This is a genomic window from Actinobacillus porcinus (assembly GCF_901764995.1).
Classification (GTDB): domain Bacteria; phylum Pseudomonadota; class Gammaproteobacteria; order Enterobacterales; family Pasteurellaceae; genus Exercitatus; species Exercitatus porcinus.
In genome coordinates, this window is sequence record NZ_CABFKI010000004.1 from 57672 (window position 1) to 173014 (window position 115343).

A 115343-nucleotide genomic window follows, 5' to 3' on the forward strand; every position below is an offset into this window, starting at 1 on the left:
TACACATCCCTAGACAGGGTTTTATTTATTGATAAACTCTCAAAAACGACAACACATAAGGCTGTGTTATCTGAATTTTCTTATGGGCTAGAAATAATTTTTCAAAGTTATTACGATATTCCGATTAGTAATAATCATTGTCTCTATATTATTCCATCTCAAGGGAAATACACAACAGATTGGGGCGAGAATTATAACGGACATATTTATTTGTTATATCACTTAAATATTATTACTATCATCACCCCTAAATTTAGGTTTAGTATTGCAATAGACAAATATCAATCTAAATACCAAAATGAAAAAGCCATCCCTATTTATGAAATTCATAAGATAATAAATGGTGGGGAAGAAGTATTTAATAAATATTTAGGAAAATATGCTGATTTATTTCAAGATCAAACGGATTCATATGCATATATAAATGATGTTTTTTCCATCTTAAAAGCAATGGAAAAAGATTATTACCTTACTTATAAAGGAATGACCGAGAGCGACTATGAGTTATTTGTTTCACATTTTGATCATAATGAAGCGGAATTCTATAATAAAAATACAGGGGCATATAGCACTAAGTTCGCTCAAGATATGCAAGATTATTATAATGAGTTATATGCTCAAGAAGAACGTTCTGATTTAGAATTGGAATTACAAATTCTTAGAGAGCAATGTAAAACATTACAAAACCAAGTTGCAGCAACGATGAGTGTTGAAGACTATAAAATCTTTAAACTAAAATTGCATATTCAACATTTAAAAAATTACATCAAAGATCTAGAGTCTAAACTTCCTTCCCCTATCTGGTAAGATCTCATACCTTACTCAGTGAATTATCCCTAATCTGACAGCCTTAGCCGATCTGCTATCGCTGTCAGATTATTCTCATTGCTCAATCAGGAATATCCATATTCCCTCCATTTTTGATCTTACCTTGACTTGATTTTCTATCAATACTTTGTCAAAATGTATACTATTCGTATCGTTTGGATGATTATATTTATCTTATTTGGAGTTACCTATGCAAAAACTACCTACCTATGTTGTCCTTCTCACTTCATCTATTTTAGTGGGTTGTGATAAATATGACCTAAAAATCCCACAAGATCTTCAAACTGTAGAGTTTTATACCGCAAATGAAGAAAAGGCTTTGAAAGCTAAAAAAGAATGTGAACAGATCGAGAATGAAATCAAGCAAATTTCTCGCTCCATTCCTAAATCAGAACAGCAAGAATTCGATAAATACTTATCACAATCTGACTACTCTAAATTCAGAAAGAATTGCAGAAACGCTATAGACGGTTTAGATAATATTAAATACCAAAAAGAAAAAGCGGAAAGAGAACAACAAGAAGCAAAGGAACAGGCTGAGAAAGAAGCAAGAAAAGATGAAATTATTAAGTATATGAAAAATGCCTATGCATCATCCTATGAGCAACTACCATGGCAAGACGGTCTTTCTAAAATTTTAAGCGAAACTATCACTTCTACTAGTCATCCTGATTCTGATCCTGCAGGAAAGTTTTTTGGCTATAGAAACGAAGACATGTCTTCTATCGATAGAAATATGATCAAAAAGTTGGGGAATTCGGATATAGAATCGCATATCGAATATGGTTATGAATTAGCATTAGATGACAAAAACGAACTTGCTTTAATATATTCCGCAAACCAACTTTGGCAAAAAGGCTTAGCTGAGTTAAAAGCGAAGAACTATGCTGAGCTTGCTGTCGATGAATCTTACTGCAAAAAAGATAAAAGAAAATATTCTGCCTGTGATGTATGGAGACAAGCTATTTCTGAGAAACGTGCAGAAATTGTTAAAAATTACACCCTAAATTATGATAGTTTAAAAACAGACTATAACCAATGTGTTGTTCAATTGGAAGATTATTTGAAATCAGTCAATGTGGGCAAAAATGACACGGGTGTTCCTTATAATATTTTAAAAGGTATTCAAGAAACTGAAAAAAATATTTATGCAAAATACCCTTGTTCTGAAACGGAAGAAGCATTACGAAAATTAAATTTAAACTTCGATCACTATGAGAAACTAGATTAACATGAATAAATTAAAACATATCATAACCGAACTGTTGAAAAATGAAAAAATTAAAATATTTTTCAACAAAGTTATTCATCTTATAAAAGGATTAAAACAACATGTTGTTATCAATAATCTGATCAATAAAACGGTCAATTTTGTAAAACAGCATAAAGCCATTTCTGTTGCTATTGCGGTAAGTGTTGTCGCTATTCCCCCATTAATTACACCGACATCACATTACCCAAAAGAATGTCGTGGCTTAACAGGAGAAACGGATTATCGTGGTGGAATGCCTTGGAATGATAATTATGTGCCTGAATTATCTCTATTAGCATTTGAAGAAGATCCAAAACTTCTCTTAGGAAAAAAAGGAGGGATGTTTACTTATTACGATGATGATATTCTTCCTGAATTATTTGAAGCTAAATATTCTCGATTAGTAACAAGCTCTGGTAAAAAAAGTGCTGAAATTTATAGAGAACAACTTGCTAAAGCTTGTCAAAAATATAGAGAAGAATAAATATCATATTCCTATTAGCACTCTATTTCAGAGTGCTTTTTTATTATCCTTTTCTCTAAAAACGAACTTTCTTGCCCAAATAGTAAACTGCTTTAAAAAATATAAAACACGAAATACATCACCTGATAAACAACAAATCTTCATTTCACCCCAAGTGCGGTTAAAACGAAGTCCAAATTTTTCATTTTTATGTTCCCTTAATGTATTCTTTTCATATATATCACAAATATGATGACTAATATCAATAAGATCAGAAATTAAGTCAATCGATAAATAGGATAAATCTATTCTGATTTTAAACTCTTTCAGGAACGGATCTTGATGTTCTCTTAAAACATAAAAGCGATTACGAGAAACAAACATAAAAAAATTTTCCACGGAAATATTAAGGACATTTTCTTCAATAGTTTCTCTAATATCATTCTCATCAAAATCCGCTATAGTCCAAGCCATAGATAAATTCAGCGTATAGCTTTTATTCCCTAATAGTCTTACTTTTCTCAATATATTTTCATTTGTCATCATAATTATTCTCCTTTTATTTAATGAACTAAAAGGAAAGAAAAATCCCCTTTTAGATTACAAAAAAATATCATCTAAAGGGGATTTCGTTATAAATAATGTACGTTCTGAAACTTGGTCTGTCAAGGTCTTGACGAGATAAAAATATTTTCAAAAACACTGTATACTACCCGCAGAGAATCGATACTTTATTTAGTGATAAATCGAATGTAAATTATCGATGCGCTATAGATAGTATGTAGCATATTCTTCTCGGCTTTTATAAAGTCAAGATATGAATAAAGAAGAACGTGAAATCCTATTAAAACAACTTGGTCTATCAATCAAGTTAGAACGAGTCAGAAAAGGCTTATCTCAAGAAGATCTTGCCGAACTATCAGGCTTACACCGTACTTATATTGGTATGGTGGAGCGTGCTGAGCGTAATATTAGTGTGCTCAATTTAGTGCTGATTGCTAAAGCACTTGATACTTCAATCGATACACTATTAAACTGGCGATAGGCTAACATAAATCTAAAGCGCGGTGAAAAAATACATTATTTCCCACCGCGCTTTTCTTTTTAAACTAACCGGTATTATGTGCTCCTTACGCAAGCTCACCACTTGTACTTCCGCTTTGCGCAACGGCTACATCATACCGAAGTTACTTATCCCAAGGGTAAACACCACCATGTCGCTCAAGATTTTGTTGTTGCTTTTGAGCCATCACTTGGTAATTTAGTTGTCTAACTTCTTCACGACTTAACCCCGGAAAAGCTTTTTCGACTGATAAAATAAACCCCATATCATATTTATCTAAATCATACAGATAATTGACAGTGAATTGTTTTGTACAACAATGAGAAACATTAAATTGCACCAATGCATTAAACACATTTGTGTCATTATGAATACCGCTATACCAAAAACGAGAAATACCAATGGCTAACTCTCGACGCATCATATAACAATTCGTATCAATATGATGAGCTTTATGCGCAGTCGTATGCATCGCCAGAATTTGCCCATTCACCAAAATCTGGAAATTATAGGGATTATCGAGTTTATTCTCATAAAAACCAATTGATTCCAGCGTATCCTTACTAATAAACTGCTCAGCAGGCGAGTAAAAATTACGCAATGCATAAACATAATCTGCCCCTGATTCATTCAGGGTTTTAACACATTGCTCAACATGATTGGGTTCATACCAGTTATCATCATCCAAATAACAAATCGCGGCTTCTTTTACTAAAAAAGGCGCAATTGCATTAATACTACTATTTGTCCAACCATCCGCTCCGGTATTCATTGGCAAATAAATCGCGGTTACCTCAGGATATTTATCCAAAATGGCTTTCGCATCTGCACGAAATTGCTCACCGTCTACAAATACATAATGTTTACAAGGGTAAGTTTGTGCTTTCACACTCAAAATCGCGCGTTCAAGCTGCGCCCGACCAATGGTGGAGGTAATCACCGCTACGGATAATGTTTGATTCGCTGTTTGCATAACTTTTTTATCTCTTGAATGGTCAAATAAAGTGGGCAAATTATCACAGTTATGGGGGATAAATGCAAACGGCACACCAGGATTATCTTTGTTCTTGTGACAATTATTGCATGGCGAATAAGGTCTGTTTATCTTGTAACCCTATAAAAACAACAAAGGCGAACGCTCAGGTTCGCCTTTAATATCAATGGATAGCTTAGCCAATCACTTCCAAACCACCCATATATGGACGTAGTACTTCAGGCACGGTAATAGTGCCGTCTGCGTTTTGGTAGTTTTCTAATACCGCCACTAAAGTACGACCTACCGCTAATCCCGAGCCATTTAAGGTGTGAACTAAACGTGGTTTTTTATCGTTTTTACCGCGGCAACGTGCTTGCATACGGCGTGCTTGGAAATCCCACATATTTGAGCAAGATGAAATTTCACGATAAGTATTTTGCGCAGGAACCCAAACTTCTAAGTCATAGGTTTTGCATGAACCAAAGCCCATATCGCCTGTACATAATAACACTTTACGATAAGGAAGATTTAATAATTGCAAGACTTTTTCTGCGTGTCCTGTTAGCTCTTCCAAGGCTTCCATTGATTTTTCAGGTTCAACGATTTGCACCATTTCTACTTTATCAAATTGGTGCATACGAATTAAACCACGTGTATCGCGACCATAAGATCCCGCTTCTGAGCGGAAACAAGGTGTATGTGCGGTCATTTTCAACGGTAAATCTTCTGTATTTAAAATTTCATCGCGCACTAAGTTTGTAACCGGTACTTCTGCTGTAGGAATTAAGGCATAAGGTTGCTCACCTTCTAATGCTTTAGTGTGGAACAAATCTTCACCAAATTTCGGCAACTGCCCTGTTCCATATAATGTCGCGTGGTTAACCAAATAAGGGACATAGGTTTCCATGTAGCCATGTTGCTCAGTATGCAAATCCAACATAAATTGCGCCAAAGCACGGTGCATTTTGGCAATTTGACCTTTCATCACCGCAAAACGTGCACCACTTAATTTAACCCCTGCGGCAAAATCCAACCCACCGGCTAAATTTTCGCCTAGCGTCACGTGATCTTTGATCTCAAAATCAAAGGTACGTGGTGTCCCCCAGCGTAAAATTTCTTTATTTTCTGAATCGTCTTTACCCAATGGCACTTCATCGGCAGGGATATTTGGAATGGTTAACGCAATGGTATTTAATTCCGCAGACACTTCATCAAATAATGCTTTAGCCTGCGCCAATTCAATCCCCATGGTTTCCACTTCTGCCATTAAAGGCGCGATATCTTCCCCGCGCGCTTTTGCAGCGCCAATGGCTTTAGAACGCGCATTACGCTCTGCTTGCAAGGTTTCTGTTTTTACTTGTAATACTTTACGATGTTCTTCTAATTTCGCTAAATGCACGACATCTAAATCAAAATTACGTTTTTCTTTTAATTTCTGTGCCACTTCTGCCAGATTATTACGTAGTAAATTTGGATCGATCATATTGTTACCTATTTTTATTCCATAAAAAGTGCGGTTATTTTAACGTGAATTCAGGGAAAAATACAGCAGTACTACTCACACTAAATATGTCTATTTTTTCCACCGCACTTTATCACTCAATTTATCTTGCTCCCTTAGCCAATCTAATTTTTCTTTGATTTTAATTTCCATTCCGCGATTGGTGGGGAAATAAAATTGCGTGTCTTTTAGTGCTTCAGGGAAATAATTTTCACCGGCGGCGTAAGCATTGGGTTCATCGTGAGCATAGCGATACTCTACATGATTACCAAGTTCTTTTAACAGCTGCGTTGGGGCATTGGTTAAATGGCGCGGTACATCATAATCAGGGGCTTGTTTGGCAAGAGCTTTGGCGGCATTAAACGCGTTATACACCGCATTACTTTTAGGTGCTACGGCAAGATAAACAATGGCTTGCGCAATGGCGCGCTCCCCTTCTGCCGCACCTACACGCGTAAAACAATCCCAAGCGGCTAACGCCACTTGCATCGCGCGCGGATCCGCATTGCCAATATCTTCTGATGCAATGGCAAGCAAACGGCGAGCAACATAAAGCGGATCACCGCCTGCAGTAATAATTCGAGCATACCAATATAAGGCGGCATCAGGGGCTGAACCTCGAATGGATTTATGGACGGCTGAAATCAAATCATAAAAACGATCGCCCCCTTTATCAAAGCGCGCTTGACGTTCGCCCAGCACTTCGGTTAACAAAGCGCGGTCAATTCTTTTGCCGTTTTCGCTCTCTTCTGCCATATCCACCATTAATTCAAGGCAGTTCAAGGCAAGGCGAGCATCGCCATTCACATAATCCGCCAAATAGGCTAATAAATCTGCTTCAAAATCCAACCGCACTTCACCCAAGCCACGCGTTTTATCCGTAATCGCTTGTTGTAAAACTGCCTGAATTTCTGCGTTGGTTAAGGATTTTAAAATGTACACGCGCGCCCGAGATAATAAGGCGTTATTCAATTCAAAAGAGGGATTTTCCGTTGTGGCACCAATAAAAATAATGGTGCCGTCTTCAATATGCGGTAAAAATGCGTCTTGTTGGCTTTTGTTGAAACGATGAACTTCATCCACAAATAAAATAGTGCGGCGATCGGCTTGGCGATTAAGTTTGGCGCGGTCAATGGCTTCACGAATTTCTTTAATACCCGATGTGACCGCTGAAATCCGTTCTACTTCCGCGTTAATTTGATGGGCGATAATTTCCGCTAAGGTCGTTTTCCCTGTTCCCGGAGGTCCCCAAAAAATCATAGAATGGGCATGCCCAGCTTCAATGGCTTTGCGTAGCGGTTTCCCTAAACCAATTAAATGTTGCTGACCGCAATATTCTTCCAAGGAACGCGGACGCATACGCGCCGCTAACGGGCGAAAATCATTTTCAGCAAAATCAAACGTCAGATTAGACATACATCATTCCTACATCAAGTGACACTAAAAGAGAAAAAAGGGCGCATTTCTACGCCCCACAATATCATCTATTTTTTCTTTTTATTACGCTGATCATCAAATTCAGCCCCTTTCGGTACGCTAAATTTAAAGAGACTATCCGCTAAATCCGCGTTGGTAATGTTACGTAACGCGTATAAATTTGACTGCCCGTCTTTCTCAATGGTACTAAAGCCTTTTAACACGCCATTGGCATCAATACGAATATCAAATTGCTTAATATTGCTGTTTTTAGCTTTTGGGGTTAACACAAAGGTATCGCTGTTTTGTTGCACATTGTACTGATTCCAGTGACTGGCTTCATTACTGGTTAACAAGACAAATGGCGTATTATTTACCGCGTCAGCCACCCAATTTGCGGTCACTTGATCAACGAAAGGATCGTAAAACCAAAGGGTTTTGCCGTCTGCAATAATTTGGGTTTCTTGCGGTGATTTATTATCCATACGGAATAAATTTGGGCGTTTAATTTGAATTTTACCCGAACCGGATTGCACTTGTTTACCGTTGGCAGAACTCACGGTTTGATTGAAATCCGCACTAAATACGCTCACTTTCTGTAGGCGGGTTTGTAGCTCACTTGCCGCATCCGCAAAGGCGAAAGGCGTTGCCATGGCTAAAGTAAAAAGTGCGGTGAATTTTTTAATTGTTTTTTGCATTTGAGTTTCCTTTAATATTCCGATGTATTGCGAACCAGTAGTTCACGTTTACCGTTACGCATTTCAGAGACAATCCCCTGTTCTTCCATTTGATCCATAATGTTGGCTGCACGGTTAAAACCAATTTTGAGACGGCGCTGAATAAAAGAGGTTGATGTCATTCCTGTACTGCTCACCACTTCCACTGCTTTATCAAATAAAGGATCGAGTTCATCACTGTCGCCTGCATAGCCTGCATCATCAGCACTCACCTCTTCATCGTCACCAACACTTTCCAATATCGCTGAAATGTAATTTGGCTTACCGCGCGCGCGCCAATCATCCGCCACACGGTTTACTTCATCATCGGTCATAAATGCACCATGTACGCGCATTAATTCCGTAGTACCGTTGGCTAAATACAGCATATCACCGCGCCCTAACAAGGCTTCTGCCCCATTTTGGTCTAAAATAGTGCGCGAGTCATTGCGTTGCACAACCGTAAAAGCAATACGGCTTGGGATATTGGATTTAATTAACCCCGTAATCACATCCACAGAAGGACGCTGTGTAGCGAGAATCACATGAATACCCACCGCTCGTGCTTTTTGCGTCAAGCGAGCAATTAACTCTTCAATTTGCTTACCCGCCACCATCATCAAATCGGCAAATTCATCCACAATCACCACAATATAATTCATTCGCCCTAAATGTGGCGCAGTGGAATCCATGCTATCGGACGGTTTCCAAAGCGGATCAGGAATACCGTAGCCTTCCGCTTTTAATTCATCAATTTTGTCGTTAAATCCTTCAATATTACGCACGCGAACCTGTGCCAATAATTGATAGCGGCGTTCCATTTCTTCCACGCACCAACGCAGTGCATTCGCCGCTTTTCTCATATCCGTCACCACTTCCGTTAATAAATGCGGAATATCGTTATACACAGACAATTCAACCACTTTCGGGTCAATCATAATAAATTTTACGTCTTCCGGTTTGACACGATACAACAGGCTCAAAATCATAGTATTGATCCCAACGGATTTGCCTGATCCCGTTGAACCCGCCACTAATAAATGTGGTGTTTTGGCTAAATCAATCACCACCGCTTTGCCCGAAATATCTTTCCCCAATGCCATTGGCAACAACGCCTTAGAATTGCGGAACTCTTCACTATCTAATACATCACGCAAGTACACCGTTTGGCGTTTTGCATTAGGGGTTTCAATACCGATATAAGGTTTTCCGGGAATGGTTTCTGCCACCCGAATCGCCTTAAAGGTTAACGCACGGGCTAAGTCCGTATCAATACTAGTCACTTTGGACGCTTTAACCCCCGGCTGTAATTCTAATTCATAACGCGTTACAACCGGCCCCACCAATACATCTCGCACTTCCGCTTTTACATTAAAGTTACGTAACTGCGCTTCAATTCGGCGCGAAGTATGTTGTAATTCTTCCGGCGTAATATCATGAGTTTGGGTTGAATGTTGATCCAACAAATCCAAGGTTGGCATTGCTGTGGTCGGTTTTTCCGTAGATTTCGGGCTACCAAACATTTCTATCACCTTATCCACGGAAATAGAACGCAACCCATTCTGTTCGGGTTTAGGATGATTCTCGGTTTCTAACGCGATCCCCATTTCTTGCGCTTGCTTTTGGCGCATATTTTCGCGTTCTGCTTCTTGTGCCGCAAATGCTGTCGCTAAATGCCCTAACTCATCATCCTTATCAAGAGAAAGCTCATCTGCGCTTGTTTCTACGGGGAAAATCGGTTTAGGTGCTAATTTCACCTCGGGCATACGTGGTGTATCCGTTAAATCGTCTTCAAAACCCACCGCACTTTCTGCCGTTGAAAGAGAAATAGGCATTTCAGGCTCAACTTTTGGCAGACTTACGCTGGCAATACTCACTTCGGGCAATTTTTCTGATGTTTCAACCTGATATTCACCCAAAGAAGAAACATCATCATTATCATCACTTTCATAAATTGGGCTAGGCGATGCTTGTGTTTGAACCGAATTTAACCCTTCAATATTGATATTTAACTGCTCTGCCTGTTCAGCTTGGCTCTCTAAGGTTTGTTGCCATGGCGCAATCGGTTTTTCAATATCTTGAGTTTCTACGCTTTCCTGAGAGACAACCGCATCATTTTGCTCAATTTGTTTTTCTTCAGATTCATTTTGAACCGTTAACCAATGATAAAATTTTACAATCAAACGGATTAGCGACGCACCCGAGCAAAAAATAAAACCAATGATGCTTGTAATAAAAGCAAATAATAAAACCCCAAATTGACCTAGTGTTGGAAATAGGTGTTGCACCAAACTGCCACCAACTACCCCACCGGCAAGATGATAATTGTCGCTATCAAGCAATAAAGAACAAAGCGATGTCAATCCCAGCATTAACATTACAAAACCAAACATACGCAAGCTAAAACGCGTCCATGTTAGGCTATCAACGCGCTTTGTACGAATAAAATAAATTGGTGCAATACAAATTAGGAAAGGCAGGATATTTCCAACTTTACCAAAAAAGACAAAAAAGAGATCCATCACCCAAGCACCTAATTTGCCTGACTTATTAATCACTTCTGTTTGATAAGTCGAAACAGACCAAGCACTATCAATAGGACTATAACTTGACCAAGCAATAATCAAATAGAACCCAAAAAGTGCGGTCAATCCAAATAAAAATTCAACAAAATAATGTTGAGGCGTAAAGCCACTTGTTAATTTTTTAATCATTCTATGTGAGCGTTATTTTAATTGTAAAAAATTGGTTTGTTTGACTTCTTCCATCACGACATAAGTACGCGTATCGTTCACCCCCGGCAAACGTAATAAAGTCGTTCCGAGTAACTTACGATATGCTGCCATATCCGCCACGCGTGTTTTCAACAAATAATCAAAATCCCCTGAAACCAAATGACATTCCTGAATTTCATCTAAAGCCTGCACAGCCGCATTAAATTCTTCAAACACATCGGGTTTACCTCGAATTAAGGTAATTTCCACAATAACAAGTAGCGGCGCATTCAATAATTCAGGATTAAGCAACGCGCGATAACCTGTAATCACCCCCTGTTTTTCAAGACGTTTTACACGCTCCAAACAAGGCGTGGGCGACAAACCGACTTTTTTTGATAAATCAATATTTGAGATTTTGCCATTACGTTGTAATTCGTTCAAAATTTTGACATCAATGGCATCAAGGGCTTTAGGCAATTTTTTATCCACAAAATTCACCATATGGAAGAATAAAATTCTGCAAATTGTAGCGTATTTTTAAAAGAATGGCTATTTTGCATTAAAGTTCGCCATTCTCTGCTATCCCAAAGTGTGGAGAAATTCCCCGCACTTTTCCGCTATAACTCATCCAACACATTCAACGCATCAGCCAATTTCTTCACCATATAAACCCGCATGTTTTCCACCGCGCTTTTGGGCTTGTTACCAAAAGGCACGATAGCGCGTTTAAAACCATGTTTAGCCGCTTCGGAAATGCGTTCTTGACCGCTGGGAACCGGGCGGATTTCCCCGCCTAGCCCCACTTCGCCAAAAATCACTAAATCCTGTGGCAACGGGCGGTTTCTGAAACTGGAAATTAATGCCAATAATAAGGCTAAATCTGCACTGGTTTCTGTGACTTTAACGCCACCAACCACATTGACAAACACATCCTGATCGGACATTTGCAAACCGCCGTGGCGATGTAACACGGCTAATAACAAGGCAAGGCGATTTTGCTCCAACCCCACAGCAACGCGGCGTGGATTTGCCAACATGGAATGATCCACCAAGGCTTGAATTTCCACCAACAACGGACGGGTTCCTTCCCACAGCACCATGACCGAACTGCCTGAAGTTAATTCATCGCCACGGCTTAGGAAAATGGCAGACGGATTTTTCACTTCGCGCAAACCTTGTTCCGTCATGGCAAAAACCCCTAATTCGTTCACCGCGCCAAAACGGTTTTTATGGGAACGCAAAGTACGAAAACGACTGTCGGCTTCCCCTTCCAGCAACAAAGAACAGTCAATGGCATGTTCTAATACTTTCGGGCCTGCTAAAGTACCATCTTTAGTGACATGCCCCACCATAATAATCGCCACTTGGCGCGTTTTGGCATAACGGGTTAGAAAAGACGCACATTCACGCACTTGTGCCACCGACCCCGGTGACGATTGAATATCGGACAAATGCATAACTTGAATGGAATCGATAACAATAATTTGTGGTTTCAGTTGATCCGCTAAATGGCAAATTTGTTCCACGGAGGTTTCCGATAACATCTGCAATCTGTCGGCAGGTAAATTCAAACGATTGGCGCGCATCGCCACCTGCTGCAAGCTTTCTTCCCCCGTCACATAAAGTGCGGTCATATTTTGCGCCAATCCGCACATCACTTGTAACAATAAAGTGGATTTCCCTGCGCCTGGATGGCCGCCGATTAAAATCGCAGAACCCGGCACAATACCACCACCCAGCACACGATCCAGCTCCTTAAAACCGCTGGTAAAACGCGGTGTCTCTTGTAAGCTAATTTCCGCGAGCGTTTGAATTTTCGCTTGAGTTTCCCCCGCATAACCACTAAAACGATCATTTTTCGGTGCGGATTTTGCTGAAATCATCCGCACTTCGCTAATGGTATTCCAGGCTTTACAAGCGGAACATTGCCCTTGCCAACGGGCATATTCCGCGCCACAATCGTTACAAACATAGGCCGTTTTTGGGGCTTTTGCCATCTTATTCCACCGTCAACTTAATCAAATTAATCATACGTTTCACATATTGCCCTTGATGCAACAAATTCTCGAGTTTCCCCATTGCTAAGGCATTGTCTTTGGTTTCGCTGTGCAAGCGAATAATGTCACGAATTTTTTCAAACAGCCATTCGTTACTCTCCGTCAATGCCAGCAACATTTGCTCATCCAATTGTCTTTGTTGAACCGCGGCATGCAACAATTTTTTGGCTTCAACATAATAATTGGCTAGATTGAAAAACGCCCCGATACGCTCTACGGTACGCATAAAATCTTGGGCGAAATAGCTTGCACCCAATAATAAGGTTTCTTCGATCAGCTGTTGTTCATCATTAAAAAGCGCGGTCAAAATTTCCTGTGGATTTGAACTTTGCTGTTCAATAGCTAAAAAACTACGCCATTTTTCTAGCCAATCCGTCAACGGTGGCAATTCGCCTTTAGCAAGTTGATAACCGCGTTTTGCTTTGCTTGCCGAACTTAAACGAACCCCATCCGTTAAGGTTAAGTTTTCCACTAACGCCAACAAATCCGCCAACTCACCACGTTTTAATTCAAATTCCACTTCGCAAATGGGTTCAACATTTCCCGTCGCTTTAATTTCACCACGATCTAAGGCAATTTCAATTTCCGTGTCTTTACCACATTCAATCACCCAAGATTGACGTTCAAAATCGGTACTAAAAATTGGCGTTAAAGCCAAATCAGCAGGAAACTTGAACTCCGTTAAGCTATTTAGCATTGTGACATCGGGCATGGCATTTTCCAGCGGAAAATTATACTCGGGGCGAATATGCAATCCCCCTGTCACTTTTCCGTCTGTTTTTAATGTCATCTGAAACACATCATTTTCCGACCGCACTCTTAACCCCATTTTTTGTTTGGCGAAAAATCCGTCTTGTGTATCGTAATAGGTATTTCCTAAAAAAGATCCTTTTTGTTCAATAATATGAAAATCTGTCAAAGACTGGGCAAGCGTTTCTGCAAAAACAGGTGTGACTGCAAGTTTTAATTCAACTTCATGAGACATTGATGATAATTTCCTTATAAATTCTGACCGCACTTTGTGCGAAAACTGAAGATTGTGGCGATATTATAATTTAAAGCGTGAATTTTCTCTAACAATAAGATAATATGCGCGAAGTTTTGGGCATTGCCGACATATTGCCGACATATTGTTGTGCAGTGCCTATCACGCCAAGCAATTGGTATTATTTTATCAACCCCATTTAGGAGTTAATTATGGCGATGAATAACTTTCTCGGATTATTTGCCCATTCCCCATTAAAACCATTACAAAAGCACTCAGATAAAGTGACAGAAGCTTGTACATTATTGGTTCCCTTTATCGATGCTGTTTTTGAAGATGATTGGGAAAAAGCGGAAGAAGCCCGTTTACGTATTGTAGATATGGAACACCGCGCCGACAAATTAAAACGTGAAATTCGCTTAAAATTACCACGCGGATTATTCTTACCGATCGACCGAACCGATTTGCTCGAACTTGTGACCCAACAAGATAAACTGGCAAACTATGCAAAAGATATTGCAGGACGTATGGTAAGCCGTCAATTCCCTATTCCTACTGAACTACAGGATGCCTTTAAATCCTTTGTTTGTCGTAGTATTGATGCGGCATTGCAAGCGAACAAAATCACACGCGAAATGGACGAGTTATTAGAAACCGGTTTTAAAGGCCGTGAACTCACGCTTGTTAACAATATGATCAATACCCTTGATGACATTGAAGATGACACGGATAAAATGCAAATCGAATTACGCCGTGAATTGCGTAAAATCGAAGATCGCTATAATCCAATCGATGTGATTTCATTATATAAAACCTTTGAATGGATTGGCGTACTCGCTGACCAAGCACAACGTATTGGCTCGCGTATTGAGTTAATGCTTGCTCGTTCATAATTATCTTTAACATAGGATCTCGACTATGGAAGTATTACAAAATTACGGCACTCTGCTCATTCTTATTACCGCGGCATTCGCTTTTTTTATGGCATTTGGTGTAGGGGCGAATGATGTATCAAACGCCATGGGAACCTCGGTAGGTTCCGGGACTATCACCGCAAAACAAGCTATTGTGATTGCACTGATTTTTGAATGTGCGGGTGCGTATTTAGCGGGTGGTGAAGTCACGGAGACCATTAAAAGCGGTATCATTGATCCCAATGACTTCATCACTCAGCCTGAAGTATTAGTATTAGGGATGATGTCGGCATTATTTGCTTCCGGTTCTTGGCTATTAATCGCTTCTCGCTGGGGCTGGCCGGTATCCACAACCCACTCAATTATTGGTGCCATTATCGGTTTTGCTTGCATTACCACTGGTGCCGGTGCCGTGCGTTGGAATGCTATTGGCGGTATTGTCGGTAGTTGGTTTATTACGCCATTTATCGCAGGTGTATTAGCTTATGGTATTTTCTTAGTTATCCAAAAACTGATTTTTGATACAGAAAACCCACTCCGTAACGCGCAAAAATTCGGTCCTTATTTTATGGGATTGACGGTATTTATCTTAATTATCGTCACCGTTGCAAAAGGTTTGAAACACGTTGGTTTAAATTTAAGCACCAAAGAAACCGTATTGATTTCTTTAGGACTGAGTGCAATTTCAGTGGTCATTAGCCATTTCTATTTCCGTAGCAAAAACTTTATCCGCAAAGCGCGCCAAGGCACCTTTGGCGGCGTAGAACGCGTATTTAGTATGTTAATGCTGATGACTGCTTGTGCCATGGCATTTGCCCACGGTTCAAACGATGTAGCAAATGCTATCGGACCATTGGCAGCGGTGGTCACCATTGTAGAAAGTGGCGGTAACATTGCCGCTTCCGCCCCAATGGCTTGGTGGATTTTACCACTGGGTGCCTTAGGTATTGGCGTTGGCTTAATCGTCATGGGTTATAAAGTAATGGCGACCATTGGTACAGGGATTACGGATTTAACCCCGAGCCGTGGTTTTGCTGCACAATTCGCGACTGCGGCAACCGTAGTGGTGGCTTCAGGAACAGGCTTACCGATTTCAACCACTCAAACCTTAGTGGGTGCGGTATTAGGCATCGGTTTAGCTCGTGGTATTGCGGCGTTAAATTTAAATGTTATCCGTAATATCATTGCATCGTGGGTAGTTACGCTACCGGCCGGTGCGTTCTTTGCTATTGTAATTTATTATATTTTAGCGTTAATTTTCCGTTAATTTGAAAAGTGCGGTCGATATTTGGTAATATTTGACCGCACTTTTATTTTCCATTGATTGTATTATGTCAAAACTCATTAAAATTACTCTCTCTGCCCTATTATTAAGTTCAGCTTTCAACGCTTTGGCAGAAACCGCTTATGTGACTGAAAATCTAAACACCTATTTGCGCAAAGGTGCGGGCGATAATTTCAAAATTGCAGGTGCCATTCAAGCCGGTGAGCCCGTCACTGTGTTAAATCGTCAGGATCGTTATACTTTAATTCGCGATAGCAAAAACCGCGAAGCTTGGATTTTAAATAGCGAACTTTCATCAACGCCAAGCAGCAAAAGTGAAAACCCAAGATTAAAAGCACAGGTTCAAGAACTGACCACAAAATTAAACAATATCGACAATGATTGGAAACAACGTACCGCGGAAATGCAACGCCGTAGCATTGACAGCAACCAAAAAAGCAGCCAATTATTAGAAGAAAATTCCCAACTTAAACGTGAATTAGAAATTACAAAAAATAAAAATCGTGACCTAGAAGCCATGTTAGATGCAGGAAAACGCGAAATCGCTATTCAATGGTTTATTTATGGCGGTTCCGTTTTGGGTGTTGGGTTAATTTTAGGTTTAATTCTTCCGCTTATTTTCCCTAAACGCCGCCGTAATGATGGTTGGTCTTAATTCTTTTGCTATAACTATGGAAATCTATCTTGTTGGTGGCGCGGTGCGCGATAAATTATTAGGCTTACCCGTCAAAGATCGTGATTGGATGATTGTAGGCGCAACGCCTGAAGATTTGCTGGCTCAAGGCTATCAACAAGTAGGTAAAGATTTCCCTGTTTTTCTTAACCCTGAAACCAAAGAAGAATATGCTCTTGCGCGAACTGAACGTAAATCAGGTTCAGGTTATACCGGTTTTATTTGCGACTTTTCACCGCATATCCGTTTAGAAGAAGATCTGATTCGCCGCGATTTGACCATTAACGCCATCGCGCAAAGTGCGGACGGAAAATATCATGATCCCTTTGGCGGCATTGAAGATTTAAATCGCCGCATTTTACGCCATATTTCCCCGGCTTTCGCAGAAGATCCTTTGCGCGTATTGCGCGTAGCTCGCTTTGCTGCACGTTTTCATCATCTCGGTTTTACCATTGCCAAAGAAACCTTGGCATTAATGCAAAATCTTACAGAACAAGGCGAACTGGAACATCTCACCACTGAGCGCATTTGGTTAGAAACTGAAAAAGCATTAACAGAAAAAAATCCTGAAATTTACTTTGACACCTTGCGCAAAGTTGGCGCGTTGAAAGTACTATTGCCCGAACTAGACGCACTCCACGGTGTTCCGAACCCCGCCAAACATCACCCTGAAATTGACAGCTTTATTCATACTATGATGGTATTACAGCAAGCGGTTTTACTGACAGAAAATACCGATATGAACAAAAGTGCGGTGCGTTTTGCCGCGCTTTGTCATGATCTTGGCAAAGCATTAATTCCACAAGATATTCTCCCCCATCATTACGGCCATGAGAAAAAAGGCGTTCAACAGGTTCGCCATTTATGCAACCGTTTAAAAGTTCCAACCTACTATAAAGAATTGGCAGAACTCACTTGCGAATACCATACCCACAGCCATAAAGCCTTGGAATTACGCGCGGAAACAATTATAAAATTGTTTAATACATTTGACGTTTGGCGCAAACCGCAACGCTTCAAGGAATTTTTAACCGCTTGCCAAGCCGACAGCCGGGGTCGTTTAGGTTTTGAGCAAGTGAGCTACCCACAAAAAGCCTATTTATGGACATTGTACGAAACGGCAAAAGAGGTAAATATCCAACAAATTATTGATGCCGGCTTTGAAAAACAAGGTATTCGCGATGAATTGATGAAACGGCGTGTACAGGTGGTGAAGGCTAAAATAGCAGGATAATCACATTATCTTTTAAGATAGGCTGTAAAATGAGCATATGACAACACTCAAACACATAGTTAAAAGTAGAATAACAACTTGTTGGATATATAGATTTTCATTAATATAACGCAACTAAAAAAATTATTTACAAATTGAAGTAAGCCGTATGAGTTTGAATAAAGAATTAGGTAAAAAGAGAAAGTTATCATTAAAAATGATGCCTATTTTAGGATTGCTTTTCCCTCTGTCTGCATTATCTGCACCGAATGAACCCAACCTAAACCAAATTGACGCCCAGCAACAACAACGCCAGCAACAACAAAATGCAGTACGTGACGCACAATTACAATCCCGACCTGATGTGCGTTTAAATATTGCGCAAGAAAGCAAAGAAAAATTACCTAGCGATGAAAAACCTTGCTTTGATATTTATAAAATTTCGCTTCTCGATTATTCGGCAGATAATCAATATCAACCCTCTCAATTCCAGCTTGAACTCACTAAAACCGCACAGTCTTTAGATTTAACCCTACCACGTTGTATCGGGGCAAAAGGCATTAACGCTCTTGTTTCGCAAGTACAAAATCGAATTGTAGAAAAAGGCTATGTCACTACACGTGTGCTCGTACCTGACCAAAATCTTAACCAAGGCGAATTGGTGTTAATGGTGATTCCAGGGAAAATCAAAAATATTATTGTTTCTGACGTGGGCAATACGCCGCGTTTTACTCGTTTACACAGCTGGACTGGATTTACATTTGATTCGGGCGAGCTATTAAATTTGCGTGATATTGAACAAAGCCTAGAAAACCTTAAACGCTCGCCCACTGCAGATGCCAATATTGAAATCCAACCCAGCCAAGCCAAAGATGCTAATTTTGGGGACAGTGATTTATTGGTTACTTATGCACAAAATTTCCCCTTTCGTTTAACGCTTGGTTTAGACAATAGCGGCTCCAAATCCACAGGTAAATTACAAGGCACTGCAACCCTTTCTTGGGATAATCTTTTTTCTGCCAACGATTTATTTTATGGTAGTTTTACACACAGTATGAAACGCCATACTGACGATAAAGGGCAACGAGCCAGTAAAAACTGGAATCTTTACTACAGTATTCCTTTGGGTTATTGGGATTTAAGTTTTAGCCACTCTCAAAATGACTACCATCAAGAGCTGGCAGGCGCGTTTACCAATTACATTTATTCAGGTGAAAGTACAACAGATAAACTCACTCTATCCTATTTACTCTATCGCGATAGTTCGCGTAAAACGTCTATTTATGGTGCTTTTTGGTCTCGCCAATCGGAAAACTATATTGATGACGCGGAAATTGACGTACAACGCCGCCGAATGGCAGGTTGGGAAGCCGGTATCAATCACAGAGAATACATCAATCGTGCGATTGTAAACTTAGGGTTTAATTATAAACACGGCACAGGCGCACGTGGTGCAATCCCCGCACCTGAAGAACTTTGGCACGAAGGCACATCGCGCCCTGTGATTATGACGGCAACATTGAGCTATTTACAACCGTTCTCAGTCGGTGAACAAGAATTTCGTTTTTCTACGGAATGGTCAGCACAATGGAACAAAACACCCTTAATTATGCAAGACCGCTTTAGCCTTGGCGGACGTTATACGGTACGTGGTTTTGACGGCGAGTTAACTTTAACAGGCGAACGGGGTTGGTTAACACGCAACGAGTTAAGCTGGAATATACTCGGCTCAAATCAATGGCTTTACACAGGCATTGACGCCGGTCGCGTATCCGGTCGCACAATACGCGAACAATTAGGCAATTCCCTTGTCGGTAGCGTATTTGGTTTGCGTGGTGGGTTCAAAGGTTTTTACTACGACGTCTCATTATCCAAACCAATCAGCAAACCGGATGGATTTAGAACTTCTAACCTTTATACGGCATTTAATGTTGGGTATTCGTTTTAACTATTTATAGGCACATCATTTTCACTTAAAAATAAACTAAATAAGGAGCTCTCTATGAACAAAACCAAATTCCGTGTCATTTTCAACCGTACTTTGTCACGTTTGGTGGTGACCTCGGAATTAGCCAAAACCGCGGATAAATCATCACCCGTTGGGGATGGGGATGCAGTAAAAAGTGCGGTGCGTTTTTGTTCAGTTTTATCGTTGTCTTCCTTAAGTTTTAGCTTGTTTTGTGCGTTGGGTTTTGTGTCATTGGTGGTGCCTCAAGTCGCATTGGCAAACCTTGAAATCCGTGCTGATAAAACCGCGCCGGTCAATCAGCAGCCGATTGTTCTTTCTACGGCTAACGGCATTCCGCAAGTGAATATCCAAACCCCAAACAGCAAAGGGCTGTCTCACAATAAATATGCCCAATTTGATGTAGCGGAAAAAGGTGCGATTTTAAATAACAGTCGCACCACCGTGCAAACGCAGCAAGGCGGTTTGGTGACGGGCAATCCTTATTTGGCGCGCGGTGAAGCCCGTGTAATTTTAAACGAAGTGAATTCTGCCAACCCAAGCCAATTACGCGGTTATGTGGAAGTGGCGGGCAAAAAAGCAGATGTGATTATTGCCAACCCCAGCGGCATTCATTGTGACGGCTGCGGCGTGATTAACTCAGGGCGCACCACCTTAACCACAGGCAAACCGCAAACCCAAGCAGGTCAAGTCACCGGTTTTGATGTGGAAAAAGGCAAGGTGAAGGTGTCAGGCAAAGGGTTGGACAACAGTCGCGTGGATTATACCGAAATCCTTGCACGCGAAGCGGAAATCAACGCCGGCATTTGGTCAAACAAAAAACTGACCGTCATCACAGGCGAAAACCGTGTTCAACGCAGTGAAACTGCCGCAACACCCAATGACGATGACCATCTCAAAATTATTCACACCAAACCCGCTACAAATTCAACCCCACAGCCCGAAAAGTACGCCGTGGACGTGAGCGAATTAGGCGGTATGTATGCGGGCAAAATTTACCTTATCGGCACCGAACAGGGATTAGGGGTGCGCAATGCGGGGCATATTGGGGCGAGTGCAGGCGAAGTGCATATCGACAGCCAAGGGCGCATCGTCAATAAAGGCACGGTCAATGCCAACCAAAATATTCAACTCACCGGTAAACAAGGCATTGAAAACACAGGAAAAATCGAAAACCGCCAAAGTGACATTATACTTAATACACCGGCTGACATTCAGCAAAATGGCTCTGTTGTAGCACGTAACGGCAATATTCATCAAACGGCAAATCAAAAAATTCACCAGCAAGGTGAAACCATCGCCAAGGGCAATATTCATTACAAAGCCCCTACTGTTACCACATCAACATCATCCTTGATTGCAGCTGGCGTTGAGACTAAAGACACACCCAATGGCGAAACACGAACCCTTGAAACAACGTCAACACAAGGCAAAAATCTCACCGTCACCACCACAGGCAAAACTACCCTGCAAGGCAAAAATTTGGCTTCGGGAAAAATTCAGGTCAATGCGACCGACATCAATCTAAACCAAAGCCAAAGTGCGGCGAATTTTATCGACATTTCTGCGACACAAGGCGACATCCAAGCAAACAACGCCACGATTATTGCCCACCGTGATTTAACCCTCACCACCCCGAAAACACTGCAAACGCAAAATAGCACTGTCAAAGCAGAAAAAATCACGACAAAACAAACCGCACTTCACACGCAAAATGCAGTTTGGGAGCAGACGGGTAAGGATACGTTAACACTTGATGTGCTTGATACATTGCAAAATCAGGGCGGTACTTTCAAAACCCAAGGGGATTTAATGGTAAACGCTACGGGGCTCAACAACCAACAAGGGCGTTTTTTGGCTGAAGGTCAACTGACAATTAATACAAGCAACGGAAAAGTCGATTCTAGCCAAGGTATACTCGCTTCAAAACAAGATTTACGTCTGACTTCGGGAGAATTAATTAACGATGCGGGACTCATTCAGTCCCATCAAAACGTCAACATTAATACACAAGGGCAAAAACTATCTAACCAACAAACCTTAACCGAAGCGCAAGATAAAGGTATTGTGGCGTTAGGTAATCTGACGGTTCAATCAAATGATCTTATGAATCAGCAGGGGCGTATCGTATCGGGTAGCAATGCCAATATCCAAGCTGAACAGTTAAAAAACCTGTCAGGTGAAATACTTATCGGGCAAGATGGAAAAATTCATACAACACATCTTGATAACCAAGCAGGCACGATAGCCTCTGTGAATGGTAATTTGGCACTGACTAACTCAACGATATTGAATAACCGGCAAGGCGATATTTCAGCTAAAAATACATTATCGTTGCAAACGTTAGGTATAGAAAATCAACAAGGAAATATTACGTCATTAAATAACCTTATTATTGATACAGACAAACGCACACTTAACAATCAAAATGGGACGATTTTTGCAACTCATCGAGCAGAAATAAATACTGGGGATATAAATAATCAATATGGTTTGATCCGTGCAGATAACAACCTTGCGCTTAATACAAACCAACACACCTTAGATAACCGCTATACCCAAGCTAAGCAACAAGGCATTGTTGGGTTAGGTAAAGTTGCATTAAACGGTGTAACGACATTACTAAATCAACAAGGTAACTTGTATGGTAAAAATGAACTTGATATTTCTGCACAAGTGGATACCAATAACCAACAAGGAAACATCCAATCTAATGGGCATCTAACACTGTCAACCCATAAATTAGATAACCAAACAGGTTATATAACGGCACATATTGGTAACATTACCAGCCAACAGATTAATAACCATGCGGTATCTCACTTAGGTTCCTTAATCTACGGTGACAACCTTTCTATTTCAACACAACAGCTTGATAACCAAGAAACAAAAGCCACCGGGAAAAATCTCACTCAAGGGATTCAAGGCAGAAAGCTCGCGATCCAAAGTACGATTTTAAATAATCAAAATGGCGGAATTTATAGTGCAGACACCGCCGCCATTACCGCGAGCCAACGTATTAATAACCAACAGGGCGAACTGTTATCAGCAAACGCCATTTCCATCAAAAACAATGGTAATCTGATGGTAAATAACCAAAATGGGTTGATTCAAGGTCAAAATGCGATTGATTTAACGGCGAAAGGCTTAGAGACAGAAGGCACAATAAAAACCGCAGGCAATTTATCCATTGATTTAAAAGACAGTTTTACCTTAAACCAAGCCTTTGACGTGGGGAATAATCTGACATTTAGCACCCAAGGGGATTTCACCAACAACGTCAAGCAAGTCGTTGGCAACCAAGCCGCTTTTACAGCGAATCATATTCTCAATCCTGCCCATGCAGAGATTTCGTCAAACCGTACCTTGCTCAATACCGCAACGCTTACCAACTATGGATTGTTAGATGGTCAGGAAAATATCATCAAAACGCGTACATTAGATAATTTAGGCACCGGTCGGATTTACGGTGATCATTTAGCCATCCAAGCAGACAGTCTTAACAATCTCAATCAAGATGAAAAATCCGCCACCATTGCCGCACGAGATCGTTTAGATTTAGGTGTAGGCACCTTAGTCAATCGAGATCATAGCCTTATTTTCAGCCTTGGCGATATGGCTATTGGTGGACAGTTAGACGAAAATAACCAAGCGAAAGGCTATGCAAAATTCATCGATAACGGCAGTGCAACCCTTGAAGCTTTGGGGAATGGGGATATTAAAACCCAACGGTTATTAAATCACGATCTTTATTTAAAACTCGGGGAATATCACACCGATGAGCATATTATTGAATATGCACCGGCAAAGAGTTCTAAACGTTATGCTTTACTCAATAAAGATGGCAGTGAAGGTCGTTTGGAACTCAAAAATAATGATAAACACGATTCTAACTCCTACTTTATTTTGAACAATGGTACCCAAATTGCCTCTCGTTATTGGATGAGTTGGGATTATAATCGCCACACCGTGACAAGCACCATTGAATATCGTGATCCTGCCAATATTTTGATTGGCGGTCATTTGTCACTTTCAGGTGCAGATTTAGAAAATAATGCATCAAACCTTTCTGTCGGTAAAACTCTCTTATTGGGCAACAACACGTTTACACGCAATGAAAATAACAACAATCTCACTGCCGGCGGCATCACCTTAAAAAATATTGATATCCTTGGCACAATCGATATTAAAGATACCGGCATATGGGCTGGTTTTGGAAAAGAACATCGCCGTTATGGGGTGAGAGGTAAAAAACGTTGGGCGGTTTATGGCACGGGATCGGGCGAGATCAATGACGTCCATCCGACACAATATTTCACCTTTGATAAAGTATTAAATGAAATCGGCAATGAAATTACTGGCACAAATACTCAAATTGCCAGTCAATCAGCCGTCAATGCTATTGCATTAAAAACGGTGACATCAAAGCCGACAACTAGCGAACAAGGAAATATGACTATTTCTACGCCAAGTGCGGTTATTTCCGGACAAGTTTCGGCGCTTCATCCGGCCAATTTAGAGCAGAATATGCAGCCGGTGCTCAAAACCCATTTAACCGATATAAGGCTACCGCAAGCCAGCCTGTATAAAATTAACCCCGAGGCACCAAACGGTTATTTAGTGGAAACCGATCCCACATTTACCGACCGCAAACAATGGTTAAGTTCAGACTATATGTTTAATGCCCTGCGCCACGACCATAACTATGTCCAAAAACGCTTGGGTGACGGTTTTTATGAACAACGCTTAGTCAATGAACAAATCAACCAACTCACAGGACGCCGCTTTTTAGATAACTACAGCTCGGACTTTGAACAATACAAAGCCTTGATGGATAGCGGTATTTATTACGCCAACAAATTTAACCTTAGCCTTGGCGTGGGGTTAACCGCACAACAAATGGCGGAACTCACTTCAGATATGGTGTGGTTTGTGAACAAAGAAGTCACCTTGCCGAGTGGTAAAACCTTAACGGTCTTAACACCGCAAGTGTATCTTGTAGCGCGTAACCTAGATGTTACCCCACAAGGGGCGTTAATTTCAGCACGTGAAATTGTTGGTAATATCAATGGTGATATTCAAAATAGCGGCACCATTGCAGGGCAAAATCTCACCGCACTTTCAGCGAAAAATATCCAAAACCATGGCATTGTATTAGGCAATACGGTCAATTTGAACGCAGAACAACGCCTAATCAATCTCGGCGGTAAAATTCAAGCCTTGGACTCTGCCACATTGATTGGTGGTCAAGGTGTAGACATCGCCAGCCAAACAAGCCGCAGTGCGAATACGGATAATGCAGGTAACACCTTTGCACATACTTCTATCGACCGCCAAGCGGATATTCATGCGGGTGGCAAATTAACGGTTTACAGTCCGAAAGATGTTACCGTAAAAGCCTCCAATCTCAGTGCCGATATTATTCATATTCAAGGCAATCAGGTTGAACTTGGCACGGTCACAACTCACAATAAACAACATTATAACGGAGATGCGGATAACTATTATCGCTTAGACCAAACCCAAGAAGTGGGCAGTCAATTGACGGCAAAAAATGACGTGAACATTTTAAGCGAAAATCGCACCGCACTTCGTCAAGTCAGCGTACACAGCGATAAGGGCACAGTTGTCATTGGATCAACGCATGGAGACGTACAAATCCAAGCAGGACGACACCAAGAACAACTGTCTTTCGGCGCAAAAAGCACCCACCACGGCACCTTGCAAACTATCACCACCGTGAGCAAACATGACCACCATTATGATACCGCACAAGGCTCTGCCATTGATGGTAATAATGTCGTATTGCAAGCCAATAACGGCAATGTGAGCATTCAGGGTTCGAATGTGGTAGCGGAAAATCATCTTGTTGCTAAGGCCAAAAATATCAATATTCAAGCGGCAGAAAATCGCATTTTTGAAGAAGATTTTGAAAAAACCGGCAAATCAGGCTTAATGGGCAGTGGTGGATTTGGATTTAGCATTGGAGAGAAAAAAGAAAAAGTAGAACAAGACCGCACGCAAGAAAGTGCAGTAAGTAGCCAAGTGGGCAGTTTAAAAGGCGATACGATTCTTCACGCGGATAATCATTACCAACAAACCGGCAGCGTTGTCACCGCTGTCAATGGCGATGTCGATATTCTCGCTAAATCCGCCAATATCACCGCAGTGCGTTCGGATTATGAGAGTAATTATAAATATACTTACGAGCAAAAAGGGTTGACTGTATCGCTAACCTCACCAGTACTCTCTGCAATAAATGCTACTGAAAGCGCAATGAATTCACTGCATCAAATAGGAGAAAGTAAAAATAATCGTATTAATGCTCTAGCAGGTGCAAATGCATTTTGGAATTCATTTAGAGCAATAGAAGCAGGGCAAGCCGCTTGGGATGCTTTAGGAAAACTATCCCAAGGTGAAATAGCAAAATCAGGTATAGGTGTTTCTCTTACATATGGTCAACAAAAAAGCGTTTCAACAAGCCATTCTGAAGGTTCAAAGGCAATAAGTAGCGAAATCAATGCCGGAGGTAACGTAAATATCTTGGCACATGGTGATGGAGAGAATTCGGTCATTCATGTTGTGGGTTCGAATATCGCTGGGAATTTAGGCACAAATCTTAATGCTGATGGCGATATTAATATTGAAGCAGCGAAACAATATCACCAAGAGCGTAGTAATAATAAATCCAGTGGATTTAGCGCTGGTGTGACGATTGGAACTGAAGGGATTGGTTTTACTGCAGGTGGAAATTATGGCAAAGGCTATGGTAATGGCGATGAAACCACTTATACCTATTCCCACGTAGGAAGCCAAAATAGTCAAACTAATATTGATTCAGGTAATAATGTTACCTTAAAAGGAGCTCAGACCGCAGGGAAAGGTATCAAAATTACAGCAAATAATCTTGATATAGAAAGTATCCAAGAAACGCTCGACTATGAAAGCAAACAGAAAAATATGTCTGGTTCTGTGACCGTAGGAGCTGGCGCATCTGTATCTGCGAGCTATAGCTCATCAAAAATGAATGCCCACTATAAGAGTGTTGTTGAGCAGTCTGGTATTTATGCTGGTGATGATGGTTATCAAGTTAATGTTACTCATCATACCAATTTAGTAGGTGGTGTTGTTCAGTCATCAGATACAGCTGAAAATAGAAATAAAAACCTATTTTCAACCGAAAATATTGATTATACGGAATTGAAAAATTCATCAAGTTATGATGCTGAGGGTTATTCATTAAATGGTGGGGTTTCTATTGATGGTGATTTCCATATTCCGTTAGGAAATAATTCTGCCAAACAAGAAACAATGAATAATGAGAATAACAGAGATAAGGTAACAGAAACGCCGAAAGATAAAACCATTATAGATGTTATCAAAGGAATGGGAGGGACGGAGTTATCACAAAATGATTTGGATAAATCTGATAGTAATAAAACATCCGATACAGGCGTAAAACTTAATGGGCTTGCAGGCATATTTACTCAAGGAAATTGGGGGATTGCAAAAGCCTTATCAACAGCAGTATTGGGCTCTGTAAACCGTGATGGTAGTGAAACAGGTATTACAACAAGCCATATTGATACAAAAAATATCAAAATTTCTCAAGGTGATGCCATTGAAAACCAAGCAAAAATTACCGAGTTAAATAAAGGAAATATCAACAAAACAGTGTCAAAAGTCAATGTTGAGCAAATTAAATCGGAGTTTGAATCAGATTTAGCAACAGCAAAAGAGTTTATGGAAAACCTTAATCAAATTGGAGATAAACTCCATTACAATGTAGAAAAAAATGAGAAAAATATTTTAGTCAAATATAAATTAGAAAACTGTCAGAATTCTGCACAAAATTGTGTTAGAGCCTTTGAATTGAATCTTGAAGAGCTCAAAAATCGAGATTTAAAACCGGAAGAGGCCGAAGTCTTATCACATATGTATGCACATGGTATTTTAAACCAAAATGATATGGATAGGATTACTGGCGCCATTCAATATTCAGGCAAAGATATTTTAAATAATGCAAGCATTGTAGTTCGTAAACCTTATGCTGGGTTGGCGGAAGAAATGACCTATACCCTTTTTGAACGTCTGCGTGCAGGTATTGATTTACCCGCAATCTTTGGCGCATCAAACGCAAGCAGAGATCAAGTAGCTATTTGGGATAAGTTAAATAGCTACAATGCTCAAAATGCCGAAACTCACGTGTCATTAGATCACGTTGCGCATAGTTTAGGAGCAGCCAGCACTAAAAATGCCATGAACTGGGCGAAATCGCAAGGAATGGATTTAGATAATACTATCTTGAAAAGTTATGTCGCAGGTACGTCTTATCCCATTACAAATGGCACGATTTTAGGCTCATTAACGTTTGGATTATTGGATCAAGGTTATACGGAAAAAGCAGCAAGTTTATTCAAATCAGGTAGCATAGAATATTCAGTAGCACCAAGAGATGGTGTTGCCACAGGTGTTGGTTTGCCATGGCAAATTGGGTCATTGAGTTTTGGTATTGGAAATACAGACACAACAGGAAGTAATGATGTCGGAATACCGTTGTGGGGGATGATTATGGGGGATCATACTAGGGCTTATTATCGTGATGAAGATGTGATTAGATTCTTGAATAAAAATGAGGATGTAAATAGTATCCTAAATTATCAAAAGAAAATTTGGCAAGGAGAAAAAGTAAAAACTAAAATAATCTCATTTAGTAATGAGAACTCCGCAAATATAAAAGGGGAAAAATAATGAAAAGAATATTATTTTTATCTTTATTGTTAAGTGGATGTTATTTGGCAAATGGCTCACCATCATCCTATCATTATTGGTTAAAAAACGATAAAGTCATTACCTATAATGATATGAAATTTTGTGAAAATAAGGTCTATTTGACATTAGGCGAAAGATTCAAATATTTATCAAAAATGATGGAAATAAACGGATGGATTTCTATGAGAGAAAACTATCGCAAAGAATATAATGAATATATTGCATATATTACTAAGGCATCACCATATATAAGTTATTGCTATTATGAATTGGGGTATAGATTTAGACCTCCATTATATTGGTGTTTAGCTCAAGATGGAGATAATACGAGAATTTGCATGGAGAATATGAAGTATCGTAATTGAAAAAAATTGAATAAAATAATATGGATAGAATTAATAGCGCCATTCAATATTCAGGCAAAGATATTTTAAATAATGCAAGCATTGTGGTTCGTAAACCTTATGCTGGGTTGGCGGAAGAAATGACCTATACCCTTTTTGAACGTCTGCGTGCAGGTATTGATTTACCCGCAATCTTTGGCGCATCAAACGCAAGCAGAGATCAAGTAGCTATTTGGGATAAGTTAAATAGCTACAATGCTCAAAATGCCGAAACTCACGTGTCATTAGATCATGTTGCGCATAGTTTAGGAGCTGCCAGCACCAAAAATGCCATGAACTGGGCGAAATCGCAAGGAATGGATTTAGATAATACCATCTTGAAAAGTTATGTCGCAGGTACGTCTTATCCCATTACAAATGGCACGATTTTAGGCTCATTAACGTTTGGATTATTGGATCAAGGTTATACGGAAAAAGCAGCAAGTTTATTCAAATCAGGTAGCATAGAATATTCAGTAGCACCAAGAGATGGTGTTGCCACAGGTGTTGGTTTGCCATGGCAAATTGGGTCATTGAGTTTTGGTATTGGAAATACAGACACAACAGGAAGTAATGATGTCGGAATACCGTTGTGGGGGATGATTATGGGGGATCATACTAGGGCTTATTATCGAGATAGTTCGGTAATTAGATTTCTCACTAACAATGAGCAAAACCTTGCAGACGAGATAAAAGAGTATCAAAAGAAAACTTGGGGAAAAATTGGACCTGAAACAAAAGTTGTTAACTTTAATGATGGAGATAAGTAATGAAAAAGTGCATTTTATTATTTCCACTATTATTAGTTGGATGCTATTTGGCTAATGGAGCTCCTTTATCTACAAATTATTGGGTAAAACAAGGTGAAATAATCACGAGTAATGAGCAAACATTTTGTCATAAAAAAATTTATGGATCATTCAATCACAGATTTAATTATTTAGATAATCTATTTTGGAATGATAAACTATTCTCTATAGAGTATGAAGAATATTCACAGTATCTTCGTATAGCAAAGCCAATGATTAGTAAATGCTATTTTGATCTAGGCTAACGGTCTTAACACCGCAAGTGTGTCTTGTAGCGCGCAACCTAGATGTTACCCCACAAGGGGCGTTAATTTCGGCACGCGAGATTGTCGGCAATCTCAACGGTGATATTCAAAATAGCGGCACCATTGCAGGGCAAAATCTCACCGCACTTTCCGCGAAAAATATCCAAAACCATGGCATCGTATTAGGCAAGACAATATGGATATTTGTTGAAATCATTGTGGAAAAGAAATATACAATCACAACAAGCAGTTACTAAATTATCCACTGCAACTTTGACTAACCAAACAGAAAAACGTAAAATACGCGCGTTTTTTATAGAGCGACTGAATATGAAACTCCAGCAACTATTTCCTATTTTATTCTCAGCGTTGATCATCACGGGCTGTGCTTTAGATATTGATGATAACCGCCCTACTGAAGTCAAAACCATTGCAAAATCTGACCGCACTTGGCAACAACATTTAGCAAAAATTAAAAATATCCAACACTACTCTGCTACGGGGCAGCTGGGCTATATTAGTTCAACCGAACGCTTTTCCAGCCGTTTTGAATGGCAATATCAAAATGCTCAAAACTACACCTTAAAGCTCTACTCTACGCTCAGTTCAAGCAGTCTCGTGTTACAAATGCACAATGCGGGTATGACGATTTCTGACAATAAAGGCAATCAACGGTCAGAACGTGATGCAAAAGGATTAATTCGTGAAATTGTAGGAATGGATGTTCCCCTTGAGCAGCTTGCGACTTGGTTGAAAGGTCAACCTGATGAACGCGCTGATTATCAAGTGGGTGAAAATCATTATTTAGCCAATTTCAGTTATCCTGTTGATGGTGTAATTTGGACGGCTGATTATTTGGTTTATCACCAAGAAAAAGCCCCTGCTTTGCCTAAAGATATTTTGTTAAAAAATGCGGAGCAAACCTTAAAAATTCGTGTGGATAATTGGGTATTTTAATGAAAACACATCACTTTTTAACCGCACTTTCAGAGAAACATGATTTCAAATCAGGAAATGCTTGGCGTTTCCCAAGCCCTGCGAAGCTGAACTTATTTTTATATATCAATAATAAACGTGCTGACGGTTATCACGAACTGCAGACGTTATTTCAATTTTTAGATTATGGCGATTGGCTGGAAATCAGCTTACGCAATGACGCTGAAATTTGCTTAACCCCTGAAATTCCCCATTTAAAACCTGAAGATAATCTGATTTATCGTGCGGCAAAATTGCTGCAACAAAAAACAGGTTGTTCGCTAGGAGCAAATATTCATTTGGATAAAGTGTTGCCCATGGGGGGCGGTGTAGGCGGTGGTTCATCGAATGCGGCGACAACACTTGTGGCGTTGAATTATTTATGGCAAACCCAATTGTCTTTAGATGAACTCGCGCAATTAGGGGTGACGCTTGGGGCGGATGTGCCGATCTTTGTCCATGGAAAAGCAGCCATTGCAGAAGGGGTAGGTGAAATTTTCCACGATTGTGAACCTGAAGAAAAATGGTTTGTGGTGTTAAAACCTGAAACCTCTATTTCTACAGCGGTGGTTTTTTCACACCCTGATTTACCCCGTCACACGCCAAAAAGAACTGTTGAACAACTCTTAACTGATGATTTTGCAAACGATTGCGAAAAAGTTGTAAGAAATTGCTATCCTATGGTTGAAGAAACCCTAGGCTGGTTGCTAAAATATGCGCCGTCAAGATTAACAGGGACAGGTGCTTGTGTCTTTGCAGAATTCAATGATGAACAATCTGCACGCAGAGTATTTGAGAAAAAACCTGAGTATTTAACAGGTTTTATCGCAAAAGGCTGTAATCGCTCGCCATTACATCAATGGCTTGAAAAAATTTCTTTTCTTTAAAAACAAACCTTGAGGTTAAACCACCATGCCTGACATTAAACTTTTCGCTGGTAATGCAACGCCAGAGTTAGCAAAACGCATTTCAGAACGCCTATATATTTCTTTAGGTGACGCTACCGTAGGTCGTTTTAGCGATGGCGAAATCCAAGTACAAATCAATGAGAACGTACGTGGTAGCGATGTGTTTATTATTCAATCCACTTGCGCACCAACCAACGATAACTTAATGGAACTTATTGTTATGGTTGATGCATTACGCCGTGCTTCCGCCGGGCGTATCACTGCCGTTATTCCTTATTTTGGTTATGCTCGCCAAGATCGCCGTGTGCGTTCAGCGCGTGTGCCAATCACGGCAAAAGTTGTTGCTGACTTCCTATCTAGTGTAGGGGTTGACCGTGTGTTAACTTGTGACTTACACGCTGAACAAATTCAAGGTTTCTTTGATGTACCTGTAGATAACGTATTCGGTACGCCGGTATTAATCCACGATATTTTGAAAAAAACCGATTTAGAAAACCCAATGGTGGTTTCACCGGATATCGGTGGTGTAGTTCGTGCACGTGCGGTCGCGAAATTATTAAACGATACGGATATGGCAATTATCGACAAACGCCGTCCAAAAGCTAATGTGTCTCAAGTGATGCATATTATTGGTGATGTGAAAGATCGTGATTGTATCTTGGTTGATGATATGATCGACACCGGCGGTACCTTATGCAAAGCGGCAGAAGCACTGAAAGAACGTGGTGCAAAACGTGTCTTTGCTTATGCCACACACGCGGTTTTCTCTGGCTCAGCGGCGCAAAACCTTGCCAGCCCGGCATTAGATGAAATCGTTGTCACCGATACCATCCCGTTAACAGACGAAATCAAAGCCTTAGGTAAAGTGCGCGTATTAACGCTTTCAGGTATGTTATCTGAAGCTATTCGCCGTATCAGCAACGAAGAATCTATTTCAGCGATGTTCAATTAATTTGTAATTTGACATTTACGGGCGGAAGTGATTTCCGCCCTTTGTCTTCTCTAAATATCCCCAAAATCAACCGCACTTTTTCCCCTATTTTTTCGCAAAAATGCCCTATTCTGTGCTATAATTCGCTCAATTTTTTCATCTCAGAATTAGGAAAATTTCAATGTCTGAATTAAGTCAAGATATCACGCCGGTTAGTATCGAAGATGAACTGAAATCTTCGTATCTCGACTATGCGATGTCAGTAATCGTTGGGCGTGCGTTGCCTGATGTACGTGACGGTTTGAAACCTGTTCACCGCCGTGTACTTTTCTCTATGGATCAAAGTGGTAATACTCATAATAAAGCCTATGTAAAATCCGCTCGTGTGGTCGGGGATGTTATCGGTAAATATCACCCACATGGTGATAGTGCGGTATATGACACCATTGTACGTATGGCGCAACCCTTCTCGTTGCGTTATATGCTGGTGGATGGTCAAGGTAACTTTGGTTCCATTGATGGCGATGCCCCAGCGGCAATGCGTTATACCGAAGTACGTATGCAAAAAATCACACAGGAATTATTGACGGATTTAGATAAAGAAACCGTAGATTTCTCGCCTAACTATGATGGCAAGGAAATGATTCCTGACGTGTTACCGACCAAAATTCCTGCCTTGTTAGTCAATGGTTCATCAGGTATTGCCGTGGGTATGGCAACCAACATTCCACCACACAATCTTGGTGAAGTAATGGACGGTTGTTTGGCTTATATCGACAACGAAGATATTAGCATTGATGAATTAATGCAATATATTCCGGGCCCTGACTTCCCGACTGCGGCACAAATCAACGGTCGCCGTGGGATTGAAGAAGCCTATCGTACTGGACGCGGAAAGGTGTACGTGCGCGCGAAAGCGGAAGTGGTCACCAATGACAAAGGACGCGAACAAATTATTGTGACCGAAATTCCTTACCAAGTGAATAAAGCGAAATTGGTGGAAAAAATCGGTGAGCTCATTCGTGAGAAAAAAATTGAAGGCATTTCGGGTATTTTAGATTTATCGAATAAAGAAGGTATCCGTCTTGAAATCGATATTAAACGCGATGCCGTGGGTGAAGTGGTTTTAAATCATCTCTACTCGTTGACGCAAATGCAGGTGACGTTCGGGATCAATATGGTGGCACTTGACCACGGTCAGCCGAAATTATTTAACCTAAAACAAATTATTGAAGCCTTTGTGAAACACCGCCGTGAAGTGGTGACACGCCGTACAGTTTATGAATTACGTAAAGCGCGCGAACGTGCACATATTTTGGAAGGTTTAGCCATTGCTTTGGCCAATATCGATCCTGTGATTGATTTGATTCGCGCATCCAAAACGGCGGAAGAAGCACGCGAAGGGTTATTAGCACGTTCTTGGGCTTTAGGCAACGTTGCGCCAATGCTTGAAGCGGCAGGGGTTGACGCGTCTCGCCCTGATGATTTGCCTGAAGAATGTGGTGTGCGTGATGGTCAATATTACCTTTCTGACGCACAAGCTCGCGCTATTCTTGAATTACGTTTACACCGTTTAACCGGTTTAGAACACGAAAAAATCGTGGATGAATACAAAGAAATTTTAGTCGAAATCGGCGAATTACTTCATATTCTCACCAGTGCAGAACGCTTACGCGAAGTCATCCGCGAAGAATTAGAATTAGTGAAAACCAATTTTAATGATGCACGCCGTACAGAAATCACCGCGGCATCAAGCGACATTAATTTAGAAGACTTAATCGCACAAGAAGATGTGGTGGTTACCCTTTCACACGAAGGTTATGTGAAATATCAACCGCTTACGGATTACGAAGCACAACGCCGTGGTGGTAAAGGTAAATCGGCGACTAAGATGAAAGAAGATGATTTCATTGAACGTCTTTTAGTGGCAAATACCCACGATACTATCCTTTGTTTCTCTAGCCGTGGTCGTTTGTATTGGCTGAAAGTCTATCAATTACCTGAAGCAAGTCGTGGCTCGCGCGGTCGCCCTATTGTGAACATTCTTCCATTGGAAGAAAATGAACGTATTACCGCGATTTTACCGGTGGCAAGTTACGATGAAGATAAATTTGTCGTGATGGCAACTGCCGGCGGTATTGTGAAGAAAACGGCATTAACAGAATTCAGCCGTCCACGTTCAAACGGGATTATTGCGGTAAATTTACGTGATGAAGATGAATTAATCGGCGTGGATATTACCGATGGTTCAAACGAAATTATGTTGTTCTCTTCGCAAGGTCGCGTAGTCCGTTTTGCAGAAACGGCAGTACGTTCAATGGGGCGTTTAGCTACAGGTGTGCGTGGTATTAAATTAGCCTTAACCAATGAGATGTCTGAGGATGAAAGTGCGGTGGAAATTGAAGAAGTTTCTGACGATAGCGCAGAAGAAATTCTCGATTTAAATATTGATAAAGTCGTCTCTTTGGTGATTCCAAAAAATGATGGTGCGATTTTAACCGCAACTCAAAATGGTTATGGAAAACGCACCGCACTTTCTGAATACCCGACCAAATCCCGTAATACCAAAGGCGTGATCTCAATTAAAGTGAGTGAGCGTAATGGTAAAGTGGTGGCGGCAACCCAAGTGGAAGACAACGACCAAATTATGTTGATCACTGACGCGGGCACACTGGTTCGTACGCGCGTTAATGAAGTCAGCATTGTGGGACGCAACACCCAAGGTGTTCGCTTAATCCGTACTGCGGAAGATGAACATGTGGTGAGTTTAGAGCGTGTTGCAGAGCCTGAAGATGATGAATTTGAAGGTGAAAGTTCAGGAGAATAAGTAACCGTACTTTGGACGTTAAAAGCCACCGCAAGGTGGCTTTGTATTCATCGTTTTGTTATAACAACTTATCCCCAAACAAAAACTGCATCACTGCGTCCATACGTAAATGGGGAATGGGTTCGCCTTGTTCCAACGGTTGGGGTTCAAATTGATCAAATTCAAATCTTCGAGCTTCCCAAAATTCCGCTTTCGGTAATTTGGCAGGAACGGATCCCGGATATAGCGTGACTTTCTGTAAATCTGATGATCGGACACCTTGAATGGCTTTAAAGTTTTCACCATTTTGCGTCACATTCACTTGTTGAGTCGCTCGAATAGCAGCAATCGCGCTGTAATCCAACTCGACTCCCTCAAATTCTACATAGCGTCCACCCTCTTGCACTAACTGACGCATGAGACTCGTCAGGTTCGGTAATTGATCACTGGTGATATGATCTGCTTTAGTGGCAATAAACATCAATTTATCAATGCGAGATGAAAATAAGCGATTGAGCAAATTTCGTTTGCCATAATGGAAATTACTGAATAATTGATTCAACGCTTGTTGCATATCTTCAAAAGCTTGGCGGCTATGATTCAGTGGGGTTAAACAATCCGCCAAAATCACTTGACGATCAAAATGAACAAAATAGTTTTCATAAAAGGATTTGACAATATGCTTGCGGTAGTAACGATAGCGTTCGTTAAGCATCGCAAAGTAGCTATTGGATTTGGCGGTTTTGTGTAAATGTTGCCATTCACTTTCATTTAACCAAAGTAACGGAAAGAATTGCACGGCAGGCGAGCCGGCTAATTCCGCAGGTAAAACAAAACGCCCCGGTTGAATAAAATGTAATCCTTCTGCTTTGCAATGGTGCAAATATTCTGTGTAATCTTTGGCAAGATCCGCTAAAACATCTTCATTTGCCACCGCACTTAAATCCAATTTTTGCGCTTTTTCGAGCCATTTTTGGGCTAATTCAGCGCGTTTCCCCTGATGTAAGCCTTGTAAATGCAATGACCATTTCTGATAATTTTGTTCCAGCAAGGGTAAATCCAATAACCATTCCCCAGGATAATCAAATATATCTACATATAACGTGCTGTGTTCATTGAGCCAACTCATTAAACCCTGTTGGCGTTGATAACGAATAGCCAGTCGTGTTTCACTGACACCATGGGTGGACGGCGGAAAGTGCGGTGGATGTTGCATTAATTCGGCAAGATTGCCTTCATAATCAAAACGTGGGATACGCAAATCTTGTTGCGGAACGCGTTTCACAGCAAGAATACGTCCATTTCGCGCGGGCTCAAATAAAGGAATGTGATGATTATCTGTTTGATTAATATTCAATAACTGATTGATTAAACTGGTAATAAAGGCTGTTTTTCCACTACGACTTAACCCTGTCACCGCAATGCGTAAACTGCGATCGAAAGTGCGGTCGAAAACCTGCGTCATTTCTTTTTGAATTCGGTTGAACATTTTTATTTTTAATCTATGCCTAAATCCTTTAAAATTGGCACTAATTTATCATATAAATCTGAAAATATGCTTAAAATTTTAACCGCACTTTCTGTTATTTTAGCCAGCACCACTGTTTTTGCTTCACCGCGTGTGCCTGATGAAGTAAAAAATAATGGTTTGGTTTATTGCACGCATGCTACGGGTTTTTCTTTCAATCCACAAACAGCGGATGCAGGAACCAGTATGAATGTTGTCACAGAACAGATTTATAACAAGCTCTTTGAATTAAAAACGAACAGCTCGCAAGTTGAGCCGTCTTTGGCACAATCTTATGAATTGAGTTCAGACGGCAAAGTGCTCACCATTCATTTACGCAAAGGCGTTAAGTTTCATCATACCCCTTGGTTTGTTCCTACGCGTGACTTTAATTCTGATGATGTGGTTTTTTCCTTAAATCGTGTGCTGGGGCATAATACGTCATTGCCTGAATTTAGTTCTGAGCCTACCGAAAGCGTTAACCGTCAATACCAAATTTTCTATGGTTTAGCCAAAAAAACACGTTTCCCTTATTTTGAAAGCATTAAGCTTAACCAAAAAATTGAACGCGTAGAAAGTGCCGGGCCTTATACGGTAAAGATCTTTTTGGTGAAACCTGATGCCTCGATTCTTTCTCATCTTGCCAGCCAATACGCGATTATTTTCTCTCACGAATACGCATTACAATTAAATGCCGATGATAATCTTGTACAACTTGATACCTTGCCCGTAGGCACCGGGGCTTATCAGCTTAAGGATTATTTCCGTAGCCAATATGTCCGTTTAGTCCGCCACCCGAATTATTGGAAAACGAAAGCTAAATTAGAAAATATTGTCATCGATCTCTCTACGGATAAAACGGGGCGTTTGGCTAAATTCTTAAATAATGAATGTCAACTTGCCGCCTTTCCTGAAGCGAGCCAACTGGGTTTGCTCAAAGAACAGGGCGAACGCTTTCAAACCCATGTGGTTGAAGGGATGAATTTGTCTTTTTTAGCCTTTAATTTTTTACGCCCAACGATACAAGATGTGGACATTCGCCGAGCTATTGCGCAAGCCATTAATCGCCAGCGTATGATTAAGCATATTTACTATGATACCGCAACAGTAGCCAATAATATCATTCCGGCGGTCTCTTGGGCGGCAAGTCATGAACAAGCAAACTTTGAGTACGATTACAATCCTGAGCAAGCGAAACGTCTCTTACAAAACAAAGGGTTGTCTTTGGATATGTGGGTGCTGAAAGATGAACTTATCTATAACCCATCACCGATAAAAATGGCGGAAATGATTAAATTTGACTTAGCGCAAGTGGGGGTTAAGGTAAATGTGAGAGTCGTCTCGCGTAACTTTTTACTGCAAAATTTGCACGATAAAACGGAAGACTACGATATGATTTTATCGGGCTGGCTGGCAAGCAGTTTAGATCCCGATACGTTTATGCGTCCTATTTTAAGTTGTAGTACGGTACATGAAATTACCAATTTATCAAACTGGTGTTCGCCCCATTTTGATGAATTACTCGACAAAGGACTCGAAACCAACGCACCGAATTTGCGGGCGATTGATTATCATTTGGCGCAAAAAGAAATTTTAAGTCAACTGCCCATTTTACCTATTGCCAATGTAAAACGTGTGCTGATTAGTGATACGAACGTGCAAGGCGTAGAAATGACGGCTTTTGGTAATGTGCATTTTGAAAAACTCAGTTTCAAACAGGAGCGAAAATAATGTTATTTACGCTATTTCGCCGTATTCTGCTGATTCTTGTCAGTCTACTGTTGCTCAGCATTGTTAGTTTTGCCATTTTTATGCGCGATCCTGCGAATCAAGTGTTTTCCGGACCGCACTTTTATTCCGGTTATGCCGATTATGTTCGCAGTTTGTTGCATGGCGATCTAGGGATTACTTATAACGGCGGCGATCAACTGTTATCCGTCATTCTAACCGTATTGCCGCCAACCTTAGAGCTTTGCTTTATGGCAACCTTATTAGGACTACTCTTCGGTATTCCATTAGGCTTTTTGGGTGCATTTTACCGCAATCGCCCTTGCGGAAAAGCCATTAATGCCCTGTCGTCTCTCGGTATGTCTCTGCCGATTTTCTGGATTGCCCCTATTCTACTTTATTTTGCGGCAGTTTATCGCTGGGAAATTTCCGCTGTTGGGCAAGTTAATTTGCTGTATAATATTAAACCTATTACTGGTTTCGCCGCGATCGATGTATGGTTTATAGATGTCCCTTATCGTACAAAAGTTGTTCAAAATATTTTGCAGCATCTTGCTTTGCCTACGTTAGTGCTTATGATTACACCGATTATGGAAATCACTAAAATTATCCAACAGCGTGCAGAATGGGTGATGTCACAAAATTATGTCAAACTGCCTATTGCAAGAGGCTGGAGTGCATTTAAAGTTTTACGCTATTACTTATTACGTAATACACTGCCTTTGTTAATTCCACAGCTTCCCCGTTTAATCACTTTCATTTTGGCTCAATGCATGCTTATTGAAGGCACTTTTGCGTGGCCGGGAATCGGGCGTTGGCTGATCGACGCTGCTACACATCAAGACTATAATGCCATTGCTGCCGGTGTTATTATTATTGGCTTGTTTATTATGATTATTAATTTTCTTGCAGAACTTTTTATGCTGCTTTTAGATCCACTAAATAAGAAAGGTTGGTATGCTCGATAAAGAACCCCAAGAATTCCGAACTAGCAATGCCTTTATCGAGGTTTGGCATATATTTCGGCGCGATCGTATCGCGCTATTCAGCTTTTATGCCCTTATTTTGCTAATATTAACCGCACTTTTTGGATCATCTATCGCGCCATATCCTAGCGATATGATTTTTATCGGTAAAGAATTAATGCCTCCCTCTTGGAATGATAGAGGGGAAGTCGCCTATTTCTTTGGCACAGATGATATAGGACGCGATCTCTTTAGTCGCTTAATTAACGGTACCACTTACACGCTGGGCGCCGCCGGTATTATTGTTATTTTTACTGCCATTATTGGTGGTTTTCTCGGCATTGTCGCGGGGATGTCAAAGGGGATTAAATCACAGATTTTAGGTCATTTCCTTGATGCCTTTTTATCTATTCCCATTCTGTTGATTTCCATTGTCATTGCAACGCTCATGGAACCCAGTTTATCCAATGCCATGCTCGCTATTTTGCTGGCATTATTACCGCACTTTATCCATGAAATTTATCAGGCAATCCAAAAAGAATGGCAAAAAGATTATGTTCTTATTCAACGCTTAGATGGCGCATCCAACTTGACCTTACTGAAAGACACGATTTTGCCCAATATATTGGCATTGTATATTAAAGAGATTACGCGAGCGTTTACCGTGGCCATTTTAGAAATTAGTGCATTAAGTTTTATTTCCCTTGGTGCACAACGTCCAACCCCTGAGTGGGGCGCGATGATTCGCGATAGTTTAGAATTAATTTATCTCGCCCCTTGGACGGTGATTTTACCCGGCGTTGCCATCATGGGCAGTTTACTTATCGTTATTGTCTTTGGAAATGGGCTAACTAAGGCCATCGATAAATATTATGAATAGGTGAAATTATGGCTTTGTTAGATATTCGCAATCTTTGTATTGATATCAAAACCCCATTGGGGCGCATTCGCATTGTCGATAATGTCACATTGACGCTCGATGAAGGGGAAATTTGTGGCTTGGTGGGAGAATCCGGTTCCGGTAAAAGCCTTATTGCCAAGGTGATTTGTAATACATTCAAAGACAGCTGGATCATCACCGCTGAACGCTTTCGCTTTAATGATATTGAACTACTGAGTATGCCACCCCACCAACGGCGGAAATTAGTGGGACGTGAAATCTCGATGATTTATCAAGATCCCCTATCCTATTTCGACCCAAGTAAAGTCATTGGTAAGCAAATGATCCAAAATATTCCCTCTTGGACATTTAAAGGGAAATGGTGGCAATGGTTTGGTTGGAAAAAACGCCGCGCCATTGAGCTATTGCATCGCGTGGGCATTAAAGATCATAAAAGTATCATGCATAGCTATCCCAATGAAATCACTGAAGGGGAAGGACAAAAAGTGATGATTGCTATGGCGGTGGCTAATCAACCACGTTTACTCATTGCCGATGAACCCACCAATTCCTTGGAAGCCAGTACGCAACAACAAATATTTCGTTTGCTGACGAGTATGAATAAAAATAATAACACCACCATTTTACTCGCCAGTAATGATATTATGAGTATTAGTGAATGGTGCGACTCATTTTCTGTGCTTTATTGTGGACAAAATGCTGAAACCGGCCCGAAAGAGAGTATTTTAAATGCACCACATCATCCTTATACATCGGCACTGCTACATTCTATTCCGGATTTTAGTCAGCCTTTGCCGTTAAAAAGCCGTTTAAACACGCTTCGCGGCACAGTGCCATTGTTAGAAAATATGCCTATGGGGTGTCGATTAGGGCCACGTTGTCCTTTTGCCCAAAAAAAATGCGTCAATAAGCCGCCATTTCGCCGCATTAAACAGCATGAATTTGCATGTCACTACCCATTAAATTTACGGGAAAATACCCCAATAAAAGCGCCGACTTTAAGTCCATTGACATTAACAGAAAACGAATAAAAATGACCGCACTTTTACAAGTTGAAGATTTATGTAAACGCTTCCAAAATGCGGGGCGTTTTCTCACTAAAGATACTTTCTATGCTGTACAAGACATTAGTTTTACCCTTGAACCGCAGAAAACCCTTGCCATTATTGGAAATAATGGTTCAGGCAAATCTACGTTGGCAAAAATGATTGTTGGTCTATCCAAACCCACATCAGGAAAAATTTACCTGCAAGGAACAGAATTAACCTATGGCGATTACGCCTTTAGAACTAAACGTATTCGCATGCTATTTCAAGATGTACATTCTGCCTTTAATCCACGCCTGAATGTTGGTCAAATTTTGGATACCCCTTTACGATTAGCCACCACGTTAGATGAAGATGAACGCAATGAACAAATTTTTGACACCTTAAAACTGGTTGGGCTCTATCCTGAACATACCCATATTAAGATTAATACCATGTCCGCCAGCCAAAAACAGCGTGTCGCCTTGGCTCATGCGCTTATTCTACAACCTGATATTATTATTGCCGATGATGCATTAGGAGCACTTGATGCCTCCGTTAAAACGCAACTCACTAATTTAATGTTAGATATTCAAGAACGCCGTGGGATTTCTTATATTTATATTGGTCAACATCTCGGTTTAATTAAGCATATTGCAGATGAGGTTTTAGTAATGGATAACGGGCAGATGATCGAATATGGTAATACGCGCTCTTTATTTACAGACCCACAAACAGATATTACTCAACGGTTAGTTGAAGGATATTTTGGCAAGTTATTGGATGATACTTCTTGGCAAGAACAACCTATTTAGTCTCAAAAATCTCTCTTTTCTCATGAAAAAAGGCGAGTTAAACAAACCCGCCTTTTATCTGGCATAATATTCTGCCAACTATGCTTATTATTTTGACCGCACTTTTAGTATGTAATGAGGATATCAAATATCTACGAATGACGATAATCATTAGCTTGTTGCAACAATTGGCGACTTTCTTTCATAAATTGTTCAGAATATTCCCCAAACCATTCGCGCACTTCATTAAAGACTTTAATAAACCCATCTTTATCGCCTGTTTCAAAGAATTTTAAGCTTTCTTCATAGCTTTGTTTTAAGCTTTCAATCACTTCTAAATTCTCAGGTTTATCCATAATAATATCCGCATAAAGGCTACCATCTTGCGCAAATAAACGCCCGATCATCGCCAATTCCAAGCGATAAATCGGCGAGGATAAAGCTAAAATATTGGCTAACTTAATGGGTTGGCGTGATAAATGATAGCCGTTGGCAAAGGTAGAAAAATGACGCAAGGCTTGGATATAAGTCATACTATGATCATGTTCTGCCGCATCCACTTGATAAATTTTCGCCCCCCAAATAGCAATTTGTTCCAGCAACCATTCATAACGTTCAGGGTAACGCCCATCACAGCGCACCACCACTTGCTTCGCCATACTGGCAATGTCCGGCCCAAACATTGGGTGTAATCCGACTACCGCACCACGATGCACTTCGAGCATTTTTTCTAATGGCTGACGTTTTACTGATGTCAAATCCGTCAGCAACATATTTTCGGTTAAATAAGGTTTCAAGCGTTCAATGGTTTCCAGCGTTTTATTAATCGGCACACAAACAATCACCACATCTGCGCCTGATAAAATTGCCTGTGCTTGCGCCCAATCTTTGCTGCCCAATGCATCAACTGGATAACCTGAAGCACGTAAAAAACGTGCGAACAAACCACCTAATTTACCGTTTCCACCCACAATCACGATCTTTTTAATCTCAGGATTAATGGTTTTAAAACCGAAATGGTTTTCGCTGACATAAGACTCACGCATAACACGGCGTAACACATCTTCAATCAGATCCGCCGGCACCCCCATTTTCTCCGCTTCTTTACGGCGCGCCGCGAGCATATCCGCTTCACGCTCAGGCACATAAATCGGCAACCCTTGTTTATGTTTTATCTCCCCGACTTTTTTGACTAATGCCAAGCGTTTTGCAAAGACTTCAATCAGCTCTTGATCTAAAGCATCAATTTCGTTTCGGATTTCTTTTAATGCGTCCATCTCATTCTCTCTAAATGCAGTAAAAGGACGCTTAGAGCGTCCTTAAGTGCGGTTAAAATTAGGGGTATTCGACATTATAATGGAATAAAGCTGAAATGGCGGTTGGTGAGCTTGTCGAACCATAAGACATTTCAGCGTGTTGCACAAGACTTACGTTTCGACAGGCTCAACGACCGTCTTGTGCTACGATGACGTAATATCGGCTGTATTTTAACGATTTTTTAAATCTGCCGCAATTTTGCGTAACAAACTATCGGTGGTTTCCCAATCAATACAAGCATCTGTAATAGAAACACCATATTTCATTTCGCTGACAGGTTGCTCTGCCGATTGATTGCCGGCATTAATATTACTTTCAATCATTAAACCAATGATCGATTGACAACCGTTCACAATTTGCTGAGTCGCATCTTCTGCCACAATTGGCTGACGGCGGTAATCTTTGTTTGAGTTACCATGACTACAGTCAATCATAATCGCTGTTTCCAACCCTGCTTTTGCGAGTTCCGCTTCACATTGTTGCACGAATTCTGAGGCATAATTTGGTGCTTTGCCACCACGTAAAATGACGTGTCCGTCCGGATTACCTTCCGTGTGCAATAAATTCACCTGACCTTGTTGGTTAATCCCAATAAAACTATGCCCCATTGAAGCCGCTTTCATGGCATTAATCGCCGTGCCAAGACTGCCATCTGTACCATTTTTAAAGCCCACTGCCATAGATAAGCCCGAAGCTAATTCACGGTGGGTTTGTGATTCAGTAGTACGCGCACCAATGGCTGACCAGCTAAATAAATCCGCTAAATATTGTGGCGTCATCGGATCCAACGCTTCCGTTGCTAACGGTAAGCCCATTTCCACTAATTCCAATAACAATTGGCGTGCAATATGTAAACCATGTTCCACATCAAAAGAGCCGTCAATTTTCGGGTCGTTAATTAAACCTTTCCAACCCACTGTCGTACGTGGTTTTTCAAAGTACACACGCATCACAATATAAAGTTGATCTTTTAATTCATCAGAAAGTGCTTTTAAACGTTTTGCGTAATCTAATGCCGCTAAAGGATCATGAATAGAACAAGGGCCGATCACCACCAATAAACGGTTATCTTTTTTGTGAATAATGTCCGAAATTTCACGGCGATGTGTTTCGATTTGTGTACGCAATGCTGCCGGTAAAGGTAATTTTTGTTTTAATTCTGCCGGGGTAATTAATACTTTTTCGTCAATAATATGGACGTTATGAATACTGTCTTTGTTCATACTGCTTCCTTGATAACTATCTTGTTATTTGTAATTTGTTGATTGTAAATTTTTATGTACATTTGATGTAACGCTTACATTACACTAAAAAATTCATCTGCGCAAGGGAAGATTAAAAATAAATAAAATCTCACCGCACTTTATTTCACTTTCGCACAATTCAAACAATACAAATATTGTCCTTTTGGATCATTAAATGTATTGAATTGCCCTAACTGTTTTTGCACCACAACGGCCTCTTTCGGCATTCCCATTATCTCGAGAACCCAAGCTTTCGCTTCTTGCTTAAAGTTATTGAGAAACGCATGAATCCCCGTGGCTTCTTCCGTTAACCAAATCATTGAGTAACTCATCTCGCCGGCATTTTCCGCTAATTTGGCACTCGCTAATTCACTCGCTTTATCCATTGCCCGATGAATATCGCCCAATTCATCCACCAACTTGTGCTTTAACGCTTCTTCGCCAAGCCAAATTTGCCCCTGTGCCAATTTATCCACTTCTGTCTTAGAAAGTTTACGCCCACGGCTGACCACCTCTAAGAAAGCGTCATAGCCATGTTCAATCTCAATTTGGAATAAATCACCGGCTTCCTTCGGCAAACGTTGTAAGCCATCCACATTGGCAAATGGCGAGGTGCTCACCCCATCTGTTGAAATCCCCACCTGCTTTAAGGTTTTCTCAAAGGTTGGAAACATCGCAAAAATCCCGATGGATCCCGTAATGGTGTTTTTATCCGCCACAATATAGTCTGCGGTACTTGAAATCCAATAGCCCCCTGAAGCCGCCATATCCCCCATTGAAACCACCACCGGTTTTCCTAATTTTTGTAATTGTTCCGCTTCTTGACGAATTTTCTCTGAAGCAAAGGCACTGCCGCCGGGGCTGTTAATCCGTAAAATGACCCCTTTAATGCTGTCATCAAACTGCGCTTGATGTAACAACTTAACAATGCTATCTCCGCCAACATTTTCTTCATCGGATTCCCCATCAATAATCGCGCCTTCAATATTAATGACCGCAATATTGTGTTGAGAGCGGAAACTATCTAAACGATCCGGCAATGCGCTGAGATAGAGATCAAACTCAACATGTTTAAACTCATGCTCATCATTTTCGCCCCAAAGTGCGGTCAATTTTTGATTTAATTCCGCAGGCGTTGCCAATTGGGTCACCAATTTGCGTTGCAACACATATTTTGTACTGTCCCCACCTAATGCCTTTAATGCTTTTAAATATTGCGCGCTATCAGGCAAGACTGATTGCACAGGAATATGGCGATGCTCTGCTATGCCTTGCTGATAGTTTTCCCACATTTTGCTTAACCAACGGGTTGTATTTTGTTTGGCTTCAGGGGACATATCATCACGTAAAAACGGCTCTACCGCGGATTTATAGGTTCCCACGCGGAAAATATGCGGTGTCACTTCTAACTTATTAAGCATAGATTTAAAATACAAATTCTGCGCCGACAAGCCTTGAATATTAACATTCCCCACCGGATTTAAATAAATTTCATCGGCAAAACTCGCAAGATAATACTGGGCTTGAGAAAAATTATCCGCATAAGCAATCACCGGTTTATTCGCTTTTTTAAACTCAAGAATTGCGTTTCCCACATAATCCAACGCCGGTAAATCTGCGCCTTCAAAGTAATTCAAATCCAGCACCAGCCCTTTAATGCGATCATCTTCTTGCGCATGATTAATGGCATACACCACATCAAAACTTGAGATTTTCATGGGCACCGATTGCCCGTTAATTTCTTGAAGTGCGGTCTGCCATGTCATATTTTCATCGCGGTTATCTGCTAAATAACCATTTAAATTCAACAACAACGCCCCTTGATTTCCCACCAGTTCCGTTTGACTTTTACTGCCTGAACTTAAGCTAAACACCGTAATGGCAAGCAGCATAAAAATAAGAAAGAAAAAATTCATCACCACATTGCGAATAAAATTTAACCCTTTCCAACAAAATTTAAGTAAATTCCAAATGGTTTTCATAACTATCCTATAAGAATGAATTGGTCACGCCAATATAACAAAAAAGACACCAAATTTCAGTGCCTTTTTCTAAGGATTATGTAGCTGTTACACAAGCTCACCAACCGTAGTTCGACAAGCTTACCAACCGTCATTTCAGTTTTGTGTAGTTGCTACATAACATCTATTACGACCGTTTAAAATCAATTATTTTTAGCTTATTGAGTTTAAAATCAATTACAACTGCTCAAAATCGATTATTTTTAGCTGTTTTTGCTTAAAATCGATTTTTATACCTATTTAAAATTAAAATGACTAAATTCCCACCGCACTTTTTAAGCAGCGATTGTTCCTATCGCAATCGTTTGCTTAATGTGATATTCTTACGCCAATTTTTTATTTCACCGTTCATGTTATAGGAATAATAACGATGTCAAATGCAACACCAAAAATCGCGATTGTCATGGGTTCAAAAAGCGATTGGGCAACCATGCAAGAAGCCACGATGATTTTAGATGAATTACAAGTGCCATATCACGTAGAAGTGGTTTCCGCACATCGCACCCCTGACAAATTATTTAGTTTTGCCGAGAGCGCAGAAAGCAAGGGATACAAAGTGATTATTGCGGGCGCAGGCGGTGCGGCACATTTACCGGGAATGATCGCCGCCAAAACGTTGGTGCCTGTATTAGGTGTGCCGGTAAAAAGCTCCATGTTAAGTGGCGTTGACAGCCTTTATTCTATCGTGCAAATGCCAAAAGGCATTCCTGTGGGGACTTTAGCTATTGGGCCTGCAGGCGCGGCTAACGCAGGTTTGCTTGCTGCTCAAATTTTAGCGGCTTGGGATAGCGAATTATTAGCGCGTCTAAAAACGTTCCGTGAAAAACAAACAAATGTGGTGTTGGACAATCCTGATCCACGTGATGAATAAATAATCTCTTTCTGTGAGTTCAACCCACCCAACTTAGGAAATAACCATGCAAAAAAGTGCTTTATATCCCACGGTTTATGTTTTAGGCAATGGTCAACTCGGGCGTATGTTACGTTACGCAGGCGCGCCTTTAGATATTCATGTTGAACCACTCGCGTTTGATGCGCCTGTTTTTGATTTACCCCAAGATGCTGTTATCACGGCAGAAATTGAGCGTTGGGCTGAAACGCCATTAACCACGATGCTGGGCAATCACGAGCGCTTTGTGAACAAAAATGTCTTTGGTAAAACGGCGGATCGTTTTGCCCAAAAATCCATTTTAGAGGCGCTTCATTTACCCACTTCGCCTTGGACATTAGTAAAAAGTGCGGCGGATTTTGAACGTATTTTTACGGAGATTGGTGAAAAAGTCGTGGTAAAACGCCGCACAGGGGGCTATGACGGTCGCGGTCAATGGATTGTGACCGCGGAAAATCAAGAGGTTATCACCGATGACTTATTCGGTGAAGTTATTGCGGAAAAATTTATTCCTTTTGATGGCGAAGTTTCCATTGTGGGCGCACGTTTTCGTGACGGCTCAACCCGCTTCTATCCTGTTACTCATAATTTGCAGCAAAATGGGATTTTACGCTACTCTGTCGCAGATGGCTCTAATGCACACTTACAAGCGCAAGCAGAAATGATGCTAGGTAAAGTGATGGCGCATTTGGATTATGTTGGCGTGATGGCAATGGAATGTTTTGTGGTGGATGGACAATTACTGATTAACGAACTGGCACCACGTGTTCACAATAGCGGACATTGGACGCAATTAGGTTGTTCTATTAGCCAATTTGAGTTGCATTTACGCGCACTACTGGATTTACCGACCCCTGAATTGCAAGTGTTTGCCCCAAGTGTGATGGTTAACTTAATTGGTACAGAACATAATGCACAATGGCTTAATACACCATTTAGTCAGTTGCATTGGTACGGCAAAGAAGTTCGCCCGGGGCGTAAAGTGGGTCATATTAATTTAACCCATACGGATAAAGTCGTGCTGATTGCGCAATTAAATAAACTGCGCAATGAATTGCCTGAAGATTATCAATCCGGGTTGGATTGGGCAATTGAAAAATTGAAATAATCTAATTTTTATGGCGATCTGTTGATAATTTATCAATAGATCGCTTTTTTCTTCAAATATGATTGCAATTTTTTTGTAAAATACGTATAACTGACACATTCAATTTAAAACGCAACATTAGTAAGGATTAGTTATGTTTAAAAATATTAAAGCCGCACCTGCGGATCCTATTTTAGGTTTAGGTGAAGCATTCAAAGCCGAAACACGTAGCCCAAAAGTCAACTTGGGGATTGGTGTGTATAAAGATGCGCAAGGCAACACACCTATTATGAAAGCGGTGAAACAAGCGGAAGGTCGTTTATTTGAATTAGAAACCACCAAAAACTACTTAGCCATTGATGGTGTAGCAGAATTTAACGCGCGTACGAAAGAATTATTATTCGGCAAAGAGTCTGATATTGTGAAAAATGCACGTGCTAAAACAGTACAAAGTTTAGGCGGAACGGGCGCATTACGTATTGCAGCTGAATTTGTAAAACGTCAAACAAAAGCACAAAATGTGTGGATTTCAAACCCGACTTGGCCAAACCATAATGCTATTTTCAACGCCGTAGGTATGACTATTCGCGAATACCGTTGGTATGATGCTGAGAAAAAAGCCCTAGATTGGGAGGGTTTAATGGAAGACTTAAGCCACGCAGATGAAGGCGATGTTATCTTATTACATGGCTGCTGCCATAACCCAACCGGTATCGATCCAACACCTGAACAATGGAAAGCCCTTGCAGATCTTTCTGCACAAAAAGGCTGGTTGCCATTATTTGACTTTGCCTACCAAGGTTTAGCTAACGGTTTAGACGAAGACGCCATTGGTTTACGCACATTTGCCGCCAACCATAAAGAATTATTGGTTTCTAGCTCATTCTCGAAAAACTTCGGTTTATATAACGAACGTGTAGGCGCATTTACCTTAGTGGCAGAAACAGAAGAAATCGCGGCAACGGCATTGACACAAGTCAAATCTATCGTACGTACGCTCTATTCAAACCCGGCATCACACGGTGCAGCAACCGTAGCATTAGTGTTAGGCGATGACAAACTTCGCGCAGAATGGGATGCAGAATTAACCGAAATGCGCGACCGTATTAAAGCCATGCGCCACAAATTTGTTGCCTTGCTCAAAGAATTCGGTGCAGAACAAGACTTCAGCTTTATCATCGAACAAAACGGTATGTTCTCATTCAGCGGATTAAGTGCCGAACAGGTTGACCGCTTAAAAGACGAATTCGCCATCTACGCAGTGCGTTCAGGTCGTATCAATGTTGCAGGCATTACCGAAGACAATATTCGTTATTTATGCGAAAGTATTGTTAAAGTGCTTTAATAAAATACTTAAAAAACTGACCGCACTTTGTGCGGTCTTTTCGTTAAGATGGAAGATAAAAAATAACACGCAAACCCGTGTTGCCTTCCTGCTCATTTTGCCGATTTTCTAATTTCACACGAATATGATGCAATTGTGCGATACGCAGTACAATAGAAAGTCCTAATCCACTGCCCTTTTCATTTTGTCCTGCCGGACGATAAAAACGCTGACCTAATTTATCAAGATCTTCGTCATTTACCCCCAAACCATTATCTTCCACCACAATCTGATGTGTATCTAACCGCACATTAATCTGTGTGCCATTTGGGCAATATTTAAGGGCATTATCAATGACATTACGCAACATTAAAGATAACAACACAGGTTGACCTTGGATGGCTATCGGTTCATTGATTTTCTCTAACATCAACGTCATTTGATTTTTTTCTGCTTTAAAATAGCATTCCGAAATCACAGATTGGCTAATTTCACACCATGAAATCCTTTGCAAATCATCCAGTTGATTTAAATTATCTAGCCGTGACAGCGTTAACAATTGTTCTATAACTTGGCTCGCACGATCGATGCCTTGCGTCAGATTATTCAGCGCATCATTGCGCAATGCAGCATCATCTCCAAGCATCTGAGCAAGTTCAGCTTGAACGCGTAAACCTGCCAAAGGGCTGCGTAATTCATGAGCCGCATCAGAGGTAAAACGCCGCTCCCGTTGCAACATGTTAGAAGTGCGGTCAAAAAAGCCATTTAATCCTGTCACTAAGGGTAAAATTTCATTGGGAACCTGCTGAGTAGATAAGGGCTGAACCGCTTCCGGTGATCGTTCTTCCATTTCCTTGCCCACCAATCGCAAAATGTTCATTTCTTTGGTAATCAAAAAAATCATCAACCCAATCAGCACAGGTAACCCTGCCAACCATACCCACATCTGCGCCAAAACCATTTCTTCCACAATTTCATCGCGATAACCTTGTTTTTGCCCAACGGCGATCAGAAAATGGCGGTTTTCATAAGGCATCCAAAAAATACGCCAAGGTTCATTTTCTCCTTCAGGAATAACAGAATTAAAACCACGAGATGGGGAAAAAGGAATATTGTTTCCTTTCGCGTCATCGCTCACCACCCTAAAACCATCATGGGTAAAAATAGCAAATGCCAAGGCATCATCGTCATAATGTTTAGGACGGCGCGGATGACGAAAGGAATTCATCCGTGATTTTCGTTCAGATAATATTAAGCCTAAATCAGATGACGCGAGACGCTTGGCAAATAAGATTTGTTGCATATCAAACATTTGATTGATTTCTTTTTTGGCTTGAAACCAAGCAATTGCCGTAGATCCTGTCCAAATAAGAAAGGCGCTGATGGATAAAATCCAAATTAAACGAAAACGTAGGCTATTTTTATTCCACAGCTTCATCATTTTCCCCATTTTCCCCTAAGGCATAACCCACACCATGTATTGTGCGAATAAATTGTTTGCCCAATTTTTTACGTAAATTATACATATGCACTTCTAAGGCATTACTACTGACTTCATCATCCCAGCTATAAAGTTTTTCTTCAATAAAAGAACGGCTTAGCACACGTTCCTTATTCATCATAAATAACTCAAGCAATTTATATTCTCGCGCCGTTAAGGCAACCTCATCATCACGCAAAGTCACACGATGATTAATGGGATCAAATTTGACACCGCTATGTTCAATAATGGGATTCACTTGCCCATGTCGGCGGCGAATTAATGCTTGCAAACGCGCCACAACTTCCACCAATGCAAAAGGCTTGCACAAATAATCATCCGCCCCCAGCTGTAACCCTTTCACACGTTCATCTAGAGCATCTCGCGCTGTTAAAATTAAGACCGGAACATCCTGTTTATCCTGCCGCCATTGCTGCAAAATTGCCAAACCATCCATTTTAGGCAAGGTTAAATCCAACACTACCGCATCATAAGGGGCAGATTTAAGCGCGTCATAACCTGTTTTTCCATCCGTAAACCAATCCACTAAAAAGCCTGATTTACTCAATCCAATATTTAGCCCATTTCCAATTAAGCTATCGTCTTCAATTAATAAAATTCTCATTTTTTTCCACCGCGCTTTTTTTATCGATTGTATTCTGACATCAAGCCCCACATTCAACAAGCTCTTTCATTCCCTTTAATCACAAAGGAAAAAAGCGGCAACAGCCGCTTTAGAGCAATGACAAACCCTATACGAGCCGTATAGGGTTACATAATCTGAGCCGCTCTGCGGCTCTTCTATTCAGCCCCAGCGGGGCTGGGTTTAACGAACCTAGCACGGCTCGTGCTAGGTGGTTTCTCAAAGATGAACTTTGTCAGCAATCTGAAGCGGCAACAGCCGCTTTGATAAGATCTATTATTCTGCTTTTGCAACAGACTTCACTTCATCCAATTTCACGATTTTTTCAACGTCAAAAGCCTCCACTTCCGTTTTTCCCCAAGATTTTTCCACATCAGCGATAATACGTACTTTATCTTCAGGGCTAACCGTACCATGCCATGCTCTAGGTCTAATTTCTAACGTAATTTCACCACTGGCATCTTTAAACACAAAATCTTTTTTCCCTACTTGTTTAACAATATGCCCTTCTAACACAATAAGTTGATCATCTTGCCATTTATCTGCATCTGCAACCTTGGTAGCGTCTTTGGCAGTTACAAACCCCTTCCAGCCTGAATGGCTAGAGCGATGATGGAAATGCATACCTTGCGAATTCCCTTTGCCTGCTTGATGCTCACGATGGCGAGAAAAACGCTTCTCGCCTGCTGAATCCTGTTTTAAATCCATACAGGCAGCCTCCTTTCTACAATGAACATCCCCACCAAATGTTTCCGGTTTTGTTTCTGCATTGACAGCGAATGTCGTTCCAATTGTCGCGATTGCGATTAATGTCGCTAAACTTACTTTCTTCATTATTGTTCTCCTAAATAAATTGGTTAAGTTGTCAACGTTTTCTCTTTGACGGCGTTATTAAAACAAGAAAATCTGAAGAAAAAATGAAGAACCTATAAAATTTTTCACGTTACACATGACATAAAAAAGCCTGTCGTAAAACAGGCTTAAAACAACAAGATTATGACCACTTATCCGCGGCTTGATGATCGCTGTCGCGGCTTTCAATCCAACGTTCACCTTGTTTGGTTTGCTCTTTTTTCCAAAATGGTGCCCGGGTTTTTAAATAATCCATAATAAATTCATTAGCGGCATAAGCATCACCGCGGTGTGCCGAGCTTACACCCACCAACACAATTTCATCCCCCGTATGCAATAAACCTACGCGGTGAATCAGGCTTACACGTTGAATATTCCAGCGTTGCTTCGCTTCATCCACAATCTCGCGCAAGGCTTTTTCCGTCATTGCAGGATAATGCTCCAAATACAGGCTCGACACTTCATCGCCTAAATTCATTTCGCGCACTTTTCCCACAAAAATGGTCGTAGCACCAACAGAATGATTTTCTGCAAGCCAACGGTATTCGGCATTTTGATCAAAAGGCTGTTCTTGAACGGCAATACGAATATCCGTCATATTAACCTCCTGTGACAGGTGGGAAAAAGGCAATTTCATCCCCCGATTTCACCGCACTTTCTAAGGGACTTAAGGTTTGGTTAATTGCGACCAATAATTTCCCTTTCGCCAAGGCTAATGCCCATTTGCCGCCTTGTGCCGCTAAATGTTCGCGTACCGCTTCAGCGGTCGTAAATTCAGCGTTTAACTCCAGTTGGTCAACACCAATTAATTCTCGGGTTTGTGCAAAAAATAGAATTTTCAACATCACTTAGCCTTCCACTTTAAAATGGCCTGATTTTCCACCGCACTTTTCAAGTAAACGCACCTGAGAAATCACCATATCTTTTTGTACCGCTTTGCACATATCGTAAATCGTCAACGCCGCAACGCCGGCGGCAGTTAACGCTTCCATTTCAACGCCGGTTTTGCCTGTTAATTTGCAAAGGCTTTCAATGCGCACTTGATTGTGCTCTGGAAGTGCGGTCAAATTTACTTCCACTTTAGAAAGCAGCAACGGATGGCACAATGGAATCAGTTCCCAAGTGCGTTTTGCCGCTTGAATCCCGGCGATACGTGCCGTAGCAAAAACATCGCCTTTATGATGATTGCCTGCCATGATCATTTGCAAGGTTTCCGCGTTCATGGTCACAAAAGCTTCCGCGCGCGCCTCGCGCACGCTGTCTTGTTTGTTCGACACGTCCACCATATTGGCTTCGCCGTTTTGATTAATATGTGTAAAAGTTGTCATAAGTTTTCCTAAATACCTGAAATGGTTTAGCCGCCGATAGTTGCCAAATTGCTACGAATACCGCTATCGCCTTGGTGTAAAAAATGATGTTCTCGTTTGCCCTGTAATGCGGCTTGCAACCTTGATTTTAATTGCATTTGTTGCTCATCATGTTGTAACAAATCCCGTAATTCAATACCTTCTTCGCCAAATAAACACAAATGCAATTTGCCCATAGCGGAAACCCGTAATCGGTTGCAACTGGCGCAGAAGTTTTTCTCATAAGGCATAATCAAACCGATTTCCCCTTGATAATCAGGGTGTTTGAATACTTTAGCCGGCCCGTCTGTTTGTGCTTTAGGTTGTAATAACCAGCCTTCGCGGATCAGGCGATCTGCCAGCACTTGCCCTGAAAGATGATGTTGATGAAAAAAGTGATCCATTTCGCCGGTTTGCATCAGTTCAATAAAACGCATTTGAATAGGACGATTTTTCACCCACGCGAGAAATTGATCGAATTCTTTATCATTCAAAGTTTTCATCAACACCGCATTCACTTTGACTTTTTCATAGCCAATGTCAAAAGCGCGATCGATCCCTTTCATCACATCCACAAACTTATTTTCACCGGTAATTTGATGAAACATTTTAGGATCTAAACTATCCACACTCACGTTAATAGACGTCACACCTGCACGTTTCCATTCTGCGATCTCTTTTGCCATACGATAGCCGTTGGTGGTTAACGCCAGTTGGTCAATGCCATGAAGTGCGGTCAAATTTTCCACGATTTCCACAAAATCTTTACGTAATGTGGGCTCGCCCCCTGTTAAACGGATTTTACGTGTTCCCAATGCGGCAAAGGCTTGTCCCACACGGCGAATTTCATCAAGGGTTAAAAAAGAAGGGCGCGTTGATGTTGGCTGATAACCGTCAGGCAAACAATAAGTACAGCGAAAATTACAGACATCTGTAATGGATAAGCGCAAATAATAATATTCACGCTGAAAGGCGTCCACAAGAGACTGCCCCACATGTTTAATTGGAATAGATTGCATAGATACCTTTTCAAATACGGAAGGACCCACCGTTTCCAGTACATCCCTGAGCAAATAAAGTCATTTGCTGGCATGGCCACCCTATTATTTTTGTTGTGTCATAACTTAGGCGAACAAGCTCGGTAATCAGATAAATTTTGTGTATTGTAAAAGTGTTATCGATAAAGAACAAGGTGAGAACGTAAATTTACACTCTTTGGGGTAGGTGCTAGTGCAATTTTTTACTTTTAACGGTATGATAAAATTAATTTATTTTTAAACCGCACTTTTTCTTAAAGCGATTATGCAACATTTAACAACAAATCACTTAGAACAACTCAATCATATCGTAGCCATTGGTGGTGGACATGGATTAGGACGTGTCATGTCATCATTAAGCTTTATGAAAGAACGTTTAACCGGCATTGTGGCAACGACAGATAACGGCGGTTCAACCGGCAGAATCCGCCACCAACATGGTGGCATTGCTTGGGGCGATTTGCGCAACTGTTTAAACCAAATTATTGCAAAACCTACCACGGCATCAAAAGTATTTGAGTATCGTTTTGGTGGAAATGGCGAATTGGCGGGGCATAATCTTGGTAATCTCATTCTCAAAGCCCTTGAAGATATGGAAATCCGTCCGACAGAAGCCATTAATCTTATTCGTAACTTTTTACGGGTTAAATCCTTTCTTATTCCCATGTCTGAACAACCTGTGGATTTAGGCGCGATTTTACCATCAGGCGAACCTATCGTAGGGGAAGTGGCAATTGATAACCTAGAAGAACTGCCCGTCTCGCTTTTTCTTGAACCTATCGTCCAAGCCACACCTGAAGCGGTAGAAGCAATCAATCAGGCAGATGTCATTCTATTGGGCCCCGGCAGTTTTCTCACTAGCATTATGCCAAGTTTACTTTTGCCTGAAATGATTCATGCCTTAAAACACAGCCAAGGCAAGAAGATTTTTATTGATAATTTAGGCATTGAACACAGTCCTGCGGCGAATTTATCTCTTGTAGATCGTATTCAATGGATTCATCGTGTCATGGGGAAAGAGATGATTGACGGCATTATTACCCCACCTGAATTTGAACATTTAGCCCAAGCATTAAATATTCCCATTCTCGGACATAAGCTCAATGCCGATGATGTCGTTTATCGTCATGATCGCGAATTACTTTGTCAGGCTATCAATGAAATGGTGGGAATTTTGACCGCAGTTTAAAGCGCAAAAAAAAGCGTCTTGGACTGAAGACGCTACTCGGAAAGCAAAATTTAAGATGACTATTTTTTATAGTTCTCGTTTTTTATGGAGCCAAGGATATAAAATTCAGGTTCAGCTTGCAAACACCAATGTTTGATTTTGTGACACAGCGCACAAAATTTTTCTGTTTTGGGCGATATTAAAGAAAAAAGGCAGACGAATTTGCCTGCCGGATAGAATTTGGTGAGTTGATCGATAAGCCGGGTTCTGTCGTTGGACAATCATTCCTCTAGGCGTTACATCACTATAACGCTCAAGCAACCTACCCGAACTCTGAGCGGGCACACCCATTGAGTTCCTATTTGGTCTTGCTACGAGTGGAGTTTACCCTGCCGTGAACTGTTGCCAGCCACGCGGTGCGCTCTTACCGCACCCTTTCACCCTTACCTTTCCGAAAAAAGGCGGTCTGCTCTCTGTTGCACTTGTCGTCAGCTCGCGCTGCCCAGCCGTTAACTGGCACTCTGCCCTTTGTAGCCCGGACTTTCCTCTCGTTTACTTGTCCCACTTATCACCTATTTCAGGCTTGCCTTGCGGCACTAAGGGCTTCAATAAACCAGCGATTGTCTGACCAACTCAGGCGCGTAGTATAGCGGAATTTTAACTAGAGTGAAACAAAAACATCAGTTAAAATAACCGCACTTAATGCCTATAGGAAAAAAGGAAGGACTTATGGATTACTTGCAAAATGCTCGTGACACATTAAAAACCGAAGAGCAAGCTCTCGCGAAACTGAGCCAAAATTTAGACCGCACTTTTGATGCCGTTATCGAACTTATTTTAGCTTGTAAAGGTCGTGTAGCCATTAGCGGCGTAGGCAAATCGGGGTTAATTGGGAAAAAAATCGTGGCAAGTCTTGCCTCAACCGGCACACCAAGCTTCTTTTTACACCCCACAGAAGCCTTCCATGGCGACTTAGGCATGTTAAAACCCAGCGATGTCGTCATTTTGATTTCTTACAGCGGCGAAAGTGACGAAGTCAATAAACTTATCCCAAGCTTAAAAAATTTTGGTAACAAAATCATCGCGTTCACCAGTAACCCTAAATCAACGCTGGGTAAACATGCAGATTTTATTTTAGACATTTCTGTAGAACGCGAAGCTTGCCCTAACAATCTTGCACCAACCACTTCCGCTTTAGTTACCCTTGCCCTAGGGGACGCATTAACAGTGGCATTAATTCACGCCCGCGATTTCAAACCGATTGATTTCGCAAAATTCCATCCGGGCGGTTCTTTGGGTCGCCGTTTACTTTGTCGCGTTAAAGATCAAATGCAAACACGCTTACCAATCGCTAAACCTAATCTTAACTTTACGGATTGCTTAACAGTGATGAATGAAGGGCGAATGGGCGTAGCATTAGTCATGGAAAACAATCAGTTATGTGGCATTATTACCGATGGTGATGTACGCCGTGCATTGACTAAAAATGGTGCTGAGACATTAAATCAAACAGCACAAGATTTAATGACTAAAAACCCTAAAACCATTAACCAAAATGAATTCTTATCCCATGCGGAAGCCTTTATGAAAGAGAAAAAAATTCACTCGTTGGTCGTGGTTGATGATTTACAACAGGTCGTTGGATTAATCGAATTTTCATCTTAGGAACTCACATGCAAGAAAAACTACAAAAAATTAAATTGGTGATTACCGATGTAGACGGCGTATTAACAGATGGCTTATTGCATTACGATGCCAACGGCGAAGCCATTAAAAGCTTTCATGTTCGTGACGGATTAGGTATTCGTATGCTTATGGAGCACGGTATTCAAGTGGCGGTATTATCTGGCCGCAGCTCGCCTATTCTGCAAAAACGCATCGATGATCTTGGGATAAAATTAGCGTATCTCGGCAAACTTGAAAAAGAAAGTGCGTGTTTAGATCTTATCCGTCAAGCGGGTGTAACGCCTGAAGAAACCGCCTACATTGGCGATGACAGCGTAGATCTTCCTGCCTTTGCGGTTTGTGGATTAGCATTTGCCGTCAATGACGCCCCAAGCTATGTGCAAAATAATGCGGATTATGTGCTGACACAAGTTGGTGGAAAAGGCGCCTTTCGAGAAATGTCTGATATGATTTTACAAGCACAAGGTAAAATGGACAGTTTCTCAACGGCGAAAGGGTTTTTGAAAACGGTGATTAATATGGCGCAATAATTGCTATTTTAAGTTGTAACAAACGCAAGTGCGGTCAAATTTTATGATAATTTGACCGCACTTTTTTGTTTACCACCGATAATGATAAATTTGCCGGATCAATTTCTCCGGCATAACCACCGTTTTCGCTTTCTTATTGGGAATGGCTAATTCAAATAATGCCTGCGCAATGGCACGATGATTTTGCACACTACACACCACAGGATTTGCCAATAAATCCACTAATTCACTTTTACCAAAGGTTGCCAAAACCACATTCTCAGGAATAGATTTTTGTTTTTTCAAGAAGATTTCCAGCACACCCTGTAACAAAGTTAACGATGTCGTATAAATCGCATCAGGCAAGCCATGACATTCTAACCATGCTTCAAAAGTGACGGCAGCGGAATCTTTTTTAAATTCATCGGCATATAAAAAATGAACGTCTTTAATATCCGTGTTGGTGTTTTGTAAAGCTTCTCTGAACCCCATTTCCCGTTCTTTACTCACAACCAGTTCAGGTACCGCGCCAAAAAATAATACCTTTTTATAAGGTTGGCGTTCCAATAAATTCACACCTAAATGACAAGCATCCCGTATATCATTCGCTAATAAATTTTTTACACCTTCCGTATGAAGACGGCGGTCAAAGCCAATCACGGGAACATCTTGGTGTGTCAGATAGAAATCATTTTCCATAGGCAAACAGGTAGAAACAATAAGCGCATCCACTTGGCGTTGGAAAAGATGTTTAGCACATTCCATTTCGTTATGAGCTTTATCATTGGAACACGTAATTAATAACTGATAGCCCTTTTCACGGCAATGATTTTCCAATAGGTTCGCAATTTGGGCATAACTGATATTGGCAAAGTCCGGAATAATCATCCCAATCGTATGACTACGCCCCACTCGCAACCCTGCCGCCATTGCATTGGGTTTGAAGTCATATTTATCGATCAATGCCTGTACACGCTCAATCGTTCTATCACTCACACGATATTCTTTCGCTTTACCATTTAATACATAGCTGGCTGTGGTTCTTGATACCCCGGCTAATTTTGCCAGTTCTTCTAATTTCATAATAAATCCTTTCTCAATCTATCCATAGCTGAACCGAGTATAGCATTGTCTTTTTTCTACTTCAGAAGGAATAGTGAAATCTGCGAAGTTGATCACAAAAAATATTCAACTTTTTCACCGCACTTTTAGCCAATAAAAAAGAAAAATTTTTGACGAATAGAAAATCTCTTTTAACTATAACAACTTACTTTCTGTCAATAATCAGACTACAAATTTATTACTTGAAAAATCCTATGCTTTACCTTATCTTGTGCCCGTTTTAATTTTTCAACCCATATATAGTGTTAACCCAACCTCATTCATAGGCAGATAAGATGAATAAAGCATTGATGGTCACCAAACGTGACGGACAACTTGAACCCATCGATTTAGATAAAATCCACCGCGTCATTACTTGGGCGGCGGAAGGTTTAGACAATGTGTCTGTTTCGCAAGTGGAATTGCGTTCACACATTCAGTTCTACGAAGGTATTCGTACCTCAGATATTCACGAAACGATCATTAAAGCGGCAGCAGATTTGATTAGCAAAGACGCGCCGGACTATCAATATTTAGCTGCACGTTTAGCCATTTTCCATTTGCGCAAAAAAGCCTATGGTCAATTTGAGCCACCACGTCTTTATGAGCAAGTGAAAAAGTTAGTTCGTATGGGCAAATATGATGAGTCACTTTTAACGGATTATTCCCGCGAAGAATGGGAAGAAATGAATGATTTCTTAGACCACTGGCGCGATATGACCTTCTCTTATGCGGCGGTGAAACAGCTTGAAGGCAAATATTTGGTACAAAACCGCGTTACAGGCGAAATTTACGAGTCGGCTCAATTCTTATATTTATTGGTTGCCGCAAGTTTATTCTCAAAATATCCAAAAGAAACGCGTTTAGATTATATTCGCCGTTTCTATGACGCTACGTCAACCTTTAAAATTTCATTACCAACGCCGATTATGGCAGGGGTGCGTACGCCTACGCGTCAATTTAGTTCTTGCGTATTAATTGAATGTGGCGATAGCTTAGATTCAATTAATGCCACCGCATCAGCGATTGTGAAATACGTTTCACAACGTGCTGGAATCGGGGTAAATGCCGGTGCTATTCGTGCATTAGGTAGCCCTATTCGCGGCGGTGAAGCGTTCCATACAGGCTGTATTCCATTCTATAAATATTTCCAAACCGCCGTTAAATCTTGTTCACAAGGCGGCGTGCGCGGTGGTGCAGCAACGGTTTACTATCCGCTTTGGCATTTAGAAGTAGAAAGCCTGTTGGTGTTGAAAAACAACCGTGGTGTGGAAGATAACCGTGTTCGCCATATGGACTACGGTGTACAGTTGAATAAATTAATGTATCAACGCTTAATTAAAGGTGGTGACATTACGTTATTCAGTCCATCTGATGTCCCGGGGTTATATGAAGCTTTCTTTGCCGATCAAGAGAAATTTGAACAACTTTACGAACAATATGAACAAGATCCGGCTATTCGTAAACGCACGGTTAAAGCGGTAGAGTTATTCTCATTATTAATGCAAGAACGCGCTTCAACAGGTCGAATTTATATTCATAACGTGGATCACACGAATACCCATTCGCCATTTGATCCTGCGGTTGCCCCTGTGCGTCAATCGAACCTTTGCTTGGAAATTGCCTTACCAACCAAACCATTAACACATTTCCACGATGAAAATGGTGAAATTGCGTTATGTACACTTTCGGCATTCAACTTAGGTAAAATTGAAAATCTTGATGAATTAGAAGAACTTGCCGATTTAGCAGTTCGTGCTTTAGATGCCTTATTAGATTACCAAGACTACCCTGTTGCCGCTGCGCGCCGTAGCTCACTCGGTCGCCGCTCTTTAGGGATTGGTGTGATTAACTATGCTTATTATTTAGCAAAAAATAACGTTCGTTATTCAAATGGCAGCGCAAATAACTTAACACACCGCACATTTGAAGCTATTCAATATTACTTACTCAAAGCTTCAATGAATTTGGCTAAAGAACTCGGTCCTTGCGAATTCTTCAACGAAACCCGTTATTCAAAAGGTATTTTACCGATTGATAACTACAAAAAAGATATTGATAGCATTACCAACGAACCACTTCATTACGATTGGGAAACATTACGTGAAGAAATCAAAACCCACGGTTTGCGTAACTCAACATTAACCGCGCTCATGCCGTCAGAAACCTCTTCACAAATTTCTAATGCAACCAATGGTATCGAACCACCGCGTGGTCATATCAGTGTCAAAGCATCAAAAGACGGTATTTTAAAACAAGTGGTGCCGGAATATGAAACCCTAGGCGAAAACTACGAATTATTGTGGGATATGCCAAATATGGACGGTTATTTACATCTTGTGGGTATTATGCAGAAATTCGTTGACCAATCGATCTCTGCCAATACCAACTACGATCCACAACGTTTCGAAGATGGCAAAGTACCAATGAAAGTCTTATTAAAAGACTTATTAACCGCTTATAAATTCGGTTTAAAAACACTTTACTATCAAAATACCCGAGACGGCGCAGACGATGCCCAAGAAGATATGGATGACGGTTGCGCAGGCGGTGCTTGTAAAATCTAATCACTAGATAACGAAAACAACCCTGTACAAATCAAATTGTGCAGGGTTGTTTTTTATATCATCAACATAATAATAAAACTAACGAGCCGCTTCTTGTGCTTTTTGCATAAGTTCATTAGCAGCCGCTTCATTCAGTTCTTGCGTTTTCTCTTTTTCTAAACAGACTTTTTCGTACATTTTAAAGAATGGATAATAAATTACCACATCTAATAAAATTAAGCCTGCACTCAGTATTGGTGCCCATAGATCGCCTCCTGACACCAAGTACGCCCCAATTGGTGCCGGTGTTGTCCAAGGTGCCATGAGGTAGATACGGTGAATGAGATTAAAGTCAAGTAAGAGATAGGCAATAATCGCATTCGCCATTGGAGCGAAAATCAATGGGATAAAGAATAATGGGTTCACAACCATTGGTACACCGTACACGATAGGTTCGCCGATAGAGAAGAAAGACGGAACCAAACCGATTTTACCGATGGAACGTAAGTGTGCAGATTTACTGCGAACCAATAAGAAGGCTAAGGCAATAACCCCACCTGATGCCCCATGCACAATATAGAAATCCCAGAATGAGTTGGTGATGATATATGGCAATGGTTCACCTGCTTGGAACGCGGCAAGGTTTGCTGCCATGTTTTGCAATAGGAATGGTGTCCATAATTGCATCAACACTAAAGAACCGTTAATTCCCAAGAACCAAAGCAAGTGTGTGGCGAAGACGAATAAACAGATTGCACCTAAAGAATCACTCACTTTAATTAATGGTGCCATAAAGTCCATGATAATCTGTGGGATAGTTGAACCTGTTGCGTGTTCAATGTAGAGTGTGACCGGATAAAGCGTGAGCAATACGGCTAAAATTGGAATCACGATATTTAAGGATTCTGCCACCGCACTTGGTACTTCTTTTGGTAAACGAATACGGATGTTTAAGTACTCTAATAAACGGGTTAATTCCACCGTATAGATCGCGATAAAAATCGCAGAGAATAAACCAATTCCTCCAAAGAATTTAATATCCATAGCACCATCTTTCACCGGTGCGGCGACTAATAAGAAAGTCATTACCGATAAGAACGCTGCCGGTAAAGGCTCGCGTTTATAGGCTTTCGCAAGGTTATAAGCGATACTTGCAGAGGTAAACAGGGAAATGGCATTAAAGGACATTTGGAAGAAACGCCAACCATAATCACTTGCCCAGTGAGAAAATGTCCACCACGCTTGACCAAAAGAGTTTTGGGTATTTTCGTCAAAAGGTGGAATCAGCAAAATCATGATAAAACTGCCCACAATCAAAAACGGTAATACCACAATAAAACCATCTCGAATCGCAGAAATGTGCGGTTGAGTTTCTAGCCGTTTTGCTACAGGTGCAACGTGTTGATTCATAAAATCAATGAAACGTGTTGAGATACTACTCATAACTATTCCTCCCCGTTTGCAATTTTAAAACCTAAGATATACCAATCCGGTTGGTAATTTTCGATGTGTAGAATACGTCCTTCCGCGGTGTTTTCTACATGGAATTTCAGTTCAGGATTTAATGCCTCAATGTTGCCGTATAAGGATAATGGCAGGCTATTTTTACCCGCTTTCAATCCATCCACAAACAAGTATAAATCTGACCGCACTTTTGTATGATAAAGCGTGACATCACCCAGTTTTTGGGTTGGATTGCGGCTGCATCTAGAGTGATAAATCCCTTCACCATTAACCGCCAACCATTGACCTAAGGCTAATAAACGATCCACTTGCTCTTGCGGAATGGTACCATCTGCTTTAGGCCCGATATTTAATAACAGGTTGCCGTTATCTGCCACGGTTTCCACCAAAAGTGCCACCAAATCTTTCACTGAAATTAAATGGCTTTCATCTTCCACTTGGTTATAGCCGAAAGATAAGCCCATACCACGGCACATTTCCCATTTTTTATCACGAGAAGCGGTACCATGTTTGTATTCTTTAGATGTAAAGTCACACCACAATTTATTCCAACGGTCATCAACCACACCTTCCGCGACCGTATTGTAATAATGAGCAAATAAGTGTGGTAACATATGTTCGCCCGCTTTTGGCCAACCGATATCATTCCAAAGCACATCCGGTTTATAGCGGTCGATAAGCTCAATCACCTGTTTATAGGCAAAATCCGCATATTCATAGGTCGGGCAAGCATTAGAGAAGTTTTGGCTTTCCGTAAAAATCGGATCAGAGGCATATTGCCAATCGATAATTCCCGAATAATAAGCCCCCATACGCAACCCTTTCTCACGCACTTGTTCCGTCAATTCACCCATTAAATCCCGTTTTGGGCCTGCCTGCGTACAGTTAAAGTCAGTATGTTTACTTGGAAATAAGCAAAAACCATCATGATGTTTCGTAGTCAATACCACATATTTCGCACCGGCTTGTTTAAATAATTCCGCCCATTGATCCGGCTGCCATTTTTCCGCTTTCCACTGTGGAATAAACTGAGCATAGGTAAAATCTGCACCATAGGTTTTCAAATGATGCTCATAGGTGGGGCCTTTTTGAACATTAATTGAATTGAAATACCATTCTGCATAAGGGTTATTACAGAACCATTGTTCATCAATATCAATCTCTCCCAACTGGCAAGTTGGCGGTGCAAACGCTGGTACAGAATAAACACCCCAGTGGATGAAAATGCCGAATTTTGCATCTTCATACCATTGCGGTACTTCATGAGTTTTGATTGAACTCCAATCGGCATGATAGCGTTTTTGTTTCATAGTGCCTCCTAGCTAGTACGATAAATATTGAATATATTTTTCATTAAGAAGCCTAAATAAAAAAGAAATTTTAAATTTTAGTCGTATTTTCGTGAACTAAATCACAAAAAACTCTAGCACAGTCGTATTTCATTACAAATAAAATGCCCGATTTTGACTAAAAATTAAAAAATCGGGCATAAAAGTGTCTGATATTGAATATATGATTTAATTAGGACTAAAAAGGCGACATCACTGTCGCCTTCTTTCTAATTAAATCTTACAAATTGTCTGATTTTTCAACCGCACTTTGATTATTATTTTCCGCTTTAGGTTCATCTGATTGTGTTCGTTTTGAACTGTTCTCATCCCAACCCGATGGCGGTGTTACGGGCTCTCGGTTCATCAATTGTTTGATTTGTTCTTCTTCAATGGTTTCATATTTCACTAACGCATCTTTCATTGCGTGTAAAATATCCATATTATCAATCAACAACTGACGAGCACGTCCGTAGTTACGATTTACAATAGCACGAACTTCTTCATCGATAGTATGAGCCGTTTCATCCGACATATGTTTGGCTTTGGCCATTGAACGCCCTAGGAACACTTCGCCTTCATCTTCTGAATAAAGAATTGGACCTAGCTTATCGGAGAAACCCCATTGGGTCACCATATTACGCGCAATATTGGTGGCGACTTTAATATCATTTGATGCACCGGTAGAAATATTTTCTTCACCATAAATCAATTCTTCAGCCAAACGACCTGCATACAAGGTAGAAAGTTTACTTTCTAATTGTTTTTGGCTGATGCTCACTTGGTCACCTTCCGGTAAGAAGAAGGTCACACCTAGTGCACGTCCGCGTGGAATAATCGTCACTTTGTGTACCGGATCGTGTTCCGGTACTAAATAACCCACAATAGCATGACCGGCTTCGTGATAAGCCGTGCTTTCTTTTTGCTTATCCGTCATCATCATTGAGCGGCGTTCAGGGCCCATATTGATTTTATCTTTCGCTTTTTCAAACTCTAACATAGTCACAACACGTTTATTGCCGCGCGCGGCAAAGAGTGCTGCTTCGTTAACGAGGTTAGCCAAATCGGCGCCTGAATAACCTGGTGTTCCGCGCGCTAACGTCATCGCATCTACATCATCACCTAAAGGCACTTTTCGCATATGGACTTTTAAGATCTGCTCACGACCACGTACATCAGGCAATCCAACGGTCACTTGACGGTCAAAACGACCTGGGCGAACCAGCGCTGGATCTAATACATCAGGGCGGTTAGTCGCCGCAATAACAATAATGCCTTCTTTGCCCTCAAAGCCATCCATTTCAACGAGCATTTGGTTTAAGGTTTGCTCACGTTCATCATGACCACCACCAAGACCCGCTCCACGTTGACGCCCTACGGCATCGATTTCATCAATAAAAATCAAACAAGGCGCATTTTTCTTCGCTTGTTCAAACATATCACGCACACGTGATGCCCCAACGCCCACGAACATTTCCACGAAATCAGAACCTGAAATCGTAAAGAATGGTACTTTAGCTTCCCCCGCAATAGCTTTAGCGATAAGGGTTTTACCGGTTCCCGGTGGACCTACCATTAAAACGCCTTTTGGAATTTTACCGCCAAGATTTTGGAATTTCGTTGGATCTCGTAAAAAATCAACAATCTCACCAACTTCTTCTTTCGCTTCATCACAGCCGGCGACATCTTCAAATGTGACTTTGATTTGATCTTTGGTCAACATTTTGGCGCGGCTTTTCCCGAAGCTCATCGCTTTACCACCACCGCCTTGCATTTGGCGCATAAAGAAGAACCACACACCAACGAGAAATAGCATTGGGAACCAAGAAATAAGCACTTGCGAGAGTAAGCTACGCCCTTCAGGCATTGTGCCTTCTACTTTGATTTTTTTATTTAACAAATCATTTAAGATTTTGTCATCATAGATTGGCATTACCGTGGCATATTTTGAGCCATCAGTTTTGGTAACGCTAATCTCACGATCATCACTAAATTTAACTTGTGAAACTTGATTGTTCCCCACATCTGTAATAAATGTGGTGTAATCCGTTTGATTGCTCGTCTCAGTGGAATTAAAGCCTTGGTATGCGGTCATCATGACAACAGCTACCACCACCCAAAGGACTAGATTTTTTACCATATCGTTCAAGGTTTAAACCTCATAGTTAGTTAAAAAATTATTAGTTAAAAATTTGTTAATAGCATATATTAAAATTGACAAAGAAACTAATAGTCAACGCCAATTTTTTCCGTAGGACAAGGCTTTTTTTCTTAACCTTTATAACCTGTTGCTACAATATAAACTTCACGAGAACGCCCACGCGAAGCTTCAGGTTTTCGAACTTTGACCACGGAAAATAAGGAACGAATTTCACGTAAATATTCATCAAAGCCTTCGCCTTGGAATACCTTCACCACAAAGCTCCCTTTGGTGGCAAGAACCTGTTTACACATATCTAAAGCAAGTTCAACAAGATACATAGCGCGCGGAATGTCCACTGATGGCATACCACTAAAGTTCGGTGCCATATCGGACATCACCACATGAACCTTTTCGTCCCCCACGCGTTCCAACAAGGCATTTAAGACATTTTCATCGCGGAAATCTCCTTGTAAGAAATCTACGCCTACAATAGGATCCATCTCCAAAATATCACAAGCAATAATCCGCCCCTTGTCACCAATTTGCGTCACCGCGTATTGCGACCAACCGCCAGGTGCCGCACCCAAATCCACCACCGTCATTCCCGGTTTAAACAATTTATCGGTTTGCTGGATTTCATCCAATTTAAAATAGGCACGCGAACGCAATTTCTGTTTATGCGCCTTTTGGACAAAAGGATCTTTAAAATGTTCGTTTAACCAACGGCTCGAACTTGCCGAACGTTTTCTTCCCATAAAATAAAAAATTCCGTTAATGTTTCTTTGTTATTGGGGCAACTTTTTACGATTTAAAGTGCAACTAAAAAATTAATTTACTGTTGTCCGAACAAACTATGATCAATTAATTCACATAACGCATTAATGATAAACAAATGACTTTCCAAAATATGACTTTCTTTTTGGCTGGGTGCTTGAATTTCAATATCATTTTCCGTCAAGATACCTTGATAATAATCATTTGTCGCCCCAGTTAAGGCGATAATTGAAACATCCTTTGTTGTCGCACAGTTGACCACATCTAAAATCGGCTCATCATTTGCAAAAGGCGACATGACAACCAAAATATCCCCTTGTTGAGCCACTGCATTAAACTGACGCTGATAAAGTGCGGTCAAATGCTGATCAGAAATAATGGCGGCGCCGACCGCACTATCTAGATTTAATAGCACCGAAGGAAAACTCGGGCGTTCTAAATCATATCGATTAAGCAAATTTGCCACTAAAATCTGCGCATTGGCATACGAACGCCCATGCCCACACACAATAATTTTATTCCCACGCAACAATGCCGCGACAATGGCATGAACCGCCTTTTGCAATTGCTCAGGTAAGGTTCTCGAAGCGGCAATTTGCGTTTGAATATTCTCATTATAAAGATCTTTAATTTTATCAAGCATAATCAATCCAAAAAATTAGGAAACCACTGCATATCATTAACAGTACGCCCAAAAGCAATCAAATCAAAACGGCAATCAGCATCTTCCAAACTGCAACCCCGTTTCGCCAGCCACATATTGGCCGCATCAAGCCATTTCTGTTGTTTCCGCCAATCCACACTTTCCACTGCCGACCCAAAAGCATTGCTTTTACGTTGGCGAACTTCTACAAATACAATGGTTTCACCCTCTTGCATAATCAAATCAAGCTCACCGCACTTAAAATACTGGTTGGCAGCGATAAACTTAAGTCCTTGGCGTTCTAAAAAAAGGCGAGCTTGATGCTCAAAGCTCGCCCCTTGTTCACGCGTGGTTAAACGGCGTTTTAATGAATCTAACATTAATTTAATGGCACCACATTCCCATCTTGATACTCAAACCACGTCATATTACGTTCAATATTACAATTTGGCCCGGCGCTGAGTTTACCTGTCAAACCACTCACAGCAAAACCCGGCACTTGACGCAACTCATTAAATTGATTAACTAATAACCACGCATCGGCACCCATTGCATACAAACGCATTAAACTATAATCGCCGCCTGTAGCTTGATTAATTTTTTGATATTGTGCCGCATCTGTTTCTTTAAAGAACGGAATATCGCTAAATCTCACCCCGTTCATTTGTAAACGGAATTCAGGCGTACTATTTGAGGTGTTACTACGTGAACTTGCATAAACCCGCGCCGTTGAACCGGAATTCGTTAATGCGGATTTAATATCAATTAACTCTTCCGCGGTTGCTACCACATAAACCCCTTCCGCATTTTTATTTGCACCGTCTTGAATTAATACCGCAGCTTCATCCGTACTACTAAAGAATTTGATATTCGCATCATTGCCTGACAATTGTTGCCAACGAACATTGAACGCTGAAGCGGTACGTTGTCCCACGTCTGCTTGTGGAACGAGCACTAATGGATTGCGAATATTATCATTCCACATACGATCCGCCCCTGATTCCGCTTCATCTTCCGGTGACAAACCAAAATAGCAAAGCTTATCTACCGCACGTTCATTATAAGTGGAATTTAAGGTTAAAACATCAAGGCCTTGAATAGCACTTGGATTATTAATCACCGTATCCACATTCGGTTTCAATAATGGCCCTACAATCGCGGAAGATCCTGTGGCTTTGGCTTGCGCTACCGCATCTTGTACAGAGGTGGCAATAGTATCAATAAATTCCACTTGCATTGCATTATCAGCACCACGAGCATCATTAAATCCCGAACGCACCGTTGAGCCAATCACACCCGCATCGCCACTTAACGGCAACAATACCGAAATTTTATTCAACTGTGTTTGTTGGAAGTTACTCACACTTTTCAATTCAGTCGGGAATAAATACGCCGCGCTATGAGTTGGATATTGTGCTTTCCAGCTCTCTAAAACTTTCGCTAATTGTGACGGCTGATTGACATTATCATTATAGGTTTTCGCCAACGCTAACCAACCACCTAATCCTGGGTTACTGTCTGCGCTCGCACCGCTGACCGTGCCTTTATTCGCCGCACGCAACAATGCCCAAGTGCGGTCAATATTTTCTTGTTTTCGTTGAACGTCCGTTAAATTCGCATCCACTTGAACACGCGCTTTTACCGCTTCAATCACATCATTTTGATTTTCTGCAATTTTTGCGGCCACTTCATAGTAACGTGCTTTTTGCGATTGACTTAATTGCGCAAGATTAATCCCGCGAAGCGCGCTCATCGCTTCCGTATTTTTACGTTTTGCCGCTAAAATATGCGCATCAATAATCGATTTATCCAATAACTGCTCTGGCGTTAAATCTTGTAACTCCGCTAATAACGCTTCCGCTTGCGGAACTTTATTTTCGGTCATCATTACACGTGCTGCAAGCAACTTATAAGTCTGCTGATCTTCTCTATTTTGCGTTTGCTCAAGCTTGTTCATATAAAAATCAGAACTGGCATTGGCATCATTTTTTAAGGTGCTTGCAAAATTATCACCAAATAAATTCGTACAACCTGCTAACAACATTGGGAATAAAAGTGGCATTAAACGTTTCTTAAATTTCGTGCCTTGTAATAAAATAGTCATAAATCACTCCATTGAGAGTTTTGAGAAAATTATGCAGATCTTACTTCTCTCACCGACTAAAAGCAATTAAAAGAAGAAACAAAATGAACCAAACCGGCATTTTATATATTGTTGCCACCCCCATCGGCAACTTACAAGACATATCCCAGCGCGCGTTAGACACCTTTGCACAAGTAGATTTAATCGCCGCGGAAGACACAAGACACAGCGGTTTATTGCTCAATCACTACGGCATCAAAAAGCCCTTTTTTGCCTTACACGATCACAACGAACAGCAAAAAGCCGATCTCTTAGTGGAAAAATTACAGCAAGGTACAAATATCGCGCTCATTTCCGATGCAGGCACACCATTAATTAGCGACCCTGGATTTCATTTAGTACGCAAATGCCGCCAAGCGGGTTTAAAAGTCGTTCCGCTACCTGGTGCTTGCGCCGCCATCACTGCATTATGTGCTTCAGGTATTGCCTCAGATCGCTTCTGTTTTGAAGGCTTTTTACCCGCCAAATCCAAAGCGCGTAAAGACAAATTACAAAACATTGCCGAAGAAGACCGCACTTTAATCTTCTACGAAAGCACACACCGCATTTTAGACACGCTAGAAGATATTGAAACTGTACTCGGCGCTGAGCGTTATATGGTACTGGCGCGAGAAATCACCAAAACTTGGGAAACCATTTCAGGGGACACCGTCAGCAATTTACGCCAATGGCTAACCGAAGATCCTAATCGAACCAAAGGCGAAATGGTGTTAATCATTGAAGGAAAACCCAAGGCAGAAGATGACGATAGTTTTAACCCACAAGCCATCAAAGCCTTAACTTTAATCGCCAATGAATTACCGCTCAAAAAAGCCGCCGCTATCGTGGCAGAACTTTATGGCTACAAGAAAAATGCGCTTTATCAATTTGGGTTGGATCATTTCCAGTAAACGAAAAGATAATAAACCTAGCACCAATCGTGCTAGGCCATTTATAGTCCATTATCACTAATCGCGCGGTAACCATTTATCAATGATACGTTGCAACTCACCGGATTGTTTTTCCAACGCAAAGAATTGATCTACATAGGCTTTAAAACGGAAATCATTATTTGGTACCAACCATGCATTTTTAGCCGGTTTCAATGGTTTATCCGGATTCACGGCACAAAGTACACCCTTATGCTCATGGGCTTTTACAATAGCTTCCGCGGCTTCGCTTACAAATACATCGGCTTTTTTATCAATGACTTGCTGGAAAATCGTCAAGTTTTCAGGGTTCATGGTTAATTTTGCTTTGGTCAACACAGTACGCGCATAGTTTTCATTACTACCGCCCGGGTTAGCAATAATATTCACCTCAGGGCGATTGATATCTTCTACAGTTTGGTATTTTTTCACATCTTCACAGCGCACAATCGGGGTTTTACCGTTAGTAAAATAAGGTTCAGTAAACAATCCTTTTTGTTGACGAGCCAACGTGATAGAAATCCCGCCTACGGCTAAATCACATTTTTGCTCAAAATCCGCTAATAAGGTTTTCCATGTGGTTTTAACGATAGTGACTTTAGCATCTAAACTTTCTGCTAATTTATTCACTAAGTCATTATCCACCCCCTCAAATTTGCCGTTTGTATCAAAACTAAAGGGTTTATAATCCCCTGGCGAACAAACTTTAATTTCTTTGGTTTCAAGAATTTTAGCTAACGTATCCGGCGTTTGAGTATTCGCTTGAACTGAAACACTGGTAAGTGCGGTGAATAAAACGGCTAAAAGTGTTTTTTTCATTTTGCTTCCTCAATAAATAATAAAAAAGAGTTTAGGCATAATACCTAAACTCTTTACATATTGGCAAGTTATATTTACATTCCTGTCACGCTTTTAATACGATCAGCGAACATCCCTACACTTAATGCATAATAAGTTGAACGGTTCCAATCTAAAATAGTGCGGAAATTATTGGTCACTAAAAAAGCACGCCCCACTTCTTTATCAGGACGAACTAACCATAGCTCTGCATTTGCCATGGCATTTAACTTATTCTGCTCAAAGGCATTTTTTAACGTTACACCTTGCGCTTGCCAATCACTTAAAGAACGAGATTTACCTTTTTCTGTCCCCGATTGTGCCAAATCGATATATTGCGTTAATTCTACTTCGACACCCCAAGGTAACTTATCATTCCAACCTACGGTATGTAAATAATTGGCAATAGATGCGAACACATCATATTCATTTGTCCAAATATCTTTACGACCGTCACCATCGCCATCAGCAGCATAACTCAAATAGGACGTAGGCATAAATTGCGTTTGCCCCATCGCCCCTGCCCAAGATCCCAATAAACGTGTGCGTTGAATATCATTACGATCCAGCATTTTCATAGCATTGACAAACTCTTTGCTAAATAACTTTTCACGGCGACCATCAAAGGCAAGTGTCGCTAGCACAGAAAGCACATCAAAATTCCCTTGATAATAACCAAAGCTACTTTCCATACCCCATAAAGCCAAAATAAATTCTTGTTGAACACCAAAATTTTGGCTTGCTTTCTGTAATGGCGTACGAATATCCCAGTAATTTTCTTCTGCTTTATCCACTTTGGCTTGGGTCAAATGTTTGGTTATATAGTTGGTTGCCCCATTTGGATTAGGCGGCGAAGGCGGTTGATTTTTACGGCGCGCTAAATTGCCTGCTTGCTTCTGATCTAACGCTACCGCTTTCGTAATATAGCGAATATTTTGTTGGGCATTTAAGGTTGCCGCAGAAACACCCTGCCCTGCTGCTTTACGTTTTAAAAATTGCACATAATCTTGGAAGTTATTCAATGTTCGTGCTTTGTTATAGGTTGCCGTTTCGGCTAAAGGCGAAATACGCTGAGTATTTGAGTTTGAAGAGCAGCCTGCCACCATAAAGCAAACGGAAAGTGCGGTTAATTTTAGCAATGTTTTCATCATTATCTCTTTTTAATTATTTTCTCATTAATTTATATAAAAGTTTCACTACTGAAACGGGCATTAAACGTGGTAACGTACGCGCTAAAAAAGTGACAAAACCACTTACCGCACTTTGAATTTTAAGCTGTTGTTTTAGGCGATACAGTTTCCATTCGCTTTTAGCATAAGTCCAACCGCGGCGGCGGCTGAACATCGCATTACCCGCCGTACGTGCCAATAAAAGCACTTCAGGTAAATTGCCCACTTTTTTACCCGTGGCAATAATACGGTTCCATAAATTGTAATCTTCTAGGAATAAATGATGCTGATAATAGCCCACTTCTTCGAGTAAGGATTTACGATAAGCCACAGTCATATGATTAAACGGTGAGCGCATTTGATTAAATTTTACAATCTCTTCATAGTCTGTTGGCACATGACGTTCTGCGGTAATCACCGAAGGATCCGCATCAAATTCCGCAATTTGCGTACTAAACATCACCACATCAGGATGCTGTTCAATATAAGCAACTTGTTTTGCAAAGCGTTCCGGAAGACAAATGTCATCCGTATCCATCCGGAACAACCATTCATTACGAGCGGCTTTAATCCCTTCATTTAAGGCTTTGCCCAATCCTACATTTTGTGGCAATGGCACGCGTTTAATCGGTAATTTGGTCTGAAATTCATCAATTACAGCGGCTAATTCAGCAGTAATTGCCCCATCTAAAACCAACACAATTTCATCAGCTTGCACCGTTTGATCCACTAAACTTTGTAAGCTGGCACGTAAAAATTCGGGATTTTCCTTAATATATAAGGACATTAAAACTGAAAATTTCATTTATACAAATCTTTTTAAGTTAATTGCCAATTTAGGCGAAATAAATGTAACCACTGCAATAATTAAATGACTTAAACGATGACTCAGTTTAAACATTTCAAAATAATATTTTGCAGCTTTCCGAGATAAATTCATCGCGTGCGGATAAACTAAAATATACAGCGAATTTAATTTAAAGTTATCTGCTTGTTCTGACGTTTTTACATATTTTTCGCGAATAACCTCAATAGCTTTTTCTGTATTTTCCATATTAGTCGACACACTCGAGCGTTTCGTATGGAATGAACATAAGGTTAACGGTTTATCCACATAAATAGGGTTAAAGTTTTTACTTGAAACCACTTTTAATACAAAATCATAATCTTCAAGAGATTTTAATTCCGTTGATAATCCATTTAATTCAACAAAAAAGGCTTTTTTAATCCCTATCATTGGAATACCACCAATTTTATTCGCCAGCAGTATCTTTTCCAAAGTTAATTGCTCCGGGGGTAATGGATGAGTGATATAAGTAAATCCCTCATTAACCATTTCACATTTTGCGGGGTGATAAATAAAATTCCCTTGCGGATGTTCATTAATGGCTTGAGCCAATAATTCACATTTGTTATTTTCAAAACGATCATCATCATCTAAAAACAACAGCCATTCATTTTGTGCATGCTCTGCCCCAACATTACGGCTTTTAGCCGGCCCTGAATTTACCTCATTACGAATCAGCGTAACAGGGAAACTAAAAGTGCGGTCAATTTGAATGGTATTTGGTGAACAATCATCTACCACAATAACTTCAAAATTTTTTACCGTTTGCTTTTCTAAACTGCTTAATAACGCCGTTAATTCTGCATTACGATTATAGGAAGGAACAATAATACTAAACATTATCTTCTCTCAAAAAGTTTTAATTTTCCTTTATTTCCAAATAATGAAATAAACATTAAAAATGTGGTCATTAAACCTGGGTAAGCATAAGTATCTGCTTTGATATTTAACACGCTTAATAAAAATAAGGTAGATAAAATATATATCCAACTGCCATTAAACCAGTTATCCGCAATACGTTTAACAAAATAAGCCGTAAATAAAAAGCAAATTAAGATGTAACCCACACCACCATATAATGCTTGGCGAATAAACCCTGAATCTGAACCACCATAATAGCTCCAACCATTAGGTTGATAGTAAAGCCCATCCCCCATAATTAACTGTTTTATTGCCGGCATAAATAAATGTTTATTCATCAAAGTATCTGTGGATGAACTTAAACTTTTACCATGAAATAAATTAATTAAAGGCTCAAGTGCATGTTCAACATAAGGATGTGTTGGATAAAAATAAGCTAATCCTAAGCATAATAAACCAAATGCTATCAGTGCCGAAATATAGCTAAAACGGAAATAAACCAGAATACTTACTGTTGAAAAAATTAAAAATGTGCGCCCTGAAATCAAGCCAATACAAAGCAGTAAAAATAAAAATACGCCATTTAATGCTTTATCTTTTTTATGTGCTGCTAACAGAAAATGTAATAGCATTAAATAGAAAGCACTTAATGGGAAAAAGGCAGATGAGGTTAAATTATAAAGGCGATATTCTTGTTCTGAACCAATAAAGCGCGGTAAATGTCCGCCCATTATTGAGTTCGTATTAAGTGCAAGTTCTACCGCAAAAGAAATCCCTAATAATGCCAAAAATCCTATTATGGCTTGAACAGCAATACCCATATTTAAATCTCGCAGTAATTGTGTTTTATTTTCTGTATTTAGATAACATACATTGTAAATCACAATCCCAAAACCAAACATAACCGCCGATTTAATATACATGCTGATCACTCCCCATTCTTTTGTTCCGTTAATTAGAATAGGGATAATCGAAAACACAATTAAAGCTAAACAAACCAGCAAGCTATCCACAGGAAGTACGAATTGTTTTTGTGCTTTTTGATACCATCGATAGCCAAACCACAACAAAGTCAAAACGCCTATTAGCATACTCATGCGTAGGATATGAAAAAACCAAGGATCATATAAATAAAATAAATTGACTAATGCAGACATTATAAATTTCTCTTAATTGCCAATATTTTTTTCAGTGGAAATTTCAATAATTTTTTGAACATATTATTATTCAATGAGCCGCGAATAGCTTCTAAATTACTGGTTAAGCTTGGATTTTCAATTGCCATTAAAGGACGAACAACCACAGTATCTAACTGCCATTTCTGTTCAAAAGAAATAAAATCATCCGCAAGCCAATAAATATTTTTTTCAGCTAAAAACTTTCTACAGGCTGATTTTTTAATTAAATACGCCACTGTACCGGCAAAATAATTTCGGTAAGGATAGGCATAGCCGTATTTTGTGTTAGCGAGTTTCTTTTGAGCAAATTTAAAAGTGGTTGGATAATTAATAAATAACTCTTTATCGTCAAAACTTAAAATTTTTGACTGTCCAACTAAAACAATATCTGCATTGAGTTTTTCATTTAAAAGTGCGGTTAAATTTTCATTAAAATCTTCAGCAAAAAGGACATCATCTTCACAGATCAATGCATACTCATTTTCAGCAATACGTTGATCATCAACAATTTTCTGATAAACCGCTAGGTGACTTAAAGTACAACCAATTTCCCCTTTTGTCACATTACGATGATAAGTTTGTTTAAAACGTTCAAAGTTGAATTTTTGCTGTAATTCGGATTCAGATAACACCATCGTATTAATGGCATTAAAAATCTCAAAATCCGCCGTATCCGGTTGAGAGAAAAATAGCTCACGGCGATACCTATCTTTCTCAAGAGAAATTAAATATTTTTTCATTTTTGCTCTATTTTCAAGTTTTTAATCGGATATTTAAAATAATACACAATCGAGATAGCTAAACGCGTTAGGCTTGCTCCCAAAAAGGCAAATGCCACGCCATAAAGTTGCTCTTCTCTTAACAGATAAAATAACACTACAAACACACCAATAGAAATTAATTGGCGGGTAAATAACAAAATTTGTTTGCCTTGAATTAACATATTTTGCGAAAGCAACCAAGACAATCCCGCAATAATTGAATTTAAAATAAACCAAATAAGAATAGGGGCAACTTCAATATATTTCGCGCTAAAGAAAAAACGGATAATAGGTTCTGCTAATAATGGGGTTAAAATAACAGCACCAACACTCATTAAGGCAATCACAGCTAATACTGATTTAATTCGATTTAAATTATTCAATAAACCTGAATAATAATAATCGGTTAGCATATTAATAAATTTAGTTAATAAGGCATCAAAGGCAATACAAACGGTATAAAGCCCTAAGTAATAATGGCCAATCCAAGCGACAATTAAGAATTTATCAATACTTGATGTGGTTGCACCAAATATTTGATAGAGATTTTGTTTACCCCATGTTTTTAAGAAAAAAGGGCGGTCTATTTTTTCAAGATGTTCATTTTCCTGCTTGAATTTTCTCTCAATTTTATAGAGATAATATAAACAGGTCACACCTTGAATAAGACTAAATACAGTCAATAATTGAATCACTAATTCAAGGGGTTGCTCACCTAGTAATAAATAAGCCCCGCCATAAATCGCCACTAATAATACCGGTTGTTGTAAGGTTAATGCGCGATAAATTTTTAATTTAGGATCAATTTTACTTTTTTCTAGGGTAATCGTAAGAATGGCTGTAAAAATCACATTAATCACAAATAACCATTCAAATTTAGTAAAATCAAACAGCGCAATTGCTAATAATGCCACTATAATTGCGACCGCTAAAAAAGCCAGTAAATAACGGCGCCAATGTAAATATTGTTTATGACGCATTGAAAGCGCGAGCGCAAAACCCGAGCCCCCTGTTGCAATGGTTACAACATAAGAAACCGTTGTAATAAATAATTGATGCGTACCACGATCATCCACGGAAAGCATATGAGCAAGGACAAAGGAACTTACCATCGTAAGCCCCATACTTAAAATCGTGACCACAATAAGTGTGAATAAATGACGATTATTTTTCATCGGAATTATAAAGTCTCGTGTAATCTATTTCACTTGTCCATTGATGATAATAGCCTGAGTTTTTCCCATAGGAATTATCACAAACTTGATTAGGTAACCCTAATAAACAAGAAAAAATATGCCCATGTAAACGACTAGTGATGACTTCATCATAACTCAGGAATATATCTTGACAACGTGAAATAACCGCTAATGCATGTTGATACCAAAGATCATTAATTTTATTTTTTACAAAGCCTAACTTAAATTTATTCGCTAATTTAGAAAAACGACTACACCATAATTCAAACTTAATATCACTTGGTAATAAAATATCTTCCCAGTCTTTTACATTATCTAAGTTAGGTAAGGTTGCTTGAATTTCTGCTTCAATATGGCTTTTCTCAATATCTTTGCGTAAGAAATATAACGTACGTTGTGTATTTTTATGTTCTTTTGGTGGCAATTTACCATACAGTTGGTGCGCCATATCCGGTGAAAGATAAGTATATTGAGAAAAATGAGTTTTCATCATTTCAAAGGTTTTACGATCTCGTGAAAAGAGGTGTAAATCTTGATGTTGAGAAAATAATGATGCCGATTTTTTCATTGCATCATCACAAGAATAATGCGCGGTTTGTGGTAATAAAATAATGCGATTATTTGGAAATGCCTGAACAATATCTTCACGCATTTTTTGAATCAGCGGATATAAATCTCCAAAATTACCACCACCGTGACATAAAATCGTAGTGTTTTTTCCAATATATTTTTTCGCTTCCTTTAAATCGAAGGCTTGCAATGCTCGGCGCAATTTAATTTGAATGTGGTAATCTTTAAAAAATTGCTCTGTTCCTGCATAAATTAATAAATCCCCTACGTTCAAATGTAGCGGATAATCAAAATAAACCACATCATTTTTATCTAAAATAAGTTCATTAATAGCACTTAACTTTTGTTTTAATGAAACTAAAACTGAATTCATAACATTCCTAATTAACTAAATTGGTTAGGGAGTTCCCTTATCAAAAAACCTGCGTATCATAGCACTTTGATTGCCCTTTTAACAGTTGTTTAAGCATTGAGTTCCTAGCAAATTTAAGGAATAATAAGCAAAAATTTTTTACTCTGGATTGCCTATGTTTGAACTGACTAAAATCATCACCAATATCATTCTACCGCCCTTTGATGTCATTCTGCTATTGATTCTTGCGTTTATTTTGTCGCTATTTCGTTTCAAAAAACTTGCATTTTTGACCGCGCTTTTGAGTGTCTGTATTTTGTATTTTTTCAGTATTCCATACACCGCCGAAAAGCTCAGTGATAGCCTTGTTCAAGAAGACCATTTAACCGTGAATGATTATCGTCAAGCACAGGCGATTGTGGTGTTAGGCGGAGGATTGCGAGATAGCAAGGAGCTTTATAGCCCTATTACGGTACCGGGTTTGCCATTAGAACGCATGCGTTATGCCGCCTACTTGCACAAAGAAACGGAATTGCCTATTTTGATTAGTGGCGCAAGCCCAAATGGAAACTCAGAAGCCAAGGTGATGGGGCAAGAGTTTTTTACCTTTTTTGGTATCAAACCTAAATGGTTAGAAGAAAAATCGACCAACACCAAAGAAAATGCGTTCTACACCAAAGAAATCTTGGAGCGAGAAGGTATTACGCGCATTATCTTAGTCACCCATCAATGGCACATGCAACGCGCCAAAATGCTATTTGAACGACAAGGATTTACGGTTTATCCTGCCAGTGTCGGCTCAGGAAAAATCCCTGAAACCTACGGTTTAAATTATATGCATTTCATCCCACAAGCCGGTGCGCTTAATGCCAATATGCAATTGCTAAAAGAATGGATTGGTTACTGGAAAGAGAAAATTTAGGCATAATAAACAAAATGGTTGCTCATCAATACATTAAATAATGAGCAACCCTGTGACAAAATTACCTATCTATTCTGCATATACCGCGTTATAGAGCTTATGTTCAAAATTCACCAAAGGCGCACGCTTTGTCTTATTTTCCAATTCACCGGTAGAATAACCATTAATAAATTGGACAAATGCCACTTTCTCGCCACGTGCATTAATCATAAAACCCGCCAAATTATAGACCCCTTTCAATGAACCTGTTTTGGCAATCACATTTTTGACTAAAGGGGATTGAATCAACCCGCCACGCCCGCTGATTGTACCGTCAACCCCTGCAATCGGGAATGTTTCCATTAAATGTAATGTGCTTTCATTCTTCGCAATATATTCCAACGCTTGTAACATGGTATTCGGATCAATCAGATTATGGCGCGACAATCCCGAACCATCGGCAACAATCGTATGCCCAAACTGAATCCCTGCTTTGGTGGACAATACTCTTTTCAATGCCATTGCCCCGAGCTGAAAAGAAGTCGGGCGTTTATAGGTATGGTACGCCACCGTACGAAATAAACTATCCGCAATCTGGTTATCGGATTTTTTCATCATTTTTTTTAATAAATCAGGTAATGGCTTAGAAAAATGCTGTGCCAGTATTTTTCCTGTTTGGGGTTGATGTGGTACTTGAACTTGTCCGTTAAATTCAATCCCCAGTTGTTTGAGTTGACGTTGAATAATCGCTGCAGCGTAAGCATCGGGATCTTGCACCGCAAAACTTAAACCAAAGGGCTTGCTCTGACGCGCAATACAACCCTTAATCTGATAGCGATTATTATCATGCACAACCGCATCCAACTGGCAATAAGGCGCATCTTCATTGCTCACCACTTTGACCTGACCAAATACTTGGATTGGATATTGTGACGGCACATTAAATTTAACATTCTCCCCCACGGATTGATTCGCATCTAAATTCACTGAAAAACAGTTGTTATCAATATTGGCTGCCGCAGGAGGGGAATTAAAGCACATCGTCAGATCATTCCAAATCCAGCCAATACCACGATCGTGGCTTGCAAAAACAGAAGTATCTAGAATTAAATTTCCCTTAATTTTGTTTACGCCTTGTTGCTTAACTTTCGCCAATAATTGATAAAGTTGACCACTGGTTAAATCAGGATCCCCTGTAAATTTTACAATTAAATCCCCATTTAGCTCGGAGTTCTGCAAATTGCCATTCGTTAATACCGTTGTTTCAAATTTAAATTGATCGCCTAATACTAATTTTGATGCCAACGCGGTAAATACTTTTTGGGTACTCGCCGGTAACATAAAGGTAGACGCGTTGTAATCTGCAATGACTTGATTGGTATTGAGATTTTTGGCAACAAACCCAAGGCTGGCACCTTGTGGTAAACCCTGACTAAAACCTTGAACATCCACTTGTGCAAAACCGGTTGCGCTAAGTAAAAGTGAAGAAAGAATAAGTTTTCGAGAAAATGCTGTTGTATTTAACATAGTAAAAGTGCGGTTAGTTATTGCTATTTTTTTTTAGACGAACAATAATAGACCGCGATTCCCTTAGAGTAAATTTATTTTTGCTCATAATCTCAATTTTTTATCTATGCTGCGACATCACAATGTGATGCCGTGGTTTTGTTTTTACTTAATAAAAGAGAAAACGAAAATGAAACAAATTCCAATGACTGTTCGCGGTGCTGAACTCTTACGCGAAGAACTTGATTTTTTAAAAAACACACGCCGTCCTGAAATCATCAAAGCGATTGCAGAAGCGCGTGAACATGGTGACTTAAAAGAAAATGCGGAATATCACGCTGCACGCGAACAACAAGGCTTCTGCGAAGGTCGTATTCAAGAAATCGAAGGCAAATTATCCAATTGCCAAGTGATTGATGTAACTAAAATACCGAATAACGGTAAGGTTATTTTTGGCGCAACCGTTGTACTACTCAACGTAAATACAGACGATGAAGTGACCTATAAAATCGTAGGCGATGATGAAGCGGATATTAAATCAGGCTTAATTTCTGTGAATTCACCTATTGCACGCGGCTTAGTCGGCAAAGAAGTAGATGATACGGTAAATATCGTCACCCCCGGTGGCACCGTTGAGTTTGAGATTGTGGAAGTGAATTATATTTAATCAAATTCAGCTTCAAAAGCCTTAACTCACTAATGTTAAGGCTTTTTTACTTGGTATTTTAAAAAATATTTGTTAAACTGACCGCACTTTTGGGGCTGATTCTGGATTCGACGGGATTAGCGAAGCCCAAGGTGCACGTCGAGGTGCGGTAGGCCTCGTAAATAAACCGCAAAAAAATAGTCGCAAATGACGAACAATTCGCTTTAGCAGCTTAATAACCTGCTCTTAGCCTTCGCTCCCTAGCTTCCGCTCGTAAGACGGGGATAAAGCGGAGTCAAACCCAAACGAGACCGTGTGGACGCTTCGGCTTGGAGATCGAAACACTAAATTGAATCAAGCTAGCTTATCGCTTGCGTGTCTGTCCGCTGGTGATAAGTGAAATTAAAGACGAGACTAAACGTGTAGTACTGAAGGTAGAGTAATTTCGGACGGGGGTTCAACTCCCCCCAGCTCCACCACCCAAACTAATAACATGGTATCACAAAGCGTCAAAATTATTGATAATAAAAGAATTTTTTATAATTTGATGTATCACAAAGTATCAGGCATACTCATAAAAAGTCAATTTTTTTGTAGTAATTTTTGTAGTAAGATTTAGAAGATTAAAAAACCTTACTACAAAAAATAATTGCTGTTTTTTGTATTATTACACTTCAAACGTGCGTAATCCTTGATTTATAAGGGTTTACAGCCAATAAACGTTCCGAAATTATTATTAATAATTTTGATTATTTAAGTCTTATTTATCAATATTTTAAAAAATAGTTTCGGAACGTTTTTTAGTATGTAAAAGGGTCAAGTAAACAAAGAAAAAAGCCTTCTCATAGAAACTTTTCCCATCATCACACCTGAACCATTCCCACTTCTCTCATATAGTTATAAATACGCCCAATCATAATATCTTAGAACGATTTGCCGATGTCGTCTTTTGTCATTGGTGCGGTCATATTGATGTGTCGGATAGTGGCATTGATACGGAAAGCGATGAAGATTACCGCAAACGCATTTTACTTGCCCCCGAAGCCTTTACGACTTGTGGGTCGATTGCGGCTTATGAATATCATATCGGAATGCATTTAGCCATGGAACATTATCGTCATAAAACACAACATTGGCAATTTCGATTGGCTGTGATTTTAAGTGCGGTGATTTTTTTAGTGGTTTTGCCTGTGATATTTTTTCTGCGAATGAGTGAATAAGTTTTCTCACAAAAATAAAAGCCCAAGATATGGTGAATATCTTGGGCTTTTTGATCAGCTCAACTAGCCTGTGTTACGCATACCAGCGGCAACACCTGCAATTGTAATCATTAATGCTTGCTCTACGTCAGGATTTGGATTTTCAGGATCTTGACGTAAACGGCTGAGCAACTCAACTTGTAATAAGTTGAGTGGGTCGGTATAGACATTGCGTAGCGCAATAGATTGTGCAACCCATGGTAAATCAGACATTAATTGTTGACCTTTGCCTGAAAGTGCTAATACGGTTTTAATATCTTCGGCTAATTGCTCACGCAACGATTGACCGAGATACCAAAGCTCTTTTTTCACTAAACGTTGATCATAATGTTCGGATAACCAAGTATCTGTTTTACTAAACACCATTTCCAACATACCGATACGCGTATTAAAGAACGGCCACGCTTGACACATTTCTTCAATGATGGCTTTGTTTTCTGCATTGTTTTCCATGGCTTGACGTAAAGACGCACCGGCCCCTAACCACGCAGGCAGCATCAAGCGGTTTTGCATCCACGCAAAGATCCACGGAATCGCACGTAAGCTTTCAACCCCACCATTTGGATTACGTTTGGCAGGACGAGAACCTAACGGTAATTTTGATAGTTCTTGCTCTGGAGTTGCGCTACGGAAATAGGGCACGAAATCTTTATCGCCACGCACCACATCACGATAAATTTTGCAAGATGACGCTGAAAGTTCATCCATCACGGTACGCCAGCTTGCTTTAGGTTCTGGTGGTGGAAGTAAGTTGGCTTCTAAAATTGCACTGGCGTAAAGATCTAAGGTTTCCATCGCAACGGCAGGTAAACCTAATTTGAAGCGGATCATTTCGCCTTGTTCCGTAACGCGTAAACCGTTTTTCAATGAACGTGGTGGTTGAGATAATAATGCCGCGTGAGCTGGTGCGCCCCCACGACCCACTGTACCACCACGACCATGGAATAAGGTTAATTCAATGCCTAATTTTTCGCAGAGTTTCACGAGATTTTCTTGACCACGATATTGCGCCCAAGACGCCGCCATCATACCGGCATCTTTCGCACTATCAGAATAACCAATCATCACCATTTGTTTATTGTTGATGACACCGCGATACCAGCCTACATTAAATAGTTGGGTCATCACATCTTCAGAGGCATCTAAGTCGTCAAGAGTTTCAAACAATGGTACCACCGGCAAATGATATGGAACACCGGCTTCTTTTAATAATAAATGCACACCTAACACATCTGACGCAGTGCGTGCCATCGAAATAATATAGCAAGAGAACGTGCCTTCAGGTTGTTGTGCAATCACGCGGCAAGTATCTAACACTTCCTGCGTTTCCGGTGATGGTGTCCAGTCACGTGGAAGAAGTGGGCGGCGTGAGTTTAATTCACGAATTAAGAATGCCTGTTTATCTTCTTCTGTCCAGCTTGCATAATCGCCTAAACCGATGTAACGAGTAATTTCACCGATAGCATCAGAATGGCGTGTGCTTTCTTGGCGGATATCTAAACGCGAGAATGCCACACCAAAACAACGAATACGGCGTAAGGTATCCAATAATAACCCATTGGCAATAATGCGCATACCGCACGCGATCAAGGATTGATAGCTATCATAAAGCGGTTCCCACAAATCATTATCTTGGGTAATGATCTCGGCTGCGGTGTATTTTGGTAAACGACCGGCAAGCAGATCATCATAATAATCAAGGGTATTTTTCAGTTTGGTTCGTAAACCTTTCATCACTTGACGATAAGGTTCAGCACGCTCACCGTATTTGCTTCTAAATTCATCGGTACAAGCCGAAATAGAAAGCTCATCTACTAAGGCTTGAATATCGCCTAAGAACAAATCTGCCGCTTTCCAACGAGCCAGTTGTAATACTTGTGTTGTGACTTTTGCCGTCACAAATGGGTTACCATCACGGTCGCCACCCATCCAAGATGAAAAACGAACCGGCGATAAATCGATTGGTAATTCATAACCCAAATGTTCAACGGCATTGTCATTCAAACGGCGTAAGAAAGCGGGCACTGCTTCCCACAGGCTGTTTTCAATCATCGCAAAGCCCCATTTGGCTTCTTCAAATGGTGTTGGGCGTTGTGTACGAATTTCGTTGGTATGCCACGCTTGCGCAATTAATTGCAATAAACGGCGCTCAATATTATGGCGTTCGTCTTCCGTTAAATCGCTATGTTCTAATTTGCTTAAACATTTGTTGATTTCCACTTGTTTATGCACAAGAGAACGGCGTGTTACTTCTGTTGGGTGCGCAGTTAATACTAATTCAATCAATAAGTTATTGATTGTTTTGATGATTTCATCGCGTGAGACATTTTGCGTTTTTAAGCGTTTAAACAGCGATTTAATTGACCGTTCTTCTGCGGTTTTGTCTTGATGGTGGCGCGAAATGGTTTGGTATTGTTCTGCCACATTGGTTAAGTTCAAGAATTGGTTAAATGCGCGCGCAACAGGGATAATATTTTCGGTCGAAATATTTGAAAGAAGCGATAAAAGTTCGCTACGTGCTTGATCATTACCGCTGCGAGAATCACGAGACAGTAAACGAATTTTTTCGATTAATTCTAAAATATCGCTACCTTGTGCTTCACTGATGGTTTCACCCAAAAAATGCCCAAGCATATTTATGTTGCCACGCATTGTGGTGTATTCTTGTTCTTGTGTCATAGTTGCTCTCCGTAAATTTAATTTCTTGCCCAAATATAACCAAAACAAGTTAATAAATGCAAATAGAAATCTGCAAAAAAACAAAAATCTGCATTTTTCTTGTTTTAGATCGTGTTTTTTTAAAATTTAAGGGGCATTTTTAGAATAAATTTAATTTTTCACTTTATTCATTATAAAAATCCATAAGAATTTAACCGCGCTTTTTATGCCATATAACCATAAGCTGAAACCATTAAGTTTTATTTAATTTCAAGCTATCTTTGTCGCAATTTTCTTGAAATTTCGCTATAATCAACCGCACTTTTGAGCGATATAATGTCGCAACCATGGAATATAGCATGGAATTAGCGTAGAGACGCCTAGCTTAGCGTCCATTTAATACACAGGAACACATTTCTATCCAATGAAACTTCAAGCCAATAACAAAGTCTTAGATTTGTCCCAACCTCAAATTATGGGGATATTGAATTTCACCCCGGATTCATTTTCCGATAGCGGTCAATTTTTTACGCGAGATAAAGCGTTGTTTCAAGTGGAAAAAATGCTCAATGAAGGCGCGGCGATTATTGATATCGGTGGTGAATCCACCCGATCAATGGCAGAAGATGTATCCGAACAGGAAGAATTAGCGCGAGTGGTTCCTTTGGTGGAAGCCGTGCGCCAGCGTTTTGACTGTTGGATTTCGGTGGATACGTCAAAGGCTGTGGTGATGGAAGAATGTGCGAAAGTGGGGATGGATATGATTAATGATATTCGTGCCTTACAAGAACCCAATGCCTTAGAAACTGCAGTTAAATTATCGCTGCCAACTTGTATTATGCATATGCAAGGGCAACCACGCACAATGCAAAGTAATCCGCAATATCAGGATGTGGTTGCAGATGTGCTTGAATTTCTTGAAAAACGCACCGCACTTTGTTTGCAAGCAGGGATGAAACCTGAAAATATCATTTGGGATGTGGGATTTGGCTTTGGTAAAACGGTGCAGCATAATTTTAAGTTATTGCAACAAAGCGCGCGTTTTGCCGTGCATGGCTATCCTGTACTCGCCGGTCTTTCACGTAAATCAATGATTGGTGCGGTATTAGACAAAACGGTGGATCAACGTGTAGTGGGTAGTGCCACAGCCGCATTAATTGCCGCAATGAATGGCGCAACGATTTTGCGTGTACATGATGTGGCAGAAACCGCAGATGCATTGAAAATTTGGCAAGCGACTTTAAACGCATAAAATGAAAACATACATAGGATGAATTTTTCATCCTGTTCTTACACTTAAAAATAAAGGAAATAAAATGGCAGAACGTAAATATTTTGGTACAGATGGTGTACGCGGTAAAGTGGGTGAATTTCCAATCACCCCGGAATTTGCCCTTAAATTAGGTTGGGCAGCGGGGAAAGTCCTTGCGACTCAAGGATCGAAAAAAGTCTTGATTGGTAAAGATACCCGAATTTCTGGTTATATGTTGGAATCAGCCCTTGAAGCCGGGCTTGCTGCGGCAGGGCTTTCAGCGGCGTTTGTAGGGCCAATGCCAACCCCCGCTATTGCTTATTTAACGCGTGCTTTCCGTGCGGAAGCCGGCGTCGTTATTTCCGCATCTCATAACCCTTATTATGATAACGGTATCAAATTTTTCTCTGCGGCAGGCACAAAATTACCTGATGAAGTGGAAGAAGCCATTGAAGCCATGCTTGAGCAACCAATGGATTGTGTCGAATCGGCCGCTTTAGGGAAAGCCACACGTATTGTCGATGCTGCAGGGCGTTATATTGAGTTTTGTAAAAGCACCTTCCCAACGGATTTAAGTTTAGAAGGCTACAAAATTGTGGTGGATTGCGCTCATGGTGCCACTTATCATATCGCGCCGAGCGTGATGCGTGAATTAGGGGCAGAAGTAATTGAAATTGGTACAGAACCGAATGGATTAAATATCAATGAAAAATGCGGGGCAACCGATATTAAAGCCTTACAAGAAAAAGTCTTAGAAGTGGGCGCGGATGTTGGTTTGGCTTATGACGGCGATGGCGACCGTATTATGATGGTAGATCATTTAGGCAATAAAGTGGACGGCGACCAAATTCTGTACATTGTTGCGCGAGAAGCCTTACGCGCAGGGAATCTAAAAGGTGGTGTAGTCGGCACATTAATGAGCAATATGAGCCTTGAAATTGCCCTTAAACAATTAGGTATTCCATTCCTACGCGCGAACGTAGGTGACCGTTATGTGTTGGAAAAAATGCAAGAAAATAACTGGAAATTCGGCGGCGAAAATTCAGGGCATATTATTATTGCAGATAAAAATACCACAGGTGACGGTATTATTGCTTCACTTGCCGTATTAACCGCGATGGTTCAACATAAATTAACCTTAAATGAACTCACCGCAGCCGTGCAATTATTCCCACAAGTGTTAATCAACGTGCGTTTTGCCGGTGGTGCAAATCCGTTAGAAAGCGAAGCCGTGAAATCCGTTGCGGCAGAAGTGGAAAAACGTTTAGCCGGAAAAGGTCGTATTTTATTGCGCAAATCAGGAACAGAACCCTTGATCCGTGTGATGGTGGAATGTGAAGATGGCACGTTGGCACAACAATGTGCGGAAGAAATTGCAAACGCAGTAAAAGCAAACTAATTGTTCAAATTTTTTCCACTTAACAGAGTGCGGTAAATTTTTAACTTGTTTTGAAATAAAATTTCGTTATAATGACCGCACTTTTCGTTAACAACGATAACCAAATTTAAAACGCGACCGTAGCTCAGTTGGTTAGAGCACCACCTTGACATGGTGGGGGTCACTGGTTCGAGTCCAGCCGGTCGCACCATAAATCTAAATCATTTCATATCAATCCATATCAAATGATTCTTAAAAGCCTTGTAAATCAAGGCTTTTTCTTTTTTGCTGTATCAATCCATATCAATCCGTATCATTCCATATCAAAATTTTGGTATTACGTTTTGGTATTTTTTTGTGATGTAATACCCAAATTAAGGAAAATAATGATTTTTCGTAATACCAAAATTATTTTGGTAATACCAAAAGGAGGAATATATGGCGGTTACAGTTAAGCCATTAAGCATTACAGAATTCTGAAAAAGAATGAAGTTGATACTGGTCGGTTGAAAAATATTACGTTTATAGATATTGAGAAACGTTTAAATCACCATTTAATTCCAGTTCTTGGACGTTATCCCGTTGCTGAAATTTCTGCACCATTAGCTATTGAAAAATTAAAACCATTAGAGAGAGAGAAAGAAAGCTAATGTAAAAACTATTAGAACTGCCTGATTTCAGTTATAAAATAAATGAAAACGTAAAATAAATCTTGCTTTACTGGCGTTGGATTAAACCATATTGCATTAGCCCACAATTCGCCATTCTTTTTGCTTTGCCCGTTGTTTATCTACTCGCATCAAAAAATAAGCGGCGATATTCACCGCCGCTACATAACTAACAAGAATAACGAAAAACATTAGTTGCCGTACACCGGTAAACGTGCGCAGATTTCTAATACTTTCGCTTTGGTCGAAATAATGACTTCGTCTTCTTTCTCTGTACCCATTGCGTCTAAAACATCACACATCCAGCCGGCTAATTCCGTTACATCTTTTTCAGTAAAACCACGGCGAGTTACTGAAGGTGTACCCACACGGATACCTGAAGTTACAAATGGTTTTTGCGGGTCATTCGGTACAGAGTTTTTGTTTACAGTAATATTCGCACGACCTAATGCCGCATCAGCCGCTTTACCTGTTTTACCTTGTTTGATAAAGCTCACAAGGAATAAATGGTTTTCTGTGCCGTTTGAAACCACGTCATAACCACGGGCCTTAAAGACTTCCACCATCGCTTTCGCATTTTTCAACACATTGGTTTGATACTCTTTGAAAGCCGGTTCTAAGGCTTCTTTAAAGCAAATTGCTTTTGCCGCCATAATATGAACTAATGGACCGCCTTGGTTAGCCGGGAATACTGATGATTGTAATTTTTTATAGATTTCTTCATCGCCACAAGCGGATAAAATCAAACCACCACGTGGGCCACCTAAGGTTTTGTGTGTTGTGGTTGTTACTACGTGTGCATACGGTAATGGGCTTGGGTAAACGCCAGCAGCAATAAGACCTGCCACGTGTGCCATATCAACGAATAAATATGCGCCTACAGCGTCTGCAATTTCACGCATTTTTGCCCAATCAACCACTTGTGAATACGCAGAAAAACCTGCCACGATCATTTTCGGTTGACATTCTTTCGCTTTCGCTAACACATCATCATAATCGATTAAACCATCAGCTGTGATACCGTAAAGTACAGAATTATAAATTTTACCTGAGAAACTTACTTTTGCACCATGGGTTAAGTGACCGCCATGAGCTAAATCCATCCCTAAAATTGTATCGCCGGCATTAATTAACGCACCATAAACTGCCGCATTTGCTTGCGAACCTGAGTGCGGTTGCACGTTAGCATAATCACAGTTAAATAATTCTTTTGCACGATCAATAGCTAATTGCTCAACAATATCCGCATATTCACAGCCACCATAATAGCGTTTACCCGGATAACCTTCTGCATATTTATTGGTAAATTGAGAACCTTGTGCTTCCATTACACAGGGACTGGCATAGTTTTCTGAAGCAATTAATTCAATATGTTCTTCTTGGCGGCGATTTTCATCTTGGATCGCTTGCCATAATACTGGATCGTAATCGGCGATAGTTACACTTCTTTTAAACATTGTTTGTATCCTCGTTTTGTTGTAATGATGACGTATAGTTTACAACTATATACGCTATTTTTTAATTAAAATTTCATTGTTAATTTTTCATTGTTCAGATGAATTCTTTTCATCTGATGCATCGCAGCATTATTTATTCTGCTCTCTCGCCACCGCGCGATAACCAATATCTCGGCGATAGAAACGTCCTGTCCATGTGACTTGTTCTGCTAATTTCAAGGCTTTTTGCTGTGCGTCAAATACGCTGTTGCCCAGTGCCGTGACACAAAGCACGCGTCCACCGTTAGTGACAAGTTTGCCGTCTTTTTCTGCCACACCGGCTAAAAAGACTTTTTCGCCTTGTTCAGGTTGTGCCGGAATACCGTGGATTTCATCATTTTTACGATAATCCCCTGGGTAACCTTCCGCTGCGAGCACGATACCAAGTGCCGCCTCTTCCGCCCATTCTGATTTCACTTCGTTTAATTTGCCTTCACAGGCTTTTAAGCAAAGTTCCACTAAATCCGATTTCATTCGCATCATAATCGGTTGCGTTTCAGGATCACCAAAACGGCAGTTAAATTCGATGACTTTCGGCTGACCGTTTTTGTCAATCATCAGACCGGCATATAAGAAACCTTTGTACACATTATTTTCCGCCGCCATACCGCGCACAGTCGGATAAATAATTTGTTCCATCACGCGTTGGTGAATTTCTTGTGTTACCACTGGCGCAGGCGAATACGCCCCCATGCCGCCTGTATTCAAGCCTTTATCGCCCTCGCCGACGCGTTTGTGATCTTGTGATGTTGCCATTGGCTCCACATTCACGCCATCCACCATCACGATAAAGCTCGCCTCTTCGCCATCTAAAAATTCTTCAATAACCACGCGACTACCCGCTTCACCAAAGGCATTGCCAGACAGCATATCTTTAATCGCCTCTTCCGCCTCTTGCAAGGTCATCGCCACAATCACACCTTTACCCGCCGCTAAACCATCAGCTTTCACCACAATCGGCGCGCCTTTTTCACGTACATAAGCCAACGCCTGATCCACATCGGTAAAGTTTTGATATTCCGCCGTTGGAATCTTATGACGCGCTAAGAAATCTTTAGTAAAGGCTTTAGAACCTTCCAACTGCGCTGCTGATTGACGCGGCCCGAAAATGGTTAACCCAGCCGATTCAAAGGCATCCACCACACCAACAACTAACGGCGCCTCAGGGCCAACAATAGTTAAACCGATATCATTTTCTTGGGCAAATTTCACCAACGCAGGCACATCTGTAGCAGAAATATTCACATTTTCCACCGCACTTTCTAACGCTGTGCCGGCATTACCCGGTGCAACAAAAACTTTGCTTGCTAAAGGTGATTGTGCTGCTTTCCATGCTAGAGCGTGTTCGCGACCGCCATTTCCGATGATGAGTATGTTCATTTTGTTATTCCTTTGATTGTTTTGTTGTTCGAAATGTATTTCGAGCTTTTTTATAAATCGTGTTTCGCCGATGGCGACTTACTTTTCTTTACTCGTGTAAAGAAAAGTAAGCAAAAGAAACACGCCCCGACTTCAATGCTTTTCTGAGCTTTATTGAAATTTTTTTAACGGAAAACAAGTAAACTCGCTACGCTCAAACAAACTTGTTTTCCTAAAAATTTCAAGTCGCTCAGGCATTTCAGACGGGGGGGGGAACCGAACATAAAGCGCGGTTAATTTTTAACAAGTCTGCCGGTTTTGATATTCCCTAAATGGGTTCCCTTCTTTGCCGCCTAAAAAAGTGTTAATTTGTAGGAAAATGCCGTCTGTTTGAGCGTAGCGAGTTTAGGCATTTTCCGTTAAACAAATTCACGCTTTTTTAGGAAATAAGGCAAAGCAGGGTGTGCTTTCTTTTTGCCTACTTTTGCTTTGCACAAGCAAAGAAAAAGTAGGTCGCCCATCGGGCGAAACCCGATTTTAGTGTCTAAAGTGTCTCATTTTAGTAAGAACCATCACCATATTATGCTCATCCGCCGCATCAATCACTTCTTGATCGCGCATTGAGCCGCCTGGGTGGATAACACATTCAATGCCCACTGCGGCAGCAGCGTCAATGCCGTCACGGAATGGGAAGAAAGCGTCTGACGCCATAACACAGCCTTTCACTTCTAAGCCTTCATATTGTGCTTTGATACCTGCAATTTTCGCAGAATAAACACGGCTCATTTGACCTGCGCCAATACCAATGGTTTGATTATTTTTCGCATAAACAATGGCATTAGATTTCACAAATTTCGCCACTTTCCAGCAGAATAATAAATCTTCTAATTCTTGTTGAGTTGGTTTACGTTTGCTGACCACTTCTAAATCATCAATGCTCACCATGCCTAAATCCGCGTCTTGCACCAATAAACCGCCGTTCACACGTTTTACATCTAAACGAGCTTGTGGTTTGCTAAATTCACCACATTCTAATAAACGCACATTTTTCTTCGCTTTGACCACTTCAACTGCCGCGGCTGAAACCGTTGGCGCAATAATCACTTCCACAAATTGACGTTCAACAATGGCTTTCGCGGTAGCTTCATCTAATTCACGGTTAAAGGCAATAATGCCACCAAATGCTGAAGTAGGGTCAGTTTGATAAGCGCGATTGTAAGCCTCTAAAGCATCTTTTCCTAACGCCACCCCACAAGGATTCGCGTGTTTAACAATCACACAAGCTGGTTCATCAAAAGATTTCACACATTCTAATGCCGCGTCAGTGTCCGCAATATTATTGTAAGAAAGAGCTTTACCTTGTAATTGTTTCGCAGTTGAAACGCTGGCTTCTTTTACATCTTGTTCGACATAAAATGCCGCGTTCTGGTGACTATTTTCACCATAACGCATAGTTTGTTTACGGATAAAGTTCAAGTTTAACGTGCGTGGGAATTGACCGCACTTCGCGTCTTTATCCTCTTCCTCTGCCGCAAAATAAGGTTTCACCATTTGACCAAAATAGTTGGCAATCATCGAATCGTATTGCGCCGTATGTTCAAAAGCTTTAATGGCTAAATCAAAACGGGTTTCTAAAGTAAGGCTGTTTTGGTTTTGATCCATTTCCGCAAGAATGGCGTTAAAATCATTATTATTCACCACAATCGCCACATCTTTATGGTTTTTCGCCGCAGAACGCACCATTGTCGGACCGCCGATATCGATATTTTCTACCGCATCTTCAAGCGAGCAATTGGGTTTCGCCACCGTTGCCGCGAAAGGATAAAGGTTTACCACCACCATATCGATCCCTTCGATACCATGTTGTTGCATAACGGCATCATCCGTACCGCGGCGACCTAAAATCCCGCCATGCACTTTCGGATGAAGGGTTTTTACACGACCGTCCATCATCTCCGGAAAGCCTGTGTAATCGGACACTTCCGTCACTGGCAATCCGTTGTCAGCTAAAAGTTTTGCTGTGCCACCTGTTGATAATAATTTCACACCACGTTGATGTAAGCCTTGTGCGAATTCCACAATACCGGCTTTGTCAGAGACGCTTAACAACGCTTGACGAATGGGACGAGTTTGCATGAATGTTTCCTTTTATGGGTTAATATAAAAAAATCCTGCGCATTATAGCGCAAACGTTTGCGCAATGCTATGTAAAGATCATTTGTAATGATCAAAAAAGACCACAACTGCGGTCTTTTTGAATCTCACTTTTAACTTATAAACTCAACAATTTTTCCAAAGACGGGGCAAAATAATACGCGCCTGTGACAGGTTTGGTAAAACCTAAAAGGCGGTCGCTTTTGCCGTCTAATTCGCCGAACATGCTGAGTAATTGTTGTTCGATGTTATGCAAGGTGGCGCAATAGGCGATGAAGAATAAGCCGTTTGTGCCGCTTGCGGTGCCGTAAGGTAGGCTTTGGCGTAAGATTTTTAAGCCTTTGCCGTTTTCTTTCACATCAGTGCGTCCAACGTGGGAAGTTTCCGGCACTTCGTCCAGCTCTACGCTGTCAGCCTTGGTGCGTCCAATCACATTTTCTTGTTTTTCAACACTTAATTTGTCCCATTTTGGTAAATCATGTTCCCAACGTTGAGTGAAGACATAGCTGCCGTCTGCGTCTTCACCGTTGGCAATTAAGCCCACTTCTGCACGCGCTTGAGCTTTCGGGTTTTCTGTGCCATCAATAAATCCGGTTAAATCACGATCTTCTACCCAACGGAAACCGTGAATTTCTTGTTGAATTTCCACCGCACTTTGGAAAGATTTCACCGCGGCTTGCGCCAAAGTAAAGTTCACATCAGGGCGATTGGATTGAATATGCACCAGCAAATCATATTGGGTCGCCGGTGCGATTAAATTGCCCTTGCCCAATGTCACAAAAGGTTTTAATTCAGGCGCGCTGCCTGCTGTTGCAAGCTGTTTCCATACCTTGTCACCAAATGCCACTGTCGCGCCTAAATGTGCCTCTGGGAACTTAGCTTGTAGTGATTGTAATTGCTCGATAAAGGCACGACTTGCCGCAGGCAATGCGCTAATTTCCGAGACGTTCGCCTCTAAATAAATCCCTGCTTTGCAGCCTTCCAATAAAATACCGCTTTGAGCTGTCATGGTGTTCTCCTATTTTGTTAATTTATTCACCCAATCTGCAAAAGGTTGCGCATCCATAAATCCGGTCACTCGCGAACCTTGAATTTCTTCGCCGTTTTTATTAAAGAAAATAATAGTCGGCAGTCCTAAAACCTTTAATTCTGCCATTAATGTTTTATTTTCCGGGCTATTTTGGGTCATATCCACTTGCAATAATAGCACATTTTCAAACGCCGCTTTTACCCCGGGTTCATTAAAGGTATATTTTTCAAACTCTTTGCAAGCCACGCACCAATCTGCATATAAATCCAACATTGCCATGGATTTTGGATTATCCGCCAAAGCTTGTTGCAATTCGCCATAGCTTGAAATACGAACAAATGGTGTAGGATTGGCGGAAACTTCCCGCGTTTCCACCGCACTTTTTTCCAATAATGGCAATGACTTATTGTTATGGTGGAGGGCAAAAAAGAGCGTAAAGGTCACGATTAAACCCACCCAATATCTTTTCGATGCCACCCAACAACAAAATGCGATCAGCCACAATGCCCATAAATGGGTTGAGTATTCGACAAAAACGCGTTCCAATAAAAACACTGGTAATAGTAACAAAATAAAGCCAAACAACTCTTTCACGATGTTCGTCCACTCGCCCGATTTGGGTAGGATTTTGTTACCGAATAATGTGATTAAAATCAACGGCCCGCCCATGCCTAATGCCAATAGATACAACGTAATTGCGCCTGTGAATAAATCGCCCGATTGTGCCACGTAAAGCAACGCCCCTGAAAGCGGTGCTGACGTGCAAGGTGACGCCACCAAGCCAGCAATCATCCCCATCACAAATACGCCGCCCAATGCGCCTGATTTTTGGTTACTGCTCCATTGATTGAGCTTATTTTGCCATTTATTCGGCAACTGCAAATTAAACACACCGAACATAGACATGGCTAATAAAATGAATAAAATCGACAATCCCATTAACACTGGCGGACTTTGCAACGCGACTTGAAACGGTAAGCCAATCGCGGCGACAATTAAGCCGAGCAACGTATAAGTGAGCGCCATACCTTGCACATAGACAAAGCTCAAGGCAAAGGCTCGACCCAAGGATGGACGTTGTCCCTGCCCAATAACAATCGCCGAAAGCAACGGCAGCATGGGCAATAGGCAAGGCGTAAATGCTAAACCCACACCTAAGATAAAGAACCAAAACACCGCATATTTCGATTTAAACAAGCTTTCCGCCAGTTGATCTTGCTCTGATTTTGGCATTAAAAGTGCGGTCGAATTTGGCTCCGTTTTTTGTTGCAAAACACCCGAGTTTTTAACCGCACTTTGCTCCGTCAAATTATGTTGAAAAGCAGATAAATCCACGCTTTTTTCTTCCGGCGGATAGCAAAAACCTTTGGTACAACCTTGATAAGTCACCGTCAAACGCGTGGATTTTGCGGTTTCCAACAAGGGTGCAACAACGTTCAAATTATCACGAAAAATTTCCACCTTGCCAAAAAATTCATCTTGGTGCATTTCCCCTTGTGGAAATTGTAACTCCCCCACTTTCCCTTTTTCCGCAATGACGCTGATTTCTTTTTTATAAAGATAATAGCCATCAGCAATGTGCCAATTTAACAGCAAGTTTTCCCCTTGCGGCGTGACAGAAAACTGAAAAGCCTCTTCTGCTTTTAAAAACTCAGGCGTTTTTTTATCAAACAACCCCGCTTGCGCAGAAAGTGCGGTGAAAAATAAGGATAAAAAGAGAAAAAATTTTTTCATTATTACGGTTAAACTCGCTACTTTTATTTTTCTTTAGTGTCTTTTTGATGAGCTTGACGCAAGGCTTCTGCCACCATAGCGATAGCTTGCCCGGCGGGAATCCCCTGAGCCATTAGGGTTTGAATTTGTTCAACGGCTTGCTGTTGTTGTTCGTGTGTTAAGCCTAATAATGCGCTATCCGGCATAATTTATCCTTTAATAAAGCCAATAAAAGCAGTAATATAGCAAAAATTTTTATTCAGCGATACAGGAGCAAACACAATGCCTTTTAACTTAAAAAATCGTCATTTATTAAGTTTAGTTAATCATACCCCGCGTGAAATTCAATTTCTATTAGATCTCGCTAAAGATCTCAAACGTGCAAAATACGCCGGTACCGAACAGCCGCGCTTAAAAGGTAAAAATATTGCATTAATTTTTGAAAAAACCTCAACTCGTACACGCTGCTCTTTTGAAGTTGCCGCTTACGATCAAGGGGCTAATGTCACTTATCTTGATCCTGTTTCATCTCAAATCGGTCACAAAGAAAGTATTAAAGACACTGCTCGAGTGTTGGGGCGTTTGTATGACGCTATCGAATACCGAGGTTTTAGCCAGCAGGTAGTAAATGATTTAGCCAAATATTCCGGTGTACCTGTTTTTAACGGTTTAACCGATGAATTTCACCCAACCCAAATGTTGGCAGATGTGTTGACCATGATGGAACATAGCCCAAAACCACTCAATGAAATTAGTTATGTTTATATTGGCGATGCGCGCAATAATATGGGGAATTCGTTGTTATTAATCGGCGCAAAATTAGGAATGGATGTACGAATTTGTGCGCCAAAAGCGTTGCTACCGGAAGATAGCCTTGTGGTGATGTGCCAAGAATTTGCCAAAGAAACAGGCGCACGAATTACCGTCACGGAAGATATTGATACTGCGGTGAAAGGCGTGGATTTTGTGCATACAGATATTTGGGTTTCAATGGGCGAACCGATTGAAGCTTGGGGCGAGCGTATTGACTTATTAATGCCATATCAAGTGACCCCTGAATTAATGCAACGTACAGGCAACCCGAATGTGAAATTTATGCATTGCTTACCGGCATTCCATAATTGCGAAACAAAAGTAGGCCAAGAAATCGCCGCTCAATACCCTGCCCTTGCCAACGGCATTGAAGTAACGGAAGATGTTTTTGAAAGCCCAATGAACATCGCTTTTGAACAAGCCGAAAACCGTATGCATACCATTAAGGCAGTGATGGTAGCGTCTTTGGGGTAGGACCAAAATATGCCTATTAGATCAAATCTCTAGCGAAATACCTAGAGATTTGTCAGCGATATGACCGCACTTGTTATGAAAGTGCGGTTTTTATTTTTAACTCTTCTATACTCGCGATATAGGTGATTTTTATTTAGTGGGAATTTCCGACTGACAATGTGGGCAATCTAAAAAATGTTTTTCATTATTATGCACAATATAATGCCCCATTTTCTTCGCTTTCGTGTCGAGATAGCCTGTGTTGTAGCGGTTTTCCCCCACATTCAACGGCACACGTTCCACCACATTGATCCCGTCTTTTTTCATGGTATCAATTTTAGCCGGGTTATTCGTTAATAAACGCACCGCTTTGACGCCTAATAATTCAAACATATCCGCACAAACCGAAAAATTCCGTTCATCCGCTTTAAAACCTAAGGCAAGATTGGCTTCAATGGTATCCATCCCTTTATCTTGCAAAGAGTAAGCGCGAATTTTGTTAATCAACCCGATTCCGCGTCCTTCTTCGCGATGATAAATCAACACGCCACGTCCTTCTTCGCTAATTTGACGTAAGGCGCTGGCTAATTGGAAACCACAGTCACATTTCAAGCTATGCAAGGCATCCCCTGTTAAACATTCTGAATGAATACGTGCTAAAACAGGTTTACCATCTGCGACATCCCCCATCACCAAAGCCACGTGTTCTTTTTTGGTGTCAGGAAATTCAAACCCGACAATTTTAAAAATGCCAAATTCTGTGGGCAATGTGGCTTCCGTCACACGCTGAATTTTAGTCATAAAATAAATCCTTATCCTTTCTCGTTCGTCAGTGATAGAATGTGCAACGTTGTTTATTGGACAACGATTTTATTTACCACTGGAGTTTCAAATGTTAAAGCGTTTGTCATTATATACTTTTTTACTTTGCCTTGTGCCGATTTTTGTATGGATTTTTTCTTGGGCATGGGCAGGTGATAACCATCTTACTCAATTTGATCATTTTCTTTACTGGCTTACAGAAACAGGCAGTGTGCCTTATGCCGTTATCAGCTGCGCGGTTTTTGCCTTGCTGTTCTACCCTATTTTCCCTAATCGCAAGAAATGGATGTTAGGCGTAGGGGTGATGGTGTTGTCTATGGTTGCCACCCAAGGCATTAAGACCGTGGCTAAAAATGCTTTTGCCGAACCTCGTCCTTATGTTGTTCAATTTGAAGAGCAATCAGGTATGTCCTCAGAGGCATTTTATGCACTACCGCGCAATGAGCGTGAAGTCGTCATTCATCATTTCTATGCTGCAAAAACAGACGTCCCAACATGGCTTGCTCATCATCGCGAAAATGAAACCGGCTATTCTTTCCCATCAGGTCATGCTATTTTCGCTGCCGCTTGGTTATTATTAGCCGTGGGCTTTACGGAGTTTTATGGCCGTTGTCGCACTGCCTCCAAACTTCTCGTGGCGGGCACTTTAATTTGGGCGGTGTTAATGTTAGTCAGCCGACTTCGCTTAGGCATGCATTATCCGATTGACTTATTTGCCAGTATTTTAATCGCTTGGATTGTGCATGGTGTTATTTTTACATTTTTAGCCAAAAAAGCGATCTTTATCAAAGAATAATGTCGTAAGTGAGGTTAAAATTTAAAAAGTTTTTTTAATCAAAAGGTAGCAGTATGTTATATGGATTAGACATTGGCGGCACAAAAATTGAACTTGCCGCATTTAACGAAAAGCTCGAAAAGCAATATAGCGAACGCGTTCCAACGCCTAAAAACAGCTATGAAGAGTGGCTGGATACTATCGTGGCATTAGTGGAAAAAGCGGACGCCAAATTTGGTGTGAAAGGCTCTGTGGGTTTAGGCGTTCCGGGCTTTGTTAACCACGAAACAGGGATTGCGGAAATTACCAATATCCGCGTGGCAGACAATAAGCCGATTTTAAAAGATCTAAGCGAACGTTTAGGCCGCGAAGTTCGCGCAGAAAATGACGCAAACTGTTTCGCGCTGTCTGAAGCTTGGGACAAAGAAAATCAACAATATCCTTGTGTGTTAGGGTTAATTCTCGGCACAGGTTTTGGCGGTGGATTAGTCTTCAATGGTAAAGTCCACTCCGGCAAAGTAGGAATGGCGGGCGAATTGGGGCATTTACAGCTCAATTATCACGCACTCAAATTGCTCGGTTGGGATAAAGCCCCGATTTACGATTGTGGTTGTGGCAACCGCGCTTGTTTAGATACCTATCTTTCAGGTCGTGGCTTTGAAATGCTTTACCGTGATTTACAAGGCGAAACCCTTTCTGCCAAAGAAATTATCGAACGTTTTTATGCGCAAGATGAAAGTGCGGTGAAATTTGTTAACATGTTTGTTGAGCTTTGTGCGATTTCAATTGGTAATATTATTACAGCATTGGATCCACACATGATCGTATTAGGCGGTGGGTTATCAAACTTTGATTATTTGTATGAAGCCTTACCAAAAGCATTACCGGCACATTTAATGCGTAGCGCGAAAGTGCCTGTAATCAAAAAAGCCAAATACGGCGATTCCGGCGGTGTACGCGGTGCCGCGGCGTTGTTCTTAGAACGTAAATAGGTTATTCCTGTACTATGTACAATGAAAAAGAGCGGTTTTTAAGCCGCTCTTTTTGGTATCAATGAGATTACATCACAATATTATAAGCCACGGCGGCTAATACCCCACCGATGATTGGACCCACAACAGGAACCCACGCATAGCCCCAGTCTGGTGATGTGTTTAATTTTTTGCCTAAAATGGCTAACGCAATACGCGGACCTAAGTCACGAGCCGGGTTAATCGCATACCCTGTTGTGCCGCCTAAACTTAAACCAATCGCCCATACTAAAATCGCCACAGGTAATGCACCGATTGAACCTAAACCGATTGGTGCGGCAGTTTCTGTACCCGGTAACATCACTTTACCTGATGTAATAAAGAAGATGACAGAAACAAGTACTACGGTACCAATAATTTCACAGAATAGGTTATTTTTATAGTTACGAATAGCCGGTTCTGTTGAGAAGCAAGCGCGTTTTAAACCTTCGTTATCCGTAGCTTGGAAATGATCATAGTAGAATAAGTACACTACAAATGCACCCAAAATCCCGCCACCAAGTTGCGCCGCGATATAACCCGGAACCATTGCCCAATCGAACGCACCTTTTACCGCTACGCCAATTGTGACGGCTGGGTTTAGATGTGCACCGCTATATTCACCTGTTGCGACAACTGCAACATAAACTGCAAATGCCCAAGCCGTTGTAATCACAATCCAACCTGAACTATTACCTTTGGTTTTATTTAAGCACACATTAGCCACCACACCATTACCCATTAAAACAAGAAGGGCTGTGCCTAGGAATTCAGCTAAATAAGCATTCATAAGAAAATCTCCATATTATTGAAAGTGCGATGTTTTTTTATAAAAAAACATCCGTTGGCAATCTCGTTCATTTTCAATCAAATATAAAGTAAATGTCTTATGCGACTGTTTGCCATTATGTACGTATTGGTATAAATAGCAATAGCCTAGCATAACTAATTTTTAAATTTGATAAGCAGATCACGTTACTGAACAAATGTGATAAAAATTTTGTGACCGAGTTCAAAAAAACAAAATTTCTTTATTTAATTTGCCTGAAAAATCGATTAAGTTAGTGGCTACGCAATTTTCGTTCATCATCAAAATAACCTATTTGCATTATGTGCAATGTTGTTAACCCTAAAACACATAAAAGGAATTAAATTATGGCAGACAAAAAATATATTATTGCATTAGATCAAGGTACAACAAGCTCTCGTGCAGTACTTCTCGACCATAACGCCAATATTATTGAAATCGCACAACGTGAATTTACCCAAATTTATCCGAAAGCAGGTTGGGTTGAACATAACCCAATGGAAATTTGGGCAACACAAAGTTCAACCTTAAACGAAGTGGTTGCTAAAGCCGGTATTTCATCTGATGAAATTGCGGCAATTGGTATTACCAACCAACGTGAAACTACCATTGTATGGGAAAAAGAAACAGGTACGCCTGTTTATAATGCGATTGTGTGGCAATGCCGCCGTACATCGGATATTACGGATAAACTCAAAGCAGATGGCCATGAGGACTATATTCGTAGCACCACAGGTTTAGTGGTTGACCCTTATTTCTCAGGCACCAAAGTAAAATGGATTTTAGATAATGTTGAAGGTGCCCGTGAAAAAGCAGAACGTGGCGAACTGTTATTTGGTACCGTGGACACTTGGTTAGTATGGAAATTAACCCAAGGTCGCGTTCATGTTACAGACTACACCAACGCCTCTCGTACGATGCTATTCAACATTCATACCAAACAATGGGACGATAAAATGTTGGAATTACTCAATATTCCACGTTCTATGTTACCTGAAGTGAAAAACTCCTCTGAAATTTATGGCCAAACCAATATTGGGGGTAAAGGTGGCGTTCGTATTCCTGTGGCAGGTATCGCCGGTGACCAACAAGCGGCGTTATTCGGTCATTTATGTGTTAACGCAGGTCAAGCGAAAAATACCTATGGCACAGGTTGCTTTATGTTGCTTCATACCGGGGATAAAGCGATTAAATCAAAAAATGGCTTATTAACCACTATCGCTTGTAACGCCAAAGGCGAACCGGCTTATGCCCTTGAAGGCTCTGTATTTATTGCAGGGGCGTCAATTCAATGGTTACGTGATGAACTCAAAATTGTTCATGACAGCTACGACAGTGAATACTTTGCAACCAAAGTGCCAAGCACAAATGGCGTTTATGTCGTTCCTGCCTTTACAGGCTTAGGCGCGCCATATTGGGATCCATATGCACGCGGGGCGATTTTGGGCTTATCGCGTGGTGCAAACCGCAACCATATTGTTCGTGCGACCCTTGAATCTATCGCATACCAAACGCGTGATGTGTTAGAAGCAATGCAAGCCGACTCCGGCAACAAACTTCAATATCTCCGTGTTGATGGTGGTGCAACGGCAAATAATTTCTTGATGCAATTCCAATCTGATATTTTAGACGTCAACGTTGAACGCCCTGTAGTGAAAGAAGTGACCGCATTAGGTGCAGCGTATTTGGCCGGTCTTGCAGTTGGCTTCTGGAAAGACTTAAGCGAACTTCAAGATAAAGCACGCGTAGAACGCACATTCACACCGGATAACGACAACGAAAAACGCGAACGCCGTTATAAAGGCTGGAAAAAAGCCGTTCGCCGTGCCTTAGAATGGGAAAAAGAAGATGCTGAATAATTCAGTATTGAGATAAAAGAAAGTGCGGTCAAATTTCCTATATTATATAGCAGCCGTACAAGATGGTCGTTGAGCCTGTCGAAACGTAAGTCTTGTACAATACGCTGAAATGTCTTATGCTTCGACAAGCTCACCAACCGCCATTTCAGCGTTGTGCAAGGCTACATAATATAGCAAATCTCTATTATTTGGCATAGTAGACAAAAGTGTTGGTTTTAATTATTTTTCTAATTACTACCAACTCTTTTTATTTATAAAATCTTCTATAAACATAGTCTTATGCTTTTTCGTTAATCCGTTTGAACAGATAATTTCTGTTTCAGTTCTTTAAATAACCTTTCCAGCCGATTTGTTGTTTTTTTCTATATTTAGATGAGCATATTTCTCAAAAGTAAATAAATATCTCATATAGTATTTAAACTAGCATAAGCCCCTCTTACATTACGATGTTTACAATAAGGAAAATAGCCTTGTTCATTAGAATATTCAGAGCGTTCATCTAAAAAGTCTTTATGTTTTAAATACCATTGGTATAATCTTAAATAACTCTTTCATTAGCCTTTCTCTCTTAATCGGTTGAGTGCAAGCTTGTAATAAACATCTTTTTCTGTTCGTACAAAATAGTGAGAAACGACATTATTGGTGATCGAGTCCATTAAAACTAATATGCCAAAATAACGCCCAAAGAAAGTCGTATCCATAACAATATTCAGATATTTATTTAAAGGCGGTTGTAGGACTGTTTTTTGGGCTTTATCGATATATATTTGAATCATTCTGACTGAACAATGATATTTAATGGCGAGTTCTTTATAGGTTTGTTTTCCTAAAATATAATCGTTCCAAATTTTAATTGGATCTAATTTGTTCTTGAAGGAAAATGTTTTATGACACTTATTACAAAAATATCGTTGAATATTATTTAATGTGCCATGTTTCTTTATTTTCGGATTTTGGCAAAATGGGCAATTTTTTGTTCATATTTCAAAAATAGGGCTTAAAGCCTTGTACTATAAGGCTTTAAGCCAGTTTTTAGCAACTATTTTGTCTATTACACCTGTAATTATTCATTTGCGACATAATGACGAAAATAGCACAAAAATCCGATCTATCTTTATTTATTAAATGCGATTAAATCGAACGTTTTACTTCAACCACTTCGAATACTTCGATTTGGTCACCGACTTTTACGTCATTGTAGTTTTTCACGCCAACACCACATTCCATATTGCTACGCACTTCAGAAACGTCATCTTTAAAGCGACGAAGTGAATCTAATTCCCCTTCGAAAATAACTACGTTGTCGCGTAAAACACGGATTGGTGCAGAACGTTTAATAATCCCTTCAGTCACCATACAACCTGCGATTGCACCAAATTTTGGATGACGGAAGACATCACGAACTTCTGCCAAGCCGATGATTTCTTGCTTGAATTCAGGTTGTAACATACCGCTCATTGCTGCTTTGATTTCGTTTAATAATTCATAAATGATTGAATAATAACGTAAATCAATATTTTCAGTTTCGATCACACGGCGTGCTGAGGCATCGGCACGAACGTTAAAGCCCACGATAATTGCATTGGAAGCTGCGGCTAAGGTTGCGTCTGTTTCAGTGATACCACCAACACCGGAACCCACCACTTTCACTTTTACTTCATCCGTTGAAAGCTCAGCTAATGCTTGGCAAATTGCTTCAACCGAACCTTGTACGTCTGCTTTCACGATCACATTTAATTCTGCCACATCACCTTCGGTCATATTGCTGAACATATTTTCGAGTTTCGCTTTTTGCTGACGCGCTAATTTCACTTCACGGAATTTACCTTGACGGAATAAAGCCACTTCACGGGCTTTTTTCTCATCGCGCACCACGGTCGCTTCATCACCCGCCGCAGGAACACCTGAAAGACCTAACACTTCCACTGGGATGGATGGACCCGCTGCGTCAATTTCTTTACCGTTTTCATCACGCATTGCACGAACACGACCATATTCAAAGCCACAAAGTACGATGTCGCCTTTGTTTAATGTACCTGATTGAACAAGAATGGTTGCAACCGGACCACGACCTTTATCGAGATAAGATTCGATAACAACACCGCTTGCCATACCATCTTTCACCGCGGTTAATTCCAACACTTCAGATTGAAGAATAATTGCATCTAATAAATCATCAATACCCGTACCTTTTTTCGCAGAAACAGGAACAAATTGAACATCACCACCGAATTTTTCAGAAATGACTTCGTATTGCAATAATTCTTGTTCTACACGATCCGGATTGGCTTCCGGTTTATCAATTTTGTTTACCGCAACCACTAGCGGCGCGCCTGCTGCTTTAGCGTGTTGGATCGCTTCAATGGTTTGTGGCATGACACCATCATCTGCTGCAACTACAAGAACAACGATATCTGTTGCTTTCGCACCACGCGCACGCATTGAGGTAAATGCCGCGTGTCCCGGTGTATCTAAGAAGGTAATCATCTTACCGTCATCGGTTTCAACGTGATATGCACCGATGTGCTGAGTAATACCACCCGCCTCACCTGCTGCCACTTTCGCTTTACGAATGTAGTCTAATAATGAGGTTTTACCATGGTCAACGTGACCCATGATCGTCACCACTGGCGCGCGTGTCACTTGTTCAGCATTCACATCACGATCGCCTAATACCGCTTCTTCTAATTCATTTTCATTACGCAAAATAACTTTGTGACCTAATTCTTCTGCCACAAGTTGTGCAGTCTCTTGATCCAGCACTTGGTTAATGGTCACCATTTCGCCCATTTTCATCATTAACTTAATGATTTCAGTAGCTTTTACCGCCATTTTATTCGCTAGTTCAGCAACGGTAATGGTTTCCCCAATAACAACATCAGCTTTCGAAACAGAAACAGGTTTAGTAAAGGCTTGTTGAATTGCGCTACCTTTTTTCGCATTTTTTCCTTTACCTTTCAGATCTTTCTGATTGCGGCGATCAGCACTGCGCTCATTTTTGCTGCCATTATCATCATCACGGCCGCCTTTCTTCGCCTTAGCAACCTTATTCTTTCCACCACGATTATTATTTTCACGGCGGCGATTATCTTCATCTTCCGCTTCACGGGCGTAGCTTGAGGTTAAATGATAATCTGAATAATCTTCTGAACTGCTGTAATTGTCTTCGCTGTCATCACGTTCTGCATAACGGCGCGCTGCTTCCGCAGCAAGACGCGCTTGTTCTTCTGCTTTTTGACGTGCTAATTCTTCCGCTTTACGTCTTAATTCAGCTTCTTCCGCTTTGCGTTTTTCTTTTTCAGAATCAGCCGATTTTGCTACCGCACTTTTTTCTTGTTTGGCTTCAGCGGCTTTTTTCGCTTCTTCTTCCGCTTTAGCTTTCGCTTCAGCCGCCGCTTTTGCTTCCGCTGCGGCTTTTGCTTCTGCGGCTGCTTTTTCTTCTGCTGCACGTTTTTCTGCAGCGGCTTTTTCTGCAGCTTCTTGCTCTGCTTTTAATTTAGCTTCTTCTTCCGCTTTTTTAGCTGCAACAATAGCTGCCGTATCCACTTTACGGGATTTGCGAACTTCAACTTGAACCGCTTTCGCTTTTCCACCCGCAGTTGTGCCACTTACAGTAGATTTTTCACGGCGTTTTAAACTGAGTTTTTTTGGTGCGTTTTCCGCATTTTGTTCTTTATCCGTCATTTTCTGCTCCTATTACTCACCAAACCAACAGATATTACGTGCCGCCATAATAAGCTCACCCGCTTTTTCCGGGCTTAATTCTTCAATATCCGCTAAATCATCAACGCCTTGTTCCGCTAACTCTTCCAGAGTTAAGATTTGTTTTTCAGCCAATTTAAAGGCGATATGACGCTCCATACCATCAAGGTTTAATAAACGTTCTTCGATGTGCGCACTTTCTAAGGCTTTTTCTTCTGCCAACGCTGTCGCTGTAATCGCATCTTTAGCACGAGTTTGTAACTCTTCCACTAAATCTTCATCTTCTAAACCATCAATAGCGGTTAGCTCGCTCACCGGCACATAAGCTAATTCTTCAAGGTTGGTAAAGCCTTCATCAATTAAAATTTGCGCAAATTCTTCGTCAATCTCAAGTGCGGTCATAAATAAGTTTAAAATTTTATTGTCTTCCGCTTGATGTTTTTGTGCCAACTCATCAGTTGTCATTACATTTAATGTCCAACCGGTTAATTGAGTCGCTAAACGAACGTTTTGACCATTACGGCCAATCGCTTGCGCTAAATTTGCTGCTTCCACCGCAATATCCATGGAGTGATTATCTTCATCCACCACAATAGAGCTCACATCTGCAGGTGCCATCGCATTAATCACAAATTGTGCCGGGTTATCATCCCAAAGCACGATATCAACACGCTCACCACCTAATTCATTGGTAATCGCTTGAACACGAGCACCACGCATGCCGACACAAGCACCTACCGGGTCAATACGTTTATCATTGCTTTTTACCGCAATTTTGGCACGCGAACCCGGGTCACGAGCGGCCCCTTTAATTTCGATAATCTGTTCACCAATTTCCGGCACTTCCAAACGGAATAATTCTTCCAACATTACAGGTTTTGCACGTGTAACAAACAATTGGAAACCTTTGCTTTCCGGTGCGACTTTATAAAGCACACCACGAACACGATCCCCCGGACGGAAATTTTCACGCGGAAGCATATCTTCGCGAACAATCACCGCTTCTGCTTTAGCCGGATCTTCTTTATTGCCCATTAATTCTAAAATAATGGTTTCACGGTTTACTTTTTTCACCGTACCAATCACAATTTTGCCTTCTTCATGAAGGAATTGCGCCACAACACGGCTACGTTCTGCATCACGAATTTTGGTGCTAATCACTTGACGTGCGGTTTGCATCGTAATACGGTCAAAGTCAATGGATTCAATTTGATCTTCAACAACATCTCCAACTTGAATATTTGGATCATCTAAACGTGCTGCTTCCAAGGTCATTTCTTTCGTTGGATTTGTCACCTCTTCCACGACTGTCCAACGGCGGAACGTATCAAATTCACCTGTTTTGTGATTAATCACCACGCGAACATCAATCTCAGACGGTTTATCAACCCCTAAACGCTCTTGTTTTTGAGCATGTTTTTTCTTAGTTGAAAGGGCAATGGCCGCTTCCAACGCTTCAAAAATCACTTCTTTTGGTAATGATTTTTCGTTTGATACCGCTTCAGCGGCGAATAAAATCTCTTTACTCATTTTAATAATACCTTTTAATTGAAATCCTTAAAATTTTGGAACTACATTGGCTTTTTGAACATTGCCAAATACAAATACTTGCTCTTGACCATCCACAACTAATGTAATCATATCGTTGTCCACTTTCTCTAATTTACCCTGCCATTTACGGCGATCCGCAACAGGAATTCGTAAATGAATAGAGACATCTTGTCCAACAAAACGCTCAAATTGCGATAGCGTAAATAATGGGCGATCGAAACCGGGTGAAGACACTTCAAGATTGTATTTATCGGCAATCGGGTCTTCTACATCTAAAATCGCGCTCACTTGACGGCTTACATCAGCGCAATCTTCGATCCCCACGCCACCGTCTTTATCAATAAATAAACGCACAGTCATAAAACGACCTGCACGTTGACATTCAATGCCCCATAGCTCACAGCCTAAGTCCTCAATGGCCGGTGTAAGCATCTCTTTTAAATTTTGTTCTAATGTTGCCATTATGTTCCTACTTATCCTTTTTATGGACGTAAAAAAAGCGCTTAACGCGCTCAGTGAAATTTTTCCAAATTTTACGTACAAAAAAACCCAAATTTCAAATTTGGGTTTCACTGAACCGTTATTTCTTTCTTAAATTAAGAAGTGGTTGCGGGGGCCGGATTTGAACCGACGGCCTTCGGGTTATGAGCCCGACGAGCTACCAAGCTGCTCCACCCCGCGTCCGAAATATGCGCGTATTATACGCTTAGTTTCTGTTATGTCAAGGTTTTCCTAAAAATTAATACAAATTAGGTGTTTTCGCTCTGACAAGGATTAAAAACCAAAACCTGCACCAAGGCTAACTCCGGCACCGCCATTGCTTGCACCAAAGCCGCCGCCCACACCGGCGCTACAACCGGATAAAAGTGCGGTCAAAACCAAAACTAAAAATAACTTTTTCATTTTTTCCCCTTTACTAATTCAAATAATCGATATACCGCCAGCAAATCCTTTCGTGCAATCGGTTTAAATGGCAATAAAAGATAATACAGCCAGCGATATCTTGTTAAAAACTGAACACATTCTTCCCAAATTACAGGTTCGCAAGCGTCAGCTAACACCTGAACCGTTGCCACAATATCATCATCACTTAGCTCTTTTGTGCGACATAAACCATGAAGAAACACTAATACATCACGTTTTTTCTTCCAATTGAGATCGCGCGTATGAGAATGATCTTCTAAGTCAATAAAACGGACTTCACCATTGTCCCAAGCAATATCACGAATTGCCGGGCGACCATGTACTAAACCCATTTTATGCAAATTAATCAGTGCCAAGGCAACATCGCGCAGAATATTCTGTTTTTCTACCGCACTTTTGGTGGGAAGAATATGATTTAAGGTCTTCCCTACATCTTCCAGCACCAAATAATTCTCCGTTGCCACTAACAAACGCGCGACAGGGGCATGTTTATTGTCCAAATACAATAAAGTCCGTAATTCTTCTTGAAACAGCTTTTGCGGGTAGGGTTTTAATAAACGCTCAACCCCGGTAAGAATTTCCGGTTGTTTTAACCAATATTTTTTCCCTGCATATTCAAAAGGATAAATCCGTTCTCCTTTTTGTTGCTGATAAAGTAATTCAACATAATCAGCAAATTCACGAGTTGACTCAATTAACATGATAGATCCCATAACATCCTAAATGCTTCATCATAAACACCTCAAAGTGCGGTGAAATTTTACCGCACTTTCAAGGGTTATTTCCACAAACGCGGATCAACACCACGTTTTTTCAATGCGGGATAATGATCAATTTTAAATTCCGGTTCATGGCCTGCTTTCAATTGTTTCTGGAAATCTTTCAACAAAATCCAAACAAGTGGCGATAAAGCTAACAGTGCAATCAGATTAATCAATGCCATGCTGCCCATTACCGTGTCCGCAAACGCCCACACAATAGAACCTGAGTTAACCGCACCAAAGTACACAAAAAATAACACCACTAAACGAAACAACACCACTGCCCAAGTCTTATTTTTCAAAAAACGCATATTGCTTTCCGCATAAGCATAGTTACCAATAATGGATGAGAAAGCAAAAAACAATAAAATTAACGCCAAGAAATGCACACCAAACTCGCCAATATGATAACTCAGGGCATTTTGTGTCAACGAAATACTTTGTAAGGATGCCGAACCATAATTATCAGATAATAAAATAATCATCGCCGTACAAGTACAAACCATCATGGTATCCACAAACACACCTAACATTTGGATTAAACCTTGGTTAACCGGGTGCTTCACTTCTGCAGTTGCTGCCGCATTAGGCGCCGATCCCATCCCCGCTTCATTTGAGAATAAACCTCGTTTAATGCCCATCAACATCGCTGTTGAAAACATCGCACCAAACATGCCGCCTGCCATAGCAGAAAAATCAAAAGCACTGGTGAAAATGAGCTTAAAGACAGAAGGCAATTTTTCAATATTCATGCCAATAATAATCGCTGTCGTCAGTAAATAAAATAGCGCCATTAAAGGCACAAAACGCGCTGAAACGACTCCAATACGTTTAACACCACCAAAAATAATCACACCTGAAAGTACAACTAAGACAATACCGACATAATGCCCATTCCAGCCCCAAGCATTGCGGGTCGCTTCAACAATCGAATTTGACTGAACCGCATTAAAGGCGAAACCAAAGGTGAAAATTAACGTCACCGCAAAAGCAACCGCCATACAACGTGATTTTAATCCCATGCTGATATAATAAGCCGGTCCACCACGATAAGAACCGTCTTTATCTTGAATTTTGAATAATTGGGCTAACGAAGACTCCGCAAAAGCGCTTGACATTCCCATAAAGGCAACCAACCACATCCAAAATACAGCACCGGGCCCGCCTAACGCGATTGCCGTTGCTACTCCACTCACATTTCCCACACCAACACGACTGGCTAACCCTGTTGCAAAGGCTTGAAATGGCGTTAATGCATGTTCAGCCGCTTCACGCCCAAACCACATTTCACGTAAACTTTGCGGAAAAAGACGCAATTGTACAAAACCCGTTGTGAGAGTAAAAAACAACCCTACCCCCAGCAACATAATAATCACAATGCTCCAAAGCGGCTCATCAATATATTGAATACACCATTCAATGATATGTTGGAAAAAATCCAATAAATCTGACATAAAAAATCCTTAATACCAATGCAAAAGCTCGGCATTTTAAGGTTTTTGAGCTTTAAGGCGAGAAATTTTATAAGAGAAAAACAAGAAACGGGAATAAATTAAAAATTTTTCAAAAAAATAAAGACTATTTTAGATAAAAATTAAAGGCGTGCAAATAAAATTACTCGCACGCCCCGTATTATAATGATTGCAGATGCTCAATGCCCGTAATATATTGCCCCACATCCTGATTTTCAGGCTTGTGAATATAAGGAATTCTGCCCAATAACGGTGCGTTAATTTTATTTTTTAACACATCGATAATTTCGGCATAATGGCTCAAGCCTGGGTTAATACGATTTGCAATCCATCCCACTAAAGATAATCCCATGGTTTCAATGGCTTTCGCGGTTAACAAGGCATGGTTAACACAGCCTTCTTTGATCCCAACCACAAGAATAACCGGCATTTTATGTTGCGCCACCCAATCACCAAATGTCAGGTTTTTATTCATCGGGGTTAACCAACCAAAAGCCCCTTCAACTAACACGTTCGCATAGGTAGATTGAAGCCGATTGAGATCTTCATCAATTTTATCCAATTTTATACGTTCACTTTCTTGCGTTAACATAGGAACCGTATGGGAAAAGGTATAACTATTTATCTCTTGATAAGTCACATCTTCATTGGTGGAATTCAATAACACTAATACATCATGGTTATCTTCCTCACCGTAATCGCTCACATCGCTGTCTAACACATCGCTATAAACAGGTTCATTTTGCCCTGTGGCAATCGGTTTATAACCCACAATTTGCTTATCTATGGCTTGAAACGCTTGAATGATCGCACGACTCGCGATGGTTTTCCCCACGCCCGTATCCGTGCCTGTGACAAAAAATATACTCATTATTATCTCCTACATATTCATCTACTTATTTTTAAGTAAATTTTATGCTGGAAATTTTAGGAGATTTTCAGAAATGAAATATTGAGATAGCACAAGTTTTTATGAACTTTGTGCAATTTTTGATTTAATTGACGCAGAAAAATGGCGCAAGCCTTTTGAATCACCTTGCTTCGCCATCGCCTGCATCGCTTGTGTTGGGGCATGAAGTAATTTATTGGTTAATTTCAAACTCAATTCTTGCAAAATTTTATCCGCACTTTCGCCTTGCGCTAAAGATGCTAATGCTTTTTCCAGCAAATCCTGGCGAATTGCTTCGGCATTTTGGCGATAATCACGAATCAGATCTGACGATTGATGTACTTTTAGCCAAGCAAAAAAATCTTGGCATTCTTCGTCAATAATCCCTTGCGCCTGTTCAGAAGCCTTCTCGCGCTCGCTCATATTTTGTTGAATAATGTGATTTAAATCATCCACAGTATAATGATACACACTATCTAATTTAGCCACACTTTCATCCACATCTCGTGGTACCGCAATATCAATCATTAACATGGGTTTATATCGGCGTGCTTTTTGCGCTACTTTCACCATCGCTTGCGTCACCAAAACATCCGGACTGCCCGTAGAAGAAATAACTAAATCTGCTTGATTTAAACCTAATTGCAATTGATCTAACCCCAATACTTCGGTTGGAATTGAAGTCTCTAGTTTCGTCACTAACTCATTCGCACGGCTTAAAGTGCGGTTAGAAATAATTAACTTTTTCACCCCATGACGAAGTAAATGACGAGCCACTAATTCAATGGTTTCACCGGCACCAATCAACAAAACATTCAATTCCGCCAAACTTTCATAAATCTGACGCGCCAAGGTAGTTGCTGCGTAGGCTACGGATACCGCACTTTCACCAATATGGGTTTCGGTACGCACGCGTTTTGCCGCTGCAAAGGTTTTTTGGAATAGACGTGAAAGCTCGCTGGATACCGCAGTATGCTGCGTATCATGATAATAATCTTCGCTAATTTGATAGGCTTGTTTAACTTGACCGAGAATTTGCGGCTCACCCAAAATCAATGAATCCAATCCGCAAGCCACACGCATCAAATGTTCTGCCGCTTGCTGATTTTTATGCAAATAAAGGCAAGATTGTAATTCTAAAATATCCAGCTGATGAATTTGTGCAAACCAAGCGACACATTCATCGTGCCATTGCGCAGATTGTTCGGGGGGGATCGCTTTATTATGTAAATAGATTTCCGTGCGATTACAGGTTGATAAAATCACCGCACTTTGTCCTAGGCTAA

At 40.6% G+C, this 115343-nt stretch carries 96 protein-coding genes, 2 tRNA genes, 2 other RNA genes and 1 riboswitch (2 of these 101 cut by a window edge); of the genes, 42 read left to right on the forward strand and 58 right to left on the reverse strand.

The features are described 5' to 3' along the window. The 3 genes from E7T07_RS03975 to E7T07_RS03985 all read left to right on the forward strand — a co-directional run. A protein-coding gene (locus tag E7T07_RS03975; RefSeq protein ID WP_135709627.1) for a hypothetical protein crosses the window boundary here: on the forward strand, nucleotides 1–807 show its 3' portion. 387 nt of this gene lie to the left of the window's left edge; 807 of the gene's 1194 nt are visible here — the last part of the coding sequence; its start codon lies off the left edge, out of view; the stop codon is at nucleotides 805–807. A gap of 211 nt (nucleotides 808–1018) precedes the next feature. After that, nucleotides 1019–2059, forward strand: coding sequence for a hypothetical protein (locus tag E7T07_RS03980; protein WP_135709628.1), 1041 nt, complete (start codon nucleotides 1019–1021; stop codon nucleotides 2057–2059). A 1-nt stretch (nucleotide 2060) separates the two neighbouring features. Beyond that, nucleotides 2061–2564 (forward strand): hypothetical protein, encoded by a 504-nt coding sequence (locus E7T07_RS03985; RefSeq protein WP_135709629.1) that lies wholly within the window; start codon nucleotides 2061–2063, stop codon nucleotides 2562–2564. 27 nt (nucleotides 2565–2591) lie between these two features. Here E7T07_RS03985 and E7T07_RS03990 read toward each other — a convergent pair whose 3' ends face one another. Next, entirely contained in the window at nucleotides 2592–3089 is a 498-nt protein-coding gene (locus E7T07_RS03990) for a hypothetical protein (RefSeq protein WP_135709630.1), read from the reverse strand. Nucleotides 3090–3360: 271 nt separating this feature from the next. Here E7T07_RS03990 and E7T07_RS03995 point away from each other — a divergent pair, with 271 nt between their 5' ends. After that, nucleotides 3361–3588, forward strand: coding sequence for a helix-turn-helix domain-containing protein (locus tag E7T07_RS03995; RefSeq protein ID WP_135709631.1), 228 nt, complete (start codon nucleotides 3361–3363; stop codon nucleotides 3586–3588). 142 nt (nucleotides 3589–3730) lie between these two features. Here the strand turns inward: E7T07_RS03995 and E7T07_RS04000 are convergent, their stop codons facing one another. The 8 genes from E7T07_RS04000 to E7T07_RS04035 all read right to left on the reverse strand — a co-directional run bounded on the left by E7T07_RS04000 (nucleotide 3731) and on the right by E7T07_RS04035 (nucleotide 13974). Further along, on the reverse strand, nucleotides 3731–4579 hold the full coding sequence (locus tag E7T07_RS04000) for a glycosyltransferase family A protein (RefSeq protein ID WP_135709632.1): 849 nt from the start codon (nucleotides 4577–4579) through the stop codon (nucleotides 3731–3733). A gap of 196 nt (nucleotides 4580–4775) precedes the next feature. Beyond that, nucleotides 4776–6065, reverse strand: a complete 1290-nt coding sequence (gene serS / locus E7T07_RS04005; protein ID WP_135709633.1) for a serine--tRNA ligase — start codon at nucleotides 6063–6065, stop codon at nucleotides 4776–4778. Nucleotides 6066–6155: 90 nt separating this feature from the next. Next, the gene (locus E7T07_RS04010; RefSeq protein WP_135709634.1) at nucleotides 6156–7499 is read right to left on the reverse strand and encodes a replication-associated recombination protein A; all 1344 of its coding nucleotides are present in this window, start codon (nucleotides 7497–7499) and stop codon (nucleotides 6156–6158) included. Nucleotides 7500–7567: 68 nt separating this feature from the next. Further along, entirely contained in the window at nucleotides 7568–8197 is a 630-nt protein-coding gene (lolA, locus tag E7T07_RS04015) for an outer membrane lipoprotein periplasmic chaperone LolA (RefSeq protein WP_135709635.1), read from the reverse strand. Between the two features lie 11 nt (nucleotides 8198–8208). Next, nucleotides 8209–10929: a DNA translocase FtsK gene (locus tag E7T07_RS04020; RefSeq protein WP_135709636.1), complete on the reverse strand. Its 2721-nt coding sequence runs from the start codon at nucleotides 10927–10929 to the stop codon at nucleotides 8209–8211. 12 nt (nucleotides 10930–10941) lie between these two features. Further along, nucleotides 10942–11421: a leucine-responsive transcriptional regulator Lrp gene (lrp, locus tag E7T07_RS04025; protein WP_135709637.1), complete on the reverse strand. Its 480-nt coding sequence runs from the start codon at nucleotides 11419–11421 to the stop codon at nucleotides 10942–10944. 128 nt (nucleotides 11422–11549) lie between these two features. Continuing rightward, the gene (gene radA, locus E7T07_RS04030; protein ID WP_135709638.1) at nucleotides 11550–12929 is read right to left on the reverse strand and encodes a DNA repair protein RadA; all 1380 of its coding nucleotides are present in this window, start codon (nucleotides 12927–12929) and stop codon (nucleotides 11550–11552) included. Between the two features lies 1 nt (nucleotide 12930). Beyond that, on the reverse strand, nucleotides 12931–13974 hold the full coding sequence (locus tag E7T07_RS04035; RefSeq protein WP_135709639.1) for a CYTH domain-containing protein: 1044 nt from the start codon (nucleotides 13972–13974) through the stop codon (nucleotides 12931–12933). A 212-nt stretch (nucleotides 13975–14186) separates the two neighbouring features. Here E7T07_RS04035 and E7T07_RS04040 point away from each other — a divergent pair, with 212 nt between their 5' ends. The 13 genes from E7T07_RS04040 to gyrA all read left to right on the forward strand — a co-directional run bounded on the left by E7T07_RS04040 (nucleotide 14187) and on the right by gyrA (nucleotide 35875). Beyond that, nucleotides 14187–14867 carry a TIGR00153 family protein gene (locus E7T07_RS04040; RefSeq protein ID WP_135709640.1) on the forward strand — a complete coding sequence of 227 codons (681 nt, stop codon included), beginning with the start codon at nucleotides 14187–14189 and terminating at the stop codon, nucleotides 14865–14867. A gap of 25 nt (nucleotides 14868–14892) precedes the next feature. Further along, on the forward strand, nucleotides 14893–16155 hold the full coding sequence (locus E7T07_RS04045) for an inorganic phosphate transporter (RefSeq protein WP_135709641.1): 1263 nt from the start codon (nucleotides 14893–14895) through the stop codon (nucleotides 16153–16155). A 64-nt stretch (nucleotides 16156–16219) separates the two neighbouring features. After that, complete coding sequence (locus tag E7T07_RS04050) at nucleotides 16220–16828, forward strand: TIGR04211 family SH3 domain-containing protein (protein WP_135709642.1); 609 nt, start codon at nucleotides 16220–16222, stop codon at nucleotides 16826–16828. A gap of 16 nt (nucleotides 16829–16844) precedes the next feature. Further along, nucleotides 16845–18080, forward strand: a complete 1236-nt coding sequence (locus tag E7T07_RS04055; RefSeq protein WP_135709643.1) for a multifunctional CCA addition/repair protein — start codon at nucleotides 16845–16847, stop codon at nucleotides 18078–18080. Between the two features lie 148 nt (nucleotides 18081–18228). Further along, nucleotides 18229–20007: a ShlB/FhaC/HecB family hemolysin secretion/activation protein gene (locus tag E7T07_RS04060; RefSeq protein WP_135709644.1), complete on the forward strand. Its 1779-nt coding sequence runs from the start codon at nucleotides 18229–18231 to the stop codon at nucleotides 20005–20007. A 54-nt stretch (nucleotides 20008–20061) separates the two neighbouring features. Beyond that, nucleotides 20062–28776, forward strand: coding sequence for a two-partner secretion domain-containing protein (locus tag E7T07_RS04065; protein WP_135709645.1), 8715 nt, complete (start codon nucleotides 20062–20064; stop codon nucleotides 28774–28776). Next, entirely contained in the window at nucleotides 28776–29162 is a 387-nt protein-coding gene (locus E7T07_RS04070; protein ID WP_135709646.1) for a hypothetical protein, read from the forward strand. The genes E7T07_RS04065 and E7T07_RS04070 overlap by 1 nt, the downstream gene beginning before the upstream one ends. Before the next feature lie 20 nt (nucleotides 29163–29182). After that, the gene (locus E7T07_RS04075; RefSeq protein ID WP_135709647.1) at nucleotides 29183–29950 is read left to right on the forward strand and encodes a hypothetical protein; all 768 of its coding nucleotides are present in this window, start codon (nucleotides 29183–29185) and stop codon (nucleotides 29948–29950) included. A 301-nt stretch (nucleotides 29951–30251) separates the two neighbouring features. After that, nucleotides 30252–30491, forward strand: a complete 240-nt coding sequence (locus E7T07_RS04080) for a hypothetical protein (RefSeq protein ID WP_135709648.1) — start codon at nucleotides 30252–30254, stop codon at nucleotides 30489–30491. A gap of 73 nt (nucleotides 30492–30564) precedes the next feature. Continuing rightward, nucleotides 30565–31191: a lipoprotein insertase outer membrane protein LolB gene (lolB, locus tag E7T07_RS04085; RefSeq protein WP_135709649.1), complete on the forward strand. Its 627-nt coding sequence runs from the start codon at nucleotides 30565–30567 to the stop codon at nucleotides 31189–31191. After that, a complete protein-coding gene (gene ispE / locus E7T07_RS04090; protein ID WP_135709650.1) occupies nucleotides 31191–32096 on the forward strand; it encodes a 4-(cytidine 5'-diphospho)-2-C-methyl-D-erythritol kinase in 906 nt (301 codons plus the stop codon). Before lolB ends, ispE begins: the two co-directional genes overlap by 1 nt. 25 nt (nucleotides 32097–32121) lie before the next feature. Next, nucleotides 32122–33069, forward strand: a complete 948-nt coding sequence (locus E7T07_RS04095) for a ribose-phosphate pyrophosphokinase (protein ID WP_135709651.1) — start codon at nucleotides 32122–32124, stop codon at nucleotides 33067–33069. A 160-nt stretch (nucleotides 33070–33229) separates the two neighbouring features. Continuing rightward, nucleotides 33230–35875: a DNA topoisomerase (ATP-hydrolyzing) subunit A gene (gene gyrA / locus E7T07_RS04100; RefSeq protein ID WP_135709652.1), complete on the forward strand. Its 2646-nt coding sequence runs from the start codon at nucleotides 33230–33232 to the stop codon at nucleotides 35873–35875. 58 nt (nucleotides 35876–35933) lie between these two features. Here gyrA and E7T07_RS04105 read toward each other — a convergent pair whose 3' ends face one another. Continuing rightward, entirely contained in the window at nucleotides 35934–37343 is a 1410-nt protein-coding gene (locus tag E7T07_RS04105) for a YcjX family GTP-binding protein (RefSeq protein WP_135709653.1), read from the reverse strand. A gap of 66 nt (nucleotides 37344–37409) precedes the next feature. Here E7T07_RS04105 and E7T07_RS04110 point away from each other — a divergent pair, with 66 nt between their 5' ends. Genes E7T07_RS04110 through E7T07_RS04130 form a run of 5 tightly spaced genes read left to right on the forward strand, consistent with a single transcriptional unit; the run spans nucleotide 37410 to nucleotide 42795 of the window. Further along, nucleotides 37410–39092: an ABC transporter substrate-binding protein gene (locus E7T07_RS04110; RefSeq protein ID WP_135709654.1), complete on the forward strand. Its 1683-nt coding sequence runs from the start codon at nucleotides 37410–37412 to the stop codon at nucleotides 39090–39092. Next, nucleotides 39092–40057, forward strand: coding sequence for an ABC transporter permease (locus tag E7T07_RS04115; protein WP_135709655.1), 966 nt, complete (start codon nucleotides 39092–39094; stop codon nucleotides 40055–40057). Before E7T07_RS04110 ends, E7T07_RS04115 begins: the two co-directional genes overlap by 1 nt. Beyond that, nucleotides 40047–40934, forward strand: coding sequence for an ABC transporter permease subunit (locus E7T07_RS04120; protein WP_135709656.1), 888 nt, complete (start codon nucleotides 40047–40049; stop codon nucleotides 40932–40934). The genes E7T07_RS04115 and E7T07_RS04120 overlap by 11 nt, the downstream gene beginning before the upstream one ends. Before the next feature lie 8 nt (nucleotides 40935–40942). Further along, nucleotides 40943–41986, forward strand: a complete 1044-nt coding sequence (locus tag E7T07_RS04125; protein ID WP_135709657.1) for a peptide ABC transporter ATP-binding protein — start codon at nucleotides 40943–40945, stop codon at nucleotides 41984–41986. Nucleotides 41987–41988: 2 nt separating this feature from the next. Then, nucleotides 41989–42795 (forward strand): peptide ABC transporter ATP-binding protein, encoded by an 807-nt coding sequence (locus E7T07_RS04130; RefSeq protein ID WP_135709658.1) that lies wholly within the window; start codon nucleotides 41989–41991, stop codon nucleotides 42793–42795. Between the two features lie 131 nt (nucleotides 42796–42926). Here E7T07_RS04130 and tyrA read toward each other — a convergent pair whose 3' ends face one another. The 3 genes from tyrA to sppA all read right to left on the reverse strand — a co-directional run bounded on the left by tyrA (nucleotide 42927) and on the right by sppA (nucleotide 47308). Then, the gene (gene tyrA, locus E7T07_RS04135; RefSeq protein WP_135709659.1) at nucleotides 42927–44051 is read right to left on the reverse strand and encodes a bifunctional chorismate mutase/prephenate dehydrogenase; all 1125 of its coding nucleotides are present in this window, start codon (nucleotides 44049–44051) and stop codon (nucleotides 42927–42929) included. Between the two features lie 210 nt (nucleotides 44052–44261). Beyond that, nucleotides 44262–45314, reverse strand: a complete 1053-nt coding sequence (locus E7T07_RS04140) for a 3-deoxy-7-phosphoheptulonate synthase (RefSeq protein ID WP_135709660.1) — start codon at nucleotides 45312–45314, stop codon at nucleotides 44262–44264. A gap of 140 nt (nucleotides 45315–45454) precedes the next feature. After that, nucleotides 45455–47308: a signal peptide peptidase SppA gene (gene sppA / locus E7T07_RS04145; protein WP_135709728.1), complete on the reverse strand. Its 1854-nt coding sequence runs from the start codon at nucleotides 47306–47308 to the stop codon at nucleotides 45455–45457. A 418-nt stretch (nucleotides 47309–47726) separates the two neighbouring features. Between sppA and purE the strand changes: the two genes are divergently transcribed. The 3 genes from purE (at nucleotide 47727) to E7T07_RS04160 (ending at nucleotide 50677) form a co-directional block, all read left to right on the forward strand. Next, nucleotides 47727–48227, forward strand: coding sequence for a 5-(carboxyamino)imidazole ribonucleotide mutase (gene purE, locus E7T07_RS04150; RefSeq protein ID WP_135709661.1), 501 nt, complete (start codon nucleotides 47727–47729; stop codon nucleotides 48225–48227). A 46-nt stretch (nucleotides 48228–48273) separates the two neighbouring features. Further along, complete coding sequence (gene purK / locus E7T07_RS04155) at nucleotides 48274–49353, forward strand: 5-(carboxyamino)imidazole ribonucleotide synthase (protein ID WP_135709662.1); 1080 nt, start codon at nucleotides 48274–48276, stop codon at nucleotides 49351–49353. A gap of 133 nt (nucleotides 49354–49486) precedes the next feature. Further along, nucleotides 49487–50677, forward strand: coding sequence for an amino acid aminotransferase (locus E7T07_RS04160; RefSeq protein WP_135709663.1), 1191 nt, complete (start codon nucleotides 49487–49489; stop codon nucleotides 50675–50677). 43 nt (nucleotides 50678–50720) lie between these two features. Here E7T07_RS04160 and qseC read toward each other — a convergent pair whose 3' ends face one another. From qseC to moaA, 7 genes are all read right to left on the reverse strand, one after another. Next, entirely contained in the window at nucleotides 50721–52094 is a 1374-nt protein-coding gene (gene qseC / locus E7T07_RS04165; protein ID WP_135709729.1) for a quorum sensing histidine kinase QseC, read from the reverse strand. Further along, entirely contained in the window at nucleotides 52078–52761 is a 684-nt protein-coding gene (locus E7T07_RS04170; protein ID WP_135709664.1) for a response regulator, read from the reverse strand. The genes qseC and E7T07_RS04170 overlap by 17 nt, the downstream gene beginning before the upstream one ends. 294 nt (nucleotides 52762–53055) lie before the next feature. After that, entirely contained in the window at nucleotides 53056–53613 is a 558-nt protein-coding gene (locus E7T07_RS04175; protein ID WP_135709665.1) for a YgiW/YdeI family stress tolerance OB fold protein, read from the reverse strand. Nucleotides 53614–53773: 160 nt separating this feature from the next. Next, complete coding sequence (moaE, locus tag E7T07_RS04180; protein ID WP_135709666.1) at nucleotides 53774–54229, reverse strand: molybdopterin synthase catalytic subunit MoaE; 456 nt, start codon at nucleotides 54227–54229, stop codon at nucleotides 53774–53776. Nucleotide 54230: 1 nt separating this feature from the next. After that, nucleotides 54231–54476: a molybdopterin synthase sulfur carrier subunit gene (moaD, locus tag E7T07_RS04185; protein WP_135709667.1), complete on the reverse strand. Its 246-nt coding sequence runs from the start codon at nucleotides 54474–54476 to the stop codon at nucleotides 54231–54233. A gap of 3 nt (nucleotides 54477–54479) precedes the next feature. After that, nucleotides 54480–54959 (reverse strand): cyclic pyranopterin monophosphate synthase MoaC, encoded by a 480-nt coding sequence (moaC, locus tag E7T07_RS04190; RefSeq protein ID WP_135709668.1) that lies wholly within the window; start codon nucleotides 54957–54959, stop codon nucleotides 54480–54482. Between the two features lie 26 nt (nucleotides 54960–54985). Further along, nucleotides 54986–55996, reverse strand: coding sequence for a GTP 3',8-cyclase MoaA (moaA, locus tag E7T07_RS04195; RefSeq protein ID WP_135709669.1), 1011 nt, complete (start codon nucleotides 55994–55996; stop codon nucleotides 54986–54988). Further along, nucleotides 55985–56133: riboswitch (molybdenum cofactor riboswitch) on the reverse strand. (Overlaps the previous gene by 12 nt.) Nucleotides 56134–56279: 146 nt before the next feature. Here moaA and E7T07_RS04200 point away from each other — a divergent pair. After that, a complete protein-coding gene (locus tag E7T07_RS04200) occupies nucleotides 56280–57203 on the forward strand; it encodes a gluconeogenesis factor YvcK family protein (RefSeq protein WP_135709670.1) in 924 nt (307 codons plus the stop codon). A gap of 219 nt (nucleotides 57204–57422) precedes the next feature. Here the strand turns inward: E7T07_RS04200 and rnpB are convergent. Further along, nucleotides 57423–57818: RNase P RNA component class A (rnpB, locus tag E7T07_RS04205), an RNA gene on the reverse strand. A 93-nt stretch (nucleotides 57819–57911) separates the two neighbouring features. Between rnpB and E7T07_RS04210 the strand changes: the two genes are divergently transcribed. After that, nucleotides 57912–58847 carry a KpsF/GutQ family sugar-phosphate isomerase gene (locus tag E7T07_RS04210; RefSeq protein ID WP_135709671.1) on the forward strand — a complete coding sequence of 312 codons (936 nt, stop codon included), beginning with the start codon at nucleotides 57912–57914 and terminating at the stop codon, nucleotides 58845–58847. 8 nt (nucleotides 58848–58855) lie between these two features. After that, nucleotides 58856–59398: a KdsC family phosphatase gene (locus E7T07_RS04215; RefSeq protein ID WP_135709672.1), complete on the forward strand. Its 543-nt coding sequence runs from the start codon at nucleotides 58856–58858 to the stop codon at nucleotides 59396–59398. 69 nt (nucleotides 59399–59467) lie between these two features. Here the strand turns inward: E7T07_RS04215 and cra are convergent, their stop codons facing one another. Next, nucleotides 59468–60460, reverse strand: coding sequence for a catabolite repressor/activator (gene cra / locus E7T07_RS04220; RefSeq protein ID WP_135709673.1), 993 nt, complete (start codon nucleotides 60458–60460; stop codon nucleotides 59468–59470). Between the two features lie 314 nt (nucleotides 60461–60774). Here cra and nrdA point away from each other — a divergent pair, with 314 nt between their 5' ends. Beyond that, nucleotides 60775–63045 carry a class 1a ribonucleoside-diphosphate reductase subunit alpha gene (gene nrdA / locus E7T07_RS04225; protein ID WP_135709674.1) on the forward strand — a complete coding sequence of 757 codons (2271 nt, stop codon included), beginning with the start codon at nucleotides 60775–60777 and terminating at the stop codon, nucleotides 63043–63045. Between the two features lie 78 nt (nucleotides 63046–63123). Here the strand turns inward: nrdA and E7T07_RS04230 are convergent, their stop codons facing one another. From E7T07_RS04230 to E7T07_RS04260, 7 genes are all read right to left on the reverse strand, one after another. Next, a complete protein-coding gene (locus E7T07_RS04230; protein ID WP_135709675.1) occupies nucleotides 63124–64467 on the reverse strand; it encodes a PTS sugar transporter subunit IIC in 1344 nt (447 codons plus the stop codon). A gap of 2 nt (nucleotides 64468–64469) precedes the next feature. After that, the gene (locus E7T07_RS04235) at nucleotides 64470–65798 is read right to left on the reverse strand and encodes an alpha-L-fucosidase (RefSeq protein WP_135709676.1); all 1329 of its coding nucleotides are present in this window, start codon (nucleotides 65796–65798) and stop codon (nucleotides 64470–64472) included. Nucleotides 65799–66057: 259 nt separating this feature from the next. Further along, complete coding sequence (gene ftsH, locus E7T07_RS04240; RefSeq protein WP_135709677.1) at nucleotides 66058–67956, reverse strand: ATP-dependent zinc metalloprotease FtsH; 1899 nt, start codon at nucleotides 67954–67956, stop codon at nucleotides 66058–66060. A gap of 131 nt (nucleotides 67957–68087) precedes the next feature. Next, nucleotides 68088–68714, reverse strand: coding sequence for a 23S rRNA (uridine(2552)-2'-O)-methyltransferase RlmE (gene rlmE / locus E7T07_RS04245; RefSeq protein WP_135709678.1), 627 nt, complete (start codon nucleotides 68712–68714; stop codon nucleotides 68088–68090). A 77-nt stretch (nucleotides 68715–68791) separates the two neighbouring features. Then, a complete protein-coding gene (locus E7T07_RS04250) occupies nucleotides 68792–69376 on the reverse strand; it encodes a D-sedoheptulose-7-phosphate isomerase (RefSeq protein ID WP_135709679.1) in 585 nt (194 codons plus the stop codon). Nucleotides 69377–69378: 2 nt separating this feature from the next. Next, nucleotides 69379–69756, reverse strand: a complete 378-nt coding sequence (locus E7T07_RS04255) for a YraN family protein (protein WP_135709680.1) — start codon at nucleotides 69754–69756, stop codon at nucleotides 69379–69381. Then, nucleotides 69756–71480, reverse strand: a complete 1725-nt coding sequence (locus E7T07_RS04260; RefSeq protein ID WP_135709681.1) for a penicillin-binding protein activator — start codon at nucleotides 71478–71480, stop codon at nucleotides 69756–69758. The genes E7T07_RS04255 and E7T07_RS04260 overlap by 1 nt, the downstream gene beginning before the upstream one ends. 83 nt (nucleotides 71481–71563) lie before the next feature. Between E7T07_RS04260 and rsmI the strand changes: the two genes are divergently transcribed. Further along, on the forward strand, nucleotides 71564–72409 hold the full coding sequence (gene rsmI / locus E7T07_RS04265; protein WP_135709682.1) for a 16S rRNA (cytidine(1402)-2'-O)-methyltransferase: 846 nt from the start codon (nucleotides 71564–71566) through the stop codon (nucleotides 72407–72409). A gap of 57 nt (nucleotides 72410–72466) precedes the next feature. Here the strand turns inward: rsmI and E7T07_RS04270 are convergent, their stop codons facing one another. The 8 genes from E7T07_RS04270 to E7T07_RS04305 all read right to left on the reverse strand — a co-directional run bounded on the left by E7T07_RS04270 (nucleotide 72467) and on the right by E7T07_RS04305 (nucleotide 80219). Next, nucleotides 72467–73246 (reverse strand): transporter substrate-binding domain-containing protein, encoded by a 780-nt coding sequence (locus E7T07_RS04270; RefSeq protein WP_135709683.1) that lies wholly within the window; start codon nucleotides 73244–73246, stop codon nucleotides 72467–72469. A gap of 74 nt (nucleotides 73247–73320) precedes the next feature. Beyond that, entirely contained in the window at nucleotides 73321–74418 is a 1098-nt protein-coding gene (locus tag E7T07_RS04275; RefSeq protein ID WP_167874931.1) for a lytic murein transglycosylase, read from the reverse strand. A 10-nt stretch (nucleotides 74419–74428) separates the two neighbouring features. Further along, nucleotides 74429–75238, reverse strand: a complete 810-nt coding sequence (locus E7T07_RS04280; RefSeq protein WP_135709685.1) for a glycosyltransferase — start codon at nucleotides 75236–75238, stop codon at nucleotides 74429–74431. After that, nucleotides 75239–76120 carry a glycosyltransferase family 2 protein gene (locus tag E7T07_RS04285; RefSeq protein WP_135709686.1) on the reverse strand — a complete coding sequence of 294 codons (882 nt, stop codon included), beginning with the start codon at nucleotides 76118–76120 and terminating at the stop codon, nucleotides 75239–75241. Continuing rightward, complete coding sequence (locus E7T07_RS04290) at nucleotides 76120–77298, reverse strand: hypothetical protein (protein WP_135709687.1); 1179 nt, start codon at nucleotides 77296–77298, stop codon at nucleotides 76120–76122. Before E7T07_RS04290 ends, E7T07_RS04285 begins: the two co-directional genes overlap by 1 nt. Then, a complete protein-coding gene (locus tag E7T07_RS04295; protein ID WP_135709688.1) occupies nucleotides 77298–78059 on the reverse strand; it encodes a glycosyltransferase family 25 protein in 762 nt (253 codons plus the stop codon). The genes E7T07_RS04290 and E7T07_RS04295 overlap by 1 nt, the downstream gene beginning before the upstream one ends. Further along, nucleotides 78056–79255: a lipopolysaccharide biosynthesis protein gene (locus E7T07_RS04300; RefSeq protein WP_135709689.1), complete on the reverse strand. Its 1200-nt coding sequence runs from the start codon at nucleotides 79253–79255 to the stop codon at nucleotides 78056–78058. Before E7T07_RS04300 ends, E7T07_RS04295 begins: the two co-directional genes overlap by 4 nt. Continuing rightward, nucleotides 79245–80219 carry a polysaccharide pyruvyl transferase family protein gene (locus E7T07_RS04305; RefSeq protein WP_135709690.1) on the reverse strand — a complete coding sequence of 325 codons (975 nt, stop codon included), beginning with the start codon at nucleotides 80217–80219 and terminating at the stop codon, nucleotides 79245–79247. Before E7T07_RS04305 ends, E7T07_RS04300 begins: the two co-directional genes overlap by 11 nt. A 154-nt stretch (nucleotides 80220–80373) precedes the next feature. Between E7T07_RS04305 and E7T07_RS04310 the strand changes: the two genes are divergently transcribed. Next, nucleotides 80374–81120 (forward strand): YdcF family protein, encoded by a 747-nt coding sequence (locus tag E7T07_RS04310; protein ID WP_135709691.1) that lies wholly within the window; start codon nucleotides 80374–80376, stop codon nucleotides 81118–81120. A gap of 69 nt (nucleotides 81121–81189) precedes the next feature. On the opposite strand, the gene dacB is transcribed toward E7T07_RS04310, so the two are convergent. Beyond that, on the reverse strand, nucleotides 81190–82626 hold the full coding sequence (gene dacB, locus E7T07_RS04315; RefSeq protein WP_135709692.1) for a serine-type D-Ala-D-Ala carboxypeptidase: 1437 nt from the start codon (nucleotides 82624–82626) through the stop codon (nucleotides 81190–81192). A gap of 169 nt (nucleotides 82627–82795) precedes the next feature. Here dacB and greA point away from each other — a divergent pair, with 169 nt between their 5' ends. The 3 genes from greA to E7T07_RS11300 all read left to right on the forward strand — a co-directional run bounded on the left by greA (nucleotide 82796) and on the right by E7T07_RS11300 (nucleotide 84471). Then, complete coding sequence (gene greA, locus E7T07_RS04320; protein ID WP_135709693.1) at nucleotides 82796–83272, forward strand: transcription elongation factor GreA; 477 nt, start codon at nucleotides 82796–82798, stop codon at nucleotides 83270–83272. Between the two features lie 91 nt (nucleotides 83273–83363). Then, nucleotides 83364–83730: a transfer-messenger RNA gene (gene ssrA / locus E7T07_RS04325) on the forward strand. 495 nt (nucleotides 83731–84225) lie between these two features. Then, the gene (locus E7T07_RS11300; protein ID WP_475652134.1) at nucleotides 84226–84471 is read left to right on the forward strand and encodes a DUF1294 domain-containing protein; all 246 of its coding nucleotides are present in this window, start codon (nucleotides 84226–84228) and stop codon (nucleotides 84469–84471) included. Nucleotides 84472–84534: 63 nt separating this feature from the next. Here the strand turns inward: E7T07_RS11300 and ppc are convergent, their stop codons facing one another. Beyond that, complete coding sequence (ppc, locus tag E7T07_RS04340; protein ID WP_135709694.1) at nucleotides 84535–87189, reverse strand: phosphoenolpyruvate carboxylase; 2655 nt, start codon at nucleotides 87187–87189, stop codon at nucleotides 84535–84537. Nucleotides 87190–87592: 403 nt separating this feature from the next. Here ppc and folP point away from each other — a divergent pair, with 403 nt between their 5' ends. The 4 genes from folP to E7T07_RS04360 all read left to right on the forward strand — a co-directional run bounded on the left by folP (nucleotide 87593) and on the right by E7T07_RS04360 (nucleotide 90448). Continuing rightward, the gene (folP, locus tag E7T07_RS04345) at nucleotides 87593–88420 is read left to right on the forward strand and encodes a dihydropteroate synthase (protein ID WP_135709695.1); all 828 of its coding nucleotides are present in this window, start codon (nucleotides 87593–87595) and stop codon (nucleotides 88418–88420) included. A gap of 64 nt (nucleotides 88421–88484) precedes the next feature. Continuing rightward, complete coding sequence (glmM, locus tag E7T07_RS04350) at nucleotides 88485–89819, forward strand: phosphoglucosamine mutase (RefSeq protein ID WP_135709696.1); 1335 nt, start codon at nucleotides 88485–88487, stop codon at nucleotides 89817–89819. Nucleotides 89820–89932: 113 nt separating this feature from the next. Further along, nucleotides 89933–90009, forward strand: a tRNA-Val gene (locus E7T07_RS04355). A 295-nt stretch (nucleotides 90010–90304) separates the two neighbouring features. Continuing rightward, on the forward strand, nucleotides 90305–90448 hold the full coding sequence (locus E7T07_RS04360) for a hypothetical protein (RefSeq protein WP_246046118.1): 144 nt from the start codon (nucleotides 90305–90307) through the stop codon (nucleotides 90446–90448). Between the two features lie 96 nt (nucleotides 90449–90544). Here the strand turns inward: E7T07_RS04360 and E7T07_RS04365 are convergent, their stop codons facing one another. The 7 genes from E7T07_RS04365 to E7T07_RS04395 all read right to left on the reverse strand — a co-directional run bounded on the left by E7T07_RS04365 (nucleotide 90545) and on the right by E7T07_RS04395 (nucleotide 98424). After that, entirely contained in the window at nucleotides 90545–90658 is a 114-nt protein-coding gene (locus E7T07_RS04365) for a DUF1294 domain-containing protein (protein WP_180338711.1), read from the reverse strand. After that, nucleotides 90658–91923, reverse strand: coding sequence for a serine hydroxymethyltransferase (gene glyA, locus E7T07_RS04370; protein ID WP_135709697.1), 1266 nt, complete (start codon nucleotides 91921–91923; stop codon nucleotides 90658–90660). The genes E7T07_RS04365 and glyA overlap by 1 nt, the downstream gene beginning before the upstream one ends. A 129-nt stretch (nucleotides 91924–92052) precedes the next feature. Further along, the gene (gene purD / locus E7T07_RS04375; protein WP_135709698.1) at nucleotides 92053–93342 is read right to left on the reverse strand and encodes a phosphoribosylamine--glycine ligase; all 1290 of its coding nucleotides are present in this window, start codon (nucleotides 93340–93342) and stop codon (nucleotides 92053–92055) included. A 516-nt stretch (nucleotides 93343–93858) separates the two neighbouring features. Beyond that, nucleotides 93859–95457, reverse strand: a complete 1599-nt coding sequence (gene purH / locus E7T07_RS04380; RefSeq protein WP_135709699.1) for a bifunctional phosphoribosylaminoimidazolecarboxamide formyltransferase/IMP cyclohydrolase — start codon at nucleotides 95455–95457, stop codon at nucleotides 93859–93861. 136 nt (nucleotides 95458–95593) lie between these two features. After that, nucleotides 95594–96484: a Dyp-type peroxidase gene (locus E7T07_RS04385; RefSeq protein ID WP_135709700.1), complete on the reverse strand. Its 891-nt coding sequence runs from the start codon at nucleotides 96482–96484 to the stop codon at nucleotides 95594–95596. Between the two features lie 9 nt (nucleotides 96485–96493). Then, a complete protein-coding gene (locus E7T07_RS04390; RefSeq protein WP_135709701.1) occupies nucleotides 96494–98239 on the reverse strand; it encodes a protein-disulfide reductase DsbD in 1746 nt (581 codons plus the stop codon). 23 nt (nucleotides 98240–98262) lie between these two features. After that, complete coding sequence (locus E7T07_RS04395; RefSeq protein WP_135709702.1) at nucleotides 98263–98424, reverse strand: YoaH family protein; 162 nt, start codon at nucleotides 98422–98424, stop codon at nucleotides 98263–98265. A gap of 76 nt (nucleotides 98425–98500) precedes the next feature. On the opposite strand from E7T07_RS04395, the gene E7T07_RS04400 reads away from it, so the two are divergent. Next, on the forward strand, nucleotides 98501–99505 hold the full coding sequence (locus E7T07_RS04400; protein WP_135709703.1) for an ornithine carbamoyltransferase: 1005 nt from the start codon (nucleotides 98501–98503) through the stop codon (nucleotides 99503–99505). Between the two features lie 129 nt (nucleotides 99506–99634). On the opposite strand, the gene ribA is transcribed toward E7T07_RS04400, so the two are convergent. Continuing rightward, the gene (ribA, locus tag E7T07_RS04405) at nucleotides 99635–100285 is read right to left on the reverse strand and encodes a GTP cyclohydrolase II (RefSeq protein ID WP_135709704.1); all 651 of its coding nucleotides are present in this window, start codon (nucleotides 100283–100285) and stop codon (nucleotides 99635–99637) included. Between the two features lie 91 nt (nucleotides 100286–100376). Between ribA and E7T07_RS04410 the strand changes: the two genes are divergently transcribed. Next, nucleotides 100377–101102, forward strand: a complete 726-nt coding sequence (locus E7T07_RS04410) for a phosphatase PAP2 family protein (protein ID WP_246046120.1) — start codon at nucleotides 100377–100379, stop codon at nucleotides 101100–101102. A 53-nt stretch (nucleotides 101103–101155) separates the two neighbouring features. Further along, nucleotides 101156–102073: an N-acetylglucosamine kinase gene (gene nagK, locus E7T07_RS04415; protein WP_135709705.1), complete on the forward strand. Its 918-nt coding sequence runs from the start codon at nucleotides 101156–101158 to the stop codon at nucleotides 102071–102073. 67 nt (nucleotides 102074–102140) lie between these two features. Here the strand turns inward: nagK and E7T07_RS04420 are convergent, their stop codons facing one another. After that, nucleotides 102141–102881, reverse strand: a complete 741-nt coding sequence (locus E7T07_RS04420) for an MIP/aquaporin family protein (protein WP_135709706.1) — start codon at nucleotides 102879–102881, stop codon at nucleotides 102141–102143. Nucleotides 102882–103246: 365 nt separating this feature from the next. Here E7T07_RS04420 and glpK point away from each other — a divergent pair, with 365 nt between their 5' ends. Continuing rightward, entirely contained in the window at nucleotides 103247–104758 is a 1512-nt protein-coding gene (gene glpK, locus E7T07_RS04425) for a glycerol kinase GlpK (protein WP_135709707.1), read from the forward strand. 554 nt (nucleotides 104759–105312) lie between these two features. Here the strand turns inward: glpK and E7T07_RS11250 are convergent. The 10 genes from E7T07_RS11250 to hemA form a co-directional block, all read right to left on the reverse strand. Next, the gene (locus E7T07_RS11250; RefSeq protein WP_420535196.1) at nucleotides 105313–105702 is read right to left on the reverse strand and encodes a transposase-like zinc-binding domain-containing protein; all 390 of its coding nucleotides are present in this window, start codon (nucleotides 105700–105702) and stop codon (nucleotides 105313–105315) included. A gap of 187 nt (nucleotides 105703–105889) precedes the next feature. Continuing rightward, complete coding sequence (gene infB / locus E7T07_RS04435) at nucleotides 105890–108442, reverse strand: translation initiation factor IF-2 (protein ID WP_135709708.1); 2553 nt, start codon at nucleotides 108440–108442, stop codon at nucleotides 105890–105892. A gap of 12 nt (nucleotides 108443–108454) precedes the next feature. Then, the gene (gene nusA / locus E7T07_RS04440) at nucleotides 108455–109990 is read right to left on the reverse strand and encodes a transcription termination factor NusA (protein ID WP_135709709.1); all 1536 of its coding nucleotides are present in this window, start codon (nucleotides 109988–109990) and stop codon (nucleotides 108455–108457) included. Between the two features lie 27 nt (nucleotides 109991–110017). Beyond that, nucleotides 110018–110473: a ribosome maturation factor RimP gene (gene rimP / locus E7T07_RS04445; RefSeq protein WP_135709710.1), complete on the reverse strand. Its 456-nt coding sequence runs from the start codon at nucleotides 110471–110473 to the stop codon at nucleotides 110018–110020. Between the two features lie 142 nt (nucleotides 110474–110615). Beyond that, a tRNA-Met gene (locus E7T07_RS04450) sits at nucleotides 110616–110692 on the reverse strand. Nucleotides 110693–110785: 93 nt separating this feature from the next. After that, a complete protein-coding gene (locus E7T07_RS10960; protein WP_167874930.1) occupies nucleotides 110786–110914 on the reverse strand; it encodes a lipoprotein in 129 nt (42 codons plus the stop codon). Beyond that, nucleotides 110911–111636, reverse strand: a complete 726-nt coding sequence (locus E7T07_RS04455; RefSeq protein ID WP_135709711.1) for a BUD32 family EKC/KEOPS complex subunit — start codon at nucleotides 111634–111636, stop codon at nucleotides 110911–110913. Before E7T07_RS04455 ends, E7T07_RS10960 begins: the two co-directional genes overlap by 4 nt. 77 nt (nucleotides 111637–111713) lie before the next feature. Next, complete coding sequence (locus tag E7T07_RS04460) at nucleotides 111714–113150, reverse strand: alanine/glycine:cation symporter family protein (RefSeq protein ID WP_135709712.1); 1437 nt, start codon at nucleotides 113148–113150, stop codon at nucleotides 111714–111716. A gap of 178 nt (nucleotides 113151–113328) precedes the next feature. Then, complete coding sequence (gene bioD / locus E7T07_RS04465) at nucleotides 113329–114039, reverse strand: dethiobiotin synthase (protein WP_135709713.1); 711 nt, start codon at nucleotides 114037–114039, stop codon at nucleotides 113329–113331. A gap of 99 nt (nucleotides 114040–114138) precedes the next feature. After that, nucleotides 114139–115343: the 3' portion of a glutamyl-tRNA reductase gene (gene hemA / locus E7T07_RS04470; RefSeq protein ID WP_135709714.1), read on the reverse strand. 112 nt of this gene lie beyond the right edge of the window; the window shows 1205 of its 1317 coding nt (coding positions 113–1317); the start codon falls outside the window, past its right edge — the gene reads right to left on this strand; it ends in the stop codon at nucleotides 114139–114141.

What these genes read in the sequence shown, in the direction of transcription:
- E7T07_RS03980 (WP_135709628.1), top strand. Translation starts at nt 1,019, where the DNA reads ATGCAAAAACTACCTACCTATGTTGTCCTTCTCACTTCATCTATTTTA.
- E7T07_RS03985 (WP_135709629.1), top strand. Translation starts at nt 2,061, where the DNA reads ATGAATAAATTAAAACATATCATAACCGAACTGTTGAAAAATGAAAAA.
- E7T07_RS03990 (WP_135709630.1), bottom strand. Translation starts at nt 3,089, where the DNA reads ATGATGACAAATGAAAATATATTGAGAAAAGTAAGACTATTAGGGAAT.
- E7T07_RS03995 (WP_135709631.1), top strand. Translation starts at nt 3,361, where the DNA reads ATGAATAAAGAAGAACGTGAAATCCTATTAAAACAACTTGGTCTATCA.
- E7T07_RS04000 (WP_135709632.1), bottom strand. Translation starts at nt 4,579, where the DNA reads ATGCAAACAGCGAATCAAACATTATCCGTAGCGGTGATTACCTCCACC.
- serS (WP_135709633.1), bottom strand. Translation starts at nt 6,065, where the DNA reads ATGATCGATCCAAATTTACTACGTAATAATCTGGCAGAAGTGGCACAG.
- E7T07_RS04010 (WP_135709634.1), bottom strand. Translation starts at nt 7,499, where the DNA reads ATGTCTAATCTGACGTTTGATTTTGCTGAAAATGATTTTCGCCCGTTA.
- lolA (WP_135709635.1), bottom strand. Translation starts at nt 8,197, where the DNA reads ATGCAAAAAACAATTAAAAAATTCACCGCACTTTTTACTTTAGCCATG.
- E7T07_RS04020 (WP_135709636.1), bottom strand. Translation starts at nt 10,929, where the DNA reads ATGATTAAAAAATTAACAAGTGGCTTTACGCCTCAACATTATTTTGTT.
- radA (WP_135709638.1), bottom strand. Translation starts at nt 12,929, where the DNA reads ATGGCAAAAGCCCCAAAAACGGCCTATGTTTGTAACGATTGTGGCGCG.
- E7T07_RS04035 (WP_135709639.1), bottom strand. Translation starts at nt 13,974, where the DNA reads ATGTCTCATGAAGTTGAATTAAAACTTGCAGTCACACCTGTTTTTGCA.
- E7T07_RS04040 (WP_135709640.1), top strand. Translation starts at nt 14,187, where the DNA reads ATGGCGATGAATAACTTTCTCGGATTATTTGCCCATTCCCCATTAAAA.
- E7T07_RS04045 (WP_135709641.1), top strand. Translation starts at nt 14,893, where the DNA reads ATGGAAGTATTACAAAATTACGGCACTCTGCTCATTCTTATTACCGCG.
- E7T07_RS04050 (WP_135709642.1), top strand. Translation starts at nt 16,220, where the DNA reads ATGTCAAAACTCATTAAAATTACTCTCTCTGCCCTATTATTAAGTTCA.
- E7T07_RS04055 (WP_135709643.1), top strand. Translation starts at nt 16,845, where the DNA reads ATGGAAATCTATCTTGTTGGTGGCGCGGTGCGCGATAAATTATTAGGC.
- E7T07_RS04060 (WP_135709644.1), top strand. Translation starts at nt 18,229, where the DNA reads ATGAGTTTGAATAAAGAATTAGGTAAAAAGAGAAAGTTATCATTAAAA.
- E7T07_RS04065 (WP_135709645.1), top strand. Translation starts at nt 20,062, where the DNA reads ATGAACAAAACCAAATTCCGTGTCATTTTCAACCGTACTTTGTCACGT.
- E7T07_RS04070 (WP_135709646.1), top strand. Translation starts at nt 28,776, where the DNA reads ATGAAAAGAATATTATTTTTATCTTTATTGTTAAGTGGATGTTATTTG.
- E7T07_RS04075 (WP_135709647.1), top strand. Translation starts at nt 29,183, where the DNA reads ATGGATAGAATTAATAGCGCCATTCAATATTCAGGCAAAGATATTTTA.
- lolB (WP_135709649.1), top strand. Translation starts at nt 30,565, where the DNA reads ATGAAACTCCAGCAACTATTTCCTATTTTATTCTCAGCGTTGATCATC.
- ispE (WP_135709650.1), top strand. Translation starts at nt 31,191, where the DNA reads ATGAAAACACATCACTTTTTAACCGCACTTTCAGAGAAACATGATTTC.
- E7T07_RS04095 (WP_135709651.1), top strand. Translation starts at nt 32,122, where the DNA reads ATGCCTGACATTAAACTTTTCGCTGGTAATGCAACGCCAGAGTTAGCA.
- gyrA (WP_135709652.1), top strand. Translation starts at nt 33,230, where the DNA reads ATGTCTGAATTAAGTCAAGATATCACGCCGGTTAGTATCGAAGATGAA.
- E7T07_RS04105 (WP_135709653.1), bottom strand. Translation starts at nt 37,343, where the DNA reads ATGTTCAACCGAATTCAAAAAGAAATGACGCAGGTTTTCGACCGCACT.
- E7T07_RS04110 (WP_135709654.1), top strand. Translation starts at nt 37,410, where the DNA reads ATGCTTAAAATTTTAACCGCACTTTCTGTTATTTTAGCCAGCACCACT.
- E7T07_RS04115 (WP_135709655.1), top strand. Translation starts at nt 39,092, where the DNA reads ATGTTATTTACGCTATTTCGCCGTATTCTGCTGATTCTTGTCAGTCTA.
- E7T07_RS04120 (WP_135709656.1), top strand. Translation starts at nt 40,047, where the DNA reads ATGCTCGATAAAGAACCCCAAGAATTCCGAACTAGCAATGCCTTTATC.
- E7T07_RS04125 (WP_135709657.1), top strand. Translation starts at nt 40,943, where the DNA reads ATGGCTTTGTTAGATATTCGCAATCTTTGTATTGATATCAAAACCCCA.
- E7T07_RS04130 (WP_135709658.1), top strand. Translation starts at nt 41,989, where the DNA reads ATGACCGCACTTTTACAAGTTGAAGATTTATGTAAACGCTTCCAAAAT.
- tyrA (WP_135709659.1), bottom strand. Translation starts at nt 44,051, where the DNA reads ATGGACGCATTAAAAGAAATCCGAAACGAAATTGATGCTTTAGATCAA.
- E7T07_RS04140 (WP_135709660.1), bottom strand. Translation starts at nt 45,314, where the DNA reads ATGAACAAAGACAGTATTCATAACGTCCATATTATTGACGAAAAAGTA.
- purE (WP_135709661.1), top strand. Translation starts at nt 47,727, where the DNA reads ATGTCAAATGCAACACCAAAAATCGCGATTGTCATGGGTTCAAAAAGC.
- purK (WP_135709662.1), top strand. Translation starts at nt 48,274, where the DNA reads ATGCAAAAAAGTGCTTTATATCCCACGGTTTATGTTTTAGGCAATGGT.
- E7T07_RS04160 (WP_135709663.1), top strand. Translation starts at nt 49,487, where the DNA reads ATGTTTAAAAATATTAAAGCCGCACCTGCGGATCCTATTTTAGGTTTA.
- qseC (WP_135709729.1), bottom strand. Translation starts at nt 52,094, where the DNA reads ATGAAGCTGTGGAATAAAAATAGCCTACGTTTTCGTTTAATTTGGATT.
- E7T07_RS04170 (WP_135709664.1), bottom strand. Translation starts at nt 52,761, where the DNA reads ATGAGAATTTTATTAATTGAAGACGATAGCTTAATTGGAAATGGGCTA.
- E7T07_RS04175 (WP_135709665.1), bottom strand. Translation starts at nt 53,613, where the DNA reads ATGAAGAAAGTAAGTTTAGCGACATTAATCGCAATCGCGACAATTGGA.
- moaE (WP_135709666.1), bottom strand. Translation starts at nt 54,229, where the DNA reads ATGACGGATATTCGTATTGCCGTTCAAGAACAGCCTTTTGATCAAAAT.
- moaD (WP_135709667.1), bottom strand. Translation starts at nt 54,476, where the DNA reads ATGTTGAAAATTCTATTTTTTGCACAAACCCGAGAATTAATTGGTGTT.
- moaC (WP_135709668.1), bottom strand. Translation starts at nt 54,959, where the DNA reads ATGACAACTTTTACACATATTAATCAAAACGGCGAAGCCAATATGGTG.
- moaA (WP_135709669.1), bottom strand. Translation starts at nt 55,996, where the DNA reads ATGCAATCTATTCCAATTAAACATGTGGGGCAGTCTCTTGTGGACGCC.
- E7T07_RS04200 (WP_135709670.1), top strand. Translation starts at nt 56,280, where the DNA reads ATGCAACATTTAACAACAAATCACTTAGAACAACTCAATCATATCGTA.
- E7T07_RS04210 (WP_135709671.1), top strand. Translation starts at nt 57,912, where the DNA reads ATGGATTACTTGCAAAATGCTCGTGACACATTAAAAACCGAAGAGCAA.
- E7T07_RS04215 (WP_135709672.1), top strand. Translation starts at nt 58,856, where the DNA reads ATGCAAGAAAAACTACAAAAAATTAAATTGGTGATTACCGATGTAGAC.
- cra (WP_135709673.1), bottom strand. Translation starts at nt 60,460, where the DNA reads ATGAAATTAGAAGAACTGGCAAAATTAGCCGGGGTATCAAGAACCACA.
- nrdA (WP_135709674.1), top strand. Translation starts at nt 60,775, where the DNA reads ATGAATAAAGCATTGATGGTCACCAAACGTGACGGACAACTTGAACCC.
- E7T07_RS04230 (WP_135709675.1), bottom strand. Translation starts at nt 64,467, where the DNA reads ATGAGTAGTATCTCAACACGTTTCATTGATTTTATGAATCAACACGTT.
- E7T07_RS04235 (WP_135709676.1), bottom strand. Translation starts at nt 65,798, where the DNA reads ATGAAACAAAAACGCTATCATGCCGATTGGAGTTCAATCAAAACTCAT.
- ftsH (WP_135709677.1), bottom strand. Translation starts at nt 67,956, where the DNA reads ATGGTAAAAAATCTAGTCCTTTGGGTGGTGGTAGCTGTTGTCATGATG.
- rlmE (WP_135709678.1), bottom strand. Translation starts at nt 68,714, where the DNA reads ATGGGAAGAAAACGTTCGGCAAGTTCGAGCCGTTGGTTAAACGAACAT.
- E7T07_RS04250 (WP_135709679.1), bottom strand. Translation starts at nt 69,376, where the DNA reads ATGCTTGATAAAATTAAAGATCTTTATAATGAGAATATTCAAACGCAA.
- E7T07_RS04255 (WP_135709680.1), bottom strand. Translation starts at nt 69,756, where the DNA reads ATGTTAGATTCATTAAAACGCCGTTTAACCACGCGTGAACAAGGGGCG.
- E7T07_RS04260 (WP_135709681.1), bottom strand. Translation starts at nt 71,480, where the DNA reads ATGACTATTTTATTACAAGGCACGAAATTTAAGAAACGTTTAATGCCA.
- rsmI (WP_135709682.1), top strand. Translation starts at nt 71,564, where the DNA reads ATGAACCAAACCGGCATTTTATATATTGTTGCCACCCCCATCGGCAAC.
- E7T07_RS04270 (WP_135709683.1), bottom strand. Translation starts at nt 73,246, where the DNA reads ATGAAAAAAACACTTTTAGCCGTTTTATTCACCGCACTTACCAGTGTT.
- E7T07_RS04280 (WP_135709685.1), bottom strand. Translation starts at nt 75,238, where the DNA reads ATGAAATTTTCAGTTTTAATGTCCTTATATATTAAGGAAAATCCCGAA.
- E7T07_RS04285 (WP_135709686.1), bottom strand. Translation starts at nt 76,120, where the DNA reads ATGTTTAGTATTATTGTTCCTTCCTATAATCGTAATGCAGAATTAACG.
- E7T07_RS04290 (WP_135709687.1), bottom strand. Translation starts at nt 77,298, where the DNA reads ATGTCTGCATTAGTCAATTTATTTTATTTATATGATCCTTGGTTTTTT.
- E7T07_RS04295 (WP_135709688.1), bottom strand. Translation starts at nt 78,059, where the DNA reads ATGAAAAAATATTTAATTTCTCTTGAGAAAGATAGGTATCGCCGTGAG.
- E7T07_RS04300 (WP_135709689.1), bottom strand. Translation starts at nt 79,255, where the DNA reads ATGAAAAATAATCGTCATTTATTCACACTTATTGTGGTCACGATTTTA.
- E7T07_RS04305 (WP_135709690.1), bottom strand. Translation starts at nt 80,219, where the DNA reads ATGAATTCAGTTTTAGTTTCATTAAAACAAAAGTTAAGTGCTATTAAT.
- E7T07_RS04310 (WP_135709691.1), top strand. Translation starts at nt 80,374, where the DNA reads ATGTTTGAACTGACTAAAATCATCACCAATATCATTCTACCGCCCTTT.
- dacB (WP_135709692.1), bottom strand. Translation starts at nt 82,626, where the DNA reads ATGTTAAATACAACAGCATTTTCTCGAAAACTTATTCTTTCTTCACTT.
- greA (WP_135709693.1), top strand. Translation starts at nt 82,796, where the DNA reads ATGAAACAAATTCCAATGACTGTTCGCGGTGCTGAACTCTTACGCGAA.
- ppc (WP_135709694.1), bottom strand. Translation starts at nt 87,189, where the DNA reads ATGACACAAGAACAAGAATACACCACAATGCGTGGCAACATAAATATG.
- folP (WP_135709695.1), top strand. Translation starts at nt 87,593, where the DNA reads ATGAAACTTCAAGCCAATAACAAAGTCTTAGATTTGTCCCAACCTCAA.
- glmM (WP_135709696.1), top strand. Translation starts at nt 88,485, where the DNA reads ATGGCAGAACGTAAATATTTTGGTACAGATGGTGTACGCGGTAAAGTG.
- E7T07_RS04365 (WP_180338711.1), bottom strand. Translation starts at nt 90,658, where the DNA reads ATGTTTTTCGTTATTCTTGTTAGTTATGTAGCGGCGGTGAATATCGCC.
- glyA (WP_135709697.1), bottom strand. Translation starts at nt 91,923, where the DNA reads ATGTTTAAAAGAAGTGTAACTATCGCCGATTACGATCCAGTATTATGG.
- purD (WP_135709698.1), bottom strand. Translation starts at nt 93,342, where the DNA reads ATGAACATACTCATCATCGGAAATGGCGGTCGCGAACACGCTCTAGCA.
- purH (WP_135709699.1), bottom strand. Translation starts at nt 95,457, where the DNA reads ATGCAAACTCGTCCCATTCGTCAAGCGTTGTTAAGCGTCTCTGACAAA.
- E7T07_RS04385 (WP_135709700.1), bottom strand. Translation starts at nt 96,484, where the DNA reads ATGACAGCTCAAAGCGGTATTTTATTGGAAGGCTGCAAAGCAGGGATT.
- E7T07_RS04390 (WP_135709701.1), bottom strand. Translation starts at nt 98,239, where the DNA reads ATGAAAAAATTTTTTCTCTTTTTATCCTTATTTTTCACCGCACTTTCT.
- E7T07_RS04395 (WP_135709702.1), bottom strand. Translation starts at nt 98,424, where the DNA reads ATGCCGGATAGCGCATTATTAGGCTTAACACACGAACAACAACAGCAA.
- E7T07_RS04400 (WP_135709703.1), top strand. Translation starts at nt 98,501, where the DNA reads ATGCCTTTTAACTTAAAAAATCGTCATTTATTAAGTTTAGTTAATCAT.
- ribA (WP_135709704.1), bottom strand. Translation starts at nt 100,285, where the DNA reads ATGACTAAAATTCAGCGTGTGACGGAAGCCACATTGCCCACAGAATTT.
- E7T07_RS04410 (WP_246046120.1), top strand. Translation starts at nt 100,377, where the DNA reads ATGTTAAAGCGTTTGTCATTATATACTTTTTTACTTTGCCTTGTGCCG.
- nagK (WP_135709705.1), top strand. Translation starts at nt 101,156, where the DNA reads ATGTTATATGGATTAGACATTGGCGGCACAAAAATTGAACTTGCCGCA.
- E7T07_RS04420 (WP_135709706.1), bottom strand. Translation starts at nt 102,881, where the DNA reads ATGAATGCTTATTTAGCTGAATTCCTAGGCACAGCCCTTCTTGTTTTA.
- glpK (WP_135709707.1), top strand. Translation starts at nt 103,247, where the DNA reads ATGGCAGACAAAAAATATATTATTGCATTAGATCAAGGTACAACAAGC.
- infB (WP_135709708.1), bottom strand. Translation starts at nt 108,442, where the DNA reads ATGACGGATAAAGAACAAAATGCGGAAAACGCACCAAAAAAACTCAGT.
- nusA (WP_135709709.1), bottom strand. Translation starts at nt 109,990, where the DNA reads ATGAGTAAAGAGATTTTATTCGCCGCTGAAGCGGTATCAAACGAAAAA.
- rimP (WP_135709710.1), bottom strand. Translation starts at nt 110,473, where the DNA reads ATGGCAACATTAGAACAAAATTTAAAAGAGATGCTTACACCGGCCATT.
- E7T07_RS10960 (WP_167874930.1), bottom strand. Translation starts at nt 110,914, where the DNA reads ATGAAAAAGTTATTTTTAGTTTTGGTTTTGACCGCACTTTTATCCGGT.
- E7T07_RS04455 (WP_135709711.1), bottom strand. Translation starts at nt 111,636, where the DNA reads ATGTTAATTGAGTCAACTCGTGAATTTGCTGATTATGTTGAATTACTT.
- E7T07_RS04460 (WP_135709712.1), bottom strand. Translation starts at nt 113,150, where the DNA reads ATGTCAGATTTATTGGATTTTTTCCAACATATCATTGAATGGTGTATT.
- bioD (WP_135709713.1), bottom strand. Translation starts at nt 114,039, where the DNA reads ATGAGTATATTTTTTGTCACAGGCACGGATACGGGCGTGGGGAAAACC.